The organism is Mucilaginibacter sp. UYP27, assembly GCF_040547175.1.
Lineage (GTDB): Bacteria > Bacteroidota > Bacteroidia > Sphingobacteriales > Sphingobacteriaceae > Mucilaginibacter.
Map to the genome: position 1 here is coordinate 518,155 of NZ_JBEPPE010000002.1, position 115,343 is coordinate 633,497.

A 115,343-nucleotide genomic window follows, 5' to 3' on the forward strand; every position below is an offset into this window, starting at 1 on the left:
ACTAACGCAAATATAAGCTAAATGTGTTAATGTGCAAATTTTGCTAACGGGTATTTAATTTCTGCTATTTTAGCAATTAAGCAATACAGCCATGTCAGCAATCATAACCACCATCGATATCTACCGTTTCAGCATCCCCATGGAGCCGTTCACCATTGCCACCGGCACTATGGACCACGCGCAGAACGTATTTATCCGCGTGCATACCGATAAAGGGTTATATGGTGTAGGCGAGTGTTCGGCGTTTCCGATGATAGTAGGTGAAACGCAGAATACCTGTTTGGTTATGGCTAAGTATTTTCCAGCATTGTGGATTGGGCAGGATGCGCTGGATATCCCGGCTCGGATGCAGCAATTGCATGATGCCGCCGCCGGCAACACCACAATAAAAAGTGCTTTCGATATGGCTTTATATGATATTGCTGCTAAAAATGCGGAGTTACCACTATACAAGTTTTTGGGCGGAGAAAAGCGCGTGGTGGAAAGCGACATCACAATCGGTATCAGCACACCGGAAGCGATGGCCCAAAAGGCTATCCACTTTAAAGCATCTGGGGCAAACATCCTTAAAGTAAAATTAGGCAAAGGCGCTGAAACGGATGTAGAACGTATTAAGCAGATCCGCGAAGCTGTTGGTCCCGAGATGAAGATCCGTGTTGATGCTAATCAAGGATGGAGCTTTGACGACGCCTTATTTGCTTTGCAAGCGATTGGCGGATATAACATTGAGTTTTGCGAACAACCCATGCGTACCTGGTATAACGACAGCCTGCCCGAACTGATGAAATTATCGCCCGTAAAGATTATGGCTGATGAGGGCGTTTATAACCACCACGATGCACGGATGCAGATTGAAAGCAAATCCTGCGATTACATCAACATCAAAATGGCAAAATCGGGTGGGATATTGGAAGCCAAAAAGATTCACGATATAGCTGCCGACCGGGGCATCCACTGTATGATGGGCGGGATGCTGGAAAGCCGCATAGCTTTAAGCGCCAAACTGCATTTTGTATACGCCAGTCCAAACATTCACTTTTACGATATGGATACCTGCATGCTTGGCCATTTGGTCGACCCATGCGTGGGCGGTGTAACTTATGATGGCTACAGGCTCAACATCAGCGATGCTGTTGGGATAGGCGCAGATGCAGATGAGGGTTTTTTGGAGGGGTGTGAGAAGATAACTGTTCAATAAATACGTCATTGCGAGGTACGAAGCAATCTCTTTAGGACAACTATATACCTTACATATGGGACTTGCTTAAAGAGATTGCTTCGTACCTCGCAATGACGCGGCGGGAATTAAGGGTCTACTTACTCAATTCCGCAAAATACTTATGGAACAACGGGATAGTTTCTATCCCTTTGTAATAATTGAAAATATCGTATTTCTCGTTTGGCGAGTGCAGTGCGTCGCTGTCAAGTCCGAAACCCATTAGCACCGTTTTTAGGCCCAGTTCAGCTTCAAATAAAGCTACTATAGGGATGCTGCCGCCACCACGTGTTGGGATAGGCTGCTTACCGAATGATTCAGCAATGGCTTTTTGCGCCGCTTTGTAGGCAATGCTATCGGTAGGGGTAACCACCGGTTCACCGCCATGGTGCGGGGTAACTTTTACCTTAACGTATTTAGGTGCTATCTTCAGGAAATGATCTGTAAACAGCTGCGTGATTTTCTCTGAGGTTTGGTTTGGTACTAATCGCATCGATATTTTAGCACTTGCTTTTGATGGTAATACGGTTTTAGCGCCTTCGCCAATATAACCGCCCCAGATGCCGTTCACCTCAAGGGTTGGGCGGGTGCCGGTACGCTCGAAAGTGGTATATCCTTTTTCGCCCCATGTTTCGGCAATATCAAGGTCTTTTTTGTATTCTACTTCATTGTACGGTGCGGCGTTCAGCTCGGCACGTTCGGCCGGAGTTAATTCGGTAACATCATCATAAAAACCGGGGATGGTGATATGGTTGTCATCGTCATGCAGGGAAGCTATCATCTTAGCTAAAATGGTTGCAGGGTTAGCCACCGCGCCACCATAAACACCGGAATGAAGGTCGCGGTTAGGGCCGGTTACTTCCACTTCCAGGTAAGACAGGCCACGTAAACCAGTCTCTAAAGACGGGTGCTCCATGCTGATCATCGAGGTATCAGATATCAATACCACATCAGCTTTCAAGCGCTCTTTATTGGCTTTAACAAAGACGCCCAGGTTGTTGGAGCCAACTTCTTCCTCGCCCTCTATCATAAATTTGATATTACATGGCAGCGTATCGGTTTGCATCATCAGTTCAAATGCCTTTACGTGCATGTAAAACTGGCCTTTATCATCACAAGCGCCGCGGGCATAAATTTTACCATCGCGCACGGTTGGCTCAAAGGGTGGCGTATGCCAAAGTTCTAAAGGGTCGGCCGGTTGCACATCGTAATGGCCATAAACCAACACGGTTGGCAGGGAAGCGTCAATTATTTTGTCGCCGTAAACAATAGGGTAGCCAGCAGTTTTACAAACTTCTACATTATCGGCACCTGCATCGATTAGTTTTTTAGCTACGTAATCAGCAGCATTTAAAACATCAGGTGCGTATTTGGGGTCGGCACTAACAGATGGAAAGCGCAGCAGTTCAAATAATTCGTCAAGCAATCGCTGCTTGTTTTCATCTATATATTGCTTTATTACTTGCATGAGAATGTAATTTGAAGCAAAGATAGAAGTTTATTTAACGGTGCGATTGATACGATGTCGCTTTTTGTCAGTCTGAGCCTGTCGAAGACTTATAAACCCGACAGGCTCACAATGACATATTATATAATTATTCAATTTCCTTTTCAACAACCACAGCGGTACCGTAAGCGAGTACCTCGGTAATGCCTTGCATCACTTCGTTGGCATCATAACGCATCCCTATAATGGCGTTTGCGCCAATAGCCTGGGCATGTTGTATCAATAGGTGAAAAGCCTCTTCGCGGGCGTTTTCGCAAAGCTCTACATAAACAGAAAGCCTCCCGCCAAACAGCGATTGGATGCCACCGGCAAAGTTGCCCACAACGCTGCGGCTACGCACGGTAATGCCGCGTACAACGCCTAAATGTTTAACAACTTTATAACCGTCTAACCCGGTGCTGGTGGTAATTAACGAAGTGTCCATAGTTTATTAATTAGTGTTTGTTTATAGTTAGATACTACTTATTCAAAAATGTTACCAAAGCGGGGTTAACAATATTTGCCTGCTCAATAAAAGGCAGGTGCCCGGCATCATTCACAGGTAAAAATTCTGTTTTAAGCACGCTGCGTACCGAGTCGCTGTATTTAAAGGGAACGGTATTGTCCTCTTTACCCCAAATTAGCAATACCGGTTTATGTTTATCATTCAGGGCGGTATTTGCTTCGCGGGCGTGGTAGTTGTAGTTATATATTGTTGATACCAATGCCCGGCGGAACCCTTTATATTTCATTTGTGGCTGGTATTGCTCGGCCCAGCCGGAATGGCGGGTTGGGTATTTAAAGTCGGTTATTTGGCCCAGGGCACGCTCTTCTGCATGGGTGGCCTCGTAAAAATCAAGCACAAAAGCCGGGTAGTTTGGCTTGTTTGACACGTAACCCGGGTCTATCAAAACCACCTTGTTTACGGCATCTGGGTAGGCAGCGGTAAATTCGGTTGCTACTTCGCCACCGAATGATACACCTACCAGGCTCACCGGTTTTTTAAGGTGGAGCTTATCAAGCAGTTCGTTTAATTGCTCAAAATAAAGCTGTTTATTATAGGTTACGTTCGGCCGGTCAGAAAAGCCGCGGCCGAACTGATCATAGCGCAGAACGCGGAAACCGTGTTCGGTCAAATATTCATAAGTGCCGTTCCAGATGTAGTAGGGCACGCTAAACCCGTGGATCAGGACCACCACTTTACCGGTATCAGGCCCGTCAAGTTCGTAATGGGTAACGCCGTTGGTAAGTTCGATGTAGCTGCCGTTGCTGTTTTTACGGAGTTCGTAAGTAAGTTCTTTTTTTTCCACGTTGTAGTGGTTGTAGATAATGTAAGCTGCAACGGCTCCAAATGTCAATAGGATCACAATGGTCAACATAAGGCTCTTCAAAAATTTCATATCAATTAGGTTGATTGATTTTAACGAATAAAAATACTTTAAATATTTAATTTAGCGCTATCTATTTATATAGCTGTTATGCGTATTACTATTATAGGCTCGGGCAATGTTGCTACACATTTGGCGGCAGCATTTAAAAATGCAGGCCATCGCATTGCGCAAATTTACAGCCGTAACCTGCACAATGCCGCTTTGTTAGCTTACCATGTGGGCGCAGAGGCGGTTGATAACCCCCAGGACATCAGCCCCGATACCGATGTCTTCATCCTTGCTATTAAGGACGATGCCATCGCATCATTTGTCCCACATTTATCCAGGCATAATAAGCTGATTGTACATACTTCCGGCGCGGTTGATCTTCAGGAGGTATTAAATTTCACCCCTAACGCGGGTGTGTTTTATCCGCTGCAAACCTTCAGCAAAACAAAAGAGGTTAATTTTAGGGAAGTACCGCTTTGTATAGAAGGCGTGAACGAAACCATTACCCAAACCCTGGAGGGCCTTGCCCGCGACATCAGTAACAACGTTTACCGCGTCAATTCTGCGCAGCGCAAAGTATTGCACCTGGCTGCTGTGTTTGCATGCAATTTTACCAATCACCTGTACAGTATTGGCGAGCAGCTTTTGGCAGGAAGCGATATGAGTTTTGATATGATGCGCCCCCTGATAGCCGAAACTGCCGACAAAATAAGAGAGCATTCGCCGGTAAGCGTACAAACCGGCCCTGCTGTGCGCAACGACGAACAAACCATGCGAAGCCATTTGCAAATGCTGAATGATGAGCCCAATTTGCAGGAAATTTATACACGTTTAAGTCAGGATATTATCAAAAACCAAAACAGCCGCAACGGGGATAAGTAATTTTGTTACTTTTGCCAAAATGAATATTTTTAAAGTAAAGATTAACTTTGAGGAGAAGGACCATGAAAGCGTGGAACTTGCTATAGCCGAGGGGGAATCTGTTTTAGACGTTTGCCTGGAAAACGGCATCGACCTGCAGCATAACTGCGGTGGCGTATGCGGTTGCAGTACCTGCCATGTATATGTTAACAAAGGGATGGATAACATTCAGGAGATATCTGATAAGGAAGAAGACTTCATTGATAGGGCTGTAAACCCGCGCATTACATCGCGCCTGGGTTGCCAGTGTGTTATCATTGATGGTGATATTGAAGTTACCCTTCCGGATCAATCGGGCTTTATGGGCCACTAATATTTAAGAGTCAAGATATTTAGAATCAAGAATCAAGAAAAGATAATGAACGACGATAAATTCGCCCTGCCAATACACTGGAACGACCACGAGGACATTGCCATGAGCCTTTACGAAAAGTTTGGTAACGATTTTGGCGAGTCAAAAATATACCGCATCCGCTTTACTGAGTTGTTGGACTGGGTACTTAGCCTGCCAAACTTTAAAGGCACGCGCGAGGAATCAAGCGAAGGCCACTTGGAGCAGATACAAAGCGCCTGGGTGTACGAGTGGAGAGATAACCAATAATTTGCAGTAGGCAGTTGATAGTTTGCAGTTAATAATCGGTAAAATCGAAAGAATCAGTGTAATCTAACAAAATGGAATCCTTTTTAACCAAGCTTAAAGATATCACCACATTTATTTTTGATGTGGATGGTGTGCTTACCGATGGGTCGATATTTGTGACCGAAACCGGTGTACAAAGCCGGGCCTTTAATATTAAGGATGGTTACGCATTGCAGTTAGCTGTTAAATGCGGTTACAATGTTGCGGCAATATCTGGCAGCCGGTCAAAAAGCGCGCTGTTCCGTTTAAATAGTTTGGGGATAACCGATGTTTATATGGGTGCGCATACCAAGTCTGAACGTTTTAAGATCTACATCGAGGAGAAAAGCATTAACCCGGCCAATATTCTTTACATGGCCGATGATATCCCCGACCTGGCGGTAATGAAACTGGTTGGCCTGCCTGTTTGCCCGGCAGATGCAGCCGAAGAGATAAAAGCCATCAGCGCCTATGTATCGCCTTACGCCGGCGGCAAAGGCTGTGCCCGCGACATTATTGAGAAGGTAATGAAGGTACAAGGCAAATGGATGAGCGCCGAAGCGTATAGCTGGTAGGGTTTAAGTCAAAAGTGTAAAGTCAAAAGTCGAAAATTTCTTAACATGAGTGCCCTTCCACAAATCATTCTCGCATCCAAATCACCACGCAGACAAGAACTTTTAAAACTGATGGATATTGATTTCCGTGTGGTTTTAAAAGAGGTTGATGAATCATATCCCGACGGTTTAACACCCGCGGGGATAGCCCTGTACATAGCCGCCAAAAAGGCCGAAGCATTTGATGAAGACGTTAACGACGAGATAGTGCTTACTGCAGATACCATCGTAGCTATCGACGGCCTGATCTTAGGTAAACCCGAATCTACCGAGCATGCTATTGAAATGCTGCAACGCTTATCCGGCAAGGTGCACGAAGTTTACACAGGCGTTTGCCTGCTGTACAAAGGGCAATACAATAAATTTTACGACAGGAGCGAGGTGTTTTTCCGCAAGCTTACAGATCTTGAGATCCGTAGTTACGTAGAGGAATACCAACCCATGGATAAAGCCGGCTCATACGGTATCCAGCAACGCATCGGTCTTATCGGCATCGAGCGGATCAATGGCTCTTACACCAATGTTGTAGGCTTACCTACCGAGAAGGTTTATCAGCAGTTGATGAAACTAAATAAATAACGTCATTGCGGGGTACGAAGTAATCTTTGCTATACAGAGTGGCTCTGCCTATGTAGAGATTGCTTCGTTCCTCGCAATGACGCGCGGATTATTACTTTTTTACAATTTCCTACTATTATTCTTCCTATTCACATCCGGCAAGGCATTATCTGGATCAACAGTAACGCTTTCAACATCTTGGGTAGTTGGTAAAACGTAGTTGTTAACTTTGTTTTGCAACCAGGTCTCTACCGGGAAATAGGTGCGTTGCTTGCTGCCGTCTTTAAGTTTGGCTTCAACGGTGAACGGCATAGCCATCATTTCTTTATTGGCGATGGTTAGTTTTACGCCTTTGCTGTGGTCTTTATCAAGGTATTTAGCATCTATCAGGGCTATATCCAATTTGTAATTATTGTAGAACCAGCCTTTCCAAAACCAGCTCAGGTCTTCGCCGGCGCCGTTCTCCATCGAACGGAAGAAATCATCAGGCTGCGGGTGTTTGTATGCCCATTTGCTGATGTAGTTTTTAAACGCGTAATCAAACCTGTCTTTCCCCAGGATCTGCTCGCGTAGCAAAACCATCCCAAAGGCTGGTTTAAAATAGGTTAGGGGGTGGCGATATTTTTCTGGTATAGCATCCGGCGCGGTCATTATACTTGGCGAATTTGGGTCGATGATATGCTCTATGATCTCATCGGCAGGGTTACCACCGCCCGGTGCATATTCACCGTCGCGTTTAGGGGCGTACTCGCCTTTGTTAAAAGCATCCGACGCGTAAATATCTATGAAAGTATTAAAGCCTTCGTCCATCCAGGCAAAGCGGCGCTCGTCGCTACCTACAATCATCGGGAACCAGTTGTGGCCTATCTCGTGCGCGGTAACCCAGTAAAGTTCTTTGCCTTTATCGTTTATCCCGTCGAACACAATACCAGGGTATTCCATACCGCCTGCAATACCAGCCTCGTTAATGGCGGTAGGCCATGGGTACACAAACCATTTTTCGGAAAAGTATTCCATCGAACCTTTTAGGTATTCTGTAGCGCGGCCCCATGCATCATTGCCCTGGCTCTCAACGGGGTAAACCGACATCGCCATGGATTTTTTACCGCCTGGCAAGTTCACCCTCGCGGCATCCCAAATAAATGCTTTAGAAGCACCGAAGGCAACGTCCCGGGTGTTTAGCATCTTATAATGCCAGGTTAATGTGCCTTTGTTTACCGGGCGCGATGAAGGGTCTTTAATTTCTGCCGCGGTACGAATCATGATGGTTTTATCGCTGTTGCGGGCTGCATCTAAACGTGCAATTTGTTTGGCGGTTAGTACTTCTTTGGGGTTTAGCAGGTCGCCGGGGCCGGCTACCAATACATCCCATGGGGCGGTTACAGTGTAATCGATATCCCCGTATTCGCAATAGAACTCACCACTGCCCAAGAATGGCGCGGTTGCCCAACCACGGCTATCGTCGTACACGCACATCCTCGGGAAAAACTGAGCTATCTCGTAGATCTTGCCGTTTTTGGTATCCACATAATCGGTACGGCCGCCAAAATTGCCGGGGATCTTATAATGGTATTTGATGTTTAGTTTAATAACGCCTTTACCTAAAGACGTAGCTAACCGCACTTGCATGCGGGTGTCAGTTATTTTGTAATTGACTTTGGTGCGTACGTTTCCGTTGACAACTTCTACCGATTCAATCTCATAACCGGTAGTGTGTTGCATGGCCTGCATCCCGGTAACAAAGTTAGAGCGGGCATCTTTATTATAGGTGTTCTGATCCAGTTGTAACCAAAGGTATTGCAAGGCATCGGGGCTGTTATTGGTATAAGTGATATCGGCAGTGCCGCTAATGCTTTGCGCGGCGGTATCCAGCTTTACGGCAAGCTTATAATCAACACGGTTTTGCCAGTACTTTGGCCCCGGGTCGCCATTTACAGAATGGAACTCGTTCCCTTTTTCTGTATAAGGGATGGGAGCGAACAACACCGAGGGCTGATAGCTGGTAATTATAGTATCGTTAGGGTTTTTCTGCGCCCGCGCAAAAGCGGCAGAAAGCAGTAGCAAAGACGCGCCGATAAGTTTTTTCATGTGTAATGATGATAAGCAAGCAATATACAAAGGATGCCCAACAATTAGGATTTGTGTTAAGAAAGTTATGATCGAAAAATATATTTGCTGATTTATGGAAAGTAGACTGATGCCGCATCTTATAATAAAACGAAACTTTATGCAACCTATACAAAGTATCAGCATCCCACAGCCCTGCCACGAAAACTGGAACCAGATGACACCCGTTGAGCAGGGCCGCCATTGTAACGTATGCAGAAAAACGGTTACAGATTTTACCGTGATGAGCAACAACGAGATCATCAATTACTTCACGGAGCATACTAACACTTGCGGCAGGTTTGACAGCCATCAATTGGCAAGTGTAAATAATCACCTGGAGTTACAGGATAAACCGAAATTTTCTTGGAAGAGGGCTGCATTGGCCGCAGCTATTACGAGTCTATTTGCTACAACTGAAGCCAGTGCCCAAGAAACTGTAGGGGAAATTGCAGTATCGCAATCGTTTAATACGGTAAAAAAAATGTCTACAGGAGATACGGTTAAATATAACACCATAAAAGGTAAAGTGCTTGACGATAGCAAATTGCCTGTGCCGGGCGCACAAATAAAAATCCCCGGTACTGCATTAGGTGCTTTTACTGATGTAAATGGAAATTTCCAACTTAAAACTCCTTCAAATATCCAGATATTTACAGTTTGTTACATTGGGATGCAAACCGAAAAAATAGCTATAGATTCTAACCTAACTGGAGCATATAATATTGGAATGAAGGCTTTATCCGGGCAGTTAGGTGGTGCAGTTGCGGTTGTGCGTGTTAATAAAGTTCCCTTTTACAAAATGTGGTGGTATAAACTAAAACGCGCTTTTTAACCCAGCATTTGCGCCAATACACCTTCTTTTAAGGAGTAGGTTGACATGCTAACATCGGGCACACCCATTTTTTGCATCATGTAAATGGTAAGCAAACTGGCTACTACGATCATATCTACCCGCACAGGAATAATGCCCTTTATGCTTGCGCGCAGGCTGTGGTTAGATCTGATTAGCAGCTCGATCAGGTCAAGCAGGTTGTCGGTATCAAACTCGTACGCTTTGGTGTTCTTTAGGTCGAAGGTGCGGCCTTTGGTACGTTCTATTACCTCGGCAAAGCTTTCGAACGCGCCCGATGAACCAATTATCCTGACCGGTTTGTACTGCAATGCTGCGCCAAAAAGGTCGATAAGTTTGGCGTCCAAATAGCGGCTCATTTGTTTGATAGAGGTAACCGGGATAGGATCTGTTTGGTGGAATTTATCCATAAGGCGAGCCGCGCCAATTTCAAAGCTTTCTTTCCAAAGCACTTTTTTATTGTTACCGATGATGAACTCCACGCTGCCGCCACCGATATCCATGATCAGGGCGTTCTCATTAGTGAGGCACCCGCTGGCTTTGATGCCTTCGTAAATGTAAGCCGCTTCCTGCTCACCGTTTATCAGTTCGATATCGAGGTGGGCTTGTTCTTTTACCTCGCGGATAAAATCCTGCCCGTTAGCCGCACTGCGGATGGCCGAGGTGCCAATAGCCCTGATTTCTGTTACGCTATTCGCATCTATATGACTACGAAAACGTTTCATGGTAGCGATGCCACGCTCAAAAGCCTCGGGTTGGATAAGGCCTTTATTGATGCCGCCTTCGCCAAGTTTTACACCTTCGTTAAGGTGCAGTATCTCGGTAAAGTTCTCTGCGGTTCCCTCTGCTATCAGCAGGTGAAAGGTATTTGTACCGAGGTCCATTACGGCAATGCGCTTGTTATTCATCGTCTGCTAAAGTAAAAAATCCCCGTAAAAGTTTTGGCTGATACAGGGATTTTTAAATTATGAAAAGGTTTAGGTTGTTACTCTTTATAAAAGAACCATTTGGTCAATTCTTTAAAGCTTGCTTTTTTGCCGTACATCAAAATACCAACACGGTAAATGCGGGCAGCCACATAGGTGGTGAACAAAAAGCCGATGACCATCATAAACATCGATAGGGCTAATTGCCAGTTGGGCACACCGCCAAACGGGATCCTCACCATCATGGCAACCGGGGCAGTAAACGGGATCATAGATAGCCAAACCGCCAGCTGACCATCCGGCGCCCTAAATAATACCGTTACTGATAGTATGTAAGTGAACAATAGAGGCAGCGTTATAGGGAACATAAACTGCTGTGTTTCTGTTTCGCTGTCTACAGCCGAGCCAACCGCTGCAAACAAGGCGCTGTAAAGCAGGTAGCCTGTTATAAAATAGAACAAAAAGCAGCCCAATATGTAGCCAAATGGTATGTTTTGCAGCGTTTGTAAAGCGCCCATTATCCCGCTTGTAGGGCTGTCACCTGCAATTTTTGTGGCAATTATCGATAGTACTATCCACGCAGTAAACTGGGTTAGCCCTACCAGGCCCACACCAATAATTTTACCCAGCATCAGCTGAAATGGCTTTACCGACGAGATAATAACTTCGATTATGCGGCTTGTTTTTTCCTCAATAACTCCACGCATTACCTGCGCGCCGTATATAAACAGCGACATATAGATCAATATCGCGCAAGCAATACCAACCCCCATGGATGTGCCTACATCTGCATCTTTTGTACCGGACTCGGTTACCTCCAGGGCACTTACACTCACCTTATTTCTTTTGGCCTGGTTAAGCAGGGCAGTATCAATGTGGTTAGCCAGCATGGTGTTGTTAGATGCGATCTCGTTCATCTGGTTCTCTACCTCGCCGGTAAGCGTAAACGACGGTTTCTTTTTTGAAAAGAACTGTACGGGAGTTTTAGCGTAATCTTTTGAGATAAGCAGTATTGACAGGTCTTCATTATCCTTTAACCCGGCTTTGGCCTTTTCAATAGGCTCATCGGTAGGTATGAATTTGATGTTTTTAGCATTTTTTAATTTGCCCTCAAATAAATGGCTCTGGTCTATTACCTTAACCACCTGTGGCCTGCTGAGTACGTCGCTATCTTTAGCAACATAGGCGATAAGCTTGGTCATGCCGGCCAGTAGCAAGGGCACAGCCAATAGCATCACAATAAAGGCTTTCTTGCGTACACGGGTAATGTACTCGCGTTGTATAATAAGTAATACTTTATGCATGGATCAGGCTATTAGGTTTACTTTTTCGATGAAGATCTCGTTCATGCTCGGGATAACTTCCTGCAGCATATTGATGCGTGTTTTTGGCAACAGGTATTGCAGTACATCGTTAGCGCCGGTATTGCTCAGCTTTAGCTTAATGGTGTTGCTATTATCTTCGCCGGTAGTTTCGCTCAGTATCTCGAAAGGTTGCGAACCATCAAACGTAAGCTGCTCGCCGGTATATTCTACCAGGTAAGTTTCATTTTTATAGGAGTTGCGGATATGCTTAACCCGGCCATCCAGGATCTTGTGCGATTTATGGATAAGAGCGATAGAATCGCATAGCTCCTCAACAGATTCCATGCGATGGGTAGAGAACAGGATGGTAGCACCTTGTTTATTTAATTCTAATATCTCGTTCTTTATCAGTTCGGCATTAACGGGGTCAAAACCGCTAAAAGGCTCGTCAAGGATGATTAGGTCGGGCTTGTGCAATACGGTAGCCACAAATTGGGCTTTTTGCTGCATTCCCTTTGATAGTTCTTCTATCTTTTTCTTCCACCAGGTTTCCATTTCCAGCCGCTTAAACCAAAATTTTAATCTTTCGGTTGCTTCGGCGCGGGTAAGACCTTTTAAACGGGCCAGGTAGATCATTTGCTCGCCTATCTCCATTTTTTTGTAAAGACCACGTTCTTCGGGCAGGTAACCGATCCGCTCGATGTGCGACTGGTTCAATTTTTCGCCGTTGAAGAACACCTCGCCGCTATCCGGCGCTGTAATTTGATTAATGATACGGATGAGTGAGGTTTTGCCCGCGCCATTTGGCCCAAGCAGGCCAAATATTTTACCGCTTTCTACCTCAAGGCTCACATCGTCTAACGCGCGGTGGCCGGCGTATTGTTTAACAATGTTGCGAATGCTTAGCATACTGGGATTAGTTTTATGCTAAATTAGATATTACAAGGCACTTATTGTTACAATATTCTTTTTAGGAATAGTGTTTGAACATGCTTAATAACAAAAGCCGCTGCATTATCTGCAGCGGCTTTTGTTATTTATTTTGAATTACTGGTCCTTACTCAAAGTATTCCTTCATCCGTTCAAAAAAGCTTTTTTCGTTTTTGCCGGGGTTAGGTTTGAAGTTTGGTGAGCCCTGTAGTTTTTCTAATGCTTCGCGTTCTTCGCGACTCAGTGCCTTTGGCGTCCAGATATTGATGTGGATCAGTTGGTCGCCGCGGTGATATGAGTTTACCTCAGGTACTCCTTTGCCTTTGAGGCGCAATATTTTGCCACCCTGTGTGCCGGGCTCCAGTTTTATTTTTGCTTTACCATCAATGGTAGGCACTTCTATACTGGTACCCAATGCTGCATCAACAAAGTTTACATGCAGGTCGTATATCACATTGTTACCGTCGCGTTTTAAAGTTTCGTGAGGGATCTCTTCAATTAGGATAATCAGATCGCCGGGTACACCACCGCGCGGGGCAGCATTACCTTTGCCGCTCATGCTTAGTTGCATGCCTTCGCTTACACCTGCAGGTACGTTTATGGTAATGGTTTCTTCGCCACGTGTAACACCTTCGCCATGGCAAACCGTACATTTCGAGGTAATAGTAGATCCTTCGCCATTACAGGTAGGGCAGGTACTGGTGGTTTGCATCTGGCCCAAAATGGTGTTGGTTACCCTGCGCACAGCACCCTGGCCGCCACAAGTTTTACACGTTTGGAACGATGATTTATCTTTAGCACCTGTGCCGTCACAGGTTTTACAAAGTATCTGCTTATTTACTTTTATCTTCTTTTCGGCACCGTTGGCTATCTCTTCTAAAGAAAGCCTTACTTTGATGCGCAGGTTACTGCCACGGGCAACCCTGCGGCCACCACCCTGGCGGCCACCGCCACCACCACCAAAGAAACCTTCAAACGGGCTACCCCCGCCAAATATATCACCAAACTGGCTAAATATGTCGTCCATATTCATGCTGCCACCACCGTAACCACCGCCACCGGCCGAGCCTGCGTTTGCCGCATGGCCAAATTGGTTATAGCGCTGGCGTTTTTCGGGGTTGCTTAAAACCTCGTAGGCTTCGGCAGCTTCCTTAAACTTTTCTTCAGCTTCTTTATCGCCCTCGTTTTTATCGGGGTGATATTTAATAGCCATTTTACGATATGCCTTTTTTATTTCATCGGCCTCTGCACCTTTGCTAATCCCCAGCACATCGTAATAATCTCTCTTAGCCATTGTTTATTAATTATAGGTACTATATTTTATTTCGAATGTCGAATTTTCAATTTCGAAATTGTTTTTATTGTCAAATTCATCAAATGTTCAACGTTGTAAATTCGAAATTGAACATCCGAAATTCGAAATCATTTACGCTCCAACAATTACTTTGGCGAAACGGATAACTTTCTCGTTAAGCTCATAACCTTTTTCCATTTCATCAACTACCTTCCCCTTCATATCATCTGTAGGCGCAGGGATGTTGGTGATAGCTTCGTGCAAGTCAGGGTCAAACGTGGTACCTATAGATTGCATTTCTTTTAAACCCTTTTGAGTTAAAAGGTTTTTCAGTTTGTGCTGTATCAAAGTAACTCCTTCTTTAACCGGTCCAACATCGGTAGTGTTATCCATAGCACGTAAAGCACGTTCAAAATCGTCTAATACAGGCAATAGGGCAACAATAATGTCTTTACCCTCGGTTTTACGTGCATCCTCGCGCTCCTTAATGGTACGGCGGCGAAAGTTGTCAAACTCGGCATATAACCTTAAATATTTATCGTTGGCCTGGCTAAGCTCTTCTTTATGTTTTTCTTCAACAGAAGGGCCATCTTCAGTAGTTTCTGCAGTTTGTTCCTGTCCGTCAGCTTCGACGTTTTCGTTAGCCACCTCGGCAGTATTTTCAGGGGTTTCTGAATTTCCTTTATTTTTTTTCTTTAGCATGTCGTTAAAATTCATAGCAAGTAGTGCTAATCAAGTATCCTGCCATCGGTCTAAACCCGACAAGCTGGCAGTAGTCAATTAAAAATTCGGTTAAGTTTGCAGATGGGGCATTGGTTGGCAGTTTTTAGTTGGCAGTTTTGCATGGTGCAAAACTGCCAACTAAGAACTGCCTATCGCATCTGATTAAGCTATCCGTACGTCCTCTAAAACCTTACCATTCTCGCATTTAATGATTCGCGATGGGAAGGTGCGGATGATGTGATAATCGTGTGTGGCAACTACAACAGCGGTACCGCTCTGGCTAATTTGTTTGAGCAGCAATACAATTTCTTCGGATGTATCCGGGTCAAGGTTACCGGTAGGCTCATCGGCCAATATTATTTCGGGGTTGTTAAGTAATGCACGGGCAATAACCACGCGCTGCTGCTCGCCACCCGATAATTCATGAGGCATTTTCTTCAGTTTGGAGCGAAGGCCCACCTTTTCCAGTACGTCTAAAATGCGGTCGGCAATTTGTTTTTTATCGTCCCAACCGGTTGCGCGCAACACGAAATGCAGATTTTGCTCAACCGAGCGATCTGTCAGCAATTGAAAATCCTGAAAAACTATGCCCAGTTTACGGCGCAGGTAGGGTACATCTTTGGTGGCAAGTTTACTTAACTCGTAACCACAAGCGTGGCCTGTACCGCTGGCAATGTTAAGGTCGCCATAAATAACTTTCAGCAAACTGCTTTTACCTGATCCTGTTTGGCCAATAAGCCATACAAAATCGCCTTTATCTATATGCAGGTTAACGTTCGATAAAACCAGGTGCTTTTGCTGAAAAATATCAACGTTATTTAGTTTTATAATAGAGTTTCCAATCATCTTATTTACAGCTCTAATTTTAATATTTTACCAAAGGGCAGGTCATTAACAACGCCCATAATGTATTCGTACTTATCGGTAAGGCCAATTTTTTCTAATGATTTTTCGGGCCTATCCACCCTAAAGTATGCCAGCAGCGTAAACTTATCGTCGCGCAGCTGTACGTAGTCGGGTATTTTGGCAACGCCTTTTACTTTAATAATGTACATTTTTGTTGAGTTTAAAGTATAAGGTTTAAAGTTAAATAACACTTTTTACTTTAAACTTTTAGCTTTTACTTACTCCCCCAAAGGTATTGTAATTTTAAAGATTTGACAAAAATTCCATCGTATCTACGCCATCGGCATAATCCCATAGTTGCGGGTGCTGGCTTTGGCCGAAAGTTACCACCTGGTTTTCTGTTTTTATGTCAGCATTTGTTACGATGCATTGCAGGTTTTCGCTTTGCTCTGCTAATTGTTGCTGCGCTGATGCCAGATCAGCATAATTATCATAGAACAGGCAAGCAAGGGGCGATGTTAAACGGGTATCTTGTTTCAATAGCAGGAAGCCGTTATCAAGGTGCTTATCGCCATTTACGAGGTATATAGATTTATTATAGTCGTAATTATTGTTGTACTTGTGGTGATTAATAATAGGCGCAAAATGCTCTATCGATTCAAAGAAGAAGTTGAATACATAACCTTCGGGCACTAACACCTTAGATACATTGCGGCAGCCAAGGCCAAAGTAATCGAAAATGTCATGACCCAAAGCCGCTAATTGTTCGGCAGTTTCGTCGCCGGTAAGCAAAGCAATACTGTTACGATTTTTGCGGATAATGTTGGGCACCTTGCCAAAATAGTAATTAAAGTAACGCGAGGTATTGTTGCTACCCGTAGCGATGATGGCGTCGAAATTTTCTAACCGTTCTACAAAGCTAAATTTATCGGCATAAGAGGCATCAATTTCTACCAGCTTGTAAAGCACATATTTTATAAGCCGCGAATCCTGCGATGACGCCTTTATAAGCGCATGGTTGCCCGTTGCCAATACACAAAGTACATCATGAAAACCCACCAGTGGAATATTACCTGCAAGTACCAAACCTACCTTTTTATTGCTGCCAGGTATAATGTTATAATTAGACAGCCATTTTTCAAGGTCGGCTTTGTTTAGCATTTCGCCATTGGCTTTAACTGCGTTTAATACACTTTCGGGCGTAAACCAGGCGTTATACTGGCGCTCTGTCTCTATTACTTCCATCAGCCTAAAATCGGGCTCGGCAAGCAATTTTCCCAGTGCCGAAAATATATTTATTGTATCTGTACTATTAAATTTTGACATATATATGTTAACGGGCTAAACCCTTGAAGCCTTTTTTTGTTATATTTGCAGAGCGCTATTATAGGGCAAAGGTAAATAGAATACTACAAGAATATTTAAATAATATGGCGATTATAATCACCGATGAATGCATAAACTGCGGGGCCTGCGAACCAGAGTGCCCAAATAATGCTATTTATGATGCAGGTGCTGCGTGGCGTTTTAGCGACGGTACAGATTTAAAAGGGATAATTGATTTTGGCGACGGTAATACCTTAAATGCCGAAGAAACTCAGGCTGCATTGTCTGATGATATATATTATATAGTTCCTGATAAATGTACCGAGTGTGTTGGTTTCCACGACGAGCCGCAATGTGCTGCTGTTTGCCCGGTTGATTGCTGTGTAGATGACGAAGATGTACGCGAAACTGAAGAAGAGCTGCACGCCAAGAAAGATTGGTTGCACCAGAACGGATAATCAAAAAAATATTTATTTTGAAAGGGGAACGCAGATAATGCTTTCCCCTTTTTGTTTAACAAAAGTTTATAACTAATTTACGGGATAATCTGTGATTGTAACACATGGAATACGGGATCTGTAATTTAGCTGTTGTACCCCTGCGCGCCGAACCTAACGACCGTAGTGAAATGGTATCGCAGGTTTTATTTGGCGAAGCTTTTGAGATATTGGAGTGGAAGGATAAGTGGGTTCAAATTACCACCGCTTACGACAATTATACCGGTTGGATAGACCGTTTGCAATTTGTTATGCTTGCCCACCTGGCTTATAAACGCCTTTTACAAACCCCGCCGCCGGTAACTTTTGGCGCTGTTACCCAAGCCTGGAAAATTATAGATAATACGGTAGTCCATCTTCCTGCTGGTGCCTCCCTTGCTTTTTTAGAAGGTACAACCAGTTATATTGGGAACCAAAAGTTTGAAATAATTGGCACTATAGGAGATACCAATAGTATATTAAATATCGCCAAAACATTTTTAAATGCACCTTATTTATGGGGAGGCCGCACGCATTTTGGGATAGATTGCTCGGGCTTTACGCAGGTGGTTTACAAATTGAGGGGAATAGCTTTAAAACGTGATGCTTCACAACAGGCAGAGCAGGGCGAATTGGTAGACTCGGTTTTAAAAGCTAAACCCGGTGACCTGGCTTTTTTCAATAACCCCGAAGGCCGTATCACCCATGTAGGTATTATTATGGGTGGCGGCAAAATTATTCATGCATCTGGCAAAGTCAAGATAGACTCTATTGACACCGAGGGTATTTATTCGGAAGAACTGAAACGCCATACTCACAGGCTTAAAGCGGTGAAACGATACTTTTAAAAGTGTCTCGGTATTTAAAGTAAATGCCGCAATAATCGTCAAACTGATGGGGATATTTTAAAAATCTATATTCCAAACGATTATCCTTTTATCATCACCGGCAGAGAGTAATTGATGCCCATACCAAGCCAGTTTATTGATTGAAAGTGAATGGCTGGCGTAACCTTTTTCCCTGCTGATGATTTTTCGGAGTCTAAAATCGACCGCATCCCAAATTTTTATGCTCTTGTCCATACTCGCTGTTGCAAAATAAGGCCGGGTAGGATGAAACAGGATATGATTAACCGCGAAGAGGTGCGCAGGGATATTTTGAATGAGCGTGTAGGTTTTCAAATCCCAGATCTTTACCTGTGCATCCCGCGCGCCGGAGACGAGATAATCCCCGGATGGCGAATATTGTAATGAGAAAACTGCCATGGTATGGCCAATCAAAGCTTTAATGAGGCTGTAGTCCTCCAGGTCGTAAATTACTACACGGTTATCGCGGCAGCCAAAAGCAATACGGTCCTGGGCAGGGTTTATGGCAATGCAGCGCACGGTATCGTTTGATACCTGGATACTGTGCAGCAATGCTAACGTTTTTAAACTCCATACCGATACGGTGCCATCCTCGGATGCTATCAGCAATTCGTCCTTTTTTGCAGATGATTTGATATCAAAAATAGGTTTGACATGATGCCTTAACCGATGGGTTATTTTTTGCTCTGCAAAGTTAAAAACCAACACCTCGCCGCTGCGCAACCCCGCAAATATTAACGGATAACCGAAAGGGCAGTGGATAGCATAAATGGATGCCATTACCGGGAACATCACTTTAATGAAAGAGTTGCTCTCCAGGCTCCATTCCACAAGGCCTTTATCGTTGCCGCCACTAAACAATATCCCCGGGTTTTGAGAAAGCTCCAGACTAAATATAGGGTTGCTGTGGCCGGTTAGTTCGGCTAATTTTTGTACTTCCATTTCAGTTTGGAGTGCGCGGTTCTCAGTTTGCAGTCTTGTTGGTCTGTCAATTGCAAACTTATAACTGCCAACTATTTATTTATGCCTCTGCTCTAAATTCTTCGCAATGCGCTCCAAATTTAAGCCTTTTTCTTTTAGCAGTACCAACAGGTGGAACATCAGGTCGGATGCTTCGTCAACCAATTCTTCCTCGGTTTCGTACAAGGCGGCTATCACTACCTCAACGCCTTCTTCGCCAACTTTTTGAGTGATCTTTTTCAGCCCTTTTTTGCGGAGTTTATTAATGTACGAATCCTCGGTAGGGTTTTCGTACCTGTCAGCAATAATATTTTCCAGCTGCATCAAAAAGTTTTGGTTGTAATCCGTTGTAAAACAGCTGCGTGAGCCGGTGTGGCAGGTAGGTCCATCGGCTTTAACTTTTATCAGGATGGTATCATTATCGCAATCGATATGCATACTTTTTACATGCAGAAAGTTTTGGCTGGTTTCGCCCTTGGTCCACAGTCGGTTTTTTGACCGCGAAAAGAAAGTAACGATGTTTTCCTGCGCGGTTTTATCGTATGCTTCCTGGTTCATGTAACCCAGCATCAGTACCTCAAGCGTTTGCTCGTCCTGTATAACTACCGGCACTAAGCCGTCCGTTTTATTAAAGTCGATGTTCATAGTTCTTTATTTTTATCCCCTCTGAGAGGGGGCGGGAAGGATAGTGCGTCGGTCGGGGTGTGTTAATCAAGCGACGAACACACCACTATCCCCTCTCAAGAGGGGAAACAGTTTTACACCCTTACCTCAATATTATTGTCTCTTAAAACCGATTTCAGATCGGGTATCAGTATCTCTCCATAGTGAAATACAGAAGCTGCCAGTGCGGCATCAACATTTGTTTTTTGGAACACATCCACAAAATGCTGTACCGACCCTGCACCACCTGATGCTATTACCGGGATGTTAACCGCATTGTTCACTAATTTAAGCAAACCGTTATCAAACCCGGCCTTTGTACCATCGTGATCCATTGAGGTTAGCAGAATTTCGCCTGCTCCACGGCTCTCGGCCTCTTTTATCCATTCTAAAGTCTGTTTTTCTGTTGGCAACCGCCCGCCATTTAGGTGTACAATATTTTTATCGCCAATTACCCTTGTATCAACCGCAATCACCACAAACTGTACGCCAAAGGCTTTTGCCAGTTCGTCTATCAATGCCGGGTTACGTACCGCTGCCGAGTTGATGGAGATCTTATCGGCACCTGCGTTCAGCAAGGCATCAGCATCGGCAATTTCGTTGATGCCACCACCAATGGTAAATGGGATGTTGATCTGTCTTGCTACCGATTTAACCAGCTCCACCATAGTTTTGCGGCGTTCTACCGTAGCTGTTATATCCAGGAAAACCAATTCATCGGCACCTTGCTGCGAGTAGTTCCAGGCCAGTTCTACCGGGTCGCCGGCATCGCGCAGGTCAACAAAGTTAACACCTTTTACAGTGCGGCCGTCTTTAACGTCAAGGCAGGGAATGATTCTTTTAGCGAGCATAGGTTATGGTAGGACGTCATTGCGAGGTACGAAGCAATCTCTTTGCTATGCAGGGCAACCCTGTAAGTTGGGGATTGCTTCGTACCTGGCAATGACGGGTTGGGTATGCGCCTTCGGGCGAAATTAGATAGACATAAGGGATTCCAGATTCCAGTTTTTAATTTCTTCGATGCTGATGTGGTTTTCGTAAATGGCTTTGCCTACAACACAGGCTTCCACCTTTATTTTACTCAAGTCTTCAATATCAGCCATTGAACTTACACCACCCGACGCAATCAGTTTAATAAACGGTGAATGGTCCAGCAGTTTGCTGTATAGGTCTACACCTGCACCGCCCAATTTGCCATCTTTATTGATATCGGTACACAGGAAACGGAAGAAACCAAGCGCCAGGCACTTATCCACGTAATCCATTAATTTTATGGGAGAGCTTTCCATCCAGCCCGAGTATTTGATCACCTCGTCCAATACGTCGATGGCAATAACCACCTGGTCGCTGCATTTATCGCGGCCGCAAATGGCTTTGCTCAGGTCTTCCAGGAAAGCTGGGTTGGTGATGGCTTGCGTACCCACAATAACGCGGTGTACGCCTGCATCAATCAATTCCTTAACTTTATCTATACTGCGGATACCACCGCCGTACTGCACCTGCATATCTGTTTTGCGGATCACATCAAACAGGTATTGCTGATTACTAAAATCGTTTTTAGCGCCGTTAAGGTCAATTATATGGATGAAATTTGTACCGTTACTCTGGTACCTTTCTATCATTTCTTCAAGGGTAACATCGTATTCTGTAACCTGCTGGTAGTCACCCTCGCGCAGGCGCACAACTTTTTTATTCAGAATATCAATGGCAGGAATAATATACATGTTTTATATTTTAGAGAAGTTTTTTAATAATGTTTCGCCATACGGCCCCGACTTTTCCGGGTGAAATTGTACACCGTAAAAGTTATCATGCCAAATTGATGCCGAAAATTTATTTATGTAACTGGTTGAAGACAAAGTGAATGATTGATCGTACTCAATAAAGTATGAATGTACGAAGTAAAAGTGTGACCCAAGGGGTATATTTTCAAATAAGGGATTTTCTTTTTCAGCGAATACCTGGTTCCACCCGGTATGTGGTACCTTAAAATTGGCCTGATGAGGGAACTTTAAGGTTTTTATAGGGAACAGGTTTAGTAATTTAGCATCACCCTCTTCGCTGTAAGCAGTTAGTAACTGCATCCCAACGCAGATACCCAAAGTAGGTTTTTTAAGCGCTTTTATTGCAGGGACTAATCCCGTTTGCTCCAATTTGTGCATGGCAGCACCCGCGTGCCCGACACCCGGAATAATATAACGGTCGAACTGTTCAAGATCAGCCTTGGTGTTCACCATGCCATAGGCAATGCCCAGCCGCTCTAAAGCAGCAGTAAGCGAGAAGATGTTCCCGGCGCCGTATCTTATAATACCTATCATTCAGTTTACAGTTTATAGTATGCAGTTTGCAGTAATGCCAATTTGCAGATCATGCAAACTGATAACTTCAAACTGCCAGCTCTCTACAAAAGTCCTTTTGTACTTGGTAAAACCATTTTGTTAACGTCGCGCTTTACGGCCATTTTTATGGCTTTGGCAAAGGCTTTAAATATAGCTTCTATTTTGTGATGTTCGTTTTGCCCTTCGGCTTTAATGTTTAGGTTACATTTCGACGCATCGCTGAACGATTTGAAAAAGTGGTAGAACATCTCTGTAGGTACGTCGCCAACTTTCTCCCTGTTAAATACGGCATCCCACACGATCCAGTTTCTGCCACCGAAATCTATAGCGGCCTGCGCCAGGCAATCGTCCATTGGCAGGCAGAAACCATAACGCTCGATCCCCATTTTATTGCCCAGTGCGGTCGCGAAAATCTCACCCAAGGCAATGCCGGTATCTTCAATGGTATGATGTTCGTCAATATGCAGGTCGCCCTTGGCGGTAACCTCCAGGTCAATGCTGCCGTGGCGGGCAATCTGATCCAGCATGTGGTCAAAAAAGTGCAGCCCTGTTGATATTTTGGCTTCGCCCGTGCCGTCGAGGTTTATTTTGATGCGGATGTCAGTTTCTTTAGTAACCCGGCTGTGCTCAAAAACACGCTGGCCAAGTTTCAGGAACTCATAAATTTCTTTCCAGTCGATAGTTTGCAGGGCTACAACACCGGCAATATCACTATCAATCTGCGGTTTAAATTCCCCATCGCCTAAGCCCGACTTATTGTTTATCCAAATGGCTTTTGCAACCAGGTTTTTAGCCAGCAGCACGTCGTTTTTGCGGTCGCCAATGGTAAAGGAATTTGCAAGGTCGTATTTGCTTCCGTCAAGATATTTGGTCAATAATCCGGTCGCCGGTTTACGGGTGGGGGCATTGTCTGCCGGGAAGGTGCGGTCTATCGCTTGGTCCGAAAAGTGTACGCCCTCGTTCTCAAACGTTTTAAGGATGAAGTTGTGAACGGGGTAAAAAGTATCCTCGGGATAAACGGCTGTGCCTAAACCATCTTGGTTGGTAACCATTACCAACTCAAAATCAAGCTCGGCAGCTATTTTTGGGAGGTATTGCAAAGCGCCGGGATAAAACGTCAGCTTCGCGAACGAATCTATCTGCTCATCGGGAGTTTCGTTGATGATGGTACCGTCGCGGTCAATAAAAAGTACTTTTTGCAGCTTAGTCATTGTTATTTGTATTGCTGTAGGGTTTCTGTCAGTGTCTTATTTTCATCAGGAGTGCCGATGGTAATGCGCAGGCAGCCTTCGCAGAGCTCTACCTTTGAGCGGTCGCGGATGATGATGCCATGCTGTACCAGAAAATCGTAAACGCCACGTGCATTGATAGTTTTTACCAGGATGAAGTTGGCATCAGACGGGTAAATGTCCAGCACAAAATCAAACTCCTTTAAAGTGAGCACCAGTTTATCGCGTTCCTGCAAAGTTTCTTTGATCCATTCGTTAACCTGAGCTACGTTGCCCAATGCTTCGAGTGCTAATAGCTGCGAAGCTTCGTTAACATTATAAGGCGGCTTCACCTTGTTCATCACCTCGATGATCTCCTCGCTGGCGAAAGCCATACCCACTCGTAAACCTGCCAACCCCCATGCTTTCGAAAGGGTTTGCAACACCACGAGGTTACTGTATTCGGTAAGTTCTTGTATAAATGTTTTTTGGCGACTGTAATTGATATAAGCCTCATCAATCACAACGATGCCGTTAAAATTGGCCAGCAGGGTTTCGATGTCATCCCGGTTGATGGAATTACCCGTCGGGTTATTTGGCGAGCAAATGAAAATTAGTTTGGTGTTTTTATCGATAGCTTCGGCAATGCCTTCAAGGTCTAACTGGTATTCTTCGGTAAGTAATACCTTTTTAGCCTCAACATCATTGATGTTGGCCGATACCTGGTACATGCCGTAAGTTGGCGGTACGATGACCACGTTGTCAACCCCCGGGTTACAAAAACTGCGGAATAGGATATCGATAGCCTCATCACTGCCGTTGCCCAAAAATATGTTACGCACCGGTAACCCTTTAATAGCACTTAAACGCAGCTTTACTTGGTGCTGCATTGGGTCGGGGTAACGGTTATAGGCATTGCTAAGCGGCGAGCCGAAAGCGTTTTCGTTGGCATCCAAAAACACACTTGCCTCACCGGTGTACTCATCACGCGCGGACGAGTATGGGGTTAGGTTTTTGATGTTTTCGCGTAGTATGTTGTTTAACTCGAACATTGTATTCTCTTTAATTCTGTCCGTCATTGCTTCGTACCTTGCAATGACGCGCTTTTTAATATTTATTTATTCATCCTCACACTCACCGCATTCCTGTGCGCGTGCAGGCCTTCCATTTCGGCCAGTATCTCTACAGATGGACCTATGTTTTGGATGCCTTCTTCTGTCAAAAACTGGAAGGTTATTTTCTTCACAAACGAATCTACCGATACACCCGAATACGCCCTTGCGTAACTGCTGGTTGGAAGTGTGTGGTTGGTGCCGGATGCATAATCGCCGGCACTTTCCGGGGTTAAATTCCCAAGGAAAACAGAGCCGGCATTAATGATCTTTGGCGTTAATTCTTTCCACTTTTCGGTCGCCAAAATTAAGTGCTCGGGGGCGTATTCATTACTAAAATCCATCGCCTCATCCAGGTTTTGGGTGATGATGATGTAGGAGTTATCCAACGCCTGTTTAGCGATCTCGGCACGTGGTAAAACGGCCAGTTGTTTCTGCACTTCGGCCAAGGTTCTATCGGCAATATCCTGCGAGGTGCACACCAATATCGACTGGCTGTCTATCCCATGCTCCGCTTGTGCCAGCAGATCGGCTGCTACATAGGCCGGTTTAGCAGTTCTATCGGCAATAACCAATACTTCTGACGGTCCTGCAGGCATGTCTATTGCGGTTGTGGTAGTGCTTTGTATAATGGTTTTGGCCTTTGTTACAAACTGGTTACCCGGCCCAAATATCTTATCTACCTTAGTGATAGTTTCGGTACCGTAAGCCATGGCCGCTATAGCCTGCGAGCCACCTGCAAGATATACCTTTTCGATACCCAACATCAATGCGACGTAAGCTATAAAGGCGTTAACCTTACCGTTTTTTTGCGGCGGCGAGCAAACCACAATTTCCCTGCAACCCGCTATTCGTGCCGGGATACCCAACATCAAAAACGTGGATGGTAAAACAGCCGTGCCGCCGGGGATGTAAAGGCCAACTTTTTCAATAGCCCTTAACTCGCGCCAGCAGGTTACACCCGGCATCGTTTCCACCTTGTCCTCGGGTTTTATTTGTGCTTTGTGGAATTTATAAATATTGGAATAAGCCACCTGTAATGCTTCCTGCTGGTCTTCAGTAACTGCCGCTGCCAGTTCTTCCAGTTCGGCTTTGTCCAGGTAAAGTTTGGTCAGGTCAACCTTATCAAACTGGCTGGCGTAGTCAATAAGTGCGCCATCGCCGTTTTGCTTAACTTGTTCTATAACCCCCTCCACCAAAGTGCGGATCTCGTTGGCAGGGTCAACATTACGTTGAACCAGGCGGGCGATATCTATTTTACGTAAGTCAGAATAATTGAATGTCTCCATTTCAGTTTGCAGTTATAAGTTGGCAGTTGGCAATGAGCTTTTTGAACTAACTGCAAACCGGCAACTGTCTACTTATAATATTATCTTCTCTATTGGCATTACTACAATACCTTGCGCGCCGGCTTGTTTAAGCTGGCTTATGCGGTCCCAAAAATCACGCTCGGGTATAACGGTGTGTACCGCAACCCAATCAGCCTCGGCCAGCGGCACTACCGACGGGCTTTTTACACCAGGCAACAATGCGATAACCGCGTCAAGATTTTTGCGCTCTACATTCAGTACTACATACTTGGTTTCCTTTGCACGCAATACCGATTGGATGCGCTGGATCAGTTCCTTGATCAGATCTTCATTTTCGCTGCCTTTTTGGCCTATCAATACCGCCTCGCTGCTCATCACATCCGCAAATGGAACAAGTCCGTTGCTTTTTAATGTGCCACCTGTAGATACCAGGTCACAAATAGCATCACTTAAACCTAAACCCGGCGAGATCTCTACCGAACCCGATATAGTGCGGATATCTGACGTAATACCTTGCTCTTTTAGGTATTTACCGAGAATGACAGGGTAGGTGGTAGCGATAGCCTTGCCGTTAAGCTGATCTAAAGCGGTGATACTGTTGTTGTTTGGCACAGCTATTTTTAACGAGCATTTACCAAAGCCAAGCTTTTGCAGGTAGCTAACTTCCACCTCAGTTTCCCGTATTACGTTTTCGCCAACTATGCCCAGGTCGGCAATGCCGTCTTGTACATATTCGGGGATGTCATCATCCCGCAGGAAAAGGATATCTAACGGGAAGTTTGATACGGGGGAGATGAGCGAGCTCTTGTAATTTTCGAAATTAAGGCCGCAATTTTTTAATAATTCAACGGATTTTTCGTTGAGTCGACCCGATTTTTGGATCGCTATTTTTAATGTTTTCACAAATTGATTTTTAGGAAATGAATATAAACGGAGGACGATATTTCGCGTAGAAACATATATTATCTGATCACCACATGGTGGTGATGGTGCAGATGTAAATGATATGTGTTAAGTCCGTTCATTTTTTTGTATTGCTGCTATGGGTTAGCGATGCAAATATATAGCCTATTTTATTAAATCAAAATTTTATATGAAATTGATTATCAAAAATATAATTTTAAGTGCGGTTTTTTATAAGAATGGCAATATGTATAAGTGCTTATGTAATTTTGTCTGGACTTTAATTTGTTGAATTAAAAAATTTACAGAAACAAAATTTATCAATTCAAATTCGCAAATTCGATTAATTTGGGTTCAGACTATCATACTCATAAATAGCACCCTCTTCAAACTGCTTAATTACCTTTAGTTTTTTTACCTTTTGGATGTCTTTTATATTAATGAGTTCCGGGTTCTCAAGGTTGTTGAACCAGATGAGATAAAAGCGTTTTATCTTGTAGAATTTCTCCACATCCTTTTTAAAGAATTTGTGCGGAACGAGGTATGATGACATCCCGGAGAAAAAGTAAACCGCCTCATGCGCATCCGAGTAGATTCCCACATTAGGAGCGAACATGCCTTTGTCTATCGTTTTCAAATATTTGGCAAATTCCGAGTCCATCCAGTCGTTATCGGTGTAGCCGGGATTGCCGTATTCGTCGGCTATCTGGTCATTATAACGCTGCTTATCTACCAGGAAGATCTTGGTGATATAACCCAGCATCAACAGTATAAATATAGTGGCAACGGCTATGCGGATACGCTTATCCATAATACGTTTAAGGAGCAAGAGCCCCCAACTGGTGTAACCCCATAAAGCGGGTATGTACATAGGGGCCAACAAGCGCGGGTTGATCCGCTCGTACCGCGAAAAGGTGGACGACAGCACAATAAACAACCCGTAAACCAGCGCGAAGGTGATAGCAATATTCTCAAAACTATCTAATTTGCGGCGGGTAAAGTTAAAGGCCAGCGCAACTATAAATCCAACCAAAATAACTATCCCCAGCGGCAAGGCAAAAATGGTGTACATATTGGGCGTCATGCCCATCCATTCGCAAAACACGCTGCCAAAATAGTACAGGTTTTGGCTGAAGGAAGTGATCGAAGGTTCCCTCGGGCCGGTTACCGTGCCGGTATGTAAGGCGTTAAAGGTAAGATTAGCAACCAATAAAGAGATACAAACAACGCCATATATTAAAATATGACCTAGCTTTTTCTTTATCGGTAGTTTCCTGTCCAATAATAACAATAAGCCGCCTGTGCCTACAATGGTTACGGCGGCATATCGGGTTACACATGCCACTGCGGCAATCCCGGCAGCAAATATCAGCCATTTGCCCGCGTGGGTAAGCAGATACTTGCGGAACACAATGATAAACAGTAGCACTTCCAAAATAAAAAGTGTCTCCGACCATAGGTAGGAGTACACCTGCAGCAAGCCGGGGTTTAAAATGATGGCGGCCAGCACCAGCCATTTATATATATGCGATGATGGTTCAAAGCGCGACATGATCCGCCCGCTGGTGAATATCAGCGTGGCAAACATAAACATGTTAAGCACCGCCCCATATGCAACGGGGTCTGTCTGGCTTACAAAGCTGATGACGCCTAAAAACAGCGGGTAAAATACCGGGAAATCAACAATAGGGATGTTATTGAACGTATGCAATGTACCATGGGCAACAAAACTACGGGCGGCACTGGTGTACATGATAGAATCGGGCGAAATGCCTATGCCGCTATAACTGGTAAACAGGTATATGGCATAAAATGCTATCGCGGCGAACAGCAGCGTGTCGTAATTTTTTAATTTGTCGGGTATCTGCATTAATATCTTTTACTGTTTGTCGGCAGGTTCCAAATTTTGGATCCACCTGTTTAATAGGGCCTCGGGGCTTTCCATGCCAACGTCGTCCATCAATTCGGCAAAGTAAGCACAAATACGCGTTTTATCGTCTGCATCAAGTTCGGCATAAAAACCATTAAAGCGCGATAACCCCAGCTTTACATCCTCCACAAACTTCTTCTGTGATGGTCCGTTGTTCAACGTTCTTACAAAGTCATCAGCAGCAACGTTTAAGATGTTATTTAGTTTGGATTGCAGCTCGGGCTTAGACAAACCGCGGTAATTGATCTAACCGGTTTCGGGTTTAAGCTTGGCCTTTATCTTAAATTGCTGTAGCTGCTGTTTGGCCTGGTAATTTTCATCCTGTGCCGATGCTGTGGCAGATACAAAAGCTACAACCATCAATACGATAAAAGATATTTTCTTCATGGATATTATGCTATCTGATCCAAAATAGTGCTTATTGGCTGGTCGCTATCTATTAAAATGCCTTTTACGCCGGCAGCTGTGCCTGCTTCCACGTCACGTTCGCGGTCGCCAATAAAATATGACTGTGATGGGTCAACGTTATATTTTGATATACCCTGTAAAAGCAGGCCCGGTTTTGGTTTGCGGCAATCACAGTCGCCGGTAAAGTTGGGGTGGTGGGGGCAATAAAAAAAGTCGGTTATTTCCACACCGTGTTCCTGGTAAACCTGTTTTAAGTGGGCGTGCATTTTGCTAAGTTCGGTTTCATCGTACCAGCCTTTGGCAAGGCCGCCCTGGTTGGTGGCTACCAGCAGCATGTACCCGCGGTTTTGCAATTTTTTAAGCGCGTCAAAGTTATCCAGCACGTGGAAGTCTTCGAGCTTACAAACGTAATCGCCCATTTCTCGGTTCAAAACCCCGTCCCTGTCTAAAAATACTGCTTTAATTTTATCGGCCATGTTATATTAGTTATTAAAGTTCCTTATTTTCCTGTTCCCTCCAAGGGGATTTTTTTAAGCCCTCTCCTTCGGGGAGGGTTTGGGTGGGGCTTTTTCGGCAAAATTAGATTATTATGTTTATTTGCTATGTGTGCATATTAAATAAACGTTAAGAATTATTAAATTCATACATAAAGTATATGATTATTGTCGACTTAATAATTGAATTGCAAAAAAACGCCATTGTTTTGATAAATTTAAAAAAATAAGCATCTATTTTATAAAAATATGAAAATTTGGTAATTTCGTTATTACCCGCGTCACTAATAAGCGGATAAAATAATGGATCAAACAGATGGCAACCAGCAGGGCCTATACAGGTCGGAATTTGAGCATGATTCCTGCGGAACAGGGTTTATAACACATATAAACGGTCATAAATCGCACAGTATTGTTAGCGATGCACTCACCATGTTAGAGAATATGGAGCACCGCGGTGCATGCGGCTGCGACCCCGAAAGTGGCGATGGCGCAGGCATCCTCATTCAGCTTCCACACGAGTTTTTGATGGAAGAATGCTCTGACCTGGAGATAAGTTTGCCGGAACCGGGCGAGTACGGCGTGGGCATGTTATTCTTCCCTAAAGAGCCTGCTTTAAAAAAGGCAAGCCGCAAAATAATTGCTGCCGCGATAGAAAAACTGGGCTTTACTTTACTGGGTTACCGTAAGCTGAATGTTGACTCATCTGTAATAGGCGAAACTGCCCGCCAGGCCGAGCCGGACAGCGAACAATTGTTTGTTGCGCGCCCCCGCGCCGTTACCAATGCCGAAGATTTTGAGCGTAAATTATACGTATTACGCCGCTATATAAATAAAACCGTTACTGAAACTATCCCGGCAGCAGCCGAGCATTTTTACTTTACCTCGTTCTCGTGTAAAACTATTATTTACAAAGGGCAGGTAACCACTTACCAACTGCGTAAGTACTTCCCGGACCTGGCCGATCCCCGCGTTACGTCGGGCCTGGCTTTGATCCACTCGCGTTTCTCAACCAATACTTTCCCGTCGTGGAAATTGGCGCAACCGTTCCGCTTAATTGCGCACAACGGCGAGATCAACACCTTAACCGGTAACCTTAACTGGTTCTATTCGGGTGTAAAATCTTTCGCATCGGCCTATTTTACTAACGAGGAAATGGAGATGCTTTTACCGGTTATTGATAACAACCAATCGGATAGCGCCTGTTTAGATAACATTATCGAGATCCTGCTGCACACGGGCCGCTCATTACCGCACGTGATGATGATGCTGATACCCGAGGCTTGGGACGGCAACGAACAGATGGACCCGGTTAAAAAGGCGTTCTACGAGTACCATGCTACCTTGATGGAGCCATGGGATGGGCCGGCTGCTATCAGCTTTACCGATGGTAAACTGGTTGGTGCCTTGCTTGACCGTAACGGCCTGCGCCCGCTTCGTTTTGTGATCACCAATGATGGCCGCGTTATAGCAGCATCAGAGGCCGGTACGTTAAAGATCGACGAAAGCACGGTTATCCGCAAAGGTCGCCTGCAACCGGGTAAAATGTTGCTGATAGATACCGAAAAAGGCAAAATCATCACCGACGAAGAAATTAAGAGAGAAATAAGCGGCCAACAGCCTTATGGCACTTGGTTAGATAATTATAAGATCCGTTTGGGCGAACTGCCCGAGCCTCGTTTATCATTCGCCAGCCTTAGCGCCGATGCCGTTTACCGCTACCAGCAGGTGTTTGGTTACAGCCGCGAAGATATCGATACCATCATCAAACCAATGGCTTTAGATGGTAAAGAACCAATCGGCTCTATGGGTACAGATGTGCCGTTGGCGATATTGTCTGATAAACCTCAGCACCTTTCCAGTTACTTTAAACAGTTTTTTGCCCAGGTTACCAACCCGCCGATAGATCCTATCCGCGAGCGTTTGGTAATGAGTTTGGCTACCTTTATAGGGAACAATGGTAACTTGCTTGACGAGGATAAAATGCACTGCCATTGTGTAGTGCTTAACCACCCCATCTTAAAAAATCACCAGTTAGAGAAACTGCGGTCGATAGATACCGGGATGTTCCACGCTAAAACGCTGCAAACGTATTACAATGCGGATGGTAATGCCGGGTCGATGCAAAAAGGTATTGCCAGGCTTTGCCGCTATGCCGAAGATGCTGTTGATGATGGCTTTGAGGTATTGATATTGAGCGACCGTGCGATCGATTCCGAACACGCGCCTATCCCGATGCTTTTAGCGGTATCTGCCGTGCATCACCACCTGATCAAAAAAGGCCGCCGTGGCGCCGTAGGTATCGTAGCCGAAACCGGCGACGTTTGGGAAGTACACCACTTTGCTACTTTGCTGGCATTCGGTGCTACGGCCATCAACCCGTACCTGGCACTGTCAACCATAGAAACTTTAAAGAATAATGGCCAGTTAGAAACCAGCCTTGATATCAAAACGCTTAACAAAAACTATGTAAAATCGGTTAACGATGGCTTGCTGAAGATCTTTTCTAAAATGGGGATCTCTACGTTGCAATCATACCACGGTTCGCAGGTGTTCGAGATCTTGGGATTGAACAAAGAGGTTGTTGATCATTACTTTACCGGCGCGGTTACGCGTATAGAAGGTTTAGGGTTAGACGAAATAGCTAAGGAATCTCTTTGCAAACATAAAATTGGCTTTAACAGCCCTAAAACAGATAACCATTTATTACCCGAGGGTGGTATTTACCAGTGGAAACGCCGTGGCGAAGCCCACTTGTTTAACCCAACCACGGTACACTTACTGCAACATGCAACCCGCAGCAACAGCTATACTGTATATAAGAATTATGCTGCCGCGATAAATGAGCAGTCAGATAAGCATTACACCATCCGTGGTTTGCTTGATTTTGCCCATCACCGCGAGGCCATCAGCATTGACGAGGTTGAACCGATAGAAAACATCATGACCCGCTTTGCAACAGGCGCCATGTCGTTTGGGTCTATCTCGCACGAGGCACACAGCACGATGGCAATTGCCATGAACCGCATTGGCGGCAAAAGCAATACCGGCGAAGGTGGCGAAGACGAGATGCGCTACGAGAAAATGGCTAACGGCGATTCGATGCGCTCGGCTATTAAACAAGTCGCGTCGGCACGTTTTGGGGTGACCTCAAATTACCTGACCAATGCCGATGAGTTACAGATAAAAATGGCGCAAGGCGCAAAGCCGGGCGAAGGTGGGCAATTGCCGGGCCACAAGGTTGACGACTGGATAGCTAAAACACGCCACTCTACACCGGGTGTAGGTTTGATATCGCCGCCACCACACCACGATATTTACTCTATCGAGGATCTGGCACAATTAATTTTCGATCTTAAGAACGCCAACCGTGCCGCACGTATCAACGTTAAGCTGGTATCAAAAGCAGGGGTAGGCACAATAGCAGCGGGTGTTGCAAAAGCACACGCGGATGTTATTTTAATAGCCGGGTATGACGGCGGTACAGGTGCATCACCAATAAGCTCGGTTAAACATGCCGGCCTACCGTGGGAACTTGGCCTTGCCGAAGCACACCAGACGCTGGTACGTAATAAACTGCGCAGCCGCGTGGTGTTACAAACAGATGGTCAATTGAAGACAGGCCGTGATTTGGCTATCGCCACGTTAATGGGTGCAGAGGAGTGGGGTGTTGCAACCGCTGCCCTTGTTGCCGGTGGCTGTATCATGATGCGTAAATGCCATTTAAACACTTGCCCGGTTGGTGTTGCCACGCAAGACCCTGAACTGAGAAAATTATTCAGCGGTAGCCCGGATCACGTCGTAAACCTGTTCCGCTTTATGGCCGAGGAGTTGCGCGAGATTATGGCCGAGCTTGGTTTCCGTACCATTAACGAAATGGTTGGCCGCGTACAGTTCCTGAAGGTTAAAGAAAACTTAAAAAGCTGGAAAGCCAAAACAATCAACCTGTCGGCTATACTGCACCCGGTTACCGTGAGCAAAGGCAGCACCCTTTACAATAGCGAGAAACAAGACCACGGGATGGACGAGATCATCGACTGGGAATTGTTGAAAGCAGCTAAAGCAGCATTAGAAGATAAAACACCGGTGTTCGCTACGTTTGATGTGATCAACGTAAACCGTACCATTGGCACGCTATTATCAAACGAAATTTCCAAACGGTATGGTTCTGCAGGCTTGCCCGACAATACAATCAACTATAAATTTAAAGGGTCGGCAGGGCAAAGCTTTGGTGCTTTCGCTGCAAAAGGGATTTCATTTGAGCTGGAAGGCGAAGCGAATGACTATGTAGGTAAAGGCCTTTCGGGCGCCCAATTAGCTATCTATCCATCTGCAAACGCGACTTTTAAACCTGAAGATAACATCCTGATAGGTAACGTTGCCCTTTATGGCGCAACAAGCGGCGAGTTGTATGTAAGAGGTATGGCCGGCGAACGTTTCGCGGTGCGTAACTCGGGCGCCACAACAGTTGTTGAGGGTATTGGCGACCATGGTTGCGAATATATGACCGGCGGCCGTGCACTTATCCTGGGTGAAACCGGAAGGAACTTCGCGGCAGGTATGAGCGGCGGTTTAGCATGGATCTATAACCCTAACGGCACCTTTGCAGAAAACTGCAATACCGAAATGGTTGACCTTGATCCGCTATCCTTAAAAGACGAGGAGCAGATAACTACCTTGCTGAAGAAACACGTTAGTTTAACCGGCAGCAAGCTGGCGCAAAGCATCCTTAAGAACTGGGGTAAGGCATCAACGCAGTTCGTAAAAGTATTCCCTAAAGAGTACAAAAAAGTGTTAGAAAAATTAGAATATCAAACCGTAAGCTAAATATCATAATGGGAAAAGTTACAGGATTTCAGGAATTTAACAGGGAGCTTCCCCAAAAAACGCCTGTTGTTGAGAGGGTAAAAAACTATAATGAGTTTGTTGGTTTGTATTCTGATGAAAAACTAAACCAGCAATCGGCACGCTGTATGAACTGCGGCATCCCGTTTTGCCACTCGGGTTGCCCGCTTGGTAATGTTATCCCCGAGTTTAACGATGCCGTGTACCGCAAAAACTGGGACGAAGCGTACCAGATCTTATCATCGACAAATAATTTCCCGGAGTTTACCGGCCGTATTTGCCCCGCACCTTGCGAATCGGCATGTGTACTTGGCATTAACAAACCACCGGTGGCTATTGAGGAAATTGAAAAACATATCATAGAGGTTGCCTACTCTAAAAACATGGTTAAACCCGTTGCCCCGTTAATTAAAACAGGCAAAAAGGTAGCTGTGATAGGTTCAGGCCCTGCAGGTTTGGCTGCAGCCGCGCAATTGAGCAAAGCAGGCCATGCCGTTACTGTTTTTGAACGTGACGACCGCCCGGGTGGTTTATTACGTTACGGTATCCCCGATTTTAAACTGGAGAAATGGGTGATTGACCGCCGCATCCAGATCATGGAAGAGGATGGCATTGAATTTAAATGCAACGCCGAAGTAGGCAAAAACGTTGCTGCCGACGAGGTGTTGCGTAACCATCACGCGGTTGTATTAGCGGGTGGTTCAACCATCCCTCGAAACTTACCTATCCCCGGCCGCGAGTTTAAAGGCGTTTACTTCGCCATGGACTTTTTGAAACAACAAAACAAACGCGTAAGCAGCATAGCTGTTGAAGTGGAAGATATTTTTGCTACAGATAAAGATGTGGTTGTGATAGGTGGTGGCGATACAGGCAGCGATTGCGTGGGTACATCAAACCGCCAGGGCGCACGGTCGGTAAGGCAGTTTGAGGTGATGATACAGCCACCGGAGCAGCGCACAGCGCACATGCCTTGGCCAACTTACCCAATGGTGTTAAAGACCACCAGTTCGCACGAGGAAGGTGTTGAGCGTTCATGGGGCATCAACACTAAAGAGTTTTTAGGCGACGCTGACGGCAACCTAAGGGCACTTAAAGTGACCGATGTAAGCTGGGAGATAGATGTAATGGGCCGCCCCATCAAATTTAACGAGGTGGAAGGCAGCGAGCGAGAGATCCCTTGCCAGCGCGTATTCCTGGCTATGGGTTTTGTGAACCCGCAGTTTGAAGGTACGCTTGAGCAATTAGGCGTCGAGCTGGATGAGCGTAAGAATGTTAAAGCTAAAGAAGGTGTTTACCGAACCAACATAAGCAAAGTATTTGCAGCAGGTGACATGCGCCGCGGCCAATCGTTAGTTGTATGGGCAATATCTGAAGGCCGCGAGGCTGCCCGCAAGGTAGATGAATTTTTAATGGGCCACTCTAACCTGGAGAGTAAAGACGCCGTAAACCAATTTGACCAGGTATTTTATTAAGAATAAATCAGTAAGTCAGTTATAAACCCGGGCCCTTGTCAGTTAATTCTGCAAGGGCTTTTTTGTGGCGCAAAAGTCATTGCGAGGTACGAAGCAATCTCTTTAGGATAGTTACGCCGCCCGTTTAAGCGTCCACGCTTAAATGAAGCAGATAAGGAGCGTCCAAGCTCTCGAAAATTAAAAGTAGATAAGTGTGGACGCTAATTATACAAAAAACGAAAGCGTGGACGCTTGCCTTGGCGTAATGAAACTAATGATAAAGATGGATGAGTTATTTATATTCTACGAAAATACCTTCAATCTCTTTTTGAGCATCATTAAACACCGAAACGATTTTAGTGAAATCGCTACTTAAATGAGACGCGCTTAATTTATGATTTTTCCAAATAATGGTAATTGGGGTTTCTACTTCAACAAGACAATCCCAAAGCGCATCAAGATTTTCTCCATAATATTCAGGAAAATTAAAGAGTCTTTTTGTGGATTTATGAAAGTCACTTATGCTTTTTATGTAAGCACCATCGATAGTTACTGTTCTCATACTATTTCTCTGTCGGGTTTTTCTTTCCTGCCGAGAGCATTTCTACCATTTTAACAATACGGTTTGCGCGGGTTTGTTCCAGTTTGGCACTCAGAATCCAAACCAAATATTCCTTACGGTGCGACCATGCCAGCTTATCATACAAGGCCATCGCGGCAGGCTCGTGGGCCAAGGCTTGGTGCAGGTAGGGCGGTAGGGTAATCAATTTTTTATCTACGTCGATGTAGGCAGAATAATCGTTTTCGTTACGGATGGATTCCTTGCTGGCACCCGAATGTTTAACCAGATGCTCGGGGCGGAAACGGAGGGTGGTCCACACATTATTGATGGCTGCAGATGCCACCGGGCGCAGGCCGTAGGGTTTTGCTACCTCCCAACCGCTCATCATTTCCAAGTCGCTGTCGATACCGGAATTTTTCTTGGGGTAGATAACCCATAAAACCGTTTCGTCCTTTAAAAGTGGCTGCAAATCGGCTAAAGCAGTAGCCAGCTCGGCGCTGTTCTTTACAAAAACCTGTATGCCGTTATGGGTCCCTTCAACAGTAAATGAAAGTTTTACGCCATCCGGCAGGGGCTCAAGTGTAGCCAGGTAATCTTCGGGCGCATTCATGATCAGCCAGTGCTGGCCGGGTTTAATAAGCAGTTTCTTAGCGAGAGGGCTCATGTGGGCTAGGCTATTTCAGGTTCAATTTAGCAAAGAAATCCCACAAAACAATACCCGCTGATACGACAATGTTGAACGAATGCTTAGTGCCAAATTGGGGGATCTCGATACAGGCATCAATGTTTTGCATTACTTCGTCGCTTACACCGTTTACTTCATTACCGAAGATAAGCGCATACTTTTCGTTTGGGGCAGGGGCAAAAGTATTGAGCATGATACTGTTTTCTGCCTGTTCAATAGCAATTATCTTATAACCATCTGCACGCAGGGTTTCAACAGCTTGCAGGGGTGTTTCAAAATACGTCCAATTGATGGATTGCGTAGCGCCCAGGGCAGTTTTTTCAATTTCGCGGTGAGGTGGCTGGGCGGTTATGCCACAAAGGCAAACCTGCTCCACCGCAAACCCGTCAGATGTACGGAAAATGGAGCCGATATTATGCATACTGCGCACGTTATCCAGCACCACAGCCACAGGTAATTTATCCTGGGCTTTAAATTCATCTACGGTAGCACGGTTTAATTCGTCGAGTTTTAGTTTGCGCATAATATTGAATAGTAAACCGCGAAATTACGATTTTACTACTTCATTCAATATACCCACGCCATCGCCAATTAGTGAAGCATAAACAGAAGGTGAGTAACCGATTTTGTTGGTGTAATATTCGGTCACTTCTTCGCTAAACTTATCAAAGGCTTCTTTTTTTACCAATGCAATGGCACAACCACCGAAGCCTGCACCCGTCATCCGTGCACCGGCAACATCGGGGTTGGTTTTGGCGTAGTCTACAACAGTATCCAGTTCCACGCCGCTTACCTCGTAAAGATCGCGCAGGGATTGGTGCGATGCGTACATCAGCCGGCCAAACTCAGCAAGGTTATTATTGCTTAGTGCTTTCGCGGCCAGTTTTACGCGGTCGTTCTCTTCCACCACGTGTTTGGCGCGGCCTTGTACGGTGGCATCCGTTATCAGGTGTTTATACTTTTCGAAGGTTTCGCTGTCAATATCGCAAAGGTGATTAATGTCCAGTTGCTGCTTTAAGGCGGCAAGGGCGGTTTGGCATTCCTGCACGCGCTCGTTGTATTTAGATTCGGCCAGTTTACGGGGTTTATTTGTGTTGATGATAGCCAGCAAGTAATCGCCAAGGTTACTGTCAACCGCCTGGTAATCCAGCGTGTCGCAGTTTAGCATAAGGGCTTTGTCCTTTTCGCCAAAGGCAACGGCAAACTGGTCCATAATGCCGCAGTTTACACCGATGAATTTATTCTCTACAGATTGCGAAAGCTTCACCAAATCTAACCGACTGTAGTCGGACGCGAACAGGTCATTTAGCGCGAAAGCAGTAACCACTTCTATAGATGCCGACGAGGAAAGCCCCGAGCCAATGGGGATATCGCCATAAAACAACATATCTAGTCCTTGCAGTTTTTTGCCATCATTTAAAAAATGGGCTATTACGCCAACAGGGTAGTTGTACCAAAATTCACCATTTTTTTTATGGTCGCCATTTAGCGGTACTTCGGCTTGTTCGCTAAAATTGAGGCTTTTAAAACGGAACACATTTTCGTTATTGGGAGATACCAACAAGTAAGAACCGAAAGTGATAGCACACGGCATAACCAAGCCACCATTATAGTCAATATGCTCGCCAATAAGGTTTACCCGGCCGGGCGAAAAATAAGTTTCGGTTGCTTCTTTACCGTATTGCCTAACAAATTCTTGTTTCAGGTCAGCTCTCATAAATTGGTTTTATAGTTGGGGAAACAAATATTGTAAATTATACAGTTATTCCGTAACGATAAGCAAAAGTTTTTTTATCTCTATAATTTGCTTGCTAAACCAAACTTGCGGTTATTTGTTAAATAACCCATAAATAAACACATTAGAGCATGAATCAATATCTTGTTACCGGCTACGATCATACAGACGAAGGCGCGCTTGAACGCCGCATGAACATCCGCCCGCACCACCTTGATGGCGCCAAAAGTTTAAAAGAAAGCGGTAATTATGTTTTGGGCGGAGCGATATTGAACGATGAGGGCAAAATGATAGGTTCGGTAATGGTGCTGCAATTTGAAACCGATGAGCAACTGGAGGCTTGGAAACAAAGCGAACCATACATCACCCAAAAGATATGGGAAACGGTGGATGTAAAACCGTTTAAAGTGGCAACCGTTGGATAAGGTGAAGAGTTAAAGTCAAAAGTTTAAAGTCAAAAGTTAGAAGTCAGAAGCAAAAAGCTTAAAGTTGTTTTGCGGTTTAGGCAAGGCTCAATAACCTATCTTTTAACTTTTGACTAAATTTTCCCTTCATATTCCCAATTGCCGGTGGAGTTTCTTTTGTAGATCACAGTCTGGTTGGTGCCTTCGGCTTTAAAGTTAAATTCAAATGTTTGTTCGGACGGGTCATCTGGCAGGAATTGTTCTATGATGCTATCGGCAACTAAACGTGCCGTATCTTCCTTGGGTTGCTGCTCGATTTTAGCTTGCAGAGTGGCTTGATAATCTGCAAAGGCGGCAAAGACGGGCGCGTTGCCATTAAATTCGCGTGCGGCATTAAAAGCGGCTTCTTCGGCTTGTTGGCGGTATTCTTCCATTGCCTGTAGTAAGCTATCAGCCGCTATTTCTGGTGTGCCATCTGCAGCATGCGAATAATAACTGTTCAATATTTCCTCTTTGCTTTTCATCGGCACAAAAATACGTATTAACAAAAAAGGATGCTGATTAATTTCAGCATCCTTTTTTATTAATATTCAAATAGATTATCCGACCGGTGGCGAAATGCCGTCCAATTCGTCAATGCCCTCTGCATCTAAGACCAGGTTGGCTGTTTTCATATTTTCTTCTAAGTGGGCTACGCTTGATGTACCGGGTATCAGCAGGATGTTTTTAGAATGATTTAATAACCAGCTTAAAGCCACCTGGTGTACAGTTGCGCCATGTTTTTCGGCCACTGCCTGCAGTTTTTCCTGTGCAGCCACATTGCCCGCATTTAACGGAAACCATGGAATGAAAGCGATATCATTATCCTCGCAAAAGTTAAGTACACCTTCCCATTTGCGGTTGTCTACACTATACATATTTTGTACTGATACCACTTCAAAATAGTCTTGCGCTTTTTTAATATCGTCGATACCAACCTCAGATAAACCAATATGGCGAATCTTACCTTCGGCCTGTGCTTGTTTTAAGAACTCAAAGCTTTGCTCGGCAGGTATATTGGGGTCTATACGGTGCAGCTGGTAAAGATCTATCTGGTCAAGTTTCAGTCGTTTTAAACTGCCGTCTAAAGCTTCTTTCAAATGCGCCGGACTTGAATTTACGGGCCATTGGTCGGGCCCGGTGCGTAGCAAACCGCCTTTTGTGCCAATTATAAGATCGGCAGGGTACGGATATAAAGCTTCTGCTATCAATTCTTCAGAAATATGGGGGCCGTAGCTATCTGCTGTGTCTATAAAGTTTACACCAAGCTCTACCGCGCGTTTTACAACACGGATGGCCTCATCATGGTCTTTGGGCGGCCCCCAAATGCCTTTGCCTGTAATGCGCATAGCGCCGTAGCCTATGCGGTTAATCTCAAGATCACCGCCTATGCTAAATGTTTTTGGGAATGTTATTGTTGTTGCGTCACTCATAATGTTAGTTCTTGTGGTAAAATGAATAAACGCTAAGTAAGGCTTATTGTTCGGTGCAGGGGTTCACGGAAGTGTCATATCCAACTTAAAAGCCGGAAACGGTACTTTAATAACAGCGGGCGGGTTAATTATTTATCGCCCCATAATTTAGGGATTGGTTACCCATAATATGAAAATATATTTCGGTTTTACCAGTTTAAAGTGCCAATCTATTTTACAGTATACCTAAATATATAGCGACCGAGGTTTCCGTCGGCATCCATGCCTTCAATAACCGCGCGATAGCTGCCTTTGCTATCCGAATTGAAATATTCGAACGATGTTAAGCCGGTTTTATCCGTTTTTATCTTAGGGCTCCAAAAAATAGTGCTGCGCAGATCGCCACCAAAAGCACCTTGTTTAAGCGGGTCGTATTTTGGCGAATAAAATTCGCGCGGAATGCTATACCCCTGTGCGTTATAACTTAGTAAGTTGCCTTTGGGAAGCATTTCCTGCAATTGCGCAAAGGTTATTTTTGATTTCTCTATTTTGCGGGTGATGATAGAGATAATACCATCAGACATGTAATTGCGGTTTATATTGCTCAATCCATCAGATTTAAACACCTCTATGGTTTCTACATCGTCACCACGGTAGCCGTTAAGTGTTTGGTAATCTACCGGGCTGCCATTCAAAAATACCTGCATAGGTTGCTTATTTTGATTGGAAATGTTTTTGGTGAAGAAGAGTTGGTTGTTCTCGGCGGTTACGCCTAACAGCATTGCAGGTAAACATATATAAAGGTTAGGGCAATCTTTAAACCTTGCGCCGGTAAGCTGCTGATCGGCCATTACAGGCAGAGCAGATAGCGTACCATAATCATTATGGGTTGGCTTTTTTACCAATGAGGTAGAGCGGATGGTAACTTCTTTTAAAATGTGCAGGTTTTCATACTGGCGTTTGCTGTTTAGCATCAATGGCTTGTAAGCGCTATCAATGTTAGTTACCTCATCTAAAGCGTTCACGTTTTTTGTTGCGGGTTGATAGCTGTCGCCATTTACCGATATCATTAGGTTTTTACTGTTAGGGTTGTTGCGCGCGCTTATAATTACCTGTGCCGAATCAGGAAAGGCTAACTTAGGGAACCTGAAATTACCCGACATATCGGCAACTGTTTCGGCAAAATAATTTTTAGCCGGGATCTGGATGCGCAGGTTGCCTTTAGAAATTGGCATCCCCGTGTTATTACGTAAGATTCCGTTAACCTCAAGGCCCTGTTGCTCTGGCGTTAGGTAAACCTGCGGGAATTTGCCGGTTATGATGTTACGATAGGAGATGCGGCGGTAACCTTGGGTAAGCATCAATATATCGAGGTTGGCATCTACGTTAGGGTCTTTACTTACAAAATAATAGTTCGGTTTTTCGATGTAGCCTTTAATTTCTGAGGTAAGCAAAAGGTTGCTCATAATAGTGGTTTCGCTTTCTTCGTCAACCGGCACTTTGGTTTCATCAGTAACAGCTACTGAAAACTCACCCTCTACAGGTGTTGCATTGTTTTTTGCTGATACCGCAAACTTTACTCTTTGCCTTACTGAAAACGCCTTACGATCTGGCGTTATAGTCAGGTTAAGCATGTCGTTACGTTTGATGAAAACAATACGTTCGGCAAGTGCAATGCCCCGTTCGCTGAACAAAGTAAGCTGTAAGAGCCCTGTAGGGAACTTGCTTTTTGGGATAGCCGCGCTGTACGTTGCTGTTTGTAAAGCTGTTTGTGCTGCAAAATAGATTGCCCCACCGCTTTGTGCTGCTACGTAATATATTTTGCCCTCGTTTGCCTTAAAGTAAGGGTCGTTAGCTGATAGCTTAATGTTTATATTATCGGGATCGTTGCTATATACAGACAGTGTAATGCCGGCCGGTTTTATACGCGGAATATCATACGCTGTGGTTACCCCATCGGCGAAGGTGATATTGGCTTTATAGGTTTTACCATCTTCGGGCATTAGCGCAAAAACACCCATGCCCAGGTGCGCAGTTTCTAAATTAGTAACCACTGTACCGGTATTATCAGTAATTGTACCTTTAATATTTACGCCAAATCCATCTGTATTAATGGCTTTAAACGCAACTTTTGAGCGTACGCCCAAGGTAAGCTCACCCCCCTCGGGGAAAAACTGCACGTCGCGGTCAGCACTTGCTGCCGTTAACGGGAATTTGTTAAGTGTTTCTTTTTTATTGGCAAGTTCTATATTGGTTGTTAAGGTGGCGTTCTTTAAAGCGGCAGCAGATGTTTCGGTAAGTACCACATTCAATACACCGTTAGCATCGGTAGTACCCTTGCCTTTGCTCAGCTCATCGCCGGTGGGGTTGGTTATAGTCCAGTTTACTTTTTTGTTGGCTAATGCCTCGCCGGGCTGTTTGTAAATAATTGCCGCGCTAACTTTGGGCTGGCCTGCTACACGGTTAAATGAAATGCTGGTATTAACCTGGGCTTGTATAGCATTGCCAATAGCAATATTTTTATTGTAGTAATAATCTGTTTCAAAGTTGCGCATCCAGGCGGTGTAGGCCCTTAAATGGTAGTTGCCTTGTTTATAAACATCTGGCGATAGGATGATGTTGCCATGCGCCACACCATTTACCACGGGCAATTTAACCAGTTTCATGATAGAATCCTGCCCGGCGATATCTATATATACAATATTACTGAGGTTTGATGGCTGGTGGTTGTCGAGCGTTACATAGGCTTTAAACCAAATGGTATCGCCCGCGGCGTAATAAGGTTTATCTAAATGCAGGTAAACTTTTTCTATAGGGAAGTTGGTAATATAGTTGGCCGTTTTGGTAATAATGGTACTAAGGGCAACGGTATCACGTTGGGCAAAGGCGGGGGCAAATAAACAGGTGGCCAGCAATATGGTCAGCGCAATTTTTTTCAGGCTCATTATAATAATTAAAGTAGCGTGGCTAATATAAACATTTAGCTTTACCGCATGTTAGGCGGTATTTGGTTTTAACATTTCATTAACGTTTTAGCCAACGAAGTGCCGATAAATGTACCGTATAAACGGATTTTTAAAAATAGTATTATTGTAAATTAAGTGCTACAAACTATAAGCGTATGCCAATAGAAATAGAACGGAAGTTTTTGGTAAACCATACCAAGTGGGAGCAGGTTGTAAAACCACAGGGCAAATTATATAAGCAAGGGTACATATTAAGCGAAGAAAAGCGGACGGTAAGGATCCGTGTTACAAATACAGCCGCTTACATCACGCTCAAAGGTGCATCAACAGGCATTAGCCGCAGCGAATATGAATATACAATCCCCGTTGATGAGGGTAAGGAGATACTGCAAAACTTTGCCACATCGGCCATTGAAAAAATACGTTACAATATTAATTACGCAGGGCATGTATGGGAGGTAGACGTATTTAGCGGCGTAAACAACGGGCTTATTGTTGCCGAAATAGAATTAAATAGTGAAAACGAACCGTTTGAAAAACCCGGTTGGGTAGCAGAGGAAGTAAGCCATGACAGCCGTTATACTAATGCAAGTCTGTCTGTACACCCATATATAGGTTGGCAATAGCTAACCTAAAATTACCGCATAAAAAAACCTGCCTCTGTAAAGCAGGTTTTTTTTATTGGAGATAATATTATTCCCAGCCAGAACCTTTTTTTGCATTACCTGCTTTAACGTGTTCTTCTGCTGTTGCTTTGCCCATGATAGCTGCCATTTTGTTACCTTCTGCATCTTTACCTGTAGCAATGTATCTGCCAGATTTGATGTCGATAACCGGATCGATCATTGGAACATTTTTAGTTTTAGTCTTTACTGAATACGCGGTGATTCCTGAAGCTGCCATGTTTAGTTTTTTTTAAGTTTTAATTGTAACTGGATTAATTATGTTTTGTTTTTATTATCTGTCAGTTTGTTTAGCACCCTAACAGCCAATGTTTATAATAATGAAGGCAATATATGTATTTATACTTAACTAACAAATTATACAAAAGGTGATTTTTTTGCACATATTAGCGGATAAACGTCCGAATAGTGGAATTTACGGCCATAATTGAAACTCCGTTTAAATAAGCGTCTCTTACAAAGCCGGTTTATCTAACACAGCTATAGCTGCCCGGTTGGCCAATACTACGTCGCCTCTACCGAATGTAACTTAATTATATTAAAGGCAGAGCAGGTTAAGCTGTTTATGGCTTAGTTTAATGAGCCCTTTACCTTGAAATTTAAGTATCAGTATATTTCAACTAAAATGATGCATATATTAGTATGTATCGAACTTTTTACCAAGTATGGCGTTTATCAATCAAACAATAATATTTAGCATGAAACCATACACTATATTAAGTATGTGCGCGCTGGCCCTGGCTTCGTGTACAGGCAACGGAAACAAAGTGACAGACACTACTAAAACTGTGGCAGAAGACACTCTAAAGCGACTACGCTAAACGCACCGGCGCAAAACATGGAGTATTGCTTTTTGCGTACCGAGGGTACGAGTAACCAGGATACCACAGCGGTACATTTAGTTATTAATTCAGAAAAAGTAAGCGGCGAAATGCAATGGCTGCCAAAAGAAAAGGACGCACGTAAAGGCACCCTTGAGGGTACAATGAAAGGTAACGATATTAAAGCCGTGTGGACGTTTACGCAGGAGGGGATGAAAGATACAATGGCTATTGCTTTTCAACTATCTGCGCAGCAACTTGGCCAAAAACCTTTTAAGGTTGTTAAAGATGGCCGCCAGGAAACTGACGGTGCCGCGGGTTATACTATAATATATAAGCTTGATAATTGCAGCAAGTTTAAAACTGCTGATAAGCCGGCGCTATAATATAAACTGATTTAAGTACTCTTACTTTATTGTATGCCTCGTTATTTATAGCGGGGCATTTTTATTTATGTTGATGCCTGGGTATTAAAAAACTTAGTCGGCAGTGCCTATGTCTGATTTTGGTGCATTGCTGCTTTTAACAGAAGCTGTTACCGCATCTTGCTGCAATTTATTAGCCTCGGTTTTGGTATCAGTTTTAACTGTAAGCGAAAATGCGGTTACTGCTGATGTTAATATTAATGCTGCTGCTATGATGATTTTTTTCATGATATGATTTGTACGGTACTTATAATTAATCGGCTGAGCCTACGTCTGATTTTGGTGCTGCTGTGTTTTTAACAGATGTAGTAATAGCGTCTTCTTGTAATTTGTTAGCGTTTACTTTGTTATCCGTTTTAGTAGTAAGCGAAAATGCAGTTACTGCTGATGTTAATACTAATGCTGCGGCTATGATGATCTTTTTCATGTTTGTTGCATTTGTTGGTGAATAGTGTTGATGGTAATAATTAGTCTGCGGTGCCTACGTCTTTTTTGTTATCGGCAGTACCAACATCTTTTTTGTTTTTAGCATCCGCTGTGCCTACGTCTTTCTTGTTATCAGCAGTACCTACATCTTTTTTATTGTCTGCAGTACCAACGTCTTTTTTGTTTGTGAAAGTTGCTGCGTTAACTGTAGTTGCTGTTACTGTGCTGAATATGATTGCTGCTGCTATGATTAGTTTTTTCATGATCGTTATATTTTGTGGTTGTATTATTTGTTTTTATGTGTGGTTGTTATTTAATTCTGTGGTGGTTGTTAATTAGTCTGCGGTGCCTACGTCTTTTTTGTTATCGGCAGTACCAACATCTTTTTTGTTTTTAGCATCTGCTGTGCCTACGTCTTTCTTGTTATCAGCTGTACCTACATCTTTTTTATTGTCTGCAGTACCAACGTCTTTTTTGTTTGTGAAAGTTGCTGCGTTAACTGTAGTTGCTGTTACTGTACTGAATATGATTGCTGCTGCTATGATTAATTTTTTCATGATCGTTATATTTTGTGGTTGTATTATTTGTTTTTATGTGTGGTTGTTATTTAATTCTGTGGTGGTTGTTAATTAGTCTGTGGTGCCTACGTCTTTTTTGTTATCGGCAGTACCAACATCTTTTTTGTTTTTAGCATCTGCTGTGCCTACGTCTTTCTTGTTATCAGCTGTACCTACATCTTTTTTGTTTTTAGCATCGGCGGTACCAACATCTTTTTTGTTTGTGAAAGTTGCTGCGTTAACTGTAGTTGCTGTTACTGTGCTGAATATGATTGCTGCTGCTATGATTAATTTTTTCATGATCGTTATATTTTGTGGTTGTATTATTTGTTTTTATGTGTGGTTGTTATTTAATTCTGTGGTTGTTGTTAATTAGTCTGCGGTGCCTACGTCTTTTTTGTTATCGGCAGTGCCTACATCTTTTTTGTTTTTAGCATCTGCAGTGCCTACGTCTTTTTTGTTATCAGCTGTACCTACATCTTTTTTGTTTTTAGCATCGGCGGTGCCTACATCTTTTTTGTTTGTTAGAGTTGTTGCGTTAACTGTAGTTGTTGTTAAAGCGCTGAAGATGATTGCTGTAGCTATGATTAATTTTTTCATGGTGGTTATATTTTGTGGTGGTATTATTTGTTTATATGTGTGGTTGTTATTTAATTCTGTGGTTGTTGTTAATTAGTCTGCGGTGCCTACATCTTTTTTGTTGGCTACTGTGCTTTTTTCAAAAGTTGCAGTTGGTTTAACCTCGGCGTTTTTTGTGCATGATGGTAGTACGCCTGCGCTTAAAATGATGATTGCTGCTGCTATGATTGATTTTTTCATGTTCGTATTTTTAATTAGGGGTGTTTAATGTTATGATGTTAATTAATTAATCGGCAGTACCGATGTCTTTTTTTACAAGGGCAAGGCTTGGGTCAATTGTAATGATGGCGGTAGGCTTTACACTAACCTGTTTGGTATATGATGGTAAAACCGCTGTTGTTAAAATGATTGCTGCTGCTATTATTATCTTTTTCATAACTGTGTTATTTTTATCTATTAGGGGTATTTATAATTTGAAATGGTTAATTAATCGGCGGTACCAACATCTTTTCTAAATGTGATGTTGTTTTGCTCAATTGTTGCAGTTGGTTGTACATTAACCTGTTTGGTGTATGATGGTAAAACCCCTGTTGCCAGGATCAATACCGTGGCGATAATTAACTTTTTCATGTTTTGTGTTTTAATATTTTTTTATTACTGCTTATCTAAAATTAGTCTGCGGTACCAATATCTTTTCGGATACCTGTCGTCGCCTTTAAAAACATATCCATTGTTATGCGCATGCTTGTTGGTTTAACGCAACTTGATATTAATATCCCACTAAGTAGAAATACGTATGCCAGTACTGTCTTTTTCATATTATTTTATCCCGTTAATTAGCCAATTTTATTTAGCCTTTAAGCAATTTTTAATTATACAACCATTTGCTATAGTTTAACTATTTTTTACTAACTATTAGTTAATGAAATAGCTATATTTTAGGGGTTATCGTATATTACAATAACGTGTTAATAACTGTGTAACTTCTTAACAATCAGTAAATTAACATCACAAATATAATTATGTTTTTTAATTATCACGCAATGTTGATAAAAAAAAATCTTGCTGTTTTTTACTAACTTTAACCCAATGAAACATAGTTTGTAATTATTTTATAACTTTCACCATTATATCAACGTATAGAGCCCTAATGAATAAAATTTTTACGCTGCTTGTTGTGTTTCTTATTAGCTGTACTGTTGCACGCGCCGTGGATAAAAACGACGTTGCCGCGCAGGATACTAATGAGGTGAATAAGCTTAATAAGTTGGCTTATGATAACCGTGGTACCAACCCCGAGCAAACGGTTGCCTTTGCTACCAAAGCACTGGCCATTGCCGAAAAGGCAGGTTACGAAAAAGGCATGGGCGAAGCTTACCGCGTGAGGGGGATAGGTAATTTTTATTTAAACCAGGCAAGTGCCGCTATTCGCGATTATTTACAAGCACTGGCAAGTTTTGCAAAAATTAAAGATCTGCGCAGCGAGGCTAAGGTTTATAATAACATCGGAAACCTATATCTCGACAATAATTACACGAGTTCGTTAGAATATCTGAAAAAAGCGCTCGCAATAGGCCAAAAACTAAATGATCAGCAACTTATTGGTTCAACGTATCTAAACATTGGTAACGTTTATTACCGTAAGAAGATTTTTCACCAAGCATTAAGTTATTATGATAAGGGTAACAGTATATTTTTAGCTATAAAAGATACTTTTAATACTATACAAGCCTTACAAAACAGAGGGGTTATTTATTTCAACCTTAACCAGTTTGATAAAGCAGAGCAGCTTTTGTTAGCAGCCAATAAAGCAGCGAAGGAAAAAGACCTGAACAAACCGGTAGCCAGTACTAACCTTACGCTTGCATCGCTATATATAGCACAAGGCCGCTTTGACGAGGCTAATAAAGTAGTATTAGAGGGGCAAGCTTACTCTAAAGCTCTAAAAGATGAGAAGTTGGAATCTGACTACAATTATACCAATTACCAGTTGCAAGCTAAGCAAAAGCATTACGAGAAGGCCCTTACATATTTACAAACGATATTTCGGCAGGATAGTACCATTTACGCATCTAACGAATCTACTCAGATAAATATGCTGCAGGAACAATTTAAGCAGCAGGCAAGGCAGCGAGAGAATGAACTAACCATTCAACGCCAGCAAAATGACCGGATCAAGTTTTGGGCCGTTACAGTAGTAGCAGGCCTTTTAATGGTGGTAATAGTATTGCTGGTGAGCAACGTTAAACGCAAAACGGTAACCAATACAAAACTTACTGAACTGAATGAAGAGGTATCGCGGCAGAAAGATAACCTGGATAGGGTAAACCATCATCTTGAAGAAATTATTGATGAGCGTACTAAAGATTTGCAGATTAAAAATAAGAAACTCTCCGAGTATTCATCTTACCTCTCGCACCAGATCCGTGGCCCAATCGCAACGCTGCGTGGTTTAATGAATCTGGAAAAAGAAGGCCTTGTTGATGAGAAAGAGTGTATAAATATGATGGACAAGTGCGTTTCAGATATCGACCAAAAGATAATTGAAATGAGCGAAATGCTTAATGATACCAGCAGGACCACAGTTTAACTTGCTACTGTAACCCTGGGTAGGTGCTGTGGATCTGCGCCTCAAACAATCCCAAATACATACAATACCTTGATATCATTTGTAATATAAGCAATTGCCTGTGCCTTTTGTAACCTTCAGTTTCAAACGCTAAGGTTTCGTTACCGGCAGTAACAAAAAACCTAACCTCGCCCTCGCGCGGTTTTAAATGCGAACGGAATAGCCCGAATGCTTTAACTTTTAACTTGCTGCGGCTGTCATGTATAGTTCCAACTGTTTGCTGGTCGGCGTTGGCAATAGATATCATGTAGTTTGACATAGTAGATCTGCTTCTGTGTTTACCTATGCCTGTACAATTATAAATCCAATTGGGGTAATTGGGTGAGTATTAAATAGAAAACGGCAATAAATCGAACTTAATTTTCATTTAACGTAATTAATTAAGATTAGCTTAAAATAATTAAACAAAAGTCAAGGGTTTTCGATTTATTACCGTAATAAAACAGCTACTAACTGTTGTATATATTGAACAGTACCTAATTAATTAGATCGCTACATTGCCTTTGCTCAGCAATTCTTCATAAAGTAAAATTACTTTACGTTGCAAATTGGTGATCTCAGCTTCCCTGTCAACCAGTTTTTTCTGGATAATGCTCAGGCTTACATCTTGTGTGCTTGGCTCTTCGGTATACTCAAGCGACAACAGGTTAACAACACTCACCTCAAAAATATTGGCAATTTGCTCCAGTCTCGATAGGTTGATATCCGTAACACCCGTCTCTATTTTCGAAAACGCGGGGATAGATATACCTAAACGGTTTGCAACATCTTCCTGGCTCCAGCCATGTTCGTGGCGCAGGGTACGGATGTTTTTACCTGCCGATTTATTTGTCTTCTTTTTTATAGTCTCGCTCATCATATACATAATAATAGTTAATTAAGGGAAAAGGGTATTAACTATTAACCAAACGTAATGCCAATATTAAATAAGTGCTTATTGTGTACAATTAACGCATAGTTAATGTTTCGCCAAAAAAAACTGTGGAATTAAATCTACAATAAGTGGGAATAAAGGTTATTCCACCCCACTTATTATACTCAGCTTGGCAAACTTTAAAAGCAATTGTTTCTGGCCAATCTCTTTAAAAAAGATGGTTGCCTTAATGTCTGGCTTGCTGCCTTCAAGTGTAAGCACCTTGCCAAAACCAAAACGCTCATGTTCTACCTGCATGCCTACTTGTAAGTTTGAGGTATCCGACGGCTTAAAATCAGCAGATGGCACGTGTGCCTTAGCTAATATAGAAGTGGTTTTAACAGGTGGCGCGGCAGCCGGTTTAGGCTTGGCATAGGTGTCGTTTTTTCGGCTCCAGGTGGTGCGTTCGTCATCGTATGCCGAGCCCCCTGCAGAGGCTGCCGGCCTTGCCGTAAAGTCCAGTTCCAGGTACTTGGCATCTATCTCATCCAAAAACCTGCTGGGCTCGCAACTAATAAGCGTGCCGAATTTAAAACGCGACGTGGCATAACTGATGGTTAATTTAGATTCGGCACGGGTTATGGCCACATAAAACAGGCGGCGTTCTTCCTCAAGGTCGCTGCGCGAGTTAAGTGCCATTTGCGATGGGAATAGATTTTCCTCTAACCCCACAATATGCACTTGTGGAAACTCTAACCCCTTGGATGAGTGGATGGTCATCAGCGATACGGTGTCGGCATCTTTGTTTTTATCCTTGTCATCATTGGTTAAAAGTGCCACATCCTGCATGAAAATATCCAGGCCTTTTTCTTCAATATCTTCCCGTTCAGAGAATTCTTTGATCCCGTTCAACAGCTCCTGGATGTTTTCGTATCGGTTAAGTCCCTCAACAGATTTGTCCTCATAGAGATCTTTAAGTAACCCCGAGTGCTTAGCGATATGCAATGCGGCCTCGTAAGCACTTTGGTTTTTGGTGATCACCTGGAAGCTTTGGATCAACGTGGCAAACGTGTTTAGCGATGCCGGCGCTTTTTCTACATAGCGGTTTGCCTCCAGTATAACATCGAAAGGGGTAAGGCGGTTGCGGTCTGCCGCTACGATTATCCTATCCATTGTGGTATCACCAATACCACGTTTTGGGTAGTTGATAACACGTTTAAGCGCTTCCTCATCATTGGGGTTGAAAGTAAGCCTGAAATAGGCTATCAGGTCTTTGATCTCTTTACGCTGATAAAACGACAGGCCACCATATATTTTGTATGGGATGCCGTTTTTACGCAAGGCTTCCTCCATAGAACGCGACTGCGCATTGGTACGGTACAGAATGGCAAAATCGTGCCAGTTAAGCCCATTTGAGGTGCGCTGGTACATAATCGCATCAGCAACCTGCTTGCCTTCCTCGTTGTCGCTAAAGGCACGCATTACCTTTATTTTGTCCCCGGTTTCCTTTTCAGAGAAAACGTTTTTCTTTAGCTGCTCTTTATTGTTGGCAATAATGCTGTTGGCAACGTTTACAATATTTTGAGTAGACCGGTAATTTTGCTCCAGTTTAAATATTTTCAGGTCGGGGTAATCTTTCTCAAAATTGAGTATGTTTTGGATGTTTGCCCCACGGAATGCATAGATACTTTGCGCATCATCGCCCACCACACAAAGGTTTTCGCTAACGGCGGCCAACGTTTTTACAATTTTGTATTGCGAGTGGTTGGTATCCTGGTACTCATCCACCATCAGGTACTTAAATTTGTGCTGGTATTTGTTCCTTACATCCGCATGATCTCTTAATAACTCATTGGTCTTCAATAGTAAGTCATCAAAATCCATGGCGCCTGCGCGGTAGCAGCGTTGCGCGTAAGTTTCGTATATCTTACCTATTAGCGGTCGTTTGGACGATTCATCGTCGGCCTGTATTTGCGCATTGTTTTGGTATTCGGCAGGGGTGAGCAAGCTGCTTTTTGCTGCCGAGATACGGTTTAAAACCGAATTGGCGCTATACAGCTTATCATCCAGCTGCATCTCTTTTAAAATAGCACGCAATACGCTTTTGCTATCATCGGTATCGTAAATGGTGAAGTTGCTTGGGTAACCAATTTTATTGGCCTCCACCCGTAAAATTTTGGCAAATACCGAGTGGAAAGTACCCATCCAGATGTTTTTAGCTTCGGGGCCAACCATTTGGGTAATACGCTCGCGCATCTCTTTGGCGGCCTTGTTGGTAAACGTAAGTACCAGTATATTAAAGCTATCTACCCCCTTGCGTATGAGGTGCGCCACCCTAAATGTGATAACCCTTGTTTTACCCGAACCCGCGCCTGCAATAATCATTACCGGGCCATTAACCTGTTCTACAGCTGCCTTTTGTTCGGGATTTAACCCTGCTAAATAATCCAAATCCTGTTCCTCTTTTCTTGTACCGCGAAATTAGTTATTTGCACGGGAAAGCTAAATTAATTGGTAAGGCAATTTTTAAACAATTAACAAAATCATTGTTCCATATTTTTCATTGGCATACCTTTACCGTGCCCTGGTAATTAATGATACGCCCAAATGGTTTAAATGCTATTTCTACATTCACATGAACACTATCACCAGAATCTTTACCGATGGCAAGCACAGTAGGGGTGAAAAATGGAGGGAGTGAAATGCCCAAAACGGTTGCGGCTACATCGTAAATGACAAGGGTGCCGCCTAAGACTTCGGCGCTGAGATAGATGTTGATTATTTTAAACCGTTCTACCAATAGGTCGCCGTCCATCCATTGTTTAGAAATCACTCTTTTGCTGTCCAATCGCCTGCTCCAAACTTCGTTATTCGCAAACGGAGTTAATATCAATTCGGCCTCGGCTGCTTCAGAACTTTGAGGTAGTTGGGCAATTTTGCCGAACAGGTCATTAATAAGTCCTTTACCACGCGTTACTTTAAATTGCCCTAAGGCGCGGGTGCTTGTTTGGGCCTGGTGAAAGGCGTGCAAGTTTGGAGCTAAATCTTCGTAAGCATCACCAAGGAATTTTTGATAGAGGCTTTTGTTGCCTGCATATTCTTTGCTCGTTGATAATTGCCCTTTAAAAGTAGCATAAATGATCCAGCCAAATGGATAAAGCCAAATAATATCGTTCCATAAATTTACCCATAAAAAAGCAGGGGTTAATTTGCCTTGCATAATGTAATAAACAGAACCGAATGGCCCTAAAAGCTTGCCGAGCCAGCCCACGAAAATAAGCGGCCAGTAAGCAGTTGGGTTTAATGATGCAAAGTAATAGGCAATGCCATAAACGCCAATCAGCATGCCCACGCAACGTAAAATGATAAGCAGGAAATCGGTAGGAGGATTGCCAAAAAGGATGGTTTGCGGGTAGGAAGAAATAACAGCGCCCCAAAAGATGTTATAGACAGCGGCAAAAAACATTATGAATTTCGCCCATTTAAGTTTGGTAGTAGGTTGCATACTTAATGTATTAAATTATCAGTCAAAGTTAAAACATAAATATTGAATTTTCAATATTTACTGAAAGATTATTATATTACGTAAGCTTTTTTTTTTATTCCGTCAACTTTTAAAGAGTTTAAAAGCAAATCCGTTACCTTCTTTTCGCTGCGAAGAGAGGGTGGCCGAGCGAAGCAATGACCGGGTGAGTAAATATCGAAGCCCCACTCCATTTGCACATCCTTAAAACAATTATCAATTTAGCCAATTATCTAAGTACATGAATAAACTCGCCAACTCTACCTCGCCATATCTACTGCAGCATGCCAATAACCCAGTTAACTGGTACCCATGGGGGGCAGAAGCGCTGCAAAAAGCTAAGGACGAGAATAAATTGATACTGGTGAGTATTGGCTACTCGGCTTGCCATTGGTGCCACGTGATGGAGCATGAGAGTTTTGAGGACGAGGCCGTAGCCGGGGTGATGAACGAGTATTTTGTTTGTATAAAGGTGGATAGGGAGGAGCGCCCCGATGTAGACCAGATCTACATGAGCGCCATTCAACTCATGAGCGGCCGCGGTGGCTGGCCCCTTAACTGCATTTGCCTACCCGACCAAAGGCCTATTTATGGTGGTACTTACTTCCGTAAAAACGACTGGACAAGCCTGCTGTTTAACCTGGCCGATTTTTATAAAACCAAACCCGAAGAAGCCGAAGAATACGCTGTACGCCTAACCGATGGCATCAAACAATACGAATCGGTTGCTTTTGTTACCGAGCAGCCGCAGTACACAAAAGCCGACCTGGAAACCATATTGGCAACATGGCGCAAATATATCGACCCGGTTGAAGGTGGCTTTGGCGGCGCGCCCAAGTTCCCCATGCCGAACAATTCGCTGTTTTTGATGCGTTACGCGCATTTGATGAAGGACGAGGCACTGGCCCAAAATGTTAACCTTACGCTAAAGAAAATGGCCTTCGGTGGTATTTACGACCATATTGGCGGCGGTTTTGCCCGTTATGCGGTTGATGGGGTATGGCATGTGCCGCACTTCGAGAAGATGCTTTACGATAACGGCCAGTTGCTTAGCCTTTATGCTGAGGCTTACACCTGGAACCACGATCCGCTTTATAAAATGATAGTTGACGAGATCATCACATTCATCAGCCGGGAATTAACATCGCCCGAAAATGGCTTTTACTCAGCTTTAGATGCCGATAGCGAGGGTAAAGAAGGCAAGTTCTACATTTTTACCAAAACTGAAATAACAGAGATACTGGGCGATGACGCCGATATATTCAATATCTACTACCACGTTACCGATGATGGCAACTGGGAGGAAGAGCAATCGAACGTTTTTTACCGCCGCGAAGAGGATACCGAACTCGCTAAGTTGCTTGGCCTAACGGTTGAAGATCTGGTAAATGGGGTATCCGCATCCCGCCAAAAAGTTTTGGATGCACGCAGTAAACGAATCCGCCCGGGATTGGATAACAAGATTCTTGCATCATGGAACGGCCTGATGCTAAAAGGCCTTTGCGAATCTTATCGCACATTTAATAATCCCGAATACTTACAGCTTGCATTAAAAAACGCGGCGTTTATAACAGGCAGTTTGATCGCCGGCGCAAAAGTATCACGTGTATATAAAAAAGGTGACTCCTTCTCCGAAGGAGAGGGCCGGGGAGAGGCATTCCTTGACGATTATGCCAACGTCATCGATGCTTTTATATCCTTGTACGAGGTTACCTTCAACGAAGCATGGCTTAACCTGGCTCAAAAACTTGCCGATTACACGCTTGCCCATTACTACAATGCCGAGGGCGGGATCTTTTTTTACACAGCAGATAACGATGAGATGCTGATAGCCCGCAAATCTGAAATTATGGATGGCGTTATCCCTGCTTCCAACTCGGTAATGGCGCGCAACCTTAAAAAGTTGGGGCTGTTTTTTGATAATGAGGGCTACCTGGAGGTATCAGCACAGTTGCTTCGCAACATTGTACCGCATTTAGCAAAGTACGGCACCGCTTATTCCAACTGGAGCATCTTGCTATTAGAAGAGGTTTTTGGCACTTATGAGGTTGCTATTACCGGCAACAATGCTGAAGTTAAGCGCATTGAAATGGAACAAAATTACATTCCCAATAAAATTATCTTGGGGGGTAAGGATGGAAGTTTACCTTTGCTGGCAGAAAAGTTTAGCAGCGATACACGGATATTTATATGCAGGGATAAAACCTGTGGCATACCTGTAAACAATATCAGCGAAGCATTAAAACAAATAAATAATTAATTCCTTATATAAATAAACAGGTATTGTGATAACCCGGCTAACGCGGGGATGGAGTTCCAAGCCTACTAAAAATTATTAGATGAAAATTCAACAAGAACATGTAGTATCATTAACATACGACCTGTATGTTAAAAAAGAGGACGGAACAGAAGGCTTGCAGGAAAGCGCTACACAAGAGCAGCCGCTTACCTTTTTGTTTGGCGCAGGCCAGATGATCCCAAAATTTGAAGAGGAATTAAGCACCTTGTCTACAGGTGATACTTACGATTTTCATATTAAATCAGCAGAGGCTTACGGCGAATTTGACGAAGAAGCTGTAGCTAACCTGCCAAAAGAAATGTTCCAGGGACAAGAATTGCCACAAATTGGCGAGGTTTTGCCTTTGCAGGATAACAATGGCAACCGTTTCCAGGGCCAGGTTGTATCTATTAACGAGGATACTATAATTGTAGACCTTAACCACCCAATGGCAGGCCAGGACCTTCACTTTAAAGGTGAGATCCTGAACGTGCGCCCGGCAACTCCAGAGGAGTTATCGCACGGCCACGCGCATGGTGCAGATGGTCACGAAGACCACTAATATCCGCACCCCGGTACCCTCATGGGAGGAAGTATAACATCACATAAAGAAAACGCCGAATGAAATTCATTCGGCGTCCTTGTTATAAAACTTTGCTATTCAATTTCCTGTTCATGGGATTAGGAGATTATTCAAAATCTAAATGTAACCGGTTGTTGATCTCGCATCGTATGATCACTCTGCAAGCAACTGGTTCGCCGTTTAAAGTGGCGGGTATAAACTTAAGGTCGGCAGGGTCGGGCAGCTTAATATTCATGTTTACCGTTTTAAATGGCTCTACCGTCGCATATTGTATTAAGTTTACCTTATAATCAGCCAGCCGCCCGCCCGGGCTAATTAATAGTTCAACAGTTGCGATAACCGCATCGCGGTCAATTTCTTTATAACCCTTTGGCAAGGTAAACAATGTTAAGTAAGGGAGATAACCATAAAAAACGCCGCCAATTTTTATAGGCTTGGTAACCTTATCTCCCTCTTTAAGTTCCTTATCTACAAAGTACCTAAGGCGCGATGTAGTGTCTTCCTTCGCCTCATAAAAAAGGCGGTTATTGGTATAGTCATATGTTTGTATGATTACGCCATTGCGGTCTGCAAACTTCCAAAGGCCTGTTCTTTTATCTTTATCATAAAGGCCTGTAGCAACAACAACCTTATTTTTATACAGCGCTTTAAATAAACCACAGCGTGTGTTTACCTCCTTAGCCAGTACTTTGTAAACTTCGGTAACATCGGTGGATATCCTTCGTTTTACCTCTATGGTATCCTGCGCAAAGCAGATATTGATAAAGAGGACCGCGGCAAATAATAATAGGTAGCGTTTTAACATGGTAGTAGGTAGCATTGGTTAAACGGTATTACGAATATACTCGATAGCCGGGTTTATGTTTTGCAGATCAGCAATAAATTCTTTTTTATTGATGGGCGATATCACCACCGAATCAAATTTGTTATAAAACACCTCATACCTGTCAAATGATAGGGCAGGGGCGCTTAAAATGGTTTTGGTTGATGTTATCTTGCGGATGTCTTCTATCGGGATGGTAAGGTTCACAAAAAAGCCGCATTTAACTTTTAAGGTATTGTCGGCCGTTATGGTGTAGCGGGTATTTAGCAACGGGATAACAATAACGCCCGTTAGTGCGATGAGTGACACTGCCGAAAGGTACAGGCCGTTAAAAATGTAACTCACCTCCATAATCAATAGCAGACCAATTACAATATAAATTATAAAACCCTTTTTGGTAGGGTAAATCTTATCCCCGGTTGTCATTTTATAAAGATAAGTAAAAACCTAAAATTATGCACCACCGCCACGTCGGCCACCACCGCCACCACCACGCCCGCCGCGGCCACCACCTCCGCCGTTACGGCCCTGCCTTCCCGCGAATTGCTGCAGGCGCATGGTAAATGAGAGCATCAAGTACCTTCCCAAACGATTGGTACGTGTATCAATGATCTGGTTACCGCTAACCGAACGTGTTACACCCGTGTTTTGGTTGAAAAGATCAAACGCCTGGAAACGCAGGGCTGCCAAATGATTTTTCATGAACTGATACTCCACATAAGTACTTAGGAGGGTAAGGTTGGCCTTAACGGTGCTGCTAAAACCACTGTTAAAGGTTTGGGTAAGGTTGTAGCCCAACACCAGGTTATAAAAAAAGTAGTTGCGGCCATCCAGTCGCAAAGTCCATGTTTTCGCATCCGAACTTAGGAATGTAGGGATGCTGTTACGGGTTTTATTGATGCTGTAATTACCGCTTATTTCGGTATCCATCAGGCTGTCGATATCGATCCGGACCTTAGCGCCCTGGTTAAATACCCAGTTTTTGGCCAGGTTACGGTTGCCTTCGGTAAAGTTGATATTGTTATTGTAGTTAACCCCGCCGTTTAAAGTAACGGTGAATTTGCGGTTGGCAAACGGTTTAGAAAAAGCATAATTACCATTGGCAGAGTAAAAACCGCTGGTATTTAAATACCTTGTTTCCTGCTTAGTGCTATCTATAGTTTGCGGTTGTGTACTGGTAACAATTTTATTTTGCGTGGTGCTGAATGATAGATTGGTAAACAACGAGTTGCCGCTTGTAAGGTCGAACTGGTTGTAGCGCATGTTGATGTTGTTGGTAAACTCAGGTTTCAGATCAGGGTTACCGTAAATACGGTTTTGCGGGTTCGAAAAATCCGGCTGCAGCTGCAATTGCGTAAACGATGGCTGGTTGTTGTTGCCAGTATAATTAACAGATAGCGAGTGGTTCTTTTTGAAGTTGTAAATAAACCTTGCGGTAGGGATGTAATTGAACGTATTTGTCGAAGTAGCAAAATTATGCGATTCGCCGTTCAACGTAGCGGGCTGCACAGCAAGGCCAATGGTGTAATTGTATTTGGGTTTTATCCCCCTGATGTTTAATCCAAAACGGTTGGTGATGAACTGGTAGTTATAAACGGTGCTAAGCGAATCGATATAGGTTTGCGCTTTTGTTGCACTGTCTATGCGGTAATTCAACCGGTTATTATCGGTATTAGAATAGTTGTAAGCGTAGTTTGCCTCCAAATAAGTTGTCTTGCCGATAGGTTCGGTATAGCTTAGGCTAACGTTCGCCCTTTTTGAGCTGTTGTTGGTGTAGATCTGCTGATACGGCGGCGTAGTTGCGTCTTTTGGCTCTGTTATATATTCCTCGTATTGGTCCTGGTCGTTCTTGGAAAAATTGAAACCGGAGTTGATGCTGAAGTTACGGCCCTTCCTTTTAAATTTATGATTAAACAATATAGTTGCACCCCCACTTGGCGAGTTGCCGTTTGTTAAAGTTAACTCGTTCCCATTTATCTCGATGTTCTTGCGGGTGTTATTAAAAATATCCGTGTTATCGCTGTTTGATGAATTGTAAGAATAGCTGGGATTTATTTTAAGATAGTTGGCTGTATCTATCCGGTACTCGAGGTTAAAATCTAAACGGTGATTGATGTTGTTGGTTTTGCCCACGCTGTTGTCGTTGTTGATAATTACACCGGTTGGGAAGGTAACCTGCTGTTGCGATGTGCTGGTGGTCAATTTATCCCTGTCGGCAAAGCTGTAACTGCCATAAGCCGTTACTTTTTTGCCCCATTCATCACGATAGTTAAACCCTAACGAACGGTTGGTGGTAATGCCATTTGCGGTGCTGATGCCTCCGGCTGCTGCGCCGCCTCCACCACCTCCTCCGCGGCCGCCTCCACCGCCGCCCGCAGCCAGGTTAAAGGAGTTGGTATTGGTGTTGTTCCAGGTGCCGATAACAGAGATCTGCCTGTCTTCCTTAAACGCGTTTGCCGATAACTTTGCCAGGTAGCGGTCGTCGTTACCAACACCCACCGTAGCCTGCCCAAATTTACCGGTACGTTTGCCCTTTTGTATGGTTATGTTCAGGATCTTCTCCGGTTCGCCGGTTTTGATGCCGGTAAGGTTGGCCTGGTCGCCGTAATCGTCAATCACCTGTATGTTCTCTACAATATTGGCAGGCAAGTTTTGGGTAGCCGTTTGCACGTCGCCGCCAAAGTAATTTTTGCCATTTAAGCGCACCTTGGTCACCTGCTTGCCGTGGGCGGTTACGTTGCCATCTTTATCCACTGTAATGCCCGGCATTTTTTTGATCAGGTCTTCCACCTGCGATCCCTCACGTACTTTGTAGGCCGCGGCATTATACTCAACCGTATCTTCCTTAATTATTATGGGTAGTGCTGCCGCTGTTATTGTAACACCATCTAATCGGTTTACCTGCACTTTTAATTTAACAGGGGCAAGCTGAATGGGTTTGGTATCGTTATCCATCACATACTTGCGGGTAAACGCCTGGTAGCCAAGCCCCGAAATAGTTACTTTAAAGTTTTTCGATTTCACTTGCGCAAAGTGGAATTTGCCATTTACATCGCTGCCAATAACAACACTATCTGTTGCCGAGGTGAGCTTTACGGTAACGCCGCCAACATTTCCTAAGGTATCTGTAACAGTACCGTTCACATCGCGTGGTTGTTGAGCAGATACCCTTCCGAAAAAGAATACGCCTAAAAACAGAGATAGGAAATATTTTGTCATGGCCGTCGTTATTTAGCTTTACGACAATGAATGTATTGCGAAAGTTTAAGCTTTATAATAATCGTCATATGATTGTTGCAAGGAGTTTACTGTCGTCATATAATTGTTGCAATGAGAGAGACATTTAACTGATAATTTAATTATTCTTTAATTTTTTCATCGGGTTTTAAAAACCAATGGCTATCTTTAGTCCGTAAATCACCTTTGATTAACCTAATTAATTAATAAACCCAGAGATACGAATGGCATTTATACATGATGTGCTACAGGAACCATCTTACGGATGGAAAAACGCAGACGGCGAGCTTTCTAAGCCCACCCCAAAGCAGATATTTTCAGAATTTTTTTCACGCCTAAATATATTTAAAGACAAAAAAAACTGGCTCTCTTTTATGAGTTGGGGAATGGTGTTGTTTTTAGCCCCGTTCTTGTTTTTGTTCCTTTTTAAATACTTTTCTATCCAGGGCCTTGTAATAGCCTTTGTTTATAGCATGATGGTTATGGGTACCCACGGTACCATCTGGTACCACAGGTATTGTACGCACGGCGCGTTCAAGTTTCGCAATAACTTTTGGCGTTTTGTAACCCAAAACCTTACCCTTAAAATTATTCCTGAAGAGATCTATGCGATATCGCACCACGTGCACCACGCGTTATCTGATACCCCGGGCGACCCATATAACGCGCAGGGCGGTTTTCTGTACTGCTTTTTAGCAGATGCCAACCACCAGCCTGTTAATCGTAACCTTGATGAAAAAGGCTTTAACCGTTGTATCACTTTAATGAAACATACAGGTGTTACCTGTAATACCTACGCGCAGTATAAAAAATGGGGTTCAATAGCTAACCCTTTCCATATGGTACTTGGCGTTATTGCCAATTGGGCATTTTGGTTCACTGTATTTTACCTGCTTGGCGGCATTGGCTTAGCTTGCGCGATATTTGGCGCGGCCGGTTTTTGGGCTGTGGGTGTACGTACCTTTAACTACGAAGGACACGGCAAGGGCGAAGATAAACGCCGCGGAGGTGTAGATCATAATTTTAAAGATATGTCGGTTAACCAGCTTTGGCCGGGTATTGTTGCCGGCGAATGGCACAATAACCACCACTTGTACCCAAAAAGTGCAAGGTCGGGGTTTAAGCCACACCAGGTTGATAGCGCTTGGTATTACATTAAGTTTATGCACATGATAGGTGCAGTAAGCCACTACCACGATTCAAAAAAGCAATTTTATAAAGATTACATAAAAGCCGGGCCTTCTAAGGTCGTTTCCGAGCCGGTTGTGTGCCCAACAACGGGCAAGCAGATCTTCGCTACCGAGGTCAATTAATAATTGACGATAATATTTTAGCCCGCTAACATGGGTTCACAATTAAAAGGGGTACGAAAGTGTCCCTTTTTTGTTTAAAAGCGTTTTTTGCGCTGTGATTTTTAAAAATGAATATATAACTTAGGCAACCAATTATTCATAACCTAAAATTCTGATGTTTAAAAAAGCTATTTGTGTGTTTGCCGGCTTGCTGGCAACTGCTGTACTTGCTGCGGGCGCTTATGCGCAAAGCAAGCCTGTTGGTATTTTTGATGGGAGTGCTGATGTAGGAAGTGTTAAACACAAAGGTGCTGTTATTTATGAAGCCCTATCACAGCAGTACACTGTTACTGCATCGGGCACAAACATTTGGTTTGATAAAGATGAGTTTCATTTTGTGTGGAAAAAAATGAAAGGCGATTTTATTTTGCGCACCAATGCCTCCTTCATAGGTAAGGGCACCGAGGCTCATCGTAAGTTCGGCTTAATGGTACGCAAGTCGTTAGCAGGCAATTCGGCACATATAAACGCAGTTGTGCATGGCGATGGTTTAACATCCTTACAATATAGAAGGGCAACAGGCGATAGCACTCGCGAACAAAAGGCAAACATAACCGGTGCAGGCGTGCTACAGTTAGAAAGAAAAGGCAATACCTACACCATGTCTGTAGCCCGTAATGGCGACGTATTTGGACCCGAACAAAAGATAGATCTCGATTTGGGTGATGATGTTTACGTAGGCATATTTGTGTGCTCGCATAATGCTAACGTAACCGAAAAAGCCGTTTTTAGTAACATTCGTATTGTGGTACCGGCCCCGGCAAATTTAGTTACTTATAAATCTTATATCGGTAGCAGTATCGAACTGCTTGATATGGAAAGCCATAACAGCCGTATCATTTATCAGTCGCCAAAATCGTTACAGGCACCAAATTGGACAACCGATAACAAATCGCTTATTTATAACAGCGAGGGCACGCTTTACAATTTCAACCTGGCTACTAATACGCCAAAAGCTATAAATACAGGTAAGGCAAAAAACAATAATAACGACCATGTTCTATCGTTCGACGGTAAATGGCTTACTATTAGCAGTGGCGATGGTGGCCCGTCAACAGGATATGTTGTGCCTGTAACAGGTGGCGAAGCGCGCAAGGTTATGTTTGAGAAAGGCGCGTCTTACATGCACGGCTGGTCGCCGGATGGTAAATACCTTGTATTTTGCGGCGAGCGCGATGGCGAGTATGATGTTTATCGCATCCCGGTTTCAGGCGGCGCCGAAGAAAGGTTCACTACAACCAAAGGCCTTGATGACGGCCCCGAGTACACACCCGACGGCAAGCATATCTATTTCAACTCGGTACGCTCTGGTTTAATGCAGGTTTGGCGCATGGATGCTGACGGCAGCAACCAAACGCAGATAACTAATGACGGTAATAACAACTGGTTCCCGCACGTATCGCCAGACGGTAAATGGATCGTATTTATAACTTTCCTTAAAGGCGAAGTTGAGCCCGGCGATCACCCTTTTTACAAGCATGTTTACATCCGTGTAATGCCAATAGGCGGGGGCGAGCCAAAGGTGGTTGCGTATCTATATGGTGGGCAGGGCACTATCAATACGCCGTCGTGGTCGCCTGATAGTAAGCATATTGCCTTTATAAGTAATACCAGTTTGCTGTTTCCAACGTTTCCAATTAGTAAAAACTAAGTTCAACTAAATCTCAAAATATAATGAATCCATCACGCAGAAGTTTTTTAAAAACAGGGGCCATTGCAGCCACAGCGGCGGCAATAATGCCTAAAAATATATTTGCCGCCCCCGGCCCGATACAAAGGGTAGGTTTACAGCTATATTCGGTACGCGATGCCATGATGAAAGACCCTACCACCACGTTGAAGAAACTGGCCGATATGGGTTACCAGCACGTAGAACACGCCAACTATATAAACCGCAAGTTTTACGGGTGGACAGCAAAAGAATTTAAAAAACGTCTGGACGACCTGGGCATGCAAATGCCAAGTGGCCACACTGTGATGACGCCGGCACACTGGGATGCCGCCACAAATGACTTTACCGACGTTTGGAAATATACTGTTGAAGACGCAGCCGCTATGGGCCAAAAATTCGTGATCAGCCCGTGGATGGACGATAAAGTTAGGCACGATACCGACCTGCTGAAGCGCACAATGGACCAGTTCAACAAAAGCGGCGAGCTTTGCCAGAAATTCAACATGAAGTTTGGCTACCACAACCACGATTTTGAATTTACTACCATGGTAGGCGATATCCGTCTGTTCGATTATATCATGCAAAATACGGATCCTGAAAAGGTATCACAACAGCTGGATATTGGAAACATGTACGGCCGCGAGAACAATGCAGCAGGTATCATCGAGAAATATCCGGGAAGATTTATCTCGATGCACGTTAAGGACGAGGTGAAAAGCGCGGATAAAAATGAAGGAACCGGTTACGAAAGTACTATCCTTGGCAAAGGCGTTTTACCTGTTAAGGATGTGTTGAAAACTGCCAAAAAAATAGGCGGAACCGTTTACCTCATCATCGAACAGGAATCTTACCAGGGCCTTGATCCGATAGATTGTGTAAAAATTGACTTACAAACCATGAAAAAGTGGGGATATTAAGGAGTAAAAACTACCTTACACCCCTGTAAACGTATTTATAACATTTAATTACTCACCATTGAATTTAAATATGAACCGGCGAATCGCCATCAGGAACATGGCCCTAATTTTAGGCAGCGCGGCAATTTTGCCGTCGTGCCTAACGGATAAGGGTAAACCTGTAGTACAGCTAAAAAAGCTTAAGGTAGATGCCGACCAGGAAACACTGGTTAATAACCTTACCGAAACCATCCTGCCAAAAACAGATACCCCCGGCGCTGCCGAACTGGGCATCAACCTGTTTGTTTTTAAAATGATAGATGATTGTTACGATAAAGAGCACCAGGCAGATTTTATAAAAGGCCTGGGCGATTTTGCCGATGCCGCTAAAAAGCAGTTGGGTAAATCGTTTAACGATAGCACTGTTGCAGAGCGTACAACTTTTGTAAATACAGTTGATAAAAACGCCAAAGACGCTAATTATAAAGACACCACAAAGCGGATAGCGTTTTACAAAATGGTGAAAGAACAAACTGTGTTTGGCTACACCACGTCTAAATATTTTATGACGAAGCAAATAGTTTATGAATTAGTCCCGGGGAGATATAATGCATACTTCCCTGTTAAAAAGCTTGTAGCAGTATAATGGCAAATTTAAATATAGATAGTGTTAAAGACCGTACGTTTGATGCCATAGTTATAGGATCAGGTATGAGTGGTGGCTGGGCTGCAAAGGAATTTACCGATAAAGGCCTTAAAACGCTTGTATTGGAGCGTGGCCGAGATGTAAAACATTTAAAAGATTACCCTACAACCAACCTGTATCCATGGGAATTTCCGCACCACGGCGTAATGCCCGATGATGTGCAGAAAGCAAACCCCATTGTAAACCGTTGCTATGCCTTTGGCGAAGATGCGGCGCACTTTTTTGTAAAAGATGCAGAGCACCCTTACGTGCAGGAAAAACCCTTCGATTGGATCCGCGGCTATCAAACAGGTGGTAAATCATTATTATGGGCACGTCAAACCCAGCGTTGGAGCGAGTTTGATTTTGAAGGCCCCGCGCGTGATGGTTTCGCGGTTGACTGGCCTATCCGGTACAACGATATTGCACCGTGGTACAGCTATGTAGAAAAGTTTGCCGGTATTTCTGGTAACCGCGATGGTTTGGCAGAACTGCCCGATGGCGAATTTTTACCTGCCTTCCCGCTTAACGCGGTAGAAACCTATTTTAGCAACCACGTTAAAAAAACATATCAGAACAGGCACGTGATAAGCGCACGTTGTGCACACTTATCAAAACCCAACCAGATCCATTTAGACCAGGGCAGGGGGCAATGCCAGGAGCGCACGCTTTGCCAGCGCGGCTGCCCGTTTGGCGGCTATTTTAGCGCCAACTCATCTACCATACCCTGGGCATTACGCTCGGGCCATTGCACGTTGAGGCCGCATTCGGTTGTGGAATCCATCATTTACGATGAGAAAAAAGGCAAAGCGACAGGCGTTCGCGTTATCGATGCCAACACCAAAGAAGCTATAGAATATTATGCCAACGTTATTTTTGTAAACGCTGCGGCTTTAAACAGTAACCTCGTGTTGCTTAATTCTACATCAAGCCGTTTCCCTAATGGTTTGGGTAACGATAGCGGTACATTGGGCAAATACGTTGCGTTCCATAATTACTCGGCACATATAAATGCCGAATACGATGGGGCTAAGGAATGGACAACAGATGGCCGTAACCCGGCCGGTGGCGGTTACATTCCGCGTTTCAGGAATGTTTACAAACAGGAAACCGACTTTTTACGCGGCTATGCCTGTGGTTTTAGCGCTTACCGCTATGAGCAAAACAGCAGCAACGGCATAGGGCAGGACCTGAAGAACAACCTCGTTAAAAAAGGCCTGAGCGGCTGGCATGTAGGATCGCACATGATGGGCGAAACCATCCCTAAAGAAACCAATTTCGTTGCCTTAGACAAATCGCTTAAAGATCCGTTTGGCATCCCTCAGTTAAGGATCTCTGTTGATTATGATGATAACGACGAGAAGATGAAGAAGGATTATATTGAGCAGATGACAGAGATGTTTACCTCTGCAGGATTCAAAAATATCCAGGCATCAACAGACCATAGGGCACCAGGGCTGGACATCCATGAAATGGGCGGCGTGCGGATGGGTAAAGACCCCAAAACATCTATGTTGGATAAATGGCACCGCCTGCACGCCTGTAAAAACGTTTACGTTACAGATGGCGCAAGTATGACATCTACCAGCTGCCAAAACCCATCGCTTACCTATATGGCCTTTACCGCCCGCGCGGTAGACCATTATATAGGCGAACTGAAGAAGGGAAACGTGTAACCTAACTCCCTCTCCAAAGGAGAGGGTTGGGGTGAGGCGCTACATTGTGTATAAAAAACACAATGAAAAAAGTTTGGAAAATAATTATTATTCATACATTAGACGGAACAACCAATTACTATAACATTTTATTAAACGCTATACTTTTATGTCTACAAACACTTATGACGCTATCGTCATTGGTTCAGGAATTTCTGGTGGCTGGGCCGCTAAAGAACTGACCGAGAAGGGCTTAAAAACCCTTATGTTGGAGCGCGGTAAAAATATCGAGCACATTAAAGATTATGTGAACGCTAACAAAGGCCCGTGGGAATTTGAACACAGGGGCGGCCGTACACAGAAAATGATCGAGGATTATCCCGTTTTAAAGCGCGATTATCCCTTAAATGAAGTCAATCTGGATTACTGGACCAATGAAAAAGAAAGTCCGTATACAGAAATTAAGCGTTTCGATTGGTTCCGTGGGTACCACGTAGGTGGCCGTTCATTGATGTGGGGCCGTCAATCATACCGCTGGCACGATACCGATTTTGAAGCTAATGCGAAAGACGGCATCGGTACCGACTGGCCTATCCGTTATAAGGATCTGCACGACTGGTATGGTTATGCAGAGCGCTTTGCAGGTATCTCAGGAAATAAGGATGGCGTACCTATCCTACCGGATGGCGATTTTATGCCGCCAATGGAAATGAATATCGTAGAAAAAGATGTTCAGAAACGTTATAAAGAATTTTATAAAGATACACGTCACTTTGTAATTGGCCGTACAGCCAACATCACTGTGCCGCATAACAACCGTACAAATTGCCAGTACCGTAACAAGTGTTGGTTAGGCTGTCCGTTTGGCGCATATTTCAGCACGCAATCGGCAACATTGCCTGCGGCTGTGGCAACAGGTAACTTAACCCTTCGCCCATGGTCTATCGTAACTAAGATCATTTACGATAAAAACACCAAAAAAGCCAAAGGAGTAGAAGTACTTGATGCCGAAACAAACAAAACGTATGAATTCTTCGCTAAGATAGTTTTCGTTAATGCATCGGCACTAAACAGCGCCTGGGTGTTAATGAATTCAGCTACCGATGTATGGGAAGGCGGCTTAGGCAGCAGTAGCGGCCAGCTTGGTCATAATGTGATGGACCACCACTTAGGTGTTGGTGCGGGTGGCCGTGTAGAAGGTTTTGAAGACAAGTACACCTTTGGCCGCAGGGCTAATGGTATATACATACCGCGTTACCGTAATTTAAATGGCGAAAAACGCGATTACATTCGTGGGTTTGGTTACCAGGGTGGCGGTAGCCGCAGCGGTTGGAGCCGTGATATTGCCGAACTAAACATCGGTGGTGATTTCAAAGACGCTTTAACAGAACCCGGATCATGGAGCTTTGGTATGGGCGGTTTCGGCGAAACACTTCCTTACCATGAGAATAAAATAACACTCGACAAAACCAAGAAAGATAAATGGGGATTGCCGATACTGGCATTTGATGTAGAGTGTAAAGATAACGAGCGTAAGATGCGTATCGATATGATGAACGATGCAAAAGAAATGCTGGAAAACGCTGGTGTTAAGGATGTACAAACATATACATCAGACCCGGTATTAGGCCGTGGAATCCACGAAATGGGCACAGCACGCATGGGCCGCGATCCAAAATCATCTGTACTTAACGGCAACAACCAGGTTTGGGAGGCCAAAAATGTATTTGTAACAGATGGCGCGGCAATGGCATCATCAGCTTGCCAAAACCCATCGCTTACCTACATGGCGCTTACAGCACGTGCAGCTAACTTCGCGGTACAGGAACTTAAAAAAGGTAATATTTAACAGTATTGAAATTCGACTAACAATGACTGAAAAGAAAGAAACCACAACGAACGAAAGTTCGACCCCCTCGAGGAGGGATTTCCTTAAAACGGGTGCATTAGCAGCCGCGGGCTTTATGATAGTACCACGCTTTGTATTAGGCGGTACCGGTTATACAGCACCAAGCGATATGCTAAATGTTGCAGGTATAGGTGCCGGCGGTAAAGGCGAAAGTGATATCGCGAACTTTGCAAAAAGCGGTAAGGCTAACATTGCTTTCCTGTGTGACGTTGACGACCGTAGCGCAGCCAAATCAAGGGCCTCGTTTCCTAAAGCGAAGTACTATAAAGACTGGCGCGAGATGTATGATAAAGAGCACAAGCATTTTGATGCCGTATCCGTATCAACTCCCGATCATAATCATGCTATTATAGCTTACAATGCTATGGCGCAGGGCAAACACGTTTACGTGCAAAAGCCCTTGACGCATGATATTTGGGAAGCTCGTTTATTAACGGATGCTGCCAAAAAATTTAAAGTAGTTACACAAATGGGTAACCAGGGCGCATCAAATGATGGTACCCGTTTAATGGCCGAATGGTATGACGCAGGCCTTATTGGCGATGTAGATACTATTTACTGCTGGACAAACCGCCCGGTATGGCCGCAAGGCATCAAATGGCCCGATCCAAGCACCAATATCCCTAAAGAACTTGACTGGAACCTTTGGTTAGGTACAGCGCCTAAAAAGGATTACGTTGAAAAACTTGTTCCTTTCAACTGGCGTGGGTGGTGGGATTATGGAACCGGCGCCCTTGGTGATATGGGTTGCCACCTTGTTGAAGCACCTTTCCGTGTGTTGGGCCTTCAGTACGTTAAAGATGTACAGGCAAGTGTAGGTGGCGTTTATGTTGATTCGTTCAGAAAAGGAAGTTTCCCTGAAAGCTGCCCTCCGTCAAGCCACATCACATTAACATTCCCTAAAACCGCTAAAACAAAAGGCGATGTAACCCTGCACTGGATGGACGGTGGTATCCAACCCGAAAGACCTGAAGAGCTTGGGCCTAACGAAAAATGGGGTGGCGAAGAAGGTAACGGTACGTTATTCATTGGTTCTAAAGGTAAAATGTATGCCAGTACTTACTCTGATGCGGCCACTTTGTTGCCGAAAGAGCGTACGGCAAGTGCAAATGCGCCGCAAAAATACAAACGTGTACCGGGTGGCGCTAACGGCCACTATGCGCAATGGGTAGAGGCTTGTTTGGCAGGTTATGGTAAAATGGAAGTAAGTTCTCCGTTTGAAGTTGCCGGCCCGCTTACCGAAGCATTACTGATGGCTAACTTAGCTGTACGCGGTCACGACCTTAAAGGTGGTGCATTCAAATATACCTGGGATAACAACGCCATGAAGGTTACCAACTTTGATGATGTTAACCAGTTTGTTAAACGCCAATACCCGGCGGGTTTTGAGCTAAAAGCATAATCATTAAATCAAAATTCAATAATTAAAAAAATGAATAGAAGAGACGCAATAGGCAGAGTAGGTTTGATACTTGGAGGAACGGTTATAGGTGCCGAGTTCTTTATATCAGGCTGTAAATCTGGCAGCAAGGTTAATACCGATGACCTTTTTGCAAAAGAAACCACCGCATTTTTAAATGAGGTTGGTGAAACTATTTTACCTGAAACCAAAACCCCAGGTGCTAAAGCAGCAAACGTTGGTGGTTTTATGGCTGTAATGGTAAGGGATTGCTACACAGAGGCTGATCAGAAGATCTTCAAAAAAGGTTTATCTCAGTTGGATGAAGCAACCGACAAGAAGTTCAAAAAGACTTTTATGGAAGTTGATGCGAAGCAACGCGCCGAGGTATTAACTGCCCTTGATAAAGAAGCAAAAGAATACTCAAAAACTAAAAAACCTGAGGACGCTAACCACTACTTCACTATGATAAAACAATTAACCCTGCTGGGTTTCTTTACATCAGAAGTTGGTGCTACCAAAGCGTTACGTTACGTGGCGGTCCCGGGTAAATATGTAGGCGATTACCCTTACAAAAAAGGCGACAGAGCCTGGGCGCTTTCATAGCAAGTTATAAAATAAGCCTTTTCGCTCCTGCGGAAGGGCTTTTATTTTCATTCTAAATTTTATACTTTTAAAACCGCTCTGCCGCATATGGCAAGGCAGGCTTTTAAAAGTTTATTTACATAATATGAGTAACAGAAAATTGCGCATGGGCATGATTGGCGGCGGCAAGGATGCCTTTATTGGCGCTATCCACCGTATTGCAGCCAACATGGACGGCCAAATTGAATTGGTATGCGGTGCCCTAAGCATGCATGCCGATGTAGCACAAGAAAGCGGTAACATGCTTTTTTTAGCGCCCGACAGAATTTATAATACTTACGATGATATGTTTAAAGCAGAAGCGCAAAAGCCGGCTGATGAACGTATGGACTTTGTAACCATTGTTACACCAAACTTTGCCCACTTTGCCCCGGCAATGCAGGCTTTAGAGAATGGCTTTAACGTGGTGGTAGAAAAACCCGTAACCTTTACTTTAGAAGAAGCCCAACAGCTAAAAGCTAAGGTTGAAGAAACCGGGCTGATGCTGTTGCTTACCCACACCTATGCGGGTTACCCAATGGTAAAAGAAGCAAAGCAACTTGTAAAAAGCGGCAAGCTTGGTAAAGTAAGAAAGATCTATGTTGAATATATCCAGGGTTGGTTAAGCCGCTTATCTGAACGTGAGGGAAACGCTGGCGCTGCTTGGCGTACAGACCCCAAAAAATCGGGTAAAAGCGGCTGCATGGGCGATATTGGCACACACGCCGCGCACCTTGCCGAATATATTTCTGGTTTAAAGATAACGGAGCTTAACGCTTCATTAAATATTGTGGTTGACGGCCGTATGCTGGATGATGACGGTGCCGTGCTTTTACGTTTTGAAGAAAACGCGACAGGTACACTAATTGCATCGCAGGTTGCAGCAGGCGAGGAGAACGCCCTTAAGATCCGTGTTTACGGGGAGGAGGGAAGTTTAGAGTGGGCACAAATGGAGCCTAACACACTAACCGTAAAATGGATAGACAGACCTGCCGAGACCTTAAGGGCAGGCAGCAATTATGCCGATAGGTTATCTACATACGCTACATCAAACTGCCGCACACCGGGCGGACACCCGGAAGGTTACCTGGAAGCTTTCGGTAACTTATATCGTAACTTCGCACTGGCGCTTAGTGCCAAAATTGAAGGCCGCGAACCGCAGCCAGAATGGCTTGATTTCCCTTCTATCGATGATGGCATCCGCGGTATGGCTTTTATAAATAACGTTGTTGCCTCAAACGCAAGCAACGAAAAATGGACAAAATATACTATCTAACAAATGACTACCATAAAAGGACCGGCCATATTTTTAGCCCAGTTTATTGGTGACGAAGCGCCATTTAACGATTTGAAGTCGATTTGCCAATGGGCAGCGGGCTTGGGTTACAAAGGCGTACAGCTTCCAACTAATGATCTGCGTTTTATCGACCTGCAAAAAGCAGCCGATAGCAAAACCTACGCCGACGAAATAAAAGGTATTGTGAACGAGGCCGGTTTAGAAATTACTGAGCTATCCACACACCTGCAAGGACAACTGGTAGCAGTTAACCCTGCTTACGACAGCCTCTTCGACGCTTTTGCACCGGCACAGGTTAAAGGCAACCCTGCCGAAAGGCAGAAATGGGCGGTATCGCAGTTATATGCAGCCGCCAAAGCATCAAAAAATCTGGGTTTAGACGCACATGTTACTTTTAGCGGTGCGCTTATCTGGGGTATGGTTTACCCATGGCCGCAGCGCCCTGCCGGTTTGGTTGATGCAGCATTTGATGAGCTTGCCAAACGCTGGGAGCCTATCCTGAACGTATTTGACGAGAACGGCATTGACCTTTGCTACGAGATCCACCCGGGCGAAGACCTGCACGACGGCGTTAGCTACGAAAGATTTTTAAGTAAAGTTAACAACCATAAGCGCGCTAACTTGTTATATGATCCGTCGCACTTTGTATTACAGGCTATGGATTACCTGGAATACATTGATATTTACCACGAACGCATAAAAATGTTCCACGTAAAAGATGCCGAGTTTAACCCTACGGGCAGGCAAGGTGTTTACGGTGGTTATTCGGATTGGATAGACCGCGCGGGTCGTTTCCGCTCGTTAGGCGATGGGCAGGTGGATTTTAAAGGCATCTTTAGCAAATTAGCCCAGTATGATTACAAAGGCTGGGCAGTGCTGGAATGGGAATGTGCATTAAAGAACTCGGAAGATGGTGCACGCGAAGGCGCCCAGTTCATCAAAGACCATATCATCAGGGTAACAGATCGTGCCTTTGATGACTTTGCAGCGTCAGGCAGCGACGACGCTTTTAACAGATCGCTAATTGGATTATAAATAACACATATACAAACGCTCTAAAATAATAACGCTCATGAAAAAGATATTCGTAATATTAGCTATAAGCCTTGCAATGGCAGCATGTGGTGGCGCTGACAAATCAACTCCAACAGGTGGCAGCGAAGCAGACAGCGCACAATCTGCAGATCAAAATGCGGTTGCTCATAATTCAGATGCAGCACAGGATACAGCAGTGAATAACATTGGTACAACAAAAGGTGCAGGTACCCCGGATAATAAAGGCGAAGCCCTGATGGCAAATAGCGACTGTAACACTTGCCACAATGCGCAAAGCAAAGTTATTGGCCCCGCGCTGGTTGATATCGCAAAAAAATACAAAGATAGTGACGTTGATATGCTTGCCGAAAAGGTAATAAAAGGTGGTAGCGGTAACTGGGGAACCGTTGGTATGACAGGCCACCCCGATTTGCCTTTAGCAGATGCAAAAGAAATGGTTAAGTACATCTTAACCGTAAAATAAGTAAACCAACTTAACCAATTAATTAAACCAATACCAATTATGACCGTAACAACACGCGTTAAGTTATCTACCATGATGTTCCTGGAGTTTTTTATCTGGGGTGCATGGTTTGTAACTTTAGGCCCCTTTTTAGGGAGTACACTACATGCCACCGGTGCGCAAACCGGGGCCGTTTTTTCAACTCAATCATGGGGGGCTATCATCGCACCGTTTATAATTGGATTAATTGCCGATAGGTATTTTAACGCCGAACGTATCTTGGGTGTGTTACATATTATTGGGGCGGTTTTAATGTACCAGATGTATAAAGCGGCAGATATCGCTGTGTTTTATCCCTATGTGTTAGGCTACATGGTTATTTATATGCCAACACTGGCACTTGTAAATTCAGTTTCGTTTAACCAGATGGGCGATCCTGAAAAGGAATTTTCATCTATTCGTATCTTCGGTACAATGGGTTGGATCATTGCTGGATTAGCCATCAGTTATCTGTTCCATTGGGATTCACCAGATGGTATCAGCGCCGGTTTACTGCAAAAAACATTTTTAATGACGGGTATTGCTTCGCTGATATTGGGCTTGTTTAGCTTTACATTGCCTGCAACACCGCCAAAGGCGGCTACAGGTAAAGTAACGATATCAACCTTGCTTGGTTTAGACGCTCTAAAACTTTTAAAGGATAAAAACTTTGCGGTATTTTTTATCGCATCTATATTGATCTGTATCCCACTTGCTTTTTACTACCAGAATGCAAGCGCGTTCTTAACGGATATTAAAGTTGATAATCCAACCGGTAAAATGACCATCGGCCAAATCTCTGAGGTCTTATTCCTGCTTTGTTTGCCTATTTTCTTTAAGAAATTCGGCTTCAAGTGGACTATCCTGGTAGGTATGCTGGCATGGGCTGTACGTTACGTGTTGTTCGCTTACGGTAACGCCGGCGAATTAAGTTTTATGCTGATCATTGGTATCGCGCTTCACGGCGTATGTTACGATTTCTTCTTCGTATCAGGGCAAATCTATACCGATTCAAAAGCAGGCCCGCAGTACAAAAGCGCTGCACAGGGTATGATAACGCTGGCAACTTACGGTATCGGTATGCTTATCGGTTTTTATATTGCGGGTTTAATATCCGATAGCTACAATTCACCAGCCGGCCACGATTGGAAAATGATCTGGTTGATACCTGCAGGTATTGCAGCTGTAGTATTCCTGTTATTCATCACTTTCTTTAAAGATGAAAAAACAATAGCGGCAGTAGATTCAGCCAAAGGGCGTTTAGAAGTATAACCATGGCTAATACAAACAGAAGGTCGGCTATAAAGAGTTTGCTCGCTGGATCTGCGGCAATAGGCGCATCAGGTATGCTGTCATCTTTTAAGTCGGAACAAAAAGAAGCCATGGCTGATAAATTAAAAGGGAATATTAACCACGCGGTTTGCCGCTGGTGCTACGGCGATATATCTGTAGAGCAGCTTTGCGCTGCCGCGAAAGACATCGGTATAAAAGGCATCGACCTGGTTGGCCCTGAGGATTGGCCTACACTTAAAAAGCACGGCCTGTTCTCGTCTATGTGTAACGGTGCCGAAATTAACCTTACGGACGGTTTTGGCGATACACAATTCCACGCGCAGTTGCACAAGCAATATACAGCCATGATCCCCAAGGTTGCGGCAGCGGGTTACAGAAACCTGATCTGCTTTAGTGGCAGCCGTCGCGGTAAAACTGACGAGGAAGGATGGAAGAACTGTGTGGAGGGTTTGAAACCAATGGTGAAACTTGCCGAGCAGCACAACGTTGTTTTGGTTATGGAACTGTTGAACAGCAAAATTGATCATAAAGATTACCAGTGCGACCATACCGCTTGGGGAGCCGAACTTTGCAAACGGTTAGGATCGGAAAACTTTAAGTTGCTTTACGATATCTACCATATGCAGATAGATGAAGGCGACGTTATCCGTAACATCCGCGAGCATCACCAGTACATTGCGCATTATCATACAGGTGGCGTGCCGGGCCGTAACGAAATTGATGAAACCCAGGAACTTTTTTACCCAGCCATTATGCGCGCGGTATTAGAGGTTGGGCATAAAGGTTTTGTTGCGCAGGAGTTTATACCGAAGCAAAAAGATAAACTGGCATCGTTACGCAAAGCGGTACATATTTGCGATGTTTAAACCATAAGGCTCTTACCGGGTCTATTAATGATACATCAACCAATTTAAAATATAATGACAAGTAGAAGAACATTTTTAGCACAGGCGGGCTTAGCGTCGGCAGGTATGGTGCTTGCACCATCTTTGTTATCTGCAAAAAGCCTAAACGGCGTTGGTATACAACTATACAGCCTGCGCGATCAGTTACCAAAAGATCCTAAAGGGGTAATTGCCAAAATTGCTAAAGCAGGATATAAAGAAGTAGAAACCTTTGGTTACTCATCTGAAAACGGCTTTTGGGGATTAAGCGCAAGAGAATTTAGCGCCGTATTAAAAGCCAACGGGTTGAAAACCCCAAGCGGCCACTACGGTATGGACGAGTTTTTTGGCACCGGAAAAATGGATATTTTTAACAGCTACATAAAAGCTGCTCACGCTACCGGCCAAACTTATATCGTGATTCCTTCTTTAAACCACGACTTTATTAAAACAGCTGCCGATTTTAACTCGATAGCAGACAAGATGAACAAAGCTGCTGCCGTTTGCAAGAAAGAAGGTTTAAAATTAGGTTACCACAACCATAATTTTGAGTGGGAAAAGGTAGAAGGCACAACTTTTTACGATACCATTCTTGCTAAAACAGACCCATCATTAGTAGCAATGGAAATGGATATTTACTGGGTAGTACGTGCCGGTCACGATCCGATATCCATCTTTAAGAAACACCCGGGCCGTTTTGCCATGGTACACGTTAAGGATATGGATAAAACCAACCCTGAACTGAACACTGAAATAGGATCTGGCAGTATTGATTTCAAAACCATATTGGCTAAAGCGAAACTTGCAGGTATTAAACACTACCTGGTAGAGCAGGAAAATTTTACCAATATAGATCCTTATGTAAGTATCGCCAAAAGCAGTGCTTATTTAAAACATAAACTGTACATATAAGCCAATCATCAAACCATAACATATTATGAAGTATAAAGTAATATTGACCGCGTTGCTAACAGGCACAGCCTATATGGCAAACGCGCAAAACAAGCCGGAAGATACCGAAAAATGGGAGCCGGTACCTAAAGTGGTAACCGCAGGTAAGCTAACAACAGATGCCCCATCAGACGCTGTTGTGTTATTTGATGGCAAAAGCGGCCTTAACGAATGGAAAGATGTTGCCAGCGGCAGCGATGCCAAATGGGATGTTAAAGGTGATGTATTAACCGTAAACAAACAATCGGGAAATATCGAAACTAAGAAATCATTTGGCAACTACCAGTTACATATCGAGTGGAAAGTGCCTGCAAGCATTGCCGGTACAGGCCAGGCACGTGGTAATAGCGGCGTTTTCTTAGCCTCGATAGGTAAAGGCGACGATGGGTACGAACTGCAGGTTTTAGATTCGTACAACAACAAAACTTACGTTAATGGTATGGCTGGTAGCATATACAAGCAATTTATACCATTGGCAAACCCAACCAAGCCACCGGGCGTTTGGAACACTTACGATGTGATCTGGACCGCTCCAACATTTGATGGCGATAAAGTTAAGACACCTGCACGTGTAACCGTTTTATTTAACGGAGTGTTGGTAGAAAATAATATCGAACTTTTAGGCCCAACCCAATACATTGGCACACCTGGTTACAGAAAAGCACACGGCCCTTCGCCTATTAAGTTACAGGCGCACGGCGACAAAAGCGAACCGCTTAGCTTCCGTAATATCTGGGTAAGGGAATTATAAGTAGCCCTCCAAAAATATATATAAATGCCCACCGTGAAAACGGTGGGCATTCTTGTTTTGCAGCCAATTTGTTTTTTTAAAATTTTGAACTTATTACAACCTACCTCGTATAAGCAATTATAAACCAATATAACCCAATAATTTACTATTTATTACAGCCGGTATTTAATGTACAAGCATTTTATATTTTTTATCCTGATGTTTTGCGCGATCAGCAGCTTTGGCCAAAACCAAAACCTGAAGTTTGAGCATATTGGCACGGGCGAGGGCTTATCGCAAATAAACGTAGCTGCGATTATACAAGATAGCCGCGGGTTTATGTGGATAGGCACACGAGATGGCCTTAACCGCTACGATGGCTATACATTTACAACTTACAGGCACGATGAGCAAGACCCCGGTTCGCTTAGCAGCAGCATGGTAGCCGATGTGGTAGAGGATAAGGAAGGTAACATTTGGGTGGCAACTATCATTGGCCTAAACAAGCTGGAACGTAAAACAGGGCGCATCATCAAATATAAGCACGATGATAAAAATACCAATACCATATCCAATAACATCCTCCACAAACTTGCGGTTGATGAAAAAGGCAACATTTGGATAGCGGGCCAAGGAGGGGTAGATTACCTGGACACCCACACCAATAAAATAAAGCATTATAATCACGATTATAACAAGCCGGGCAGCCTTACCGATAATGATGTGAGCTACGTTTACATGGATACTGCTAAGGATATTTGGATAGGTACGTTTTCGGACGGGTTGCAGGTTTTTGATAAACGCACCAATACCTTTAAAAGCTTTATGAATAATTTGCAGGATGCCAAAAGCATCTCCGGCAACCAAATCAGTTGTATTTTTGAGGATGCAAAACACCGCCTTTGGATAGGTACACAAAACGCAGGACTTAATGTACTTAACAGAAAAACAAAAACTTTTACCAGGTATCAATACGATCCTAAAAAAAACGGGCTTGCCAGCAACACTATTTATTGTTTAAGTGCCGATGATAACGGTAATATTTGGATTGGCAGCGACAATGGTGGCCTATGTATTTTAAACCCTGAAACAGGTATTGTCGATAATTATAAGCACGATGATATTGACAAAAGCAGCATAAATGGCAATACCCTTTACAGTATTTGTAAAGATAGGATGGGCAATATGTGGCTGGGCGCATACAGCGGCGGTATTAACATCTTTAAACGCAATACGGCTAGTTTTTCTCATTATAGGCACAGCTCGTTAAGCAATAGCCTGTCGAACGATTTTGTGTTGGCGTTGTACCAGGATAGAGACAAAAACCTGTGGGTGGGCACCGACGGTGGGGGATTAAACAAATTCAACAGTAATGAAGGGAATATCACTCATTATACTCAAAGCAAAACGGGTAAAAATAGTATTGCAGGTAACTATGTGCTCACCGTTAACCAGGATCACGATGGCGATTTGTGGATAGGCACATGGGGCGATGGATTAAGCATATTTAACTCAAAAACTAATATTTTTACTAATCTTAAAAATAACCCCGCCAACCCCAACAGCTTACCGGGCAATAATATTTACGCGCTCATACATTCTAAAGACCGTACCACCTGGATAGGGACTTATAACAACGGCCTGAGCCATTACGATAAAAAGACCAAAGTATTCACCAATTATAAGTTCGATAGTAATGACCCGCGCAGCCTTAGCAGCGATAAGGTTTACTCCCTGCTCGAGGATAGGAATGGCAACCTTTGGGTGGGCACTTTTGACGGGGGGCTTAACATGTTGGACAGGGCTGCGAATAAATTTATCCGCTACCAATACAGCGCCAAAAAGAACAGCATCAGTAATGATAATGTCCCCGATATGTTCGAGGACAGCAAGGGGAATATCTGGCTCAGTACCTTCTCGGGACTGAATTTGTTTAATCCGGTCACCAAACACTTTACCGTTTTTAATAAAAAAGATGGCTTGCCAAGCGATATTATCTATGCAGCGCGCGAGGATGACAGTGGCAAAATTTGGGTAAGTACAAATACCGGCCTATCTATGTTTGATCCGGTTAAGCGAACATTTAAGAATTATAATGTTGAGGATGGCTTGCAGGATAATGAGTTTAAATCGCACTCCGCATTTAAGGGGCAGGATAACAGGCTTTACTTTGGCGGGATAAACGGTTTTAACGCTTTTACACCCGGTCAGATCTTAAAACCGCAAGGTTTTTCACCGGTGGTTATTACCGCCTTAAGGTTATTTAACAAAATAGTTGCCCCGGCCAAAAGTGCTGAAGACCCATCGCCCCTTAAACAGGATGTTGCCGATACAAAAAGCATTACGCTCAATCATACGCAATCAATTGTGTCGCTTGAGTTTGCCGCGTTAGATTATTCAGCAATTGATAAAAAACGATATGCTTACATCTTAGAAGGATTTGATAAAGAATGGAATTACGTGGGCTCGCGCAACACGGCAACGTACACTAATTTACCTGCGGGTACCTATACTTTTAAACTGAAATATCAGAATACTGCAGGCGCATGGTCGCCGGTTACCACCAGTTTAGAAATCATTACCATCCCACCATTTTGGCTAACCTGGTGGTTTAAAACGCTGGTGATAATGTTGCTGGCGGTGCTTATTTATACCATATTTATTTTACGGGTAAGGGCTATAAAATTACAAAAGGCGGTACTGGAAAAACAAGTGGCAGACCGCACCGAGCGCCTTGCCGAAATGAGCAATGACGAGCGTGTTTTACGCGAAGATGCCGAGAAGGCCCGCGAAGAAGCCGAAAAAGCTAATAAAGCAAAGAGTATTTTCCTGGCTACCATGAGCCACGAAATTCGTACCCCGATGAATGGGGTGATGGGTATGGCTGCGCTGTTGTCAAATACGCCGTTAAACAGCGAGCAGCAGGAGTATACGGAAACCATTAAAACCTGCGGCGACGCGTTGCTTAATGTGATAAATGACATCCTCGATTTCTCTAAGATAGAATCGGGCAATATGGAATTGGATGAGCAGGATTTTGATTTGCGCGATTGCATCGAAGCCGTGCTTGACGTATTTGCCGAAAAAGCCGCCCGCTCTAATCTCGATTTGGTTTACCAGGTAGAGCACAATGTGCCGTCACAAATCATGGCCGATGCTTTTCGGTTAAGGCAGGTGCTTATCAACATAGTGGGTAATGCCCTTAAATTTACTGCCAAAGGGGAAGTATTTATTTGCGTAAAATTAAAAGGAGATCCGGATGGTAAGTTCGACTTACTGTTCGAGATCCGTGATACGGGCATTGGTATTCCGCCTGATAAGATCAACAGGCTGTTCAAGGCATTTTCTCAGGTAGACTCAAGTACTACGCGTAAATACGGTGGCACCGGCCTGGGCCTTGCTATCAGCGAAAAACTGGTGAACCTGATGGGCGGCGATATTGATGTGAAAAGTAAAGTGGGGCAGGGAACAACCTTTTCATTCAATATACTGGCTAAGGCTGGCATCAAAGCGCAACGCAATTATGTGCACTTGAATGTAGCCGAGATCCAAAACAAAAAGATTTTAGTTGTTGATGATAATAAGACGAACCGCGATATATTGGAAGAACTATTAAAGCAATGGGGCTTTATTCCTGTAATGGCTGCATCCGGAATGGAGGCTTTGGAGGAATTGGATAAGAATAAAGTTATTGATCTGGTCATATCAGACATGAATATGCCGGGGTTAGACGGCGTGGAACTTGCGGGTAAGATCCGCGAAGAAAACCAGGTGCCAATAATCCTGTTAACTTCTATGGGCAATGAGCAGAGCCGTAAAAACAAGCACTTGTTTAACGTAGCGCTAACAAAACCTACCAAGTACCAGGCGCTTTACAAACATATTATAGAGCAGCTAAAGATAAACAGCGAGGTGGTTGTTGCCGAACAGGTTGTAAAAACGCCATTCTCCGAAGATTTCGCCAAACAACACCCGCTAAATATCTTAATTGCCGAAGACAACGCCGTAAACCAAAAGCTGGCCAGATATATTTTGATCAAGATGGGATATAAACCCGATCTGGTAGAGAATGGCCACGATGCTATCAACGCCTTGGAAAGTAAAAAGTACGATATGGTGCTGATGGATGTGCAAATGCCGGAAATGGACGGGTTAGAAGCTACCCGCTTTATCCGCCAGAATCTACAGCATCAACCAACCATTATAGCCATGACGGCTAATGCTTTAATAGAAGACAAGCAAGATTGCCTAAATGCCGGCATGAACGGTTATCTTAGCAAACCGCTGAAACTGCAGGAGCTAATGGATGTTCTCGCTGACTACAACCCTAAATAACAAAGTATCAGCCTAAAGGTGTAACTGCGTTATTTTTAAATAAATTAGCCATTCTTAAATTTACCCTTATGCTGTTTTATATAAACGTTTCCCGATGTGCGGGACTAATATTACTTTTGATAGGATCATCTACGATATTAAAAGCTCAATCTGCCCCCAAAGGTAATTACTACGAGATTAAAGTTTACCATTTTAAAACCCCGGCGCAAGAAAATGTATTGGATAGCTACCTTAAAAGTGCCTACCTGCCCATGCTGCACAAAAAAGGATTTACAGATGTTGGCGTACTTAAGCCGGTAGAAACTGATACTGCTGACAGGAAAATTTATGTTTTTATACCTTTTAAGAATTGGGGATCGCTTGAAAAGCACAATGCATCTGCAGAAGAGCCAAACGGTTTTGCAGCTAACAATCAGGATTATACTAACGCCGCATATAACAAAGCACCATACAGCCGCATAGAAACGATTATCTTAACCGCGTTTACAACCCGGCCGCGCCCTTTAGCGATAACGTTATCCGGAGATCGCGCCAAGCGTGTTTATGAATTGCGCAGTTACGAAAGCCCTACCGAAGCTTTAAACTTTAATAAGGTACGTATGTTCAACAGCGGCGAAACCGACCTGTTCGACCGATTAGGGTTTAATCCTGTGTTTTATGGCAATGTTATTGCAGGCAGTAAAATGCCAAACCTGATGTACCTCACCACTTTTAATGATAAAGCGGACAGGGATAAACATTGGGACGCTTTTGGTAAGGATGCACAATGGAAGGGCCTTTCGTCGCGTAAAGAGTTCCAAAATAACGTATCCAAGGCAGAAATCACATTTTTGTACCCAACAGATTACTCGGATTTTTAAATTTAACCATGGCGCTTGAAAAACGGGATTTTGACGCAATTGTAATAGGCTCGGGTCCCAATGGGTTGGCTGCTGCAATCCTCATGCAGCAAAAAGGCCTTAAAGTTTTACTGCTCGAAGGTAAAAGCGAAATAGGCGGCGGCCTGCGTACCGCTGAATTAACACTACCCGGCTTCAAGCACGATATCTGCTCAGCCATACATCCGCTGGCAGCAGCTTCGCCATTTTTTAAAACATTACCACTGGCCAATAATGGGTTGAACTATGTTTACCCTGAAATTGACGCGGCTCACCCATTATTGCACGCCAAACCGGCCGTACTCTGCCGGAGTATCGATAGTACAGCACAGCATTTGGGCGACGATGAAAAGGCCTATCGCAAGCTTATGGGATCGGTCACCAAAAATTGGCCCTTGATAGATGCCGACGTATTAGGCCCTTTACATTTCCCAAAGCACCCATTCGCATTAGCAAGTTTTGGGCTTGATGCACTGAAACCGGCCACTATGTTAGCTAACCAGTTTAAAACCAAACAGGCTAAGGCCTTAATAGCCGGAATGGCAGCGCATTCCATGCAACCCATCACTAACCTGGCAACTTCCGCAATTGCGATGGTATTGATGGCAACAGGGCACTTAGGGGGCTGGCCTATTCCTATAGGCGGCTCTAACAGTATAGCCAATGCGCTGGCATCTTACTTCAAGTTGATAGGTGGTACCATCCAAACAGATACTTACATCAGATCTTTAGATCAATTGCCATCCGCGCATGCGTTATTGTTTGACATCACTCCAAAGCAATTGTTAGAGATAGCCGGGCATAAATTCTCATCTATTTACAAATGGCAGCTTGAACGTTACCGTTATGGTATGGGTGTTTACAAGATAGACTGGGCGCTTAGCGAGCAGATCCCGTTTGAGGCCGAAGCTTGCCGCAAAGCCGGAACAGTGCACTTGGGCAATACTTTAAACGAGATCCGCGATGCCGAGCAGCAAACCTGGAACGGTAAGCACCCCGATAAACCATTTGTACTACTTGCGCAACAAAGCCTTTACGACAATACCCGCGCGCCAAAAGGCAAGCATACCGCCTGGGCATATTGCCATGTGCCTAACGGCTCCACCAAAAACATGACGGAAATAATCGAAAATCAAATTGAGCGTTATGCGCCAGGTTTTAAAGATGTGATACTCGCCAAACACACGTTGGACACCGTGCAAATAGAGGAGTATAATCCCAATTACATAGGCGGCGATATTAACGGTGGGGTGATAGATCTTGGTCAGTTATTTACCCGCCCGGCATTGCGATATTCGCCTTACAAAACATCACATAAGGGGATGTATATCTGCTCATCATCAACCCCGCCGGGTGGTGGTGTGCATGGCATGTGTGGTTATTATGCCGCCAAAAAAGCATTGAACGACGTTTTTAATATTTCGGAAGATAAGCTAAATTAATCGGAAAGCCTAAAGCCTTCGCACTCAAATATTATTTGCTTACTTTGTTGTATAAATATACCTGCATTGAAAGTATTACACGGCGTACATCCTCAGGATTTTAAAACCTATCAAACCCAACAGATAAGAGACCGGTTTTTAATGGATAAGTTGGTAAAGCCTAACCAAATTAACCTGGTTTACACACATTACGACAGGATGATCATTGGCGTGGCTAATCCGTTAAGCGAAAGCATCACCGTGCCAAATTACCCGAACCTACGTGCCGACTACTTTCTACAACGCCGCGAAATGGGCATCATCAACGTTGCCGGCGATGGCGAAATTACTGCTGATGGTAAAACCTACAAAGTTAACAAACTTGATTGCCTTTATCTTGGCAGGGGTGTTAAAGATGTAAGCTTTTCAAGTAATAATCCGGCTAACCCTGCGGTGTTTTATATCCTATCAGCACCGGCGCATGCATCCTACCCTACAGCACTATTATCGCATGCGGATGCCGTTAAAGTTACTTTGGGCAGTGCGGCAACATCAAACCTGCGTACTATTAATAAATATATCCATTTGGAGAGTATTCAAAGTTGCCAGCTGGTGATGGGCCTTACCATTTTGCACGAAGGCAGTGTTTGGAACACTATGCCTGCCCACGTGCACGACAGGCGGATGGAAGCCTATTTCTATTTTGACCTGCCGGAAGGGCAACGGATTTTTCATTATATGGGCGAAGGAGAAGAGACACGCCATGTGGTGATGAATAATTACGACGCCATTGTTTCGCCGCCATGGAGCATCCACTCGGGTAGTGGTACGGCAAGTTATAGTTTTATCTGGGGCATGGCGGGCGAGAATCTGGACTATACTGATATGGAAGCCATAGCGATAACAGATCTTAAATAACGACAGGGATACAATAAATACAATATGGGTAAAGGACGTTTAGAAGCATTCAGCGATGGGGTAATCGCGATCATTATCACTATTATGGTGCTGGAACTTAAAGTGCCGCACGATGCCAGCTGGGAGGCCCTGCGCCATCTCGGTCCGGTATTTCTGAGCTACGTGTTGAGTTTTGTTTACGTGGGTATTTATTGGAATAACCACCATCACTTATTGCACGCGGCAAAATCTGTTAACGGGCCTATTTTATGGGCTAATTTGTTCCTGCTATTCTGGTTGTCGGTGGTGCCATTTGTAACGGCATGGATGGGAGAGAACCATTTTGCCCAGGTACCCGTTATTTGTTATGGGGCGGTGCTCATTATGAGTTCGATATCCTATGGCATTTTAGTAAATCTACTCGTTAAGCATCATGGCGAAAATTCCGTTTTAGCCCATGCCGTAGGTAATGATACCAAAGGGAAGGTCTCTACCGGGATCTATGCCGCTGCTATCGCAGTGTCATTCATCCACTCGTGGATCGCTTTTTTGATGTATTTTGTTGTTGCGCTGATCTGGTTGGTACCCGATAAACGGATAGAACGAAAATTGAACGACGATAATTCCACTCATCACATTAACTAAGCTCTTTCATCAACTTATCAAATGCTTCTTTCAATTCGGCCAGTTCGGTTTCTACCTTGCTTAGGCGTTCTTCCAGTTCAGATGTGTTTGCACGGCGGCTCGGTTCATCTTGCGTGTCGTCTTCTGTAATTGTCCCGCCTAACAGATGACGGTAGCGCATTTCTTTTTGGCCGGGGCGTTTGGGTAATTGTATTACAAACGGGGTTTCGCCGGTAGCCAGTTTCTCCAGCATCGCCTGTACTTCGTCCAGGTCCTCAAATTCGTACAACCTGCCCGAATTAGTGTTGATCTCGCCCGGGGTTTGCGGTCCGCGCAGTATCAGCAAACAAATCACCGCAACTTCTGATGGTATAACCGGGAACACTATGCCAAAATTGTGTTTGTACTTGGTAGCCCTGCTGCTGCCACCTGTTGCGGTACTTATCAATCCTTTTCGTTTTAGTGTATCCAGCGCAAGCATTACGGTGTTCTCGTCATAATCAACCACCGGGCGGCGTGCTGTTTTTTGGGTGCAGGCAGCGGTAAGGCCATTAAGCGTCATGGGGTAATAATCGGGTGTGGTTTTGCTTTTTTCCATTAGCGAGCCAAGCACACGTAGTTCGGTATCGGTTAAAACGGGTAAAGTTTGCGGAGTATCCATGCACAAATATAACATTGGTTTTTGTTTTAGCGTTCGGTTCACGCTCCTTATCTTAGCCCTAATATGACGGTTAGTATTTTGGGTTGCGGATGGTACGGACTGGCACTTGCCAAAGCGCTTGTTGCACGTGGTACACGCGTTAAGGGTTCTACCACCTCGCCAGAGAAATTACATGTTTTAAAAGAAGCGGGTATTGAACCCTATCTTATCGATCTGTCAGCAGATCAACTTAAATATGACCCCGGTTTTTTTGCCTGTGATGTATTGATAATTGCCATACCGCCAAAAGCCCGCTCGGGCGCAGGGGCGGATTATGTGCCGAAGTTGAAAAACGTTATCAATGTTGTTGAGAAGCACGGAATAAATAAAATAAATAAGATTATCCTCATCAGCTCCACCGGTGTTTATGCCGACCAAAACCTGGAACTAAATGAGCTAAGCGACCCCAAACCGAACACACCATCGGGACTGATACTATTTGAGGCGGAAGAACTTTTTAGGCAACAAGCAGCTTTTAAAACTACCATCATCCGCTTTGGTGGGTTAATTGGGCCAGGCCGCGAACCGGGTAGGTTCTTCGCAGGGAAGAAAGAAATCCCTAATGGTTTAGCACCTGTAAATATGATCCATCAACAGGATTGTGTTGGCTTTACACTTACTGTAATTGATAAAAATGCCTTTGGCTATACGCTTAATGCCTGCACACCACACCATCCTCCCAAACTTGAATTTTATACCCAAGCTACCGCAAGGGCAGGATTGGATGCGCCGGAGTTTTTGCCCGAACTAAAGGAGTGGAAAATTATATCAAGCATAAATAACAACAAGTATTTAGGTTACGAATACCATATCAAAAACTGGTACGACTGGCTTAAATAGGCCGTATGGCAATAAAATAATTTATTATTTTAGCAGTACAATGTCGCAATACGTTATTCCCCTAAAATACCGCAGGATGGAAAACCTGCACATCGTTTTCTGGCTTTTTAAAGATATCGGCTGGTGCCTTTTGTGGAAACCGCTAGGCTTGGTAATGATAATCCCGACATTGTTTATTTCGATAATGATAGCCTACCGCACCCGCGATATGGTATCCGAACTTTGCCACAACCTGGCTATCACCTTTTGGATCAGCGCAAATTCTTACTGGATGATAAGCGAGTTTATGGGTTTCGACGGGCACCGCGTTTATGGCACAATAACGTATAAACAGCTCGCTATAATCCCATTTATGCTTGGCGTATTTTGCTTGGTTTATTATTATGGCTACTGGCAGCCTAAGCATCCGAACGAGGTAGAAACGTTGTAGTTTAAAACCCAGCCTAAACGATATTCAACGGGTTATTTTTCAAATAAGCGATCTTATGTTGAAACATCTCGGCCATTTTGCCGGCGCGCCATTTTGCTTCGGTTTGCTTTATCGCCTGTAAAAAGTTCGTCCACGGTTTGGGTGAACAAGGCCAGCCACTGGGTAAAATGCTCCGGCCCTACAGGCAACTGCGCATGTGGCGGGAACGGGCTGCCGTTGTAAGTATATTCTTCCAGTAAAACGGTTTGCCAAAAGCGGTACATTTTTTCGAGGTGGATGGGCCAATTGTCCTTTATCCGCTCATTAAATACCGGCCCTAATAATTCATCAGACTGGATGCGATTGTAGAAGGTATCAACAAGCCGTTTGATATCATCAAGGGTTAATATTAGGCTATTGGGCATAGTGTAAAGGTAAGTATTAAGTCAGCGAAGTCCGCAGTCCGAAGATCCGAAGATCCGAAGAAAGTCAAATCCCCTTGTCATGCTGAACGTAGTGAAGTATCTATTCGCCACCATGCATTCACGTCATGCAAAGTTCAATAATAGATCCTTCGCTATCGCTCAGGATGACAAATTATTTGATAGTAAACGTATAACTCCCCGCACCTATATGGTAAACACCTGCAACTGCTCTGCCAGCTAACGACGCCTTTTTACCACCGCTAAGGGGAAAAGTAATATCTGCTGATGTATTAGCCGGTACGGTAACGGAATATTCCACGGCGTCGCCGGTGCGCTTCCACGAGGAAATAACTTTGCCGTATGGGCTTTCATGCTCTGCCGTAAACTGTTCTAAACCGGGTACAAAATTTGGCTGTAGGACCACATTTTTAAAACCGGGTTGTTTTTCATCTGGCTTAATACCTGCAATGCCGCTGTACAACCATGCACCTATATTGCCAAACATAATGTGGTTTAAAGATATATCGTGCTTGGCATCAATGTTCCAATTCTCGTAGAGGGTGGTTGCTCCATTCACCATCCACCAACCCCATGACGGATAGGTTTCCTGCGATGCGATTTTGTAGGCAACATCCGGGTAACCGTTATCACTTAAAGCACCTAAAATAGCTTTGCCGCCCAAGATCCCCACATCCAGGTGGAAGTTATCTGCTTTAACACGCGCTGCTAAACGCGCTGCAATTTTACCTTTGTAGGCATCGGGTACCATGCCCCAGTAAAGCGGTACAGCAAGTTCTGTTTGCAGGCCTTTGTTGTAATTACCGGTTTGTTCATTAAGGTATTTGTCGTTAAAGGCCTTCTTTATTTTATTGGCTAACGCGGTGTATTTCTGCTGATCGGCCTTGTTGCCCAATATCCCCGCGACTTTAGCCGCGATTGTAACATCCGCAAAGTAGTAAGCTGTTGACGTAACCTCGACAGGTGATACCGATTTTACAGGCACCCAATCGCCAAGTCCCCAGGTGGTAAGGCCGGTAGGGTATAGGTCATTAATGTGGTTTACATATCGGGTAATATTTTCATAGTTATCTTTCAGCACTTTGGTATCGCCATAAAACATATAAATATCCCATGGGATAAGGGCGATGGTACTGGTCCAATCCGGCCCGTTGCCCCATTCGTAACCCCAGCCGGCAGTAGGGATTATAGATGGCAGCGTACCGTTTGGCTGCTGCTCGTCGCGGTGGTCTGCCATCCATTTTTCATAAACGGTAATGCCGTCAAAGTTGTACAGGCCAGTTTCGGCTGCTATATGCGCATCACCCGTCCAGCCGTTCTTTTCGCGTTGCGGGCAGTCGGTAGGGTAGCCAAAAAGGTTGCTCAGGTACGAATTATTCGTTGCCGACCAGATCTGATTAATGGTTGGATTTGATGAATTTACCTTGCCTATTGGCGGCACATCGCTGTGCATAAAATACCCGGTAAGGCTTTTTGTGCTCAGTTCTATAGGCTCGCTGCTGGTAACCTCTACATACTGGAAGCCCTTATAATTAAACTTAGGCATAAAGGTTTCTTCGCCTTTGCCACTTAGCGTAAAAATATCAACCTGGAACGGGTCTTTATCATCAGTAGGGCGGTAGTGCAGGTCGATATTAGATAAGTCTACGTGACCATTTTTATAAAGTCTTTCACCATGTTTAAGGCGAATCACCGTACCTTCTTTACCTTTTACGGTGAATTTAGTAACGCCCGAGATATTCCTGCCCAGGTCAAAAACGATTGCACCATCATCCATCTTGGTCATCGTTTTTGTAGGGATCTCATCCACATTGCGAATGGGGTGCAGGGCCTGCGCGGTTACATTTTGTGATGGCACAGGGCGGGCAAAAGCAGGTTTCCATTTGGCATCATCAAAATTGATGGTATTCCAGCCGGGTTGGTCAAGGCGGGCGTCGTAATGCTCGGCGGTGTAAATGCTGTTTAAAGTAATCGGGCTAAAACTTGTTTTCCATTGCTCGCTCGAGCGTACGGTTTCAAAAGTGCCATCCTCATAAGTGATTCTCAAATCCAAACAAAAAGTTGGGCGGTTGCGCCATGATGCTTTGTCGAAATCCCAAACAGCGGTGCTTTGGTGGTTGTACCAACCATTACCTAGCAATACGCCGATGGCATTTTTCCCGGCTATAATGTTTTTGGTAACGTCGTAAGTTACGTATAAGGTACGCCTGTCAAAACGGGTGTACATCGGGTCTAAACGGTGGTCTCCAATTTTTTCGCCATTGATGTAAAGTTCATACAAACCCGCAACAGCAATATAAGCCCTTGCCGATTTTACCTTTTTACCCGTACCAAACGTAGTGCGGAAGTAAGGGGCGGGTTTTACATTTACGCCCTGCTCGTCGCCTATCCAGGTGCCCTTCCAATTGGTCATTTTTAGCATGCCCATTTCAAAGCTGCTTACTGCCGATGAGGCAGCCTTTACGCCATCTTTATCCCATACATCCACTTTCCAGTAATATTTTTTAAAGGGCTGCAAGGCTTTGCCGTTAAAAGTAGCTAATATATTTGATGAAGTTGTTTTGGCCGATGCCCAGTCGCCGCCGTTACCACGACTAACTTCTACCGAATCCATCCCCACAAAAACCTGGTAAGCGGTTTGTTTAGCACCCTGGCGATTGTCGTTAAGCATCCAGGTTAAACGGGGGTGCATGTTATCTAAACCAATTGGGTTAACCAGATATTCTGCACGTAAGTTAATTGCTTTTGCAGGCGTAGCGGCTTTTGTAGTAAAAGAAAGGGATAAAAAAGTACCAATCAGTATGTTCTGAAATAGGCGCATAGTATCGAAGATGTTGTTAATTGGTTATTTATAATCTGGTAAGATAAAATGTTTTTGATAGAAAACTGTTACCCGCTGTCTTTATAAAACAGCAAAGCCTTCCGTGCTGGCAGGGAAGGCTTTGTGTATCAATCTGTTTTTAGAGTTTCTTTATTTCGACGTTTTTAAACCATACATCTGCGCCATGGTCTTGCAGGGCTATGTGGCCTTTTTTATAAGTGCCAAAGCCCGGCCACTCTTTAAATTTGCTGCCGACTATCAATTTGTTCCATTTGGTATCCCACATACTGGTTTGCAAAACAACTTCGTGGTTAATCAATATGGTAAGTTTGCCTTTGTTGGCTATCACCTCGGTTTTGTTCCAGCTGCCTGCCTTGTTTACTATCTCTTTATCTATCGACATCATATCGTACAGGTCGCCTGCACGGTGTTTAATAAGTTTGCCATCCTCATTCTCTAAATTATCCGCAATTTGCGTTTCGGGGCCGGTTTGCCATGGGTATTTGTATTTGGAGGTGTCCTCGTGCACATAAAACATAATACCGCTGTTACCCGCGCGGCTTATCTTCCATTCCGCCTTCAAATCAAAATTTTCGTATTCGTCATTAGTGACAATATCGCCGCCACCCGCGCTTTGCCATTCGGCTTTTTTAGAAGCATTAAGGTGCAGCTCGCCATCTTTCAATTTCCAGGATGAACCCACAGCGCCTTTGCCATAAGTATGCCAGCCAGCCATTGTAGTATCGGCCAAAAGATCTATCCATTCGCCGGGTTTTTCTGTTGATGCATTTATACTGTCCTGGTAGTTTGCGGCCCTTTTGCCTTTGCAGCCGCTTATCGCGATAGCTGCCAATAATATAAAGCTCAGTTTTCTCATTGATAATTTTTACAGGTTACCTTTTTTTATCTCGTTAACAGCAAACGTGGCCGCCCTTGCAGTAAGTGCCATGTAAAGTATAGATGGGCTTTGGTTACCGGTACTGGTCATACAGGCGCCATCGGTTACAAATACATTTTTACAGGCATGCAGCTGGTTGTTTGCGTTTAGTAATGAACTTTTTGGGTCTTTACCCATGCGCACACCGCCCATTTCATGGATATCTAACCCCGGCGACTGCTTATTGTTGTATTTGCTGATGTTTTTTACACCCGCTTTCTCCAGCATTTCGGCAGTTGTATTCAGAAAATCTTCGATCATGAGGTCATCGTTGGGGTGATACTCAACTGATGTTACCAGCAATGGAATGCCCCACTGATCTTTTTCATTTTCGCTGAGGCGGACGTGGTTACTTTCTACAGGTACAGTTTCGCCCTGCAGGTAGGCAAATACATGCCAGCCCCCCGGTTCGCAAAGGTCGTCTTTGTATTGTGCGCCAACCTGTCCCTGTTCGCTATCGTTGGAGTGCTGGTCGCGGTAGGCATTCATGAAGGTAGTGTAACCGCCAAAATAATTGGTATCGCGTTTATGCAGGTTGCGGTAATTCACCAGGATAAGATCCGTTGGGTTACGACCAAAATAGTACTTATCAAGGTGGCCATCCAACGTTCCCGAAACTGAGGCGCGGTAATTATGGAAAGCGATGTATTTACCCAGCATCCCGCTATCGTTACCCAAACCGTTAGGGAACCTTTTTGATTTTGAGTTGAGCAGGATAAGGTTGGTATTTAAAGCCGAGGCATTTATGAAGATCACCTTTGCGTGGTATTCGATAACTTCTTTAGTGTTGGCATCTATGACGCGCACGCCGGTTGCCTTGCCTAACTGTTCATCATAAATAACAGAATGCACAACCGAGTGTGGGCGGATAGTAAGGTTGCCAGTTTTTTGCGCCCAGGGCAGTGTAGAACTAACCGAACTGAAATACCCGCCAAACGGGCATCCGCGCATACACATATTACGCGCCTGGCATTTGCCGCGGCCCTGATCAAGGTGTACCTGTTGCGGGTCGGTCAGGTGGGCCCAGCGGGCATGTACCAGATGGCGGTCGGTATAGTTATCTTTTAACGATTGCTTAATGTGTTGCAGTGGTACGTTCATCTCAAACGGGGTCTGGAACTCGCCATCAGGCATAGCCTCCAATCCGTCTTTGCTGCCGCAGATACCTATAAATTTTTCTACATGCGAGTACCACGGGGCAACATCTTTATAACCGATGGGCCAGCCGATGCCGTAGCCAAAACGCTCGGGCGCTGTAAATTCAAACTCGCTCCAACGCTGGGTGGCTCTCCCCCAGGTAAGCGATTTTCCGCCAACCTGATACCCGCGGATCCAATCAAACGGTTTTTCTTGCACGTAAGGATGGTCGGCATCTTTCACAAAAAAGTGGTCGCAGTCGTCGCCATAGCCGGCTGCTTTGGTAATTAGCGGATTTTCTTTGTTGTGTTTTAAACTCATACGGCCACGGTAAGGAAACTCCCATGGCGGGGTAGTGGCTGTAGAATAATCTTTTAAATGTTTTACATCGCGGCCACGCTCCAAAACGAGCGTTTTTAATCCCTGCTCGCAGAGTTCTTTGGCAGCCCAGCCGCCGCTAATGCCCGATCCGATAACGATTGCGTCAAAAGTGTTGGTTGCCGTTGCACCCAAACCTTTATCCGTAGAATTTGCTGACATGAAAGTTTATAATTTTGGTATCCTAAAGATGCGATAATTTATCTGGAAAACGAAGAATTTTGCTTACCCTGCGGCACTGCGTGCGCGACCTTCTCTTCGTTGCGCGCAAAGAGGTTAATAAAAATCTCTTCACCCTCTTTACGCAGCAAAGAGGGTGGACCAGCGTAGCGAAGCCGATAGCTATCGGGACGGGGTAAATAGACTATCAAGCTTTATTGAAATATTGAAGTAATTCCGCAATCCCCGGGCTTTCGCCGGTATTCATATAAATGTTAGATGTCGCATTAGCCATTATCAATGCCGCTTCAGCCTCTAACCCTAATAAGATAGCCAGGCAATAACCCGCGTTAAAATTGTCGCCTGCACCGGTAGAAATCTTTGGCTCAGCAATAAAATCAGGTTCGGAAATATAACTGCCATTGCCATCCCATGCAATTGAAATTTTAGAATTGTGGATGATAAGCGTTCGAATGTTCAACGTGGCGAAAAGTCTGTCGCCAATAGCTTGCACATCGGCAGAAACTGCATCATTAACAAATGTTTTGTAGAGGATACCAGCCTCGTTGCGGTTAAGGCTAAGCGTTACTTCGCCATAATTGCCAAACCGTCTGACGAGTTTGATGGCTGACGTGATAGCTTCCGCACTACGTTTAGAGCAATCCGACAGGTCGAAAAAGAATTGCTTCGGGTTAGATGTGCCCGGTAACACATCATCTAACAAACCCTGCCACATGCTGTTGCTGTGGTCAAGTTCGCTCCAATTTACGAGGCAGATAAGCTCCGCGTTAGCGAAAACCTCTTTGAGTTTTTCCAGGCCGATGATTTGTTTAATAGTATCCCAGTTGGCATGGTTCAGGTCCGTCATTTGTGCCAGCATGATCTTGCCGTCCGCAAATTCCATGGCGGTTGTAAAACCGGGATTGGTATAGCTATGCAAAGTGCAATTAGCATGCATGCCGGTAAATGCGGGCGCGATATTAGGCACGCCAAAGGCCCCAACACAATTTACGCCGATCCCTGTGCCAGCAAGGGCGTTAGCCATAATAGGCATATTACCGCCAAGTTTTTGTACCAGTTCTTCGCTTTCTAAACTAAAACCCGAGCCGCTTTTACTGCTAATGTAACCACCGAACTCGCCGATGGTCCGGAAGTATACCGTGCTATCAGCGCTCTTATAGTTCACCACTTTTACAATAGAATCTACAAAGCCATCAAAGCCGGCGGCGACTTCTTTGCCGGCCAACAATGTGGGAGTGTTTTGCAGCGCCTGCCTGATTTGCTTAAGCTTATCGCTCATATCAGGAAGCGTGCTCCAGTTCTGATGCTGCCTCTTTATCAAGCAAAATATGAGCGTTAGACAGCGTTTGCAGGATGGATGCCGGGACTTCCGTACCAACCAAGCCCTGTAAACTTTCGTGGATAATATTTGCTTTCTTAGCGCCTGACGCGATCAGTATGGCTTTGTCGGCTTCCGCCAGATGTTTAAGGCCGAGGGTGATACCTTCGGTTAGCGGGGTTTCTTTGGTGAAATATTTTTGACCAACTTGTACGGTTATCGGGTCGAGTTGGGAACGGTGAGCATACAGGTCGAACGGTGTGCCGGGCTCATTTAACCCCAGGTGGCCATTCATGCCGATACCTACCATCATGATATCCAGTCCGCCTTTGCTGCTGATAAAGCTGTTCATGCGGTCGCACTCGGCATCCAGATCATCTGCCTTGGCATCAAATAGGGTAACATTGTTTAGCTTGATATCAAGCTTATCTAAAAAATTATGCTTTAGGTAGTATTTGCAGCTGCCCTGGTCGTTCTCGTCCATGCCCACCCATTCGTCTAAACCAATAAAAAAGGATTGGCTCAAGTCTATCTTGCCCTCATTTGCCCATTGCACAATATAGCCCAGCATCCCGGTAGGAGAATCGCCCGATGGGAAACAAATTACAGAAGCCGGCTTTTCGGCCAATTGTTTGGCAACCAGTTCGGCGGCCGCTTTAGACATTTCGTCGTTGGTATCGTATATTGATATTTTCATGATCTAATCTTGTTTTGCGTTAAGCCACAGGTCAATAGGGCGGTCAACTTTAGGGGTGAACGGCAGGTTTATTTTCTTACCCTGGCCGGCAGATGCGTATGCCGCGTAAAGCATTTCCAGCACAGCGCGACCGTCTTCGCCGGTCACCAGCGGGGGTTTATCTTCGCGTACGCACTCTATAAAATGTTTTAACTCATGCGGGTAGCCCTGGTTAAACACCTCCTCGAATATCGTAAAACTCCATCCTGCAGAAGTGTCAGCCTTTTCCATCGCGTAGCCATAGCCCTCCCTGCTGTAGGTAAGGGAAGAGCTGCCCATGAACAGATCGGCATAGATAACGCCGCCTTTTCCATAGATCTCACATCGGTCATCCATACCGCCGTGTTTGGCCCAGCTATCTTCGGCAACACAGGTAACACCATTCTCAAATTCAACAATCACTACGGCGTTGTCTTCGCCTTTGGTGCGGTTGCCGTGCAATACCGTACTCATGGTGGCATAAACGCTTTTTACCTTGGCATTCCCAAGCATCCAACGGAACCAGCCCATGGCATGGCAACCCATATCCATAAGCACACCGCCCCCGGCAAGGTTGATGTCGTAAAACCAATCGGTATGCGGGCCGGAATGCTTTTCGGCTTGTTTAAGCATGTAAACCTCGCCAACGGCACCTTCTTTTACTACCTGCCTTGCACGCTCATATTTCGGCGCGAAGCAAAGTTCTTCAGCGTACATCAGTTTTACGTTGTTGACTTTACAGGTGGCTATCATCTCGTCGGCTTCCTCTAAGGTAACAGCCAGCGGCTTTTCTATAATAATGTGTTTGCCAGCGTTTGCAGCTTTGATGGTATTAACGGCATGCAGGTAATTAGGCACGCAAATGTCAACCACCTGGCAATCGGTTTCGGCAAGCAGTTTATCCACGTCATCAAAATATGCGGGGATGTGGTGCTTTCCGGCAAAGGCTTTGGCCTTATCAATTTTACGGGCATAGACAGCCACTATTTCGGCCTCGGGAATAAAGCGCTGGTACGATTCTACGTGGATATCGGATATAAACCCGGCGCCCAATATGGCAACTTTAGTTTTGGTCATGTTTTAATAGATGTATTACAGGTATTTCATTTTTTTAAGGTAAGCCACCCAAACCACATAAGCCTGGGGTTTTAAGTGCAGGCCCTCGTAAGTGTATTTGGCCATCAATCGATTTTGTTTGTCGAGGAAAAGCGGGTGCAGGTTGATGTAAGTATAACCCAAACTTGCAGCTCGCGCCTTCAACATGGCATTTACCCGTGGGATATGCTCGGCCTTATCGTAGTGTTGCGGGAAATTCTTGACAGTTGGATTTAACGGCAGAATGCTTTGCACATAAATTTTCGTAGCAGGGCTGCCGGTTTTTACCAGCCTGATGATCTTAAAGTAATTATATGCGATAACCGAATCGGGGGTGTCCTTCCCGATATCATTTATTCCCAACAATATAAACAGCTTTTTAGGCTGGCGGATGATCACATCGTTGATACGTTTTAGTACGCCATAGGTAATATCACCGCCGATGCCCCGGTTAATCACGGTGGTGTCGTTAAGTAGTTTTGCCCAGTTACCCATCTCGGTAATGCTGTTGCCCAAAAATATGATGCCACCTTTGGTTACAGGTTGCTTTTTAAATTCTTGTAACCTTTGAGTGGTATGCTCGGGAATAAAGGGGATGGTATCAAACAGATTTTGGTTAGACGGACGGGTTTGCGCACACGCGAAGGCAGGCAGCAAAAGTATTATCAGCAGATATTTCATATCAGTTTATGTTGGCGGTTTAAAAATACGATAATTCCTGAACCGGGATTGAACAGATTTAGCTGATTTCGCGATTTTTAAGAATTTTCTCCATCAACAGGTACTTTGCAGTCGTTGAGTAAGTCTCCATAGAGGATAAAATCCTACTCATCTGTACAATCCGCTTGATCCCGGTCAAACACAATCATTGAGACAAATGTTATCCGCTAAATAATTTCTCAATGGAACCCATTACCATCATCATCGAAACCCCTAAAGGCAGCGGCCATAAGTACGATTACGAGCCTAAGTTGAAATGCTTTAAACTGAATAAGATTTTACCTGCCGGGTTGGTGTTCCCGTTTGATTTTGGGTTTATCCCTGATACCAAAGGCGGCGACGGCGACCCGCTGGATGTGATCGTGATCTCCGAGATCAGCACCTTCCCGGGGTGCTGTATGGATTGCCGTATTATCGGCGCTTTAAAGGTGAACCAAACCGAACGCGATGGCAGCACCATGCGTAACGACCGCTATTTTGCTGTGCCTACTGTATCGCAGTTATTTAGCGAGGTAAATACGATGTTGCAATTGCCAGAAGCTATTATCAATCAGCTGGAAAGCTTCTTTAAGAATTACAATGAGCAAGCCGGGAAGAAGTTTGAGGTTATTGAAAGAGTAGAGGCAGAGGAGGCTTACCGGATGATAAATGAATAATTTTCAAGGTGTCCCGTTTTTTTGTGATAAGTGTAAAGAAAAAATGGAACACTTTGATAATCAACAGATAACGAAATATTAAAATTTACGATTATCTCAAGTTTTTCTTTATGTAATATAACGAATATTCTGTATTATAATGGTTTAAACAATTATAAGCTACTGTTCCATTTATAAAAAAACGGTACACTGTGGGACACCATGAGACACCCATAAAATCTCTTTACAAATCATAAACAATTCTAAATACAATAATGTTGCATTTGCATTATCTTTGCAGCATGGCTTCGTTAAAAAAAGCATTTAAATTGGATAATATTGGAATGACAGCGTCTACGCTTTGTGCTATACATTGCGCGGCTGTGCCGGTGTTTTTTACCAGTTTGCCTTTACTTGGCCTCGGCTTTTTGGCCAACCCCTGGGTAGAGTGGATCATGATCATCATCGCGCTGGTTGTGGGCATTTCATCCATAGGTAATTCTTACTTTAAAGAGCACCACCGCGTGTTACCGCTGGCAATGCTAATAGCGGGCTTCCTTATCATTATTATCGGTCACCTTTTTACAACGGGTTGGGTAGAGGCCATTGTGGTGCCTTTGGGCGGTGTCACCATCGCTACAGCGCACTTTGTCAATTATAAATATGCCGGTACCTGCAGGGCGGGGGATAGTTTCTTCCATATAAAACATGCGCACCCGCACGAGCATGACAGCCATAAAGCCGCTTAACCGCTTTTTTTGTTAAATTTGAATTGTAATGGCACAAGTAAAAAATAACTATCAGTTTGAAGATATGCTGCAAAAGCATAATCTTAAAAAAACTGCGCCGAGGTTAAGGGTGCTGTCTATGATGTATTCGAAAAATACGGCTACTTCGCAGCCCGACCTGGAGAGCGTAATGAACGATATTGACCGTGTTACCCTGTACCGCATTTTAAACACGTTTGAAGAAAAAGGCATCATCCACAAAGTGTTTGACTTAAACGGTACGGCTAATTTTGCGATTTGCCATTCGGACTGCCGCGAGAACCATCACCACGACGAGCACCTGCATTTTAACTGCACCCAGTGCAAAAATGTGTATTGTATTAACGAATTAAACATGCCAAAGCTTACCCTGCCCGCTGGTTTCGAGGCGCAGGTTTTTACGCTTTATGCATCGGGGCTATGCCCTAACTGCAGCAAAAAAGAACAAGCTAAATTAAATTGATTTGCAACAACATTGCTATTAAACTGCTTTGCAGGTTAGCTTAGTTTACTATACATATTTATGGATACCCGAGAAATAATTACCATTACCATTGTATTGGCAGCCTTGTTTGCCTACATAAATCACCGCTTTATAAAGTGGCCGCCCACTATTGGTATCATGGCCTTGTCGCTCATATCGTCGGTACTGCTGGTTTTGTTAGGAAGCTCGCGATCCTTGCTATCTACAAAGGCAATACAGTTAGCCAACTCCGTCGATTTTCAGGATATACTGATGAATTTTATGCTGAGTTTTTTGCTTTTTGCAGGGGCTATTCATATTGATGCAGGCAAACTGAAAAAAGAACGTTGGCCAGTATTGTTGCTGGCAACTATGGGTATCCTCATCTCTACAGCCTTAGTTGGTGGTATGACATGGTTATTATTCCGGTTGTTTGCTATGCCCATCCCATTTATTTATTGCCTGTTATTTGGTTCGCTTATATCGCCAACAGACCCCATTGCAGTTATGGGGATCCTTAAACAGGCAAAAATCCCATCTTCGCTTGAAGTAAAAATATCCGGAGAATCGCTGTTTAATGACGGTGTTGCCGTTGTTATCTTCATCAGCATCGCGCAAATAGCACGATCTGCCGGTGGCGAATTTTCTGCAGCTGATATTGGCAAGCTTTTTTTACAAGAGGCTGTTGGCGGGTTAATATTTGGTGCAGTGCTTGGTTATTTGGGTTTTTTGGCTTTGCGGTCTATTGATGATTACAAGGTAGAGGTATTGATTACGCTGGCTATTGTTATGGGCGGTTATACACTTGCATCGCATTTGCAAGTTTCCGGTCCCTTGGCTATGGTGGTGGCGGGTATCATTACCGGCAATAAAGCAAAAGAGGAGGGCATGTCTGACGAGACGAGAGATTACCTTGGTAAATTTTGGCATATGATAGATGAAATTTTAAATGCAGTATTGTTTTTGCTTATTGGGCTAGAAATGCTGATCATCAAAATTAATTCGACCGTTATGATCATTGGCGGCATCACTATTTTAATAGTGCTTTTAGCCCGGTGGTTGTCGGTTATTTTCCCGGTGATGCTTTTAAGGTATAAGATAAAATTTGAAAATAATGCCATTGCTATTTTGACCTGGGGGGGATTAAGAGGTGGTATTTCGGTTGCACTTGCACTTTCTCTTAGCAGTAACATGTACCGCGATGAGTTTGTATTGATCACTTACATCATTGTCGTGTTCTCTATTTTAGTGCAAGGGTTAACCATAGGCAAATTTGCTAAAAGGCTGCAGGCTAAAAGCGTAAAACAATAATGAGTGATTTTTTGCACCGCATCAGGCATTTTTTAACCCATAGGTTCAATTTGCAGGAAGATAAGGCCGAAGACAATGATATTATTTATTCGATCCGTAAGAATATAGATTTTCGTGGTGCAAATCTTTGGGCGCTCATCTTTGCCATATTTATTGCCTCTATCGGCCTTAATGTTAACTCTACGGCAGTTATTATAGGCGCAATGCTGGTATCGCCAATAATGGGGCCAATAACTGGTATTGGATTGGGTATCGGCATCAATGACCTGGAAATGGTTAAAAAGGGTGGTAAAAACCTGCTCATAGCCACCTTTATAGGTATTGTAACATCATCCATTTATTTTTCTGTCACCCCGCTTCACGAAGCACAGTCAGAGTTGCTTGCCCGTACTTCTCCGTCAATATGGGATGTATTTATCGCTTTGTTTGGCGGTATGGCGGGTATGGTGGCAGCATCCCGTAAGGAAAAGAACAACGTAATACCCGGTGTGGCTATTGCTACCGCGTTAATGCCGCCATTGTGCACTGCGGGTTTTGGCCTTGCCATGGGCAACTGGTATTTCTTTCTTGGCGCTATCTACCTTTATTTTATTAACAGCGTATTTATTACCATTGCCACGTTTTTAATAACGAGGTATTTAAAAATGCACAAAAAGGTTTTTGAAGACCCCGGCGTTGAGAAAAAAGTAACAAGGTACCTTGTGGTGATCGTTTTAGTGACGGTTTTACCAAGTGTTTACATGGCTTATGGCATTGTTAACAAAAGTATATTTGAAAGTAATGCCCGCAAATTTGTTGAACAGGAGTTTAATTTCAAAAACACACAGGTAGTGTCTAAATCATTTAAGTACACAAATAGTAATAAGACCATTAACCTTTTGCTGATTGGTGCTGTGCTGGATAAGCCGGTTACAGATTCACTTAAACACCTTATGAATAATTATCGATTGCGAAATGTGAAATTACTTATCCGGCAGGGGATAAATGCGAAACAACAGCTCGATCTTTCGCAAATAAAAGCCAGCATACTCGAGGATGTATTTAGCAATCAGCCAAAAACAAATAATGTTACGATAGCGCCTAAAATAATTAATATAGATAGCGCAGTGCTTATAGAAATGAAGGCGCTATACCCGGCTATGCAGTCATTCGGTGTTAATAGAATTGCCATATTGCACCCGGATACGACATTGGTAGATACACAAAGGGTGGCCCTGGCCCGTTTTGCAAAACCCATAAATAAGGCGGATGCTCTAAAACTACAACTGTGGTTGCAAAAACGTTATCAGTCGCCCAATTTAAAACTCATTACTCAATAATCCTGTTTATAAGCACATGCAGATGCCATATATAAATTTAGAATACGGTATCACCGGTTAATCCTTACCTATTTAATTAAGTCAAAACCAGCAAACGCTGTAATTATTTTTGTGAGTTAATAAAGTGATACTTAAATTAGCGTTCCCTAATTAAATACATGATCAAAAAATACCAAGAGCCGATATTATCGGTTTGCATATTAAGTTTTTACCTGTTGTTGTGTTCGTTTACGCCCGGGGCAGATACCATTAAGGCCGCCGGCTTTAAACTGAAAACCGTAATTATCGATGCAGGCCACGGAGGTAAGGATGCCGGTGCAAGGGGGTTGACATCGTTCGAAAAAAACGTTACACTTTCCATCGCCCAGAAATTACAAGATGCGATCAAAGTGCAGATCCCCGATCTGAATACCATTATGACCCGTTCTGATGATACATTCATAGAGTTAAGACGCCGGTCGGATATTGCCAATAAATCGCTGGGTAACCTGTTCATCTCTATCCATTGTAACTCATCTGCCGAAGGTACTGCCCACCGCGAACATAAACAAAGTGGGGTAATGTTGCTGGTGTATGCTTCAAAGCGTACCGGGGAACAAATGGAGGCTGTGCGCGAGAATGCATCCATACTAATAGAAAAAGACCAGTCCAAATATGACGCCCTTGATACCGCCGACCCGGCCAATGCCATTATACTGGATGCCTTCACCAAAAAATACCGTAAGCAAAGCATCCGCTTCGGCGAATTTTTAAACCAGGAATTTACCATTACCGACGGCCGCCCATCCATAGGTGTGCGCGAGCAAAGCCTTTATGTGCTGGCTAACAGCGGTATGCCCGCGGTGCTGATAGAAACAGGTTTCATTAATAATCCCGAAGAAGAAATTTTCCTGAATTCGGACGAAGGCCAGGCCCAGATCGTGCAAACCATTATCCGTTCTATTATGGCGTATAGGGCCGCGCAAATGGCGCAATAGTAGCCTCATCTCAGTAAAACTAATCGGCTGCTTTACCCCTTATGAACGTTCCCGCGAAATTGCAATGGGCAGTAGTAAAGCAGTTGCGCTAATAAAGGGTAACTATTTAGGCGGAAGGGGAGTTTCTTAACATAAACTTTATTTGAATTTTTAAACTAATGGGTATAAAAGGCATATATTAGATAAAGTTTGGAGGGCCCTTGCCGCATCTACTTGTAAACTGTTTACATCTATTTAATGCCTTATTATCAGCACTATTCTTTTGATCTGTGGTTAACACTCATCAAGTCCGACCCTGAATTTAAAATTCAGCGCGCGCGGTTCTTTCACCAAAATTTCAATAACACAGGCTTATCGGTTGATGATGTTGCCGGGGTTTTTCGCCGGGTAGATCTAATTTGCAATGCCGTGAACGAGAAAACGGGCAAAAACATTGATGCCGACGAAATGTACCTGATGGTGATAAGCCTTATCAACGGCGATCAATTTGATATAGATGATGTTGACTACCCCGCGCTGCACCTGCAAATGGAGGCACTGCTGTTTAAATACCCGCCCCGCATGTATGCCGATGTAACAATTGACAGCCTGCAGCATCTAAAACTAAAAAGCGGGGCAACTTTTAGTTTGTTGAGCAACACAGGATACATCACCGGGAAAACATTAAGAAAAGTATTGGCACTTTACGGACTGGATACCTATTTCGATTTCCAGCTATACTCGGACGAGGCAGGAATGTCAAAACCAAACCCCGAATTTTTTAAGGCCATGCTTAACAATATAGATATATGCAGCGGGGGGAAGAATATCCCGCTGAAAAGTATTATCCATATTGGCGATAACCCTAAAAATGATGTAAAACCTGCAGGTGAACTGGGCATCAGCTCGTTGCTCATCAACTCAAACCAAAACAGCATTTTAAGCCTTATAAATGAGAATTAAGAGTCAAGACATAAGAACCAAGAACCGGAAAGGCAAATTATACGAAACGGGTTTTATTTTGACACGGTGCGGGGTTACACGATTTTTATCTTGATTCTTGACTCATAATTCTTGATTCTTTTAATTTTGAAACGATGATAACCACCACCTATTCGTTACACCACATCCATCACGACGATGATTTTGGCTTTAATGCCGATGATTACAGCCGTTTTAAATTTGGCGACGGCGGCGTATCAAAAGATTTTGGTGTTGCCCTGGCGGATGGTTTTATAAATGAATATTTAACCAATAACCCTGCCGATAAGCAGATCGTGGTTATTTCGAGCCCGTATTCGTTCATCCCAACGGCAACTTTTGCCATGAAAAATTGGTTTGTTTACCGCTTAAATAATTGGCTGGCAGGGCAGGGCTTACCCGTGGTGCAGGAAACCAAGGTGCACCGCACCATTACCTATAAGGAAGATTATGGGGAACTGGATGCCGAGCAACGGATGAAGCTGATAGGCAACGACCAGTTCCACATCGATAAGGAGTTTTTGACGGGTAAAACGCTAATATTTTTAGACGATATCCGCATAACCGGCAGCCACGAACGTATGATCATGAAAATGGTTGACGCTTATGGTTTAAAGAACGACATCCACATGCTGTACTTTGCCGAGCTGATCAATAAAAACATCCACCCCAATGTAGAGAACCACCTGAATTATCACCACGTGAAATCTATTTTTGATTTGGATGATATCATTAAAAGCGGAAATTTTTGCATCAATACCCGTATTGTAAAATATATTTTAAACTATAGTTTTGATGGCTTTAGGGTGTTTATTCAGAACCAGCCTGCCGATTTTGTCGAATTGCTTTACAACATGGCTTTGGGTAACGGATACCACACTATTGAGGCGTACGAACAGAACCTTACATTTACAAAACAACAATTAGCCTCTCCCCAACCCCTCTCCGAAGGAGAGGGGCTTGAGAAACAATTTTTTTAGAACCCTCTCCTTCGGAGAGGGCAGGGAGAGGCAAAACTTTTAAATAATTATAAATTAACAATATAATGGCAATTAATCTTCAAAAAGGGCAGCGCGAAGCTATCGACGCTCCTAAATTTACCATAGGCTTAGGCTGGGATACCAACACATCTTCAACCGGGGCTGCTTTTGACCTTGACGCATCTATCTTTATTATGGGTGATAACAAAAAGATACTGAGCGACGAGCACTTTGTGTTTTACAACAACCTTAAATCTCCGGATGGCGCGGTTGAGCATACAGGCGATAACCTTACCGGTGCAGGCGATGGCGATGATGAGCAAATTAAAATTGACCTGACCACTATTGACCCGCGTGTTACCGAAATTTGCATCGTGGTAACCATCCACGAGGCAGAAAGCCGCCGCCAAAACTTTGGCCAGGTACGCAACTCGTTTGTACGCGTCTTTGACGCGGCTACAAATGCCGACATTTTGAAATATGAGCTTGAGGAGGATTTCTCGATAGAAACAGCTGTAGAGTTTGGCCGTATTTACAAACGCGATAACAAATGGAAATTTGAAGCAGTAGGCGCGGGCATGAAAGGCGGCCTGCAAGACTATTTAAATAAATATAATTAAGCGGAAAGGTTAAAGCAGAAAGCTAAAAGCTGGAAAAAACAGACCAGTAGCTTTCTGCCTTAGACTTTTAGCTTTAGCTAATTAAAACGAAAAGAGATGGCAATTAATCTTCAAAAGGGGCAACGTATTAGCCTCGAAAAAACTAACGGCAGCAAACTGCAAAGTGTTTGTGTAGGTATAAATTGGGGCGCGATAGAGAAAAAGGGGTTGTTTGGCTTTGGCGGCAGCAAAGAAGCGGTTGACCTTGACGCAAGCTGCGCTTTGTTTGATGAGAACAAAAAGCTGATAGACGTAGTTTACTTTGGCAACCTAAAATCTAAAGACAACGCCGTGCGCCACAGTGGTGATGACCTTACCGGTGATATGGGCGGCGATGATGGCCTTGATAACGAGGTGATCACGCTTGACCTGGGCAGCCTTAATCCTGCAGTTAAATACGTAGCATTTGTGCTTAACAGCTTTAGGGGCCAGGATTTTGGTACCATCCCTTTCGCGTCTATCCGTATTTACGAAGGCACACCAAAACGGGTTAACGAGATCTTCGCCAAGTATGATATTGCTAATGGTTCTGATTTTAAGGGCCATATATCCATGGTGATGGGCGTCTTTTACGTTAAAAACGATGAGTGGAAATTTAACGCCATTGGCGAACCCACCAAAGACCGCAAACTGGAAGAAACCGTGAACACCGTAATGCGTAATTATTTGTAATTTAAGAAGCCTCTCCCCAACCCCTCTCCGAAGGAGAGGGGCTTTGAGAAGCATTTTTAGAGCCCTCTCCTTCGGAGAAGGCAGGGAGAGGCCTACATAGGTATTAAAAAAACAAAAACAATGGAAACCAACCTAACCAACGATGGGGCCGGGCTGCCTGACTTTACACCAACACCGGCTGCAGCAAGCACAAATACCCCGGTTAAATTAGATAAAGAAGGCAACGTAGACCTAACCAATATCACTCCCGATGAGGTTAAAAAGTTCAGCGAAAAAGGCAAGGACTTAAACCCAAGCGATGTAAACTCAATATTGAATTACGGTACCGACGTGCAAGCCTCAATGGAGCGTTACAGCAATACGTTCCTTACATCGGTACGTACGTTTGATTCTGGCGAGGTGGGCACTCTAATTACCGACCTGCTGCACGAGTTAAACTACATTGATGTTGATGAACTGGAGCAAAACACTTTTATGAGGATCGTATCCCGTATACCAATTTTGCGTACGCTGGTTATGGATACCAAAAAGATGTTTGCCAAGTATGACCTGGTGGTAAACAACGTTGATAAGATCACCAACAAAATAAAAGCGGGCCGCGTAAATTCTATCAAGGATAATGCATCGCTGCAAACCATGTTTGATAGCAATGTAAACTACATCCATCAAATGGAAGAGTTGATCATTGCCGGCCAGTTACGATATGCAGAACTTAGTGAGCAGCTTGCCGTAATGGATGGTAACCCATCGGCCTATCAGGATTACGAAATTGCCGACCTGCGCGATTACGTGAACCGGTTGGATAAACGCCTTGCCGATTTAAAAGTGGTGCGTTTTATTATGCTGCAATCGCTGGCGCAGATCCGTGTGGTGCAAAACAACAATACCACCATTGCAGAAAAAGCACAGTCCATAGTATCTACCACCATCCCGGTTTGGAAAAATTAGTTGACCATTGCCGTTGCTTTGAACAGGCAAAAGGCCAATGTAGAGATGCAGAAAAAGATTTCGGACACTACAAATACCATTTTGCTTAAAAATGCCGAGCTTTTAAAAACAAACAGCATTGATGTTGCCCGCGAAAATGAGAAAACTGTGGTATCTTTGGATACTTTAAAACGTACCACACAATCGTTAATAGAAACGTTAACTGAGGTTAAACGCATCCATGACGAGGGTACACAAAACAGGAAAACGCTTAATACGGAGTTGCAAACTTTAGAAACTGAGTTGAAAAAGAATGTGACCAATACACGTTAATTGGCATATGGATGAAAACAGGCTAAACATATTAAATGCGTCCACACGTGATATTAGCAAACTACAATTGCTATCGGTGTTTTTTAATAACGACGTTATTTATAAGATTTACCTGCGCACCCAAGTGCTTCATCAGCTGTTTCAAACCAACCCCGAGCTTGATATTAACCAGCTGGAGATGTTTCATCTCCAGTTTACACAAACCCTTATTGATCTGTTGAAAAAGATCAAAAAGAATAACGAAGCCCAGGCCGGCCTGTTGCTTGACGAAGTGCAGCTAAACCACCAACTGATAGAGCAAATGGAAGGCTCGGCCTATAGCGAGCAAAGTTATGTGAACGATAAACAGCGGCAGTCGCTAAAAATGAGCCAGTCGTTACGTAAGCTGTTCCGGGTGCTGTCAGATAATTCGGCAGAGTACCCGTTCGCGGCAAATATCAATAAGTTTAGCGCGCATTTCTCGGCCGATTACTTTTATAGTATCTCTACCGAATTGGTTTACGAATTGCTTGCTTACAGCCCCGCAGATGTTTACTCTAACGAGTATGCCACTATTCAGCGTAAGCTTATGGGCAGCCTTTGCAAGTACGATTTTAAGATCGAATTTTACTGCGGCGTAAGGGCAAATGATATTGTATTGGAGGTTTACCGCTTCGCGGATGTAAACAAATATTTCTTGTATTCGCCACTTAACAATGTGCTGCTGTTTTGCGATGTAGCCAAATTAGGCGACCTCGACCTGAAGAACACCGTTAGCAAACGCGAACGCATGATGCGCGAACTGCGCGACAAGAATGTACAGCTAACAGGCAAGGCCGGTTTAATAAAAACCAACCTGCCGCAAAATATCACGGCCCTGCTGGCCGATGACTACAAAAAAATAGCCGATGTAAACTTTATGGCGCACATGAACGCGTTTGACGTTCAGGCTAATATTTTAAAAACGATGTTAAACACCGATATACTTTAAACTAAATACAATGGATTTTTTACACACCCTACTTGGCGAGGATATTAAAGCAGGCTTGCTTATCGTCTTAAACTTGATCGTTATTGAAAGCCTGCTCTCTGTAGATAATGCCGCGGTGCTGGCTACTATGGTTATCGATCTGCCGAAGCAGCAGCGTAGCCGTGCTTTGCGTTACGGTATTATCGGCGCTTATGTGCTGCGTGGGGTGTGTTTGTTCCTGGCGGCGTGGCTGGTGACAATCTGGTGGTTAAAGCCATTGGGCGGGCTGTATTTACTTTACCTGGCTTTCGATTATTTTAAGGGCAAACTTGCCAAGAAGAATGCTGACGGTGGTGATGAATCGGTAGATAAGAACAAGAACTGGCTGTACAAATCAACCGTAGGGCTTATCGGTACCTTTTGGGCTACCGTTGCTTTGGTAGAATTGATGGATCTTGCCTTCTCAATAGACAACGTATTTGCTGCCGTGGCTTTCACAGATCACGTGTTTTTGATCTATACCGGTGTATTCATCGGTATACTGGCTATGCGTTTTGTAGCGCAGGCCTTTGTGAAGTTGATGGAGAAATTTACCTTCCTGGAAACCGTTGCCTTTATGGTGATAGGTGTACTGGGCATCAAACTTACGGCATCACTATATGTGCATTTTTTCCCGGAGGCAGGCTTCTCCAAATTTATGGTAGGCGAAGCCGCGGATATAGCTGTATCGGTGTTTACGGTGGCGGTATTCCTGATCCCGGTAGTTACGTCAATGCTGTTTAATTTTCCAAGAAAGAACATCATCAAACCCGAGATAGCCGAAGAGGCCGAAAGTGTACTGGATAAAAGCTAAATAAGGGGCTGAATAATTACACAACATTTCATTGCGAGGAGCGTATCGACGCGGCAATCTCAGCATATCTGCATGTCTATGAGATTGCCACTATCGCTCGCAATGACATAGCTAATTTTAAAAAATGAATAAACTTATCGCATCAATTTTCGGCATTGGCTATGTAAAGGGTGGGGGCACACTCGCCGCTATTGTTACCTGCCCGTTCATCTGGCTTTTGTGGCAGTCTAATATCCATAGTCCGTTATACTTATTAGGCATTACCGTACTCGTCACCCTGCTGGGTATTTACGTTGGCGATAAGGTTGAACCAGCCTGGGGTAAGGATAGTTACCGCGTAGTAATTGATGAGGTTGCCGGCATGCTGGTAACCATGCTGTTTATCCCGCCAAATTTGTATTACCTATTAATAGGCCTGGTGCTGTTCCGCTTTTTTGATATTTTAAAACCGCTTGGCATCCGCAAAATGGAAGCTTTACCCGGTGGCACAGGCGTAATGATGGATGATGTACTGGCCGGCGTTTATGGCAATATTGTGCTACAGGTAATAGTGCATTTTGTAAAGTTTTAGGCGATACATTTACGTTGTTCCGCAATAATAATTATCTTAGTTTCTAACTTTAAACTTTAATCCGGGTATGCATTTTTTTTCCTTCCTCGCGGCCAGTTTGCTTGCTCTGCGAATTAGCAGGGCCATTAAATTTTCGGAACTGCGCGATAAATGGCAAACTATTCTCAGGATCTCGGCAGGCATCCCGGTAGTGCTGTTTTTTGTATTTAATGAAAATATTAATGATGACTGGATCACGGTTATCGCAGGTATTTACCTGCTTATTTACATGGAATATCTTAAAAAACAAGGTGATTTTAAATCATTCTCAATATTAATTTATTCCCATTATCCTATGGCGATTGCCGCTATAATTAGCGGTCTCACCGCTTTAATAGCGAGCGGTTTTTACGACAAATGGGAGAATTTTTTCGTTTGTGCCCAGTTAGGCGCTTTTGCATGGGTTTACCTACGCCTTTCCACATCTAAAAAACAGCAGCACGAGATACATCGCATCAATCAGCGTAAAGATGAACTTGAAGCGATGGTTGCCGAACGTACCGCCCAAATTACCAAACAGCGTAACGAATTGCAGGAAACCGTAAAGGAATTACAATCCACACAGGCGCAGCTTATCCAGCAGGAAAAACTGGCATCGCTTGGTGAGCTCACCGCAGGTATTGCCCACGAGATCCAGAACCCTTTGAACTTCGTCAACAACTTCTCTGAAGTAAGTATGGAGTTGATTGAAGAGATGCAGGAAGAAATGGCTAAAGGCGATACGGATGAAGCTACAGCCATTGCTAACGATATCAAACAAAATTTAGAGAAGATTCGCCATCATGGTAAACGTGCCGATAGCATTGTAAAAGGCATGTTGCAACACAGCCGCGCCAGCAGCAATGTAAAAGAGCCGACCAATCTTAATACCATTGCCGACGAGTATTTTCGCCTGGCTTACCACGGTTTGCGCGCCAAGGATAAATCATTCAATGCCGACCTGGTATCAAATTTCGACCCTAATTTGCCGGAAGTTAATATTGTATCGCAGGATGTTGGGCGGGTGTTGCTTAATATGTTCACCAACGCGTTTTACGCCGTACACCAAAAGCAAAAAACCGTAGGCGGCGACTTTAAACCAAAGGTAGAAGTAAGTACGAAAGTTATATCATCTGCAAAGGGGAAAGAGGTCGAGATCATCGTAAAAGACAATGGCAGCGGCATCCCGGATGCTATCAAGGATAAAATTATGCAGCCCTTCTTCACCACCAAACCGGCAGGGGAGGGTACAGGCCTGGGCTTATCACTTAGTTATGATATCATTGTAAAAGCCCACAAAGGGCACATCAATATCGAAAGCAAAGAGGGCGAAGGCACATCATTTGTCATTACCTTACCGCTGGCATAATTTACGGTTCAACATTACCATAAAACAGAATTAACTACCTTTACCTGCCATATGAAAATATTAGTTGTAGACGACGAAGCAGACGTTCAGCCGCTTTTTTTACAGCGTTTCCGGAAGGAAATCAAAAACCACGAAGTAGAATTTGACTTTGCACAGTCGGGCGAGGACGCATTGGACTACCTGAAAGACAAGCACTCGGAAGTGGTGCTCATACTGTCGGATATTAACATGCCTGGCATGAGCGGGATAGAATTGCTTATACACATCCGCGAGGATTTCCCAACCCCGCCGCCACCCGTGGTGATGATGATAACCGCCTATGGCGACGACGAGAATTACGAACAGGCGATGGCTAAAGGCGCGGATGATTTCCTGACCAAGCCGCTTGATTTTAACTTACTGAAAGAAAAACTTAAAACCTTATAGCACAATGGCTAAGATACTGGTAGTGGATGACGAGGCTGATTTGGAGGTACTGGTAAAACAGAAGTTTCGGCGCAAGATAAGGGAAAGTGAGTATGAATTTATCTTTGCTGCCAACGGCGAGGAGGCTTTAGCGCGCATTAAAGAGCACCCCGATCTGGATATTATCCTGTCGGATATTAATATGCCCGTGATGGACGGCCTTACCCTGCTTACGCACCTGCCCGATGCCAACCCCATGTTAAAAGCGGTTGTAGTATCTGCCTATGGCGATATGCAAAACATCCGTACCGCCATGAACCGTGGCGCTTATGATTTTGTGATGAAGCCGGTAGACTTTGAGGACCTGGAACTGACCATGCAGCGTACCATTACCTATGTAAGGCAATTGCAGGCAACGTTTAAGGCCATTAAGGAGAACAATATCCTAAAGATGTACGTGGACGAGAATGTGCTGAATTTTATGGCACATAAGGAGTTTGAAGGCAGCCTCATGAAGAACGAGTTGCTGGAAGCGACCGTGATGTTTGTAGATGTTTGCGGCTTTACAGCCATTACCGAGCATATCCCGGCCAACACTGTGGTTAACCTGCTAAACGGACTGTTCGATAAAATAGTAAAGGAAATTATAGCCCAGGGTGGGCATGTAGATAAATTTATGGGCGATGCCATTATGGCGGTTTTCCGTGGCAAGTTCCATTTAGATAGGGCGATAGATGCGGCCCTATCTGTAAAAGCGCACCTATCCAACGAGCCCGAGATAGATGCCGGTAACGGCAAGATCTTCAAGCCGAATATTTCGGTGGGGATCAATAGCGGCGAGATGATATCGGGCAACATCGGTTCCGCATCGTTAAAAAGGCTGGATTACACCGTAATTGGCGATTCCGTAAACCTTGCCCAGCGCCTGCAAAGCATTGCTACGGCGGGCCAGATCATCATTACTGAGGATGTATTCCACAAAACCAAAGAATCGTTCAAATGCAGACCCAACGGCGAGTTTACGTTGAAAAATAAGCTAAAACCAGTTAATACTTACGAGGTGGTTGAGTAAGTAATTAAGGTATTGGATTAATTCACCATAACACTTTCTGATCAACTTAAAATCACGCCTATTATAAAACACGACGTAACAATGAATTGTATTTTAAAGGTTCTATTGTCGATACTTTTTTGGGTTGGTTTATAATCTGTGTTACTTAACGAAAGTCGATTACTAGCATAAATTATGGACACTAATATTAATCCTTGTATTATTGCTATGAATATTTTCAACCAAACTGCTCCAGAAGAATGTGCTAAACTTATAGGAATAGCGAGATCATTATAAAATGCGTTTAAAATAACCAGCATCCAGCATATTACAACTTGGCAAATTATATTGATTATAATATAGACTGGCTTTTTCATTGTTTTATAATTGAGACATTTGCGGTAGCCTGTTAATATCTGAATTTCATTCCAAAATTCAATATTCCTTCTTTCAACTTTTAACTTCATCAGTGCCTTGCCCTGCGTTTCAATACCCCACCCGCGGCTTCTTTGATAATACTGGTAAAAATAAATGCTTTAGGGTCTATCTCGTGTACCATGTTGCGCAATCGCCTTAACTCTAAACGGGTTACTACGGTAAACACAATATCCACAGGATGACTTACATCGAAGCTATCTTTCAGGAAACCGCGCTCGCCTTTGTAAATGGTAATGCCACGACTAAGCTGTTTAACCAGCATCTCTTTGATCAGCGCGTTTTGGCCGGAGATGATGGTTACGCCGGTGTATTCTTCCAATCCTTCTATCACAAAGTTGATCATCCGGGAAGCTGTATAATAGGTGATGATGGAGTATAGAGAGGTAACAAAACCCACCTCTAAGGCTGCTATCAGGAAAATGACAACATTGATGCCGAGTATGATCTCGCTTATGGTAAAGCTGATGCGTTTGCCGGTATAAAGTGCCAATACTTCTATACCATCCAGCGCGCAGCCGCCACGTATGGCCAAACCAATACCAGTGCCCATAAATACGCCGCCAAAAATAGATACCAATAGTTTATCTGAAGTGATCTTATCCGGGTAAGGCAGGTAAAGCAGGCATAGGGCCAACCCGATTATAGCCAGCATAGTGCGTATAGCAAATGTTTTATTTACCTGCAGCGCGCCCATAATAATGAAGGGTATGTTAGCCAGTATAATTACGTAGGCAATATTAACATGGTAAAGCTCGTGGATCAACAGTGAGATACCCGTTACCCCGCCATCAAAAAAGGCATTGGGTATCAGGAAGCTTTTTAAGGCAAACCCGCAAAACAAAATGCCTATAATAGTATAAATGGTGTCTGTTACAATTGATTTGGCATTTGGGGATGTACTCATTTCGGCGATAGTAGTTTTATTTTGTAAATCTCTTAAATTTTCCTGTTTTTTTGGAGACCTATTTTTTAACGATGTGGCGGTGAAATAATGATGGCTTTGCAGAAAGGTTATCTGCGTTTTGTCCCACTCGTTGATGTCGGCTCCAGATCCAAGTGCCTGCATTTCCTTGAAAAGCTTATTACCTATTGGGATAAAATCCTTTCGGCCTAAATAGTCCAGGTCGGCATCGCAAATGATCTGCTCCAGCAGGGTGGCAGGTTGTTGCGGCAATTGGGTGGCCATTATTATGGTGCAAATCTGGGCTATATCATCAGCGCTGTAGCCAAACCGCGGCAGTGCATCACGGGCAACATCGCAGGAAGCCAGTTCATGATCTTTAACGCTCTTCAGATATCCGCAGTCGTGGTAAAGCGCGGCAACGAGTAGAAGCTTCGTATCGGTTTCGTTTATGTTTTCATACTCCGCGATGGTTGCGGCGGAATAATAAACGTCGAGGGTATGATCAATGTTATGGTAATAGATTTGCACGGGCAATTCGTCCCGTAGCTTGTCTAAAATGTATTTTCCCTCGGGGCTATTAACCAGATCCATCATTGTTGCGCTAAGATATTAATTTGAGGGGAAAGTAAGGGCTTTGCTGTTTAAGAGTTTACTCACCCCGACTACGCTCCGCTGGTCGACCCTCTCTGCTTCGCAAAGAGGGTAAGAAAAAATAAATTTCTTTACCAGCTTTCCACTCAACGAAGAGAGGGTGGCCGAGCGAA

The 115,343-nt window shown here is 44.0% G+C and carries 115 protein-coding genes and 1 pseudogene; 56 read left to right on the plus strand and 60 right to left on the minus strand.

Annotation, left to right across the window (positions count from 1 at the left end; translation table 11 throughout):
- Positions 1-91: 91 nt before the first annotated feature.
- A complete protein-coding gene (locus ABIB39_RS10210) occupies positions 92-1,198 on the plus strand; it encodes a mandelate racemase/muconate lactonizing enzyme family protein (RefSeq protein WP_354429613.1) in 1,107 nt (368 codons plus the stop codon).
- Positions 1,199-1,313: 115 nt separating this feature from the next.
- Here ABIB39_RS10210 and ABIB39_RS10215 read toward each other — a convergent pair whose 3' ends face one another.
- From ABIB39_RS10215 to ABIB39_RS10225, 3 genes are all read right to left on the minus strand, one after another.
- On the minus strand, positions 1,314-2,684 hold the full coding sequence (locus ABIB39_RS10215) for a dipeptidase (protein WP_354429615.1): 1,371 nt from the start codon (positions 2,682-2,684) through the stop codon (positions 1,314-1,316).
- Between the two features lie 127 nt (positions 2,685-2,811).
- The gene (locus tag ABIB39_RS10220; protein WP_354429617.1) at positions 2,812-3,147 is read right to left on the minus strand and encodes a YbjQ family protein; all 336 of its coding nucleotides are present in this window, start codon (positions 3,145-3,147) and stop codon (positions 2,812-2,814) included.
- A 34-nt stretch (positions 3,148-3,181) separates the two neighbouring features.
- Entirely contained in the window at positions 3,182-4,102 is a 921-nt protein-coding gene (locus tag ABIB39_RS10225; RefSeq protein WP_354429619.1) for an alpha/beta fold hydrolase, read from the minus strand.
- 78 nt (positions 4,103-4,180) lie between these two features.
- Here ABIB39_RS10225 and ABIB39_RS10230 point away from each other — a divergent pair, with 78 nt between their 5' ends.
- The 5 genes from ABIB39_RS10230 to ABIB39_RS10250 all read left to right on the plus strand — a co-directional run bounded on the left by ABIB39_RS10230 (position 4,181) and on the right by ABIB39_RS10250 (position 6,814).
- The gene (locus ABIB39_RS10230) at positions 4,181-4,963 is read left to right on the plus strand and encodes a Rossmann-like and DUF2520 domain-containing protein (protein WP_354429621.1); all 783 of its coding nucleotides are present in this window, start codon (positions 4,181-4,183) and stop codon (positions 4,961-4,963) included.
- A gap of 19 nt (positions 4,964-4,982) precedes the next feature.
- A complete protein-coding gene (locus ABIB39_RS10235; RefSeq protein WP_354429622.1) occupies positions 4,983-5,315 on the plus strand; it encodes a 2Fe-2S iron-sulfur cluster-binding protein in 333 nt (110 codons plus the stop codon).
- A 45-nt stretch (positions 5,316-5,360) separates the two neighbouring features.
- On the plus strand, positions 5,361-5,603 hold the full coding sequence (gene iscX / locus ABIB39_RS10240) for a Fe-S cluster assembly protein IscX (RefSeq protein WP_354429624.1): 243 nt from the start codon (positions 5,361-5,363) through the stop codon (positions 5,601-5,603).
- Between the two features lie 71 nt (positions 5,604-5,674).
- The gene (locus ABIB39_RS10245; RefSeq protein ID WP_354429626.1) at positions 5,675-6,196 is read left to right on the plus strand and encodes a KdsC family phosphatase; all 522 of its coding nucleotides are present in this window, start codon (positions 5,675-5,677) and stop codon (positions 6,194-6,196) included.
- A gap of 45 nt (positions 6,197-6,241) precedes the next feature.
- Entirely contained in the window at positions 6,242-6,814 is a 573-nt protein-coding gene (locus ABIB39_RS10250) for a Maf family nucleotide pyrophosphatase (RefSeq protein ID WP_354429628.1), read from the plus strand.
- 99 nt (positions 6,815-6,913) lie between these two features.
- Here ABIB39_RS10250 and ABIB39_RS10255 read toward each other — a convergent pair whose 3' ends face one another.
- Positions 6,914-8,881, minus strand: a complete 1,968-nt coding sequence (locus tag ABIB39_RS10255; protein WP_354429629.1) for a M1 family metallopeptidase — start codon at positions 8,879-8,881, stop codon at positions 6,914-6,916.
- A gap of 139 nt (positions 8,882-9,020) precedes the next feature.
- On the opposite strand from ABIB39_RS10255, the gene ABIB39_RS10260 reads away from it, so the two are divergent.
- Positions 9,021-9,734, plus strand: a complete 714-nt coding sequence (locus tag ABIB39_RS10260; RefSeq protein ID WP_354429631.1) for a carboxypeptidase-like regulatory domain-containing protein — start codon at positions 9,021-9,023, stop codon at positions 9,732-9,734.
- Here ABIB39_RS10260 and ABIB39_RS10265 read toward each other — a convergent pair.
- The 8 genes from ABIB39_RS10265 to ABIB39_RS10300 form a co-directional block, all read right to left on the minus strand.
- Entirely contained in the window at positions 9,731-10,660 is a 930-nt protein-coding gene (locus ABIB39_RS10265; RefSeq protein WP_354429632.1) for a Ppx/GppA phosphatase family protein, read from the minus strand. The genes ABIB39_RS10260 and ABIB39_RS10265 overlap by 4 nt on opposite strands.
- A 77-nt stretch (positions 10,661-10,737) precedes the next feature.
- Positions 10,738-11,982 carry an ABC transporter permease gene (locus ABIB39_RS10270; protein WP_354429634.1) on the minus strand — a complete coding sequence of 415 codons (1,245 nt, stop codon included), beginning with the start codon at positions 11,980-11,982 and terminating at the stop codon, positions 10,738-10,740.
- A 3-nt stretch (positions 11,983-11,985) separates the two neighbouring features.
- Complete coding sequence (locus ABIB39_RS10275) at positions 11,986-12,891, minus strand: ABC transporter ATP-binding protein (protein WP_354429636.1); 906 nt, start codon at positions 12,889-12,891, stop codon at positions 11,986-11,988.
- A 148-nt stretch (positions 12,892-13,039) separates the two neighbouring features.
- Positions 13,040-14,206, minus strand: coding sequence for a molecular chaperone DnaJ (gene dnaJ, locus ABIB39_RS10280; protein WP_354429638.1), 1,167 nt, complete (start codon positions 14,204-14,206; stop codon positions 13,040-13,042).
- A 132-nt stretch (positions 14,207-14,338) separates the two neighbouring features.
- A complete protein-coding gene (locus tag ABIB39_RS10285; RefSeq protein ID WP_354429640.1) occupies positions 14,339-14,923 on the minus strand; it encodes a nucleotide exchange factor GrpE in 585 nt (194 codons plus the stop codon).
- Between the two features lie 168 nt (positions 14,924-15,091).
- A complete protein-coding gene (locus ABIB39_RS10290; RefSeq protein WP_354429642.1) occupies positions 15,092-15,775 on the minus strand; it encodes a cell division ATP-binding protein FtsE in 684 nt (227 codons plus the stop codon).
- A 5-nt stretch (positions 15,776-15,780) separates the two neighbouring features.
- Positions 15,781-15,984 (minus strand): fructose-6-phosphate aldolase, encoded by a 204-nt coding sequence (locus ABIB39_RS10295; RefSeq protein WP_354429644.1) that lies wholly within the window; start codon positions 15,982-15,984, stop codon positions 15,781-15,783.
- 94 nt (positions 15,985-16,078) lie between these two features.
- Positions 16,079-17,101, minus strand: a complete 1,023-nt coding sequence (locus ABIB39_RS10300) for an acyl-CoA reductase (RefSeq protein WP_354429646.1) — start codon at positions 17,099-17,101, stop codon at positions 16,079-16,081.
- A gap of 104 nt (positions 17,102-17,205) precedes the next feature.
- On the opposite strand from ABIB39_RS10300, the gene ABIB39_RS10305 reads away from it, so the two are divergent.
- Both ABIB39_RS10305 and ABIB39_RS10310 read left to right on the plus strand, forming a co-directional pair.
- Entirely contained in the window at positions 17,206-17,559 is a 354-nt protein-coding gene (locus ABIB39_RS10305) for a 4Fe-4S dicluster domain-containing protein (protein ID WP_323514632.1), read from the plus strand.
- Between the two features lie 104 nt (positions 17,560-17,663).
- Positions 17,664-18,425, plus strand: a complete 762-nt coding sequence (locus ABIB39_RS10310) for a C40 family peptidase (RefSeq protein WP_354429648.1) — start codon at positions 17,664-17,666, stop codon at positions 18,423-18,425.
- A gap of 57 nt (positions 18,426-18,482) precedes the next feature.
- Here ABIB39_RS10310 and ABIB39_RS10315 read toward each other — a convergent pair whose 3' ends face one another.
- From ABIB39_RS10315 to ABIB39_RS10375, 13 genes are all read right to left on the minus strand, one after another.
- Complete coding sequence (locus tag ABIB39_RS10315) at positions 18,483-19,385, minus strand: WD40 repeat domain-containing protein (RefSeq protein ID WP_354429650.1); 903 nt, start codon at positions 19,383-19,385, stop codon at positions 18,483-18,485.
- A gap of 75 nt (positions 19,386-19,460) precedes the next feature.
- Complete coding sequence (gene hisIE / locus ABIB39_RS10320; protein WP_354429652.1) at positions 19,461-20,048, minus strand: bifunctional phosphoribosyl-AMP cyclohydrolase/phosphoribosyl-ATP diphosphatase HisIE; 588 nt, start codon at positions 20,046-20,048, stop codon at positions 19,461-19,463.
- A gap of 113 nt (positions 20,049-20,161) precedes the next feature.
- Entirely contained in the window at positions 20,162-20,917 is a 756-nt protein-coding gene (gene hisF, locus ABIB39_RS10325; protein ID WP_354429654.1) for an imidazole glycerol phosphate synthase subunit HisF, read from the minus strand.
- Positions 20,918-21,040: 123 nt separating this feature from the next.
- Entirely contained in the window at positions 21,041-21,790 is a 750-nt protein-coding gene (locus ABIB39_RS10330; RefSeq protein WP_354429656.1) for a 1-(5-phosphoribosyl)-5-[(5-phosphoribosylamino)methylideneamino]imidazole-4-carboxamide isomerase, read from the minus strand.
- A gap of 3 nt (positions 21,791-21,793) precedes the next feature.
- Entirely contained in the window at positions 21,794-22,384 is a 591-nt protein-coding gene (gene hisH, locus ABIB39_RS10335) for an imidazole glycerol phosphate synthase subunit HisH (protein ID WP_354429657.1), read from the minus strand.
- Between the two features lie 83 nt (positions 22,385-22,467).
- Complete coding sequence (gene hisB, locus ABIB39_RS10340) at positions 22,468-23,616, minus strand: bifunctional histidinol-phosphatase/imidazoleglycerol-phosphate dehydratase HisB (protein WP_354429659.1); 1,149 nt, start codon at positions 23,614-23,616, stop codon at positions 22,468-22,470.
- A gap of 2 nt (positions 23,617-23,618) precedes the next feature.
- Entirely contained in the window at positions 23,619-24,665 is a 1,047-nt protein-coding gene (gene hisC, locus ABIB39_RS10345) for a histidinol-phosphate transaminase (protein WP_354429660.1), read from the minus strand.
- Between the two features lie 62 nt (positions 24,666-24,727).
- Positions 24,728-26,014 (minus strand): histidinol dehydrogenase, encoded by a 1,287-nt coding sequence (gene hisD, locus ABIB39_RS10350; protein ID WP_354429662.1) that lies wholly within the window; start codon positions 26,012-26,014, stop codon positions 24,728-24,730.
- Between the two features lie 72 nt (positions 26,015-26,086).
- Positions 26,087-26,938 (minus strand): ATP phosphoribosyltransferase, encoded by an 852-nt coding sequence (hisG, locus tag ABIB39_RS10355; RefSeq protein ID WP_354429664.1) that lies wholly within the window; start codon positions 26,936-26,938, stop codon positions 26,087-26,089.
- A gap of 343 nt (positions 26,939-27,281) precedes the next feature.
- Complete coding sequence (locus ABIB39_RS10360) at positions 27,282-28,808, minus strand: hypothetical protein (RefSeq protein WP_354429665.1); 1,527 nt, start codon at positions 28,806-28,808, stop codon at positions 27,282-27,284.
- 9 nt (positions 28,809-28,817) lie between these two features.
- Complete coding sequence (locus tag ABIB39_RS10365; RefSeq protein WP_354429667.1) at positions 28,818-29,099, minus strand: DUF4844 domain-containing protein; 282 nt, start codon at positions 29,097-29,099, stop codon at positions 28,818-28,820.
- Between the two features lie 15 nt (positions 29,100-29,114).
- Complete coding sequence (locus ABIB39_RS10370; protein WP_354429669.1) at positions 29,115-29,255, minus strand: hypothetical protein; 141 nt, start codon at positions 29,253-29,255, stop codon at positions 29,115-29,117.
- A 5-nt stretch (positions 29,256-29,260) separates the two neighbouring features.
- The gene (locus tag ABIB39_RS10375; protein WP_354429671.1) at positions 29,261-29,752 is read right to left on the minus strand and encodes a D-glycero-alpha-D-manno-heptose-1,7-bisphosphate 7-phosphatase; all 492 of its coding nucleotides are present in this window, start codon (positions 29,750-29,752) and stop codon (positions 29,261-29,263) included.
- A 321-nt stretch (positions 29,753-30,073) separates the two neighbouring features.
- On the opposite strand from ABIB39_RS10375, the gene gltB reads away from it, so the two are divergent.
- Together gltB and ABIB39_RS10385 are read left to right on the plus strand one after the other, a co-directional pair.
- A complete protein-coding gene (gene gltB, locus ABIB39_RS10380; protein ID WP_354429673.1) occupies positions 30,074-34,597 on the plus strand; it encodes a glutamate synthase large subunit in 4,524 nt (1,507 codons plus the stop codon).
- 8 nt (positions 34,598-34,605) lie between these two features.
- Complete coding sequence (locus ABIB39_RS10385) at positions 34,606-36,087, plus strand: glutamate synthase subunit beta (protein ID WP_354429674.1); 1,482 nt, start codon at positions 34,606-34,608, stop codon at positions 36,085-36,087.
- Positions 36,088-36,358: 271 nt separating this feature from the next.
- Here the strand turns inward: ABIB39_RS10385 and ABIB39_RS10390 are convergent, their stop codons facing one another.
- From ABIB39_RS10390 to ABIB39_RS10405, 4 genes are read right to left on the minus strand one after another with little or no spacing between them, the layout of a single operon-like run.
- Positions 36,359-36,628: a barstar family protein gene (locus ABIB39_RS10390; protein ID WP_354429676.1), complete on the minus strand. Its 270-nt coding sequence runs from the start codon at positions 36,626-36,628 to the stop codon at positions 36,359-36,361.
- A gap of 1 nt (position 36,629) precedes the next feature.
- A complete protein-coding gene (locus ABIB39_RS10395; RefSeq protein WP_354429678.1) occupies positions 36,630-37,292 on the minus strand; it encodes a YdeI/OmpD-associated family protein in 663 nt (220 codons plus the stop codon).
- Positions 37,293-37,302: 10 nt separating this feature from the next.
- Positions 37,303-37,836 (minus strand): RNA methyltransferase, encoded by a 534-nt coding sequence (locus tag ABIB39_RS10400; RefSeq protein WP_354429681.1) that lies wholly within the window; start codon positions 37,834-37,836, stop codon positions 37,303-37,305.
- Positions 37,837-37,860: 24 nt separating this feature from the next.
- A complete protein-coding gene (locus ABIB39_RS10405; RefSeq protein ID WP_354429684.1) occupies positions 37,861-39,030 on the minus strand; it encodes a galactokinase in 1,170 nt (389 codons plus the stop codon).
- Between the two features lie 149 nt (positions 39,031-39,179).
- Between ABIB39_RS10405 and ABIB39_RS10410 the strand changes: the two genes are divergently transcribed.
- Entirely contained in the window at positions 39,180-39,473 is a 294-nt protein-coding gene (locus ABIB39_RS10410; protein ID WP_354429686.1) for a YciI family protein, read from the plus strand.
- Between the two features lie 113 nt (positions 39,474-39,586).
- Here ABIB39_RS10410 and ABIB39_RS10415 read toward each other — a convergent pair whose 3' ends face one another.
- The 3 genes from ABIB39_RS10415 to ABIB39_RS10425 form a co-directional block, all read right to left on the minus strand.
- The gene (locus ABIB39_RS10415; RefSeq protein ID WP_354429688.1) at positions 39,587-39,976 is read right to left on the minus strand and encodes a hypothetical protein; all 390 of its coding nucleotides are present in this window, start codon (positions 39,974-39,976) and stop codon (positions 39,587-39,589) included.
- 75 nt (positions 39,977-40,051) lie between these two features.
- Positions 40,052-40,924 carry an aldo/keto reductase gene (locus ABIB39_RS10420; RefSeq protein WP_354429690.1) on the minus strand — a complete coding sequence of 291 codons (873 nt, stop codon included), beginning with the start codon at positions 40,922-40,924 and terminating at the stop codon, positions 40,052-40,054.
- A gap of 209 nt (positions 40,925-41,133) precedes the next feature.
- Positions 41,134-43,848 carry a carboxypeptidase regulatory-like domain-containing protein gene (locus tag ABIB39_RS10425; protein ID WP_354429691.1) on the minus strand — a complete coding sequence of 905 codons (2,715 nt, stop codon included), beginning with the start codon at positions 43,846-43,848 and terminating at the stop codon, positions 41,134-41,136.
- A 176-nt stretch (positions 43,849-44,024) separates the two neighbouring features.
- Between ABIB39_RS10425 and ABIB39_RS10430 the strand changes: the two genes are divergently transcribed.
- Positions 44,025-44,495, plus strand: coding sequence for a CYTH domain-containing protein (locus ABIB39_RS10430; protein ID WP_354429693.1), 471 nt, complete (start codon positions 44,025-44,027; stop codon positions 44,493-44,495).
- Between the two features lie 67 nt (positions 44,496-44,562).
- Here the strand turns inward: ABIB39_RS10430 and ABIB39_RS10435 are convergent, their stop codons facing one another.
- Entirely contained in the window at positions 44,563-44,772 is a 210-nt protein-coding gene (locus ABIB39_RS10435) for a hypothetical protein (protein WP_354429694.1), read from the minus strand.
- A 618-nt stretch (positions 44,773-45,390) separates the two neighbouring features.
- On the opposite strand from ABIB39_RS10435, the gene ABIB39_RS10440 reads away from it, so the two are divergent.
- Positions 45,391-45,759, plus strand: coding sequence for a hypothetical protein (locus ABIB39_RS10440; RefSeq protein ID WP_354429696.1), 369 nt, complete (start codon positions 45,391-45,393; stop codon positions 45,757-45,759).
- A gap of 93 nt (positions 45,760-45,852) precedes the next feature.
- Here the strand turns inward: ABIB39_RS10440 and ABIB39_RS10445 are convergent, their stop codons facing one another.
- The 10 genes from ABIB39_RS10445 to ABIB39_RS10490 form a co-directional block, all read right to left on the minus strand.
- Positions 45,853-46,026, minus strand: a complete 174-nt coding sequence (locus tag ABIB39_RS10445) for a hypothetical protein (protein ID WP_354429698.1) — start codon at positions 46,024-46,026, stop codon at positions 45,853-45,855.
- A 25-nt stretch (positions 46,027-46,051) separates the two neighbouring features.
- Complete coding sequence (locus tag ABIB39_RS10450) at positions 46,052-46,225, minus strand: hypothetical protein (RefSeq protein ID WP_354429700.1); 174 nt, start codon at positions 46,223-46,225, stop codon at positions 46,052-46,054.
- Positions 46,226-46,265: 40 nt separating this feature from the next.
- Complete coding sequence (locus tag ABIB39_RS10455; RefSeq protein ID WP_354429701.1) at positions 46,266-46,487, minus strand: hypothetical protein; 222 nt, start codon at positions 46,485-46,487, stop codon at positions 46,266-46,268.
- Between the two features lie 72 nt (positions 46,488-46,559).
- Positions 46,560-46,781, minus strand: a complete 222-nt coding sequence (locus tag ABIB39_RS10460) for a hypothetical protein (protein WP_354429701.1) — start codon at positions 46,779-46,781, stop codon at positions 46,560-46,562.
- 72 nt (positions 46,782-46,853) lie between these two features.
- On the minus strand, positions 46,854-47,081 hold the full coding sequence (locus ABIB39_RS10465; RefSeq protein WP_354429703.1) for a hypothetical protein: 228 nt from the start codon (positions 47,079-47,081) through the stop codon (positions 46,854-46,856).
- Between the two features lie 72 nt (positions 47,082-47,153).
- A complete protein-coding gene (locus ABIB39_RS10470) occupies positions 47,154-47,381 on the minus strand; it encodes a hypothetical protein (protein ID WP_354429705.1) in 228 nt (75 codons plus the stop codon).
- Positions 47,382-47,453: 72 nt separating this feature from the next.
- Complete coding sequence (locus ABIB39_RS10475; protein ID WP_354429706.1) at positions 47,454-47,600, minus strand: hypothetical protein; 147 nt, start codon at positions 47,598-47,600, stop codon at positions 47,454-47,456.
- A gap of 46 nt (positions 47,601-47,646) precedes the next feature.
- Positions 47,647-47,796 (minus strand): hypothetical protein, encoded by a 150-nt coding sequence (locus tag ABIB39_RS10480; RefSeq protein WP_354429708.1) that lies wholly within the window; start codon positions 47,794-47,796, stop codon positions 47,647-47,649.
- A gap of 50 nt (positions 47,797-47,846) precedes the next feature.
- On the minus strand, positions 47,847-47,990 hold the full coding sequence (locus ABIB39_RS10485) for a hypothetical protein (RefSeq protein WP_354429710.1): 144 nt from the start codon (positions 47,988-47,990) through the stop codon (positions 47,847-47,849).
- Between the two features lie 41 nt (positions 47,991-48,031).
- Positions 48,032-48,178, minus strand: a complete 147-nt coding sequence (locus ABIB39_RS10490; protein WP_354429711.1) for a hypothetical protein — start codon at positions 48,176-48,178, stop codon at positions 48,032-48,034.
- A 332-nt stretch (positions 48,179-48,510) separates the two neighbouring features.
- Between ABIB39_RS10490 and ABIB39_RS10495 the strand changes: the two genes are divergently transcribed.
- Entirely contained in the window at positions 48,511-49,950 is a 1,440-nt protein-coding gene (locus ABIB39_RS10495; protein ID WP_354429713.1) for a tetratricopeptide repeat protein, read from the plus strand.
- 4 nt (positions 49,951-49,954) lie between these two features.
- Here the strand turns inward: ABIB39_RS10495 and ABIB39_RS10500 are convergent, their stop codons facing one another.
- From ABIB39_RS10500 to ABIB39_RS10515, 4 genes are all read right to left on the minus strand, one after another.
- Positions 49,955-50,248, minus strand: a complete 294-nt coding sequence (locus tag ABIB39_RS10500) for a hypothetical protein (protein ID WP_354429715.1) — start codon at positions 50,246-50,248, stop codon at positions 49,955-49,957.
- 225 nt (positions 50,249-50,473) lie between these two features.
- On the minus strand, positions 50,474-50,845 hold the full coding sequence (locus ABIB39_RS10505; RefSeq protein ID WP_354429716.1) for a helix-turn-helix domain-containing protein: 372 nt from the start codon (positions 50,843-50,845) through the stop codon (positions 50,474-50,476).
- A gap of 159 nt (positions 50,846-51,004) precedes the next feature.
- Positions 51,005-53,293 carry an ATP-dependent helicase gene (locus ABIB39_RS10510; protein WP_354429718.1) on the minus strand — a complete coding sequence of 763 codons (2,289 nt, stop codon included), beginning with the start codon at positions 53,291-53,293 and terminating at the stop codon, positions 51,005-51,007.
- 109 nt (positions 53,294-53,402) lie between these two features.
- The gene (locus ABIB39_RS10515; protein ID WP_354429720.1) at positions 53,403-54,347 is read right to left on the minus strand and encodes a DUF4166 domain-containing protein; all 945 of its coding nucleotides are present in this window, start codon (positions 54,345-54,347) and stop codon (positions 53,403-53,405) included.
- Positions 54,348-54,606: 259 nt separating this feature from the next.
- Between ABIB39_RS10515 and ABIB39_RS10520 the strand changes: the two genes are divergently transcribed.
- A complete protein-coding gene (locus ABIB39_RS10520) occupies positions 54,607-56,625 on the plus strand; it encodes a thioredoxin domain-containing protein (protein ID WP_354429722.1) in 2,019 nt (672 codons plus the stop codon).
- A gap of 79 nt (positions 56,626-56,704) precedes the next feature.
- Complete coding sequence (locus ABIB39_RS10525) at positions 56,705-57,205, plus strand: FKBP-type peptidyl-prolyl cis-trans isomerase (RefSeq protein WP_354429724.1); 501 nt, start codon at positions 56,705-56,707, stop codon at positions 57,203-57,205.
- A gap of 127 nt (positions 57,206-57,332) precedes the next feature.
- On the opposite strand, the gene ABIB39_RS10530 is transcribed toward ABIB39_RS10525, so the two are convergent.
- The 3 genes from ABIB39_RS10530 to ABIB39_RS10540 are packed head-to-tail and all read right to left on the minus strand — an operon-like array spanning position 57,333 to position 61,268.
- On the minus strand, positions 57,333-58,031 hold the full coding sequence (locus tag ABIB39_RS10530; protein ID WP_354429727.1) for a toxin-antitoxin system YwqK family antitoxin: 699 nt from the start codon (positions 58,029-58,031) through the stop codon (positions 57,333-57,335).
- Between the two features lie 18 nt (positions 58,032-58,049).
- Positions 58,050-58,475 (minus strand): PH domain-containing protein, encoded by a 426-nt coding sequence (locus tag ABIB39_RS10535; RefSeq protein ID WP_354429729.1) that lies wholly within the window; start codon positions 58,473-58,475, stop codon positions 58,050-58,052.
- 27 nt (positions 58,476-58,502) lie between these two features.
- Complete coding sequence (locus ABIB39_RS10540) at positions 58,503-61,268, minus strand: outer membrane beta-barrel protein (RefSeq protein WP_354429731.1); 2,766 nt, start codon at positions 61,266-61,268, stop codon at positions 58,503-58,505.
- A gap of 242 nt (positions 61,269-61,510) precedes the next feature.
- Here ABIB39_RS10540 and ABIB39_RS10545 point away from each other — a divergent pair, with 242 nt between their 5' ends.
- The 20 genes from ABIB39_RS10545 to ABIB39_RS10640 all read left to right on the plus strand — a co-directional run bounded on the left by ABIB39_RS10545 (position 61,511) and on the right by ABIB39_RS10640 (position 86,346).
- Positions 61,511-62,599: a fatty acid desaturase gene (locus ABIB39_RS10545; protein ID WP_354429732.1), complete on the plus strand. Its 1,089-nt coding sequence runs from the start codon at positions 61,511-61,513 to the stop codon at positions 62,597-62,599.
- Between the two features lie 154 nt (positions 62,600-62,753).
- Positions 62,754-64,289, plus strand: a complete 1,536-nt coding sequence (locus ABIB39_RS10550; protein ID WP_354429734.1) for a TolB family protein — start codon at positions 62,754-62,756, stop codon at positions 64,287-64,289.
- Positions 64,290-64,312: 23 nt separating this feature from the next.
- On the plus strand, positions 64,313-65,227 hold the full coding sequence (locus ABIB39_RS10555) for a sugar phosphate isomerase/epimerase family protein (RefSeq protein ID WP_354429736.1): 915 nt from the start codon (positions 64,313-64,315) through the stop codon (positions 65,225-65,227).
- A gap of 97 nt (positions 65,228-65,324) precedes the next feature.
- Positions 65,325-65,852 (plus strand): gluconate 2-dehydrogenase subunit 3 family protein, encoded by a 528-nt coding sequence (locus ABIB39_RS10560; protein ID WP_354429738.1) that lies wholly within the window; start codon positions 65,325-65,327, stop codon positions 65,850-65,852.
- On the plus strand, positions 65,852-67,567 hold the full coding sequence (locus ABIB39_RS10565) for a GMC oxidoreductase (protein WP_354429740.1): 1,716 nt from the start codon (positions 65,852-65,854) through the stop codon (positions 67,565-67,567). Before ABIB39_RS10560 ends, ABIB39_RS10565 begins: the two co-directional genes overlap by 1 nt.
- A gap of 148 nt (positions 67,568-67,715) precedes the next feature.
- Positions 67,716-69,395 (plus strand): GMC oxidoreductase, encoded by a 1,680-nt coding sequence (locus ABIB39_RS10570; RefSeq protein WP_354429742.1) that lies wholly within the window; start codon positions 67,716-67,718, stop codon positions 69,393-69,395.
- 22 nt (positions 69,396-69,417) lie between these two features.
- The gene (locus ABIB39_RS10575) at positions 69,418-70,857 is read left to right on the plus strand and encodes a Gfo/Idh/MocA family protein (protein WP_354429743.1); all 1,440 of its coding nucleotides are present in this window, start codon (positions 69,418-69,420) and stop codon (positions 70,855-70,857) included.
- Positions 70,858-70,887: 30 nt separating this feature from the next.
- Positions 70,888-71,460 (plus strand): gluconate 2-dehydrogenase subunit 3 family protein, encoded by a 573-nt coding sequence (locus ABIB39_RS10580; RefSeq protein WP_354429745.1) that lies wholly within the window; start codon positions 70,888-70,890, stop codon positions 71,458-71,460.
- A gap of 124 nt (positions 71,461-71,584) precedes the next feature.
- The gene (locus ABIB39_RS10585) at positions 71,585-72,754 is read left to right on the plus strand and encodes a Gfo/Idh/MocA family protein (RefSeq protein ID WP_354429746.1); all 1,170 of its coding nucleotides are present in this window, start codon (positions 71,585-71,587) and stop codon (positions 72,752-72,754) included.
- A 3-nt stretch (positions 72,755-72,757) separates the two neighbouring features.
- On the plus strand, positions 72,758-73,810 hold the full coding sequence (locus tag ABIB39_RS10590) for a sugar phosphate isomerase/epimerase family protein (RefSeq protein ID WP_354429747.1): 1,053 nt from the start codon (positions 72,758-72,760) through the stop codon (positions 73,808-73,810).
- 37 nt (positions 73,811-73,847) lie between these two features.
- Positions 73,848-74,294 (plus strand): c-type cytochrome, encoded by a 447-nt coding sequence (locus tag ABIB39_RS10595; RefSeq protein ID WP_354429749.1) that lies wholly within the window; start codon positions 73,848-73,850, stop codon positions 74,292-74,294.
- A gap of 39 nt (positions 74,295-74,333) precedes the next feature.
- Positions 74,334-75,584, plus strand: coding sequence for a nucleoside permease (locus tag ABIB39_RS10600; RefSeq protein ID WP_354429751.1), 1,251 nt, complete (start codon positions 74,334-74,336; stop codon positions 75,582-75,584).
- A 2-nt stretch (positions 75,585-75,586) separates the two neighbouring features.
- Positions 75,587-76,471: a hydroxypyruvate isomerase family protein gene (locus tag ABIB39_RS10605; protein WP_354429753.1), complete on the plus strand. Its 885-nt coding sequence runs from the start codon at positions 75,587-75,589 to the stop codon at positions 76,469-76,471.
- A 54-nt stretch (positions 76,472-76,525) separates the two neighbouring features.
- The gene (locus tag ABIB39_RS10610) at positions 76,526-77,401 is read left to right on the plus strand and encodes a sugar phosphate isomerase/epimerase family protein (protein WP_354429755.1); all 876 of its coding nucleotides are present in this window, start codon (positions 76,526-76,528) and stop codon (positions 77,399-77,401) included.
- Positions 77,402-77,426: 25 nt separating this feature from the next.
- The gene (locus ABIB39_RS10615; RefSeq protein ID WP_354429757.1) at positions 77,427-78,191 is read left to right on the plus strand and encodes a 3-keto-disaccharide hydrolase; all 765 of its coding nucleotides are present in this window, start codon (positions 77,427-77,429) and stop codon (positions 78,189-78,191) included.
- 168 nt (positions 78,192-78,359) lie between these two features.
- Complete coding sequence (locus ABIB39_RS10620; RefSeq protein ID WP_354429758.1) at positions 78,360-82,505, plus strand: hybrid sensor histidine kinase/response regulator; 4,146 nt, start codon at positions 78,360-78,362, stop codon at positions 82,503-82,505.
- 68 nt (positions 82,506-82,573) lie between these two features.
- The gene (locus tag ABIB39_RS10625) at positions 82,574-83,365 is read left to right on the plus strand and encodes an NIPSNAP family protein (protein ID WP_354429760.1); all 792 of its coding nucleotides are present in this window, start codon (positions 82,574-82,576) and stop codon (positions 83,363-83,365) included.
- A gap of 8 nt (positions 83,366-83,373) precedes the next feature.
- Complete coding sequence (locus tag ABIB39_RS10630) at positions 83,374-84,825, plus strand: phytoene desaturase family protein (RefSeq protein WP_354429762.1); 1,452 nt, start codon at positions 83,374-83,376, stop codon at positions 84,823-84,825.
- Between the two features lie 66 nt (positions 84,826-84,891).
- Positions 84,892-85,722, plus strand: a complete 831-nt coding sequence (gene kduI, locus ABIB39_RS10635; protein ID WP_354429763.1) for a 5-dehydro-4-deoxy-D-glucuronate isomerase — start codon at positions 84,892-84,894, stop codon at positions 85,720-85,722.
- 24 nt (positions 85,723-85,746) lie between these two features.
- Complete coding sequence (locus tag ABIB39_RS10640) at positions 85,747-86,346, plus strand: TMEM175 family protein (protein ID WP_354429765.1); 600 nt, start codon at positions 85,747-85,749, stop codon at positions 86,344-86,346.
- Here the strand turns inward: ABIB39_RS10640 and ABIB39_RS10645 are convergent.
- Positions 86,339-86,986 carry a YceH family protein gene (locus ABIB39_RS10645; protein ID WP_354429767.1) on the minus strand — a complete coding sequence of 216 codons (648 nt, stop codon included), beginning with the start codon at positions 86,984-86,986 and terminating at the stop codon, positions 86,339-86,341. The two genes, ABIB39_RS10640 and ABIB39_RS10645, sit on opposite strands and share 8 nt — an antisense overlap.
- A 63-nt stretch (positions 86,987-87,049) precedes the next feature.
- On the opposite strand from ABIB39_RS10645, the gene ABIB39_RS10650 reads away from it, so the two are divergent.
- Both ABIB39_RS10650 and ABIB39_RS10655 read left to right on the plus strand, forming a co-directional pair.
- Complete coding sequence (locus tag ABIB39_RS10650; protein ID WP_354429769.1) at positions 87,050-87,865, plus strand: SDR family oxidoreductase; 816 nt, start codon at positions 87,050-87,052, stop codon at positions 87,863-87,865.
- A gap of 40 nt (positions 87,866-87,905) precedes the next feature.
- A complete protein-coding gene (locus tag ABIB39_RS10655) occupies positions 87,906-88,295 on the plus strand; it encodes a hypothetical protein (RefSeq protein WP_354429771.1) in 390 nt (129 codons plus the stop codon).
- A 53-nt stretch (positions 88,296-88,348) separates the two neighbouring features.
- Here ABIB39_RS10655 and ABIB39_RS10660 read toward each other — a convergent pair whose 3' ends face one another.
- From ABIB39_RS10660 to ABIB39_RS10695, 8 genes are all read right to left on the minus strand, one after another.
- Positions 88,349-88,699, minus strand: coding sequence for a group III truncated hemoglobin (locus ABIB39_RS10660; RefSeq protein ID WP_354429773.1), 351 nt, complete (start codon positions 88,697-88,699; stop codon positions 88,349-88,351).
- A gap of 172 nt (positions 88,700-88,871) precedes the next feature.
- Positions 88,872-91,538: an alpha-L-rhamnosidase gene (locus ABIB39_RS10665; protein ID WP_354429775.1), complete on the minus strand. Its 2,667-nt coding sequence runs from the start codon at positions 91,536-91,538 to the stop codon at positions 88,872-88,874.
- A 139-nt stretch (positions 91,539-91,677) separates the two neighbouring features.
- Positions 91,678-92,415, minus strand: a complete 738-nt coding sequence (locus tag ABIB39_RS10670) for a 3-keto-disaccharide hydrolase (RefSeq protein WP_354429777.1) — start codon at positions 92,413-92,415, stop codon at positions 91,678-91,680.
- A gap of 9 nt (positions 92,416-92,424) precedes the next feature.
- Positions 92,425-94,152 carry a GMC oxidoreductase gene (locus ABIB39_RS10675; protein ID WP_354429779.1) on the minus strand — a complete coding sequence of 576 codons (1,728 nt, stop codon included), beginning with the start codon at positions 94,150-94,152 and terminating at the stop codon, positions 92,425-92,427.
- Positions 94,153-94,357: 205 nt separating this feature from the next.
- A complete protein-coding gene (locus tag ABIB39_RS10680) occupies positions 94,358-95,449 on the minus strand; it encodes a hypothetical protein (protein WP_354429781.1) in 1,092 nt (363 codons plus the stop codon).
- A 1-nt stretch (position 95,450) separates the two neighbouring features.
- Positions 95,451-96,185 (minus strand): glucosamine-6-phosphate deaminase, encoded by a 735-nt coding sequence (locus ABIB39_RS10685; RefSeq protein WP_354429783.1) that lies wholly within the window; start codon positions 96,183-96,185, stop codon positions 95,451-95,453.
- A gap of 3 nt (positions 96,186-96,188) precedes the next feature.
- Positions 96,189-97,280: a Gfo/Idh/MocA family protein gene (locus ABIB39_RS10690; RefSeq protein WP_354429785.1), complete on the minus strand. Its 1,092-nt coding sequence runs from the start codon at positions 97,278-97,280 to the stop codon at positions 96,189-96,191.
- Between the two features lie 15 nt (positions 97,281-97,295).
- Positions 97,296-97,979 (minus strand): GDSL-type esterase/lipase family protein, encoded by a 684-nt coding sequence (locus ABIB39_RS10695; RefSeq protein WP_354429787.1) that lies wholly within the window; start codon positions 97,977-97,979, stop codon positions 97,296-97,298.
- 221 nt (positions 97,980-98,200) lie between these two features.
- On the opposite strand from ABIB39_RS10695, the gene ABIB39_RS10700 reads away from it, so the two are divergent.
- The 17 genes and pseudogenes from ABIB39_RS10700 to ABIB39_RS10780 all read left to right on the plus strand — a co-directional run bounded on the left by ABIB39_RS10700 (position 98,201) and on the right by ABIB39_RS10780 (position 113,258).
- A complete protein-coding gene (locus ABIB39_RS10700) occupies positions 98,201-98,674 on the plus strand; it encodes an inorganic diphosphatase (RefSeq protein WP_354429789.1) in 474 nt (157 codons plus the stop codon).
- 281 nt (positions 98,675-98,955) lie between these two features.
- Positions 98,956-99,402, plus strand: a complete 447-nt coding sequence (locus tag ABIB39_RS10705) for a MerC domain-containing protein (RefSeq protein ID WP_354429791.1) — start codon at positions 98,956-98,958, stop codon at positions 99,400-99,402.
- 28 nt (positions 99,403-99,430) lie between these two features.
- Positions 99,431-99,883 carry a Fur family transcriptional regulator gene (locus tag ABIB39_RS10710; protein WP_354429793.1) on the plus strand — a complete coding sequence of 151 codons (453 nt, stop codon included), beginning with the start codon at positions 99,431-99,433 and terminating at the stop codon, positions 99,881-99,883.
- Positions 99,884-99,943: 60 nt separating this feature from the next.
- Positions 99,944-101,194 (plus strand): cation:proton antiporter, encoded by a 1,251-nt coding sequence (locus ABIB39_RS10715; protein ID WP_354429795.1) that lies wholly within the window; start codon positions 99,944-99,946, stop codon positions 101,192-101,194.
- Complete coding sequence (locus ABIB39_RS10720) at positions 101,194-102,513, plus strand: TIGR00341 family protein (RefSeq protein WP_354429797.1); 1,320 nt, start codon at positions 101,194-101,196, stop codon at positions 102,511-102,513. Before ABIB39_RS10715 ends, ABIB39_RS10720 begins: the two co-directional genes overlap by 1 nt.
- A gap of 158 nt (positions 102,514-102,671) precedes the next feature.
- Positions 102,672-103,490 (plus strand): N-acetylmuramoyl-L-alanine amidase family protein, encoded by an 819-nt coding sequence (locus tag ABIB39_RS10725; RefSeq protein WP_354429799.1) that lies wholly within the window; start codon positions 102,672-102,674, stop codon positions 103,488-103,490.
- A gap of 237 nt (positions 103,491-103,727) precedes the next feature.
- Entirely contained in the window at positions 103,728-104,432 is a 705-nt protein-coding gene (locus ABIB39_RS10730; protein WP_354429801.1) for an HAD family hydrolase, read from the plus strand.
- Positions 104,433-104,566: 134 nt separating this feature from the next.
- A complete protein-coding gene (locus tag ABIB39_RS10735) occupies positions 104,567-105,430 on the plus strand; it encodes a phosphoribosyltransferase family protein (protein ID WP_354429803.1) in 864 nt (287 codons plus the stop codon).
- Positions 105,431-105,495: 65 nt separating this feature from the next.
- Positions 105,496-106,050: a TerD family protein gene (locus tag ABIB39_RS10740; RefSeq protein WP_354429805.1), complete on the plus strand. Its 555-nt coding sequence runs from the start codon at positions 105,496-105,498 to the stop codon at positions 106,048-106,050.
- A 96-nt stretch (positions 106,051-106,146) separates the two neighbouring features.
- Positions 106,147-106,761: a TerD family protein gene (locus ABIB39_RS10745; RefSeq protein WP_354429807.1), complete on the plus strand. Its 615-nt coding sequence runs from the start codon at positions 106,147-106,149 to the stop codon at positions 106,759-106,761.
- Positions 106,762-106,881: 120 nt separating this feature from the next.
- Positions 106,882-108,021: pseudogene (locus tag ABIB39_RS10750) on the plus strand (toxic anion resistance protein).
- Between the two features lie 7 nt (positions 108,022-108,028).
- Positions 108,029-108,991, plus strand: a complete 963-nt coding sequence (locus tag ABIB39_RS10755; RefSeq protein WP_354429809.1) for a hypothetical protein — start codon at positions 108,029-108,031, stop codon at positions 108,989-108,991.
- A 10-nt stretch (positions 108,992-109,001) separates the two neighbouring features.
- Complete coding sequence (locus ABIB39_RS10760; protein WP_354429811.1) at positions 109,002-109,823, plus strand: TerC family protein; 822 nt, start codon at positions 109,002-109,004, stop codon at positions 109,821-109,823.
- A 124-nt stretch (positions 109,824-109,947) separates the two neighbouring features.
- Positions 109,948-110,394 carry a phosphatidylglycerophosphatase A family protein gene (locus tag ABIB39_RS10765; protein WP_354429813.1) on the plus strand — a complete coding sequence of 149 codons (447 nt, stop codon included), beginning with the start codon at positions 109,948-109,950 and terminating at the stop codon, positions 110,392-110,394.
- A gap of 67 nt (positions 110,395-110,461) precedes the next feature.
- Positions 110,462-111,781 (plus strand): sensor histidine kinase, encoded by a 1,320-nt coding sequence (locus ABIB39_RS10770; RefSeq protein WP_354429815.1) that lies wholly within the window; start codon positions 110,462-110,464, stop codon positions 111,779-111,781.
- A 51-nt stretch (positions 111,782-111,832) separates the two neighbouring features.
- Positions 111,833-112,207 carry a response regulator gene (locus ABIB39_RS10775; RefSeq protein ID WP_354429817.1) on the plus strand — a complete coding sequence of 125 codons (375 nt, stop codon included), beginning with the start codon at positions 111,833-111,835 and terminating at the stop codon, positions 112,205-112,207.
- A gap of 4 nt (positions 112,208-112,211) precedes the next feature.
- Positions 112,212-113,258, plus strand: a complete 1,047-nt coding sequence (locus tag ABIB39_RS10780) for an adenylate/guanylate cyclase domain-containing protein (protein WP_354429819.1) — start codon at positions 112,212-112,214, stop codon at positions 113,256-113,258.
- A 445-nt stretch (positions 113,259-113,703) separates the two neighbouring features.
- Here the strand turns inward: ABIB39_RS10780 and ABIB39_RS10785 are convergent, their stop codons facing one another.
- Positions 113,704-115,173: a YitT family protein gene (locus ABIB39_RS10785; protein ID WP_354429820.1), complete on the minus strand. Its 1,470-nt coding sequence runs from the start codon at positions 115,171-115,173 to the stop codon at positions 113,704-113,706.
- Positions 115,174-115,343 lie beyond the last annotated feature (170 nt).

What these genes read in the sequence shown, in the direction of transcription:
- ABIB39_RS10210 (WP_354429613.1), top strand. Translation starts at nt 92, where the DNA reads ATGTCAGCAATCATAACCACCATCGATATCTACCGTTTCAGCATCCCC.
- ABIB39_RS10215 (WP_354429615.1), bottom strand. Translation starts at nt 2,684, where the DNA reads ATGCAAGTAATAAAGCAATATATAGATGAAAACAAGCAGCGATTGCTT.
- ABIB39_RS10220 (WP_354429617.1), bottom strand. Translation starts at nt 3,147, where the DNA reads ATGGACACTTCGTTAATTACCACCAGCACCGGGTTAGACGGTTATAAA.
- ABIB39_RS10225 (WP_354429619.1), bottom strand. Translation starts at nt 4,102, where the DNA reads ATGAAATTTTTGAAGAGCCTTATGTTGACCATTGTGATCCTATTGACA.
- ABIB39_RS10230 (WP_354429621.1), top strand. Translation starts at nt 4,181, where the DNA reads ATGCGTATTACTATTATAGGCTCGGGCAATGTTGCTACACATTTGGCG.
- ABIB39_RS10235 (WP_354429622.1), top strand. Translation starts at nt 4,983, where the DNA reads ATGAATATTTTTAAAGTAAAGATTAACTTTGAGGAGAAGGACCATGAA.
- iscX (WP_354429624.1), top strand. Translation starts at nt 5,361, where the DNA reads ATGAACGACGATAAATTCGCCCTGCCAATACACTGGAACGACCACGAG.
- ABIB39_RS10245 (WP_354429626.1), top strand. Translation starts at nt 5,675, where the DNA reads ATGGAATCCTTTTTAACCAAGCTTAAAGATATCACCACATTTATTTTT.
- ABIB39_RS10250 (WP_354429628.1), top strand. Translation starts at nt 6,242, where the DNA reads ATGAGTGCCCTTCCACAAATCATTCTCGCATCCAAATCACCACGCAGA.
- ABIB39_RS10255 (WP_354429629.1), bottom strand. Translation starts at nt 8,881, where the DNA reads ATGAAAAAACTTATCGGCGCGTCTTTGCTACTGCTTTCTGCCGCTTTT.
- ABIB39_RS10260 (WP_354429631.1), top strand. Translation starts at nt 9,021, where the DNA reads ATGCAACCTATACAAAGTATCAGCATCCCACAGCCCTGCCACGAAAAC.
- ABIB39_RS10265 (WP_354429632.1), bottom strand. Translation starts at nt 10,660, where the DNA reads ATGAATAACAAGCGCATTGCCGTAATGGACCTCGGTACAAATACCTTT.
- ABIB39_RS10270 (WP_354429634.1), bottom strand. Translation starts at nt 11,982, where the DNA reads ATGCATAAAGTATTACTTATTATACAACGCGAGTACATTACCCGTGTA.
- ABIB39_RS10275 (WP_354429636.1), bottom strand. Translation starts at nt 12,891, where the DNA reads ATGCTAAGCATTCGCAACATTGTTAAACAATACGCCGGCCACCGCGCG.
- dnaJ (WP_354429638.1), bottom strand. Translation starts at nt 14,206, where the DNA reads ATGGCTAAGAGAGATTATTACGATGTGCTGGGGATTAGCAAAGGTGCA.
- ABIB39_RS10285 (WP_354429640.1), bottom strand. Translation starts at nt 14,923, where the DNA reads ATGAATTTTAACGACATGCTAAAGAAAAAAAATAAAGGAAATTCAGAA.
- ABIB39_RS10290 (WP_354429642.1), bottom strand. Translation starts at nt 15,775, where the DNA reads ATGATTGGAAACTCTATTATAAAACTAAATAACGTTGATATTTTTCAG.
- ABIB39_RS10295 (WP_354429644.1), bottom strand. Translation starts at nt 15,984, where the DNA reads ATGTACATTATTAAAGTAAAAGGCGTTGCCAAAATACCCGACTACGTA.
- ABIB39_RS10300 (WP_354429646.1), bottom strand. Translation starts at nt 17,101, where the DNA reads ATGTCAAAATTTAATAGTACAGATACAATAAATATATTTTCGGCACTG.
- ABIB39_RS10305 (WP_323514632.1), top strand. Translation starts at nt 17,206, where the DNA reads ATGGCGATTATAATCACCGATGAATGCATAAACTGCGGGGCCTGCGAA.
- ABIB39_RS10310 (WP_354429648.1), top strand. Translation starts at nt 17,664, where the DNA reads ATGGAATACGGGATCTGTAATTTAGCTGTTGTACCCCTGCGCGCCGAA.
- ABIB39_RS10315 (WP_354429650.1), bottom strand. Translation starts at nt 19,385, where the DNA reads ATGGAAGTACAAAAATTAGCCGAACTAACCGGCCACAGCAACCCTATA.
- hisIE (WP_354429652.1), bottom strand. Translation starts at nt 20,048, where the DNA reads ATGAACATCGACTTTAATAAAACGGACGGCTTAGTGCCGGTAGTTATA.
- hisF (WP_354429654.1), bottom strand. Translation starts at nt 20,917, where the DNA reads ATGCTCGCTAAAAGAATCATTCCCTGCCTTGACGTTAAAGACGGCCGC.
- ABIB39_RS10330 (WP_354429656.1), bottom strand. Translation starts at nt 21,790, where the DNA reads ATGTATATTATTCCTGCCATTGATATTCTGAATAAAAAAGTTGTGCGC.
- hisH (WP_354429657.1), bottom strand. Translation starts at nt 22,384, where the DNA reads ATGATAGGTATTATAAGATACGGCGCCGGGAACATCTTCTCGCTTACT.
- hisB (WP_354429659.1), bottom strand. Translation starts at nt 23,616, where the DNA reads ATGACTAAGCTGCAAAAAGTACTTTTTATTGACCGCGACGGTACCATC.
- hisC (WP_354429660.1), bottom strand. Translation starts at nt 24,665, where the DNA reads ATGTTCGAGTTAAACAACATACTACGCGAAAACATCAAAAACCTAACC.
- hisD (WP_354429662.1), bottom strand. Translation starts at nt 26,014, where the DNA reads ATGGAGACATTCAATTATTCTGACTTACGTAAAATAGATATCGCCCGC.
- ABIB39_RS10360 (WP_354429665.1), bottom strand. Translation starts at nt 28,808, where the DNA reads ATGCAGATACCCGACAAATTAAAAAATTACGACACGCTGCTGTTCGCC.
- ABIB39_RS10370 (WP_354429669.1), bottom strand. Translation starts at nt 29,255, where the DNA reads ATGAAGAAAATATCTTTTATCGTATTGATGGTTGTAGCTTTTGTATCT.
- ABIB39_RS10375 (WP_354429671.1), bottom strand. Translation starts at nt 29,752, where the DNA reads ATGGCCGATAAAATTAAAGCAGTATTTTTAGACAGGGACGGGGTTTTG.
- gltB (WP_354429673.1), top strand. Translation starts at nt 30,074, where the DNA reads ATGGATCAAACAGATGGCAACCAGCAGGGCCTATACAGGTCGGAATTT.
- ABIB39_RS10385 (WP_354429674.1), top strand. Translation starts at nt 34,606, where the DNA reads ATGGGAAAAGTTACAGGATTTCAGGAATTTAACAGGGAGCTTCCCCAA.
- ABIB39_RS10390 (WP_354429676.1), bottom strand. Translation starts at nt 36,628, where the DNA reads ATGAGAACAGTAACTATCGATGGTGCTTACATAAAAAGCATAAGTGAC.
- ABIB39_RS10395 (WP_354429678.1), bottom strand. Translation starts at nt 37,292, where the DNA reads ATGAGCCCTCTCGCTAAGAAACTGCTTATTAAACCCGGCCAGCACTGG.
- ABIB39_RS10400 (WP_354429681.1), bottom strand. Translation starts at nt 37,836, where the DNA reads ATGCGCAAACTAAAACTCGACGAATTAAACCGTGCTACCGTAGATGAA.
- ABIB39_RS10405 (WP_354429684.1), bottom strand. Translation starts at nt 39,030, where the DNA reads ATGAGAGCTGACCTGAAACAAGAATTTGTTAGGCAATACGGTAAAGAA.
- ABIB39_RS10410 (WP_354429686.1), top strand. Translation starts at nt 39,180, where the DNA reads ATGAATCAATATCTTGTTACCGGCTACGATCATACAGACGAAGGCGCG.
- ABIB39_RS10415 (WP_354429688.1), bottom strand. Translation starts at nt 39,976, where the DNA reads ATGAAAAGCAAAGAGGAAATATTGAACAGTTATTATTCGCATGCTGCA.
- ABIB39_RS10420 (WP_354429690.1), bottom strand. Translation starts at nt 40,924, where the DNA reads ATGAGTGACGCAACAACAATAACATTCCCAAAAACATTTAGCATAGGC.
- ABIB39_RS10425 (WP_354429691.1), bottom strand. Translation starts at nt 43,848, where the DNA reads ATGAGCCTGAAAAAAATTGCGCTGACCATATTGCTGGCCACCTGTTTA.
- ABIB39_RS10430 (WP_354429693.1), top strand. Translation starts at nt 44,025, where the DNA reads ATGCCAATAGAAATAGAACGGAAGTTTTTGGTAAACCATACCAAGTGG.
- ABIB39_RS10435 (WP_354429694.1), bottom strand. Translation starts at nt 44,772, where the DNA reads ATGGCAGCTTCAGGAATCACCGCGTATTCAGTAAAGACTAAAACTAAA.
- ABIB39_RS10440 (WP_354429696.1), top strand. Translation starts at nt 45,391, where the DNA reads ATGGAGTATTGCTTTTTGCGTACCGAGGGTACGAGTAACCAGGATACC.
- ABIB39_RS10445 (WP_354429698.1), bottom strand. Translation starts at nt 46,026, where the DNA reads ATGAAAAAAATCATCATAGCAGCAGCATTAATATTAACATCAGCAGTA.
- ABIB39_RS10450 (WP_354429700.1), bottom strand. Translation starts at nt 46,225, where the DNA reads ATGAAAAAGATCATCATAGCCGCAGCATTAGTATTAACATCAGCAGTA.
- ABIB39_RS10455 (WP_354429701.1), bottom strand. Translation starts at nt 46,487, where the DNA reads ATGAAAAAACTAATCATAGCAGCAGCAATCATATTCAGCACAGTAACA.
- ABIB39_RS10460 (WP_354429701.1), bottom strand. Translation starts at nt 46,781, where the DNA reads ATGAAAAAATTAATCATAGCAGCAGCAATCATATTCAGTACAGTAACA.
- ABIB39_RS10465 (WP_354429703.1), bottom strand. Translation starts at nt 47,081, where the DNA reads ATGAAAAAATTAATCATAGCAGCAGCAATCATATTCAGCACAGTAACA.
- ABIB39_RS10470 (WP_354429705.1), bottom strand. Translation starts at nt 47,381, where the DNA reads ATGAAAAAATTAATCATAGCTACAGCAATCATCTTCAGCGCTTTAACA.
- ABIB39_RS10475 (WP_354429706.1), bottom strand. Translation starts at nt 47,600, where the DNA reads ATGAAAAAATCAATCATAGCAGCAGCAATCATCATTTTAAGCGCAGGC.
- ABIB39_RS10480 (WP_354429708.1), bottom strand. Translation starts at nt 47,796, where the DNA reads ATGAAAAAGATAATAATAGCAGCAGCAATCATTTTAACAACAGCGGTT.
- ABIB39_RS10485 (WP_354429710.1), bottom strand. Translation starts at nt 47,990, where the DNA reads ATGAAAAAGTTAATTATCGCCACGGTATTGATCCTGGCAACAGGGGTT.
- ABIB39_RS10490 (WP_354429711.1), bottom strand. Translation starts at nt 48,178, where the DNA reads ATGAAAAAGACAGTACTGGCATACGTATTTCTACTTAGTGGGATATTA.
- ABIB39_RS10495 (WP_354429713.1), top strand. Translation starts at nt 48,511, where the DNA reads ATGAATAAAATTTTTACGCTGCTTGTTGTGTTTCTTATTAGCTGTACT.
- ABIB39_RS10500 (WP_354429715.1), bottom strand. Translation starts at nt 50,248, where the DNA reads ATGTCAAACTACATGATATCTATTGCCAACGCCGACCAGCAAACAGTT.
- ABIB39_RS10505 (WP_354429716.1), bottom strand. Translation starts at nt 50,845, where the DNA reads ATGAGCGAGACTATAAAAAAGAAGACAAATAAATCGGCAGGTAAAAAC.
- ABIB39_RS10515 (WP_354429720.1), bottom strand. Translation starts at nt 54,347, where the DNA reads ATGCAACCTACTACCAAACTTAAATGGGCGAAATTCATAATGTTTTTT.
- ABIB39_RS10520 (WP_354429722.1), top strand. Translation starts at nt 54,607, where the DNA reads ATGAATAAACTCGCCAACTCTACCTCGCCATATCTACTGCAGCATGCC.
- ABIB39_RS10525 (WP_354429724.1), top strand. Translation starts at nt 56,705, where the DNA reads ATGAAAATTCAACAAGAACATGTAGTATCATTAACATACGACCTGTAT.
- ABIB39_RS10530 (WP_354429727.1), bottom strand. Translation starts at nt 58,031, where the DNA reads ATGTTAAAACGCTACCTATTATTATTTGCCGCGGTCCTCTTTATCAAT.
- ABIB39_RS10535 (WP_354429729.1), bottom strand. Translation starts at nt 58,475, where the DNA reads ATGACAACCGGGGATAAGATTTACCCTACCAAAAAGGGTTTTATAATT.
- ABIB39_RS10540 (WP_354429731.1), bottom strand. Translation starts at nt 61,268, where the DNA reads ATGACAAAATATTTCCTATCTCTGTTTTTAGGCGTATTCTTTTTCGGA.
- ABIB39_RS10545 (WP_354429732.1), top strand. Translation starts at nt 61,511, where the DNA reads ATGGCATTTATACATGATGTGCTACAGGAACCATCTTACGGATGGAAA.
- ABIB39_RS10550 (WP_354429734.1), top strand. Translation starts at nt 62,754, where the DNA reads ATGTTTAAAAAAGCTATTTGTGTGTTTGCCGGCTTGCTGGCAACTGCT.
- ABIB39_RS10555 (WP_354429736.1), top strand. Translation starts at nt 64,313, where the DNA reads ATGAATCCATCACGCAGAAGTTTTTTAAAAACAGGGGCCATTGCAGCC.
- ABIB39_RS10560 (WP_354429738.1), top strand. Translation starts at nt 65,325, where the DNA reads ATGGCCCTAATTTTAGGCAGCGCGGCAATTTTGCCGTCGTGCCTAACG.
- ABIB39_RS10565 (WP_354429740.1), top strand. Translation starts at nt 65,852, where the DNA reads ATGGCAAATTTAAATATAGATAGTGTTAAAGACCGTACGTTTGATGCC.
- ABIB39_RS10570 (WP_354429742.1), top strand. Translation starts at nt 67,716, where the DNA reads ATGTCTACAAACACTTATGACGCTATCGTCATTGGTTCAGGAATTTCT.
- ABIB39_RS10575 (WP_354429743.1), top strand. Translation starts at nt 69,418, where the DNA reads ATGACTGAAAAGAAAGAAACCACAACGAACGAAAGTTCGACCCCCTCG.
- ABIB39_RS10580 (WP_354429745.1), top strand. Translation starts at nt 70,888, where the DNA reads ATGAATAGAAGAGACGCAATAGGCAGAGTAGGTTTGATACTTGGAGGA.
- ABIB39_RS10585 (WP_354429746.1), top strand. Translation starts at nt 71,585, where the DNA reads ATGAGTAACAGAAAATTGCGCATGGGCATGATTGGCGGCGGCAAGGAT.
- ABIB39_RS10590 (WP_354429747.1), top strand. Translation starts at nt 72,758, where the DNA reads ATGACTACCATAAAAGGACCGGCCATATTTTTAGCCCAGTTTATTGGT.
- ABIB39_RS10595 (WP_354429749.1), top strand. Translation starts at nt 73,848, where the DNA reads ATGAAAAAGATATTCGTAATATTAGCTATAAGCCTTGCAATGGCAGCA.
- ABIB39_RS10600 (WP_354429751.1), top strand. Translation starts at nt 74,334, where the DNA reads ATGACCGTAACAACACGCGTTAAGTTATCTACCATGATGTTCCTGGAG.
- ABIB39_RS10605 (WP_354429753.1), top strand. Translation starts at nt 75,587, where the DNA reads ATGGCTAATACAAACAGAAGGTCGGCTATAAAGAGTTTGCTCGCTGGA.
- ABIB39_RS10610 (WP_354429755.1), top strand. Translation starts at nt 76,526, where the DNA reads ATGACAAGTAGAAGAACATTTTTAGCACAGGCGGGCTTAGCGTCGGCA.
- ABIB39_RS10615 (WP_354429757.1), top strand. Translation starts at nt 77,427, where the DNA reads ATGAAGTATAAAGTAATATTGACCGCGTTGCTAACAGGCACAGCCTAT.
- ABIB39_RS10620 (WP_354429758.1), top strand. Translation starts at nt 78,360, where the DNA reads ATGTACAAGCATTTTATATTTTTTATCCTGATGTTTTGCGCGATCAGC.
- ABIB39_RS10625 (WP_354429760.1), top strand. Translation starts at nt 82,574, where the DNA reads ATGCTGTTTTATATAAACGTTTCCCGATGTGCGGGACTAATATTACTT.
- ABIB39_RS10630 (WP_354429762.1), top strand. Translation starts at nt 83,374, where the DNA reads ATGGCGCTTGAAAAACGGGATTTTGACGCAATTGTAATAGGCTCGGGT.
- ABIB39_RS10640 (WP_354429765.1), top strand. Translation starts at nt 85,747, where the DNA reads ATGGGTAAAGGACGTTTAGAAGCATTCAGCGATGGGGTAATCGCGATC.
- ABIB39_RS10645 (WP_354429767.1), bottom strand. Translation starts at nt 86,986, where the DNA reads ATGGATACTCCGCAAACTTTACCCGTTTTAACCGATACCGAACTACGT.
- ABIB39_RS10650 (WP_354429769.1), top strand. Translation starts at nt 87,050, where the DNA reads ATGACGGTTAGTATTTTGGGTTGCGGATGGTACGGACTGGCACTTGCC.
- ABIB39_RS10655 (WP_354429771.1), top strand. Translation starts at nt 87,906, where the DNA reads ATGTCGCAATACGTTATTCCCCTAAAATACCGCAGGATGGAAAACCTG.
- ABIB39_RS10660 (WP_354429773.1), bottom strand. Translation starts at nt 88,699, where the DNA reads ATGCCCAATAGCCTAATATTAACCCTTGATGATATCAAACGGCTTGTT.
- ABIB39_RS10665 (WP_354429775.1), bottom strand. Translation starts at nt 91,538, where the DNA reads ATGCGCCTATTTCAGAACATACTGATTGGTACTTTTTTATCCCTTTCT.
- ABIB39_RS10670 (WP_354429777.1), bottom strand. Translation starts at nt 92,415, where the DNA reads ATGAGAAAACTGAGCTTTATATTATTGGCAGCTATCGCGATAAGCGGC.
- ABIB39_RS10675 (WP_354429779.1), bottom strand. Translation starts at nt 94,152, where the DNA reads ATGTCAGCAAATTCTACGGATAAAGGTTTGGGTGCAACGGCAACCAAC.
- ABIB39_RS10680 (WP_354429781.1), bottom strand. Translation starts at nt 95,449, where the DNA reads ATGAGCGATAAGCTTAAGCAAATCAGGCAGGCGCTGCAAAACACTCCC.
- ABIB39_RS10685 (WP_354429783.1), bottom strand. Translation starts at nt 96,185, where the DNA reads ATGAAAATATCAATATACGATACCAACGACGAAATGTCTAAAGCGGCC.
- ABIB39_RS10690 (WP_354429785.1), bottom strand. Translation starts at nt 97,280, where the DNA reads ATGACCAAAACTAAAGTTGCCATATTGGGCGCCGGGTTTATATCCGAT.
- ABIB39_RS10695 (WP_354429787.1), bottom strand. Translation starts at nt 97,979, where the DNA reads ATGAAATATCTGCTGATAATACTTTTGCTGCCTGCCTTCGCGTGTGCG.
- ABIB39_RS10700 (WP_354429789.1), top strand. Translation starts at nt 98,201, where the DNA reads ATGGAACCCATTACCATCATCATCGAAACCCCTAAAGGCAGCGGCCAT.
- ABIB39_RS10705 (WP_354429791.1), top strand. Translation starts at nt 98,956, where the DNA reads ATGGCTTCGTTAAAAAAAGCATTTAAATTGGATAATATTGGAATGACA.
- ABIB39_RS10710 (WP_354429793.1), top strand. Translation starts at nt 99,431, where the DNA reads ATGGCACAAGTAAAAAATAACTATCAGTTTGAAGATATGCTGCAAAAG.
- ABIB39_RS10715 (WP_354429795.1), top strand. Translation starts at nt 99,944, where the DNA reads ATGGATACCCGAGAAATAATTACCATTACCATTGTATTGGCAGCCTTG.
- ABIB39_RS10720 (WP_354429797.1), top strand. Translation starts at nt 101,194, where the DNA reads ATGAGTGATTTTTTGCACCGCATCAGGCATTTTTTAACCCATAGGTTC.
- ABIB39_RS10725 (WP_354429799.1), top strand. Translation starts at nt 102,672, where the DNA reads ATGATCAAAAAATACCAAGAGCCGATATTATCGGTTTGCATATTAAGT.
- ABIB39_RS10730 (WP_354429801.1), top strand. Translation starts at nt 103,728, where the DNA reads ATGCCTTATTATCAGCACTATTCTTTTGATCTGTGGTTAACACTCATC.
- ABIB39_RS10735 (WP_354429803.1), top strand. Translation starts at nt 104,567, where the DNA reads ATGATAACCACCACCTATTCGTTACACCACATCCATCACGACGATGAT.
- ABIB39_RS10740 (WP_354429805.1), top strand. Translation starts at nt 105,496, where the DNA reads ATGGCAATTAATCTTCAAAAAGGGCAGCGCGAAGCTATCGACGCTCCT.
- ABIB39_RS10745 (WP_354429807.1), top strand. Translation starts at nt 106,147, where the DNA reads ATGGCAATTAATCTTCAAAAGGGGCAACGTATTAGCCTCGAAAAAACT.
- ABIB39_RS10755 (WP_354429809.1), top strand. Translation starts at nt 108,029, where the DNA reads ATGGATGAAAACAGGCTAAACATATTAAATGCGTCCACACGTGATATT.
- ABIB39_RS10760 (WP_354429811.1), top strand. Translation starts at nt 109,002, where the DNA reads ATGGATTTTTTACACACCCTACTTGGCGAGGATATTAAAGCAGGCTTG.
- ABIB39_RS10765 (WP_354429813.1), top strand. Translation starts at nt 109,948, where the DNA reads ATGAATAAACTTATCGCATCAATTTTCGGCATTGGCTATGTAAAGGGT.
- ABIB39_RS10770 (WP_354429815.1), top strand. Translation starts at nt 110,462, where the DNA reads ATGCATTTTTTTTCCTTCCTCGCGGCCAGTTTGCTTGCTCTGCGAATT.
- ABIB39_RS10775 (WP_354429817.1), top strand. Translation starts at nt 111,833, where the DNA reads ATGAAAATATTAGTTGTAGACGACGAAGCAGACGTTCAGCCGCTTTTT.
- ABIB39_RS10780 (WP_354429819.1), top strand. Translation starts at nt 112,212, where the DNA reads ATGGCTAAGATACTGGTAGTGGATGACGAGGCTGATTTGGAGGTACTG.
- ABIB39_RS10785 (WP_354429820.1), bottom strand. Translation starts at nt 115,173, where the DNA reads ATGATGGATCTGGTTAATAGCCCCGAGGGAAAATACATTTTAGACAAG.